This window comes from Pseudomonas sp. Seg1 (assembly GCF_018326005.1).
In the GTDB taxonomy this organism is placed as follows: domain Bacteria; phylum Pseudomonadota; class Gammaproteobacteria; order Pseudomonadales; family Pseudomonadaceae; genus Aquipseudomonas.
In genome coordinates this window covers 1,156,586-1,271,928 of the sequence record NZ_AP021903.1, presented here as the reverse complement: position 1 = coordinate 1,271,928, position 115,343 = coordinate 1,156,586, and the positions used below count along the sequence as shown (strand labels likewise).

At 59.8% G+C, this 115,343-nt stretch carries 104 protein-coding genes (2 of these 104 running past the window's edge); 48 read left to right on the top strand and 56 right to left on the bottom strand.

Annotated features, from left to right (window positions below; all coding sequences use genetic code 11):
- A protein-coding gene (locus tag KI231_RS05485) for a TIGR02285 family protein (RefSeq protein WP_213027654.1) crosses the window boundary here: on the top strand, positions 1-130 show its end. Its footprint begins 824 nt before the window's first position; only the last 130 of its 954 coding nucleotides appear in the window; its start codon lies off the left edge, out of view; the stop codon is at positions 128-130.
- Between the two features lie 176 nt (positions 131-306).
- Here the strand turns inward: KI231_RS05485 and KI231_RS05480 are convergent, their stop codons facing one another.
- The 7 genes from KI231_RS05480 to xerD all read right to left on the bottom strand — a co-directional run bounded on the left by KI231_RS05480 (position 307) and on the right by xerD (position 7,699).
- Positions 307-588 (bottom strand): DUF3509 domain-containing protein, encoded by a 282-nt coding sequence (locus tag KI231_RS05480; RefSeq protein ID WP_103306403.1) that lies wholly within the window; start codon positions 586-588, stop codon positions 307-309.
- A gap of 167 nt (positions 589-755) precedes the next feature.
- Positions 756-1,163, bottom strand: coding sequence for a response regulator (locus KI231_RS05475; RefSeq protein WP_103306402.1), 408 nt, complete (start codon positions 1,161-1,163; stop codon positions 756-758).
- Positions 1,164-1,280: 117 nt separating this feature from the next.
- Positions 1,281-2,654: a transporter substrate-binding domain-containing protein gene (locus KI231_RS05470; RefSeq protein WP_213027653.1), complete on the bottom strand. Its 1,374-nt coding sequence runs from the start codon at positions 2,652-2,654 to the stop codon at positions 1,281-1,283.
- A 120-nt stretch (positions 2,655-2,774) separates the two neighbouring features.
- Entirely contained in the window at positions 2,775-4,184 is a 1,410-nt protein-coding gene (gene thrC / locus KI231_RS05465) for a threonine synthase (protein WP_103306400.1), read from the bottom strand.
- Positions 4,185-4,289: 105 nt separating this feature from the next.
- Positions 4,290-5,594: a homoserine dehydrogenase gene (locus tag KI231_RS05460; protein WP_103306399.1), complete on the bottom strand. Its 1,305-nt coding sequence runs from the start codon at positions 5,592-5,594 to the stop codon at positions 4,290-4,292.
- A gap of 130 nt (positions 5,595-5,724) precedes the next feature.
- Entirely contained in the window at positions 5,725-6,456 is a 732-nt protein-coding gene (gene dsbC / locus KI231_RS05455) for a bifunctional protein-disulfide isomerase/oxidoreductase DsbC (protein ID WP_103306398.1), read from the bottom strand.
- A gap of 346 nt (positions 6,457-6,802) precedes the next feature.
- Positions 6,803-7,699, bottom strand: coding sequence for a site-specific tyrosine recombinase XerD (gene xerD / locus KI231_RS05450; protein WP_213027652.1), 897 nt, complete (start codon positions 7,697-7,699; stop codon positions 6,803-6,805).
- Between the two features lie 107 nt (positions 7,700-7,806).
- On the opposite strand from xerD, the gene KI231_RS05445 reads away from it, so the two are divergent.
- Positions 7,807-9,618, top strand: coding sequence for a cation:proton antiporter (locus KI231_RS05445; RefSeq protein ID WP_213027651.1), 1,812 nt, complete (start codon positions 7,807-7,809; stop codon positions 9,616-9,618).
- A 114-nt stretch (positions 9,619-9,732) separates the two neighbouring features.
- Here the strand turns inward: KI231_RS05445 and KI231_RS05440 are convergent, their stop codons facing one another.
- The 6 genes from KI231_RS05440 to ffh all read right to left on the bottom strand — a co-directional run bounded on the left by KI231_RS05440 (position 9,733) and on the right by ffh (position 13,969).
- Positions 9,733-10,146: an acyl-CoA thioesterase gene (locus KI231_RS05440; RefSeq protein ID WP_038357747.1), complete on the bottom strand. Its 414-nt coding sequence runs from the start codon at positions 10,144-10,146 to the stop codon at positions 9,733-9,735.
- Between the two features lie 91 nt (positions 10,147-10,237).
- Complete coding sequence (gene rplS, locus KI231_RS05435; protein ID WP_003175895.1) at positions 10,238-10,588, bottom strand: 50S ribosomal protein L19; 351 nt, start codon at positions 10,586-10,588, stop codon at positions 10,238-10,240.
- Positions 10,589-10,633: 45 nt separating this feature from the next.
- Entirely contained in the window at positions 10,634-11,386 is a 753-nt protein-coding gene (trmD, locus tag KI231_RS05430) for a tRNA (guanosine(37)-N1)-methyltransferase TrmD (protein ID WP_201235080.1), read from the bottom strand.
- Between the two features lie 2 nt (positions 11,387-11,388).
- Positions 11,389-11,925: a ribosome maturation factor RimM gene (rimM, locus tag KI231_RS05425; protein WP_085688896.1), complete on the bottom strand. Its 537-nt coding sequence runs from the start codon at positions 11,923-11,925 to the stop codon at positions 11,389-11,391.
- 5 nt (positions 11,926-11,930) lie between these two features.
- The gene (rpsP, locus tag KI231_RS05420; protein ID WP_003185073.1) at positions 11,931-12,182 is read right to left on the bottom strand and encodes a 30S ribosomal protein S16; all 252 of its coding nucleotides are present in this window, start codon (positions 12,180-12,182) and stop codon (positions 11,931-11,933) included.
- A 410-nt stretch (positions 12,183-12,592) separates the two neighbouring features.
- On the bottom strand, positions 12,593-13,969 hold the full coding sequence (gene ffh, locus KI231_RS05415) for a signal recognition particle protein (RefSeq protein WP_008081630.1): 1,377 nt from the start codon (positions 13,967-13,969) through the stop codon (positions 12,593-12,595).
- A 210-nt stretch (positions 13,970-14,179) separates the two neighbouring features.
- Here ffh and KI231_RS05410 point away from each other — a divergent pair, with 210 nt between their 5' ends.
- The 3 genes from KI231_RS05410 to KI231_RS05400 all read left to right on the top strand — a co-directional run bounded on the left by KI231_RS05410 (position 14,180) and on the right by KI231_RS05400 (position 17,915).
- Entirely contained in the window at positions 14,180-14,992 is an 813-nt protein-coding gene (locus KI231_RS05410) for a cytochrome C assembly family protein (RefSeq protein WP_213027650.1), read from the top strand.
- A 12-nt stretch (positions 14,993-15,004) separates the two neighbouring features.
- Positions 15,005-16,237: a transporter associated domain-containing protein gene (locus tag KI231_RS05405; protein WP_103306393.1), complete on the top strand. Its 1,233-nt coding sequence runs from the start codon at positions 15,005-15,007 to the stop codon at positions 16,235-16,237.
- 361 nt (positions 16,238-16,598) lie between these two features.
- On the top strand, positions 16,599-17,915 hold the full coding sequence (locus tag KI231_RS05400) for an MFS transporter (RefSeq protein WP_213027649.1): 1,317 nt from the start codon (positions 16,599-16,601) through the stop codon (positions 17,913-17,915).
- 88 nt (positions 17,916-18,003) lie between these two features.
- Here KI231_RS05400 and purT read toward each other — a convergent pair whose 3' ends face one another.
- From purT to KI231_RS05375, 5 genes are all read right to left on the bottom strand, one after another.
- Positions 18,004-19,185, bottom strand: coding sequence for a formate-dependent phosphoribosylglycinamide formyltransferase (gene purT, locus KI231_RS05395; protein ID WP_213027648.1), 1,182 nt, complete (start codon positions 19,183-19,185; stop codon positions 18,004-18,006).
- A gap of 100 nt (positions 19,186-19,285) precedes the next feature.
- Positions 19,286-19,753 (bottom strand): VUT family protein, encoded by a 468-nt coding sequence (locus KI231_RS05390; protein WP_025112183.1) that lies wholly within the window; start codon positions 19,751-19,753, stop codon positions 19,286-19,288.
- A gap of 338 nt (positions 19,754-20,091) precedes the next feature.
- A complete protein-coding gene (locus KI231_RS05385) occupies positions 20,092-20,301 on the bottom strand; it encodes a DUF1289 domain-containing protein (protein ID WP_103306391.1) in 210 nt (69 codons plus the stop codon).
- Entirely contained in the window at positions 20,298-20,822 is a 525-nt protein-coding gene (locus KI231_RS05380) for a gamma carbonic anhydrase family protein (protein WP_007954617.1), read from the bottom strand. Before KI231_RS05380 ends, KI231_RS05385 begins: the two co-directional genes overlap by 4 nt.
- A 45-nt stretch (positions 20,823-20,867) precedes the next feature.
- Positions 20,868-21,467, bottom strand: a complete 600-nt coding sequence (locus KI231_RS05375; protein ID WP_123534344.1) for a CoA pyrophosphatase — start codon at positions 21,465-21,467, stop codon at positions 20,868-20,870.
- A 146-nt stretch (positions 21,468-21,613) separates the two neighbouring features.
- Between KI231_RS05375 and KI231_RS05370 the strand changes: the two genes are divergently transcribed.
- The 7 genes from KI231_RS05370 to nagE all read left to right on the top strand — a co-directional run bounded on the left by KI231_RS05370 (position 21,614) and on the right by nagE (position 30,227).
- On the top strand, positions 21,614-22,165 hold the full coding sequence (locus KI231_RS05370; RefSeq protein WP_213027647.1) for an NUDIX hydrolase: 552 nt from the start codon (positions 21,614-21,616) through the stop codon (positions 22,163-22,165).
- A gap of 98 nt (positions 22,166-22,263) precedes the next feature.
- Positions 22,264-22,779, top strand: coding sequence for a L,D-transpeptidase family protein (locus KI231_RS05365; RefSeq protein ID WP_123534340.1), 516 nt, complete (start codon positions 22,264-22,266; stop codon positions 22,777-22,779).
- Positions 22,780-23,062: 283 nt separating this feature from the next.
- Positions 23,063-23,794, top strand: coding sequence for a GntR family transcriptional regulator (locus KI231_RS05360; RefSeq protein WP_103306386.1), 732 nt, complete (start codon positions 23,063-23,065; stop codon positions 23,792-23,794).
- Positions 23,795-23,817: 23 nt separating this feature from the next.
- A complete protein-coding gene (gene nagA, locus KI231_RS05355; protein ID WP_213027646.1) occupies positions 23,818-24,924 on the top strand; it encodes an N-acetylglucosamine-6-phosphate deacetylase in 1,107 nt (368 codons plus the stop codon).
- Entirely contained in the window at positions 24,905-25,927 is a 1,023-nt protein-coding gene (locus KI231_RS05350) for an SIS domain-containing protein (RefSeq protein WP_213027645.1), read from the top strand. Before nagA ends, KI231_RS05350 begins: the two co-directional genes overlap by 20 nt.
- Before the next feature lie 34 nt (positions 25,928-25,961).
- Positions 25,962-28,475, top strand: coding sequence for a phosphoenolpyruvate--protein phosphotransferase (gene ptsP / locus KI231_RS05345; protein WP_213027644.1), 2,514 nt, complete (start codon positions 25,962-25,964; stop codon positions 28,473-28,475).
- Positions 28,476-28,511: 36 nt separating this feature from the next.
- Positions 28,512-30,227: an N-acetylglucosamine-specific PTS transporter subunit IIBC gene (nagE, locus tag KI231_RS05340; RefSeq protein WP_213027643.1), complete on the top strand. Its 1,716-nt coding sequence runs from the start codon at positions 28,512-28,514 to the stop codon at positions 30,225-30,227.
- 74 nt (positions 30,228-30,301) lie between these two features.
- Here nagE and KI231_RS05335 read toward each other — a convergent pair whose 3' ends face one another.
- From KI231_RS05335 to purL, 4 genes are all read right to left on the bottom strand, one after another.
- Positions 30,302-30,601 carry a hypothetical protein gene (locus KI231_RS05335; RefSeq protein ID WP_213027642.1) on the bottom strand — a complete coding sequence of 100 codons (300 nt, stop codon included), beginning with the start codon at positions 30,599-30,601 and terminating at the stop codon, positions 30,302-30,304.
- A 225-nt stretch (positions 30,602-30,826) separates the two neighbouring features.
- Positions 30,827-31,186, bottom strand: coding sequence for a DUF6124 family protein (locus KI231_RS05330; protein WP_213027641.1), 360 nt, complete (start codon positions 31,184-31,186; stop codon positions 30,827-30,829).
- Between the two features lie 1,228 nt (positions 31,187-32,414).
- Positions 32,415-32,726: a YqfO family protein gene (locus tag KI231_RS05325; protein ID WP_213027640.1), complete on the bottom strand. Its 312-nt coding sequence runs from the start codon at positions 32,724-32,726 to the stop codon at positions 32,415-32,417.
- A gap of 5 nt (positions 32,727-32,731) precedes the next feature.
- Complete coding sequence (purL, locus tag KI231_RS05320) at positions 32,732-36,628, bottom strand: phosphoribosylformylglycinamidine synthase (protein WP_122843207.1); 3,897 nt, start codon at positions 36,626-36,628, stop codon at positions 32,732-32,734.
- Positions 36,629-36,913: 285 nt separating this feature from the next.
- On the opposite strand from purL, the gene mltF reads away from it, so the two are divergent.
- Entirely contained in the window at positions 36,914-38,374 is a 1,461-nt protein-coding gene (gene mltF, locus KI231_RS05315) for a membrane-bound lytic murein transglycosylase MltF (RefSeq protein WP_213027639.1), read from the top strand.
- Between the two features lie 105 nt (positions 38,375-38,479).
- On the opposite strand, the gene pdxJ is transcribed toward mltF, so the two are convergent.
- The 8 genes from pdxJ to lptF all read right to left on the bottom strand — a co-directional run bounded on the left by pdxJ (position 38,480) and on the right by lptF (position 46,898).
- Positions 38,480-39,226, bottom strand: a complete 747-nt coding sequence (gene pdxJ / locus KI231_RS05310; protein WP_103306377.1) for a pyridoxine 5'-phosphate synthase — start codon at positions 39,224-39,226, stop codon at positions 38,480-38,482.
- 49 nt (positions 39,227-39,275) lie between these two features.
- Positions 39,276-39,965, bottom strand: coding sequence for a DNA repair protein RecO (gene recO, locus KI231_RS05305; RefSeq protein ID WP_213027638.1), 690 nt, complete (start codon positions 39,963-39,965; stop codon positions 39,276-39,278).
- Positions 39,966-40,135: 170 nt separating this feature from the next.
- On the bottom strand, positions 40,136-41,038 hold the full coding sequence (era, locus tag KI231_RS05300) for a GTPase Era (protein WP_016771562.1): 903 nt from the start codon (positions 41,036-41,038) through the stop codon (positions 40,136-40,138).
- A complete protein-coding gene (rnc, locus tag KI231_RS05295; protein WP_103306375.1) occupies positions 41,031-41,720 on the bottom strand; it encodes a ribonuclease III in 690 nt (229 codons plus the stop codon). Before rnc ends, era begins: the two co-directional genes overlap by 8 nt.
- 169 nt (positions 41,721-41,889) lie before the next feature.
- Complete coding sequence (gene lepB / locus KI231_RS05290) at positions 41,890-42,744, bottom strand: signal peptidase I (protein WP_213027637.1); 855 nt, start codon at positions 42,742-42,744, stop codon at positions 41,890-41,892.
- A 9-nt stretch (positions 42,745-42,753) separates the two neighbouring features.
- Positions 42,754-44,550 (bottom strand): translation elongation factor 4, encoded by a 1,797-nt coding sequence (gene lepA, locus KI231_RS05285; protein WP_103306373.1) that lies wholly within the window; start codon positions 44,548-44,550, stop codon positions 42,754-42,756.
- Between the two features lie 172 nt (positions 44,551-44,722).
- The gene (gene lptG / locus KI231_RS05280) at positions 44,723-45,784 is read right to left on the bottom strand and encodes an LPS export ABC transporter permease LptG (protein ID WP_103306372.1); all 1,062 of its coding nucleotides are present in this window, start codon (positions 45,782-45,784) and stop codon (positions 44,723-44,725) included.
- Entirely contained in the window at positions 45,777-46,898 is a 1,122-nt protein-coding gene (gene lptF, locus KI231_RS05275; protein WP_103306371.1) for an LPS export ABC transporter permease LptF, read from the bottom strand. The genes lptG and lptF overlap by 8 nt, the downstream gene beginning before the upstream one ends.
- A 308-nt stretch (positions 46,899-47,206) precedes the next feature.
- On the opposite strand from lptF, the gene KI231_RS05270 reads away from it, so the two are divergent.
- From KI231_RS05270 to rlmF, 5 genes are all read left to right on the top strand, one after another.
- Positions 47,207-48,697 (top strand): leucyl aminopeptidase, encoded by a 1,491-nt coding sequence (locus KI231_RS05270; protein ID WP_213027636.1) that lies wholly within the window; start codon positions 47,207-47,209, stop codon positions 48,695-48,697.
- A gap of 60 nt (positions 48,698-48,757) precedes the next feature.
- The gene (locus tag KI231_RS05265) at positions 48,758-49,186 is read left to right on the top strand and encodes a DNA polymerase III subunit chi (RefSeq protein ID WP_213027635.1); all 429 of its coding nucleotides are present in this window, start codon (positions 48,758-48,760) and stop codon (positions 49,184-49,186) included.
- Positions 49,187-49,194: 8 nt separating this feature from the next.
- Positions 49,195-49,590 (top strand): DNA polymerase III subunit chi, encoded by a 396-nt coding sequence (locus tag KI231_RS05260; RefSeq protein ID WP_103306368.1) that lies wholly within the window; start codon positions 49,195-49,197, stop codon positions 49,588-49,590.
- A gap of 202 nt (positions 49,591-49,792) precedes the next feature.
- A complete protein-coding gene (locus KI231_RS05255) occupies positions 49,793-52,639 on the top strand; it encodes a valine--tRNA ligase (protein WP_213027634.1) in 2,847 nt (948 codons plus the stop codon).
- Positions 52,640-52,898: 259 nt separating this feature from the next.
- Positions 52,899-53,918 carry a 23S rRNA (adenine(1618)-N(6))-methyltransferase RlmF gene (rlmF, locus tag KI231_RS05250; protein WP_103305218.1) on the top strand — a complete coding sequence of 340 codons (1,020 nt, stop codon included), beginning with the start codon at positions 52,899-52,901 and terminating at the stop codon, positions 53,916-53,918.
- Positions 53,919-54,108: 190 nt separating this feature from the next.
- Here rlmF and KI231_RS05245 read toward each other — a convergent pair whose 3' ends face one another.
- Positions 54,109-54,390, bottom strand: a complete 282-nt coding sequence (locus KI231_RS05245; protein WP_003221909.1) for an HU family DNA-binding protein — start codon at positions 54,388-54,390, stop codon at positions 54,109-54,111.
- 395 nt (positions 54,391-54,785) lie between these two features.
- On the opposite strand from KI231_RS05245, the gene yejK reads away from it, so the two are divergent.
- Together yejK and KI231_RS05235 are read left to right on the top strand one after the other, a co-directional pair.
- Complete coding sequence (yejK, locus tag KI231_RS05240; protein ID WP_103305217.1) at positions 54,786-55,790, top strand: nucleoid-associated protein YejK; 1,005 nt, start codon at positions 54,786-54,788, stop codon at positions 55,788-55,790.
- The gene (locus tag KI231_RS05235; RefSeq protein WP_034154584.1) at positions 55,790-56,140 is read left to right on the top strand and encodes a glutaredoxin family protein; all 351 of its coding nucleotides are present in this window, start codon (positions 55,790-55,792) and stop codon (positions 56,138-56,140) included. The genes yejK and KI231_RS05235 overlap by 1 nt, the downstream gene beginning before the upstream one ends.
- A 169-nt stretch (positions 56,141-56,309) precedes the next feature.
- On the opposite strand, the gene KI231_RS05230 is transcribed toward KI231_RS05235, so the two are convergent.
- The 5 genes from KI231_RS05230 to KI231_RS05210 form a co-directional block, all read right to left on the bottom strand.
- Positions 56,310-57,245: a glutathione S-transferase family protein gene (locus tag KI231_RS05230; RefSeq protein WP_213027633.1), complete on the bottom strand. Its 936-nt coding sequence runs from the start codon at positions 57,243-57,245 to the stop codon at positions 56,310-56,312.
- 84 nt (positions 57,246-57,329) lie between these two features.
- The gene (locus tag KI231_RS05225; RefSeq protein WP_008083651.1) at positions 57,330-57,632 is read right to left on the bottom strand and encodes a GIY-YIG nuclease family protein; all 303 of its coding nucleotides are present in this window, start codon (positions 57,630-57,632) and stop codon (positions 57,330-57,332) included.
- Between the two features lie 39 nt (positions 57,633-57,671).
- Positions 57,672-58,142, bottom strand: a complete 471-nt coding sequence (locus tag KI231_RS05220; protein WP_103305215.1) for a nuclear transport factor 2 family protein — start codon at positions 58,140-58,142, stop codon at positions 57,672-57,674.
- A gap of 207 nt (positions 58,143-58,349) precedes the next feature.
- Positions 58,350-59,642, bottom strand: coding sequence for a CynX/NimT family MFS transporter (locus KI231_RS05215; protein WP_103305214.1), 1,293 nt, complete (start codon positions 59,640-59,642; stop codon positions 58,350-58,352).
- Positions 59,632-60,291 (bottom strand): FadR/GntR family transcriptional regulator, encoded by a 660-nt coding sequence (locus KI231_RS05210; protein WP_103305213.1) that lies wholly within the window; start codon positions 60,289-60,291, stop codon positions 59,632-59,634. Before KI231_RS05210 ends, KI231_RS05215 begins: the two co-directional genes overlap by 11 nt.
- A gap of 166 nt (positions 60,292-60,457) precedes the next feature.
- Here KI231_RS05210 and KI231_RS05205 point away from each other — a divergent pair, with 166 nt between their 5' ends.
- Together KI231_RS05205 and KI231_RS05200 are read left to right on the top strand one after the other, a co-directional pair.
- Complete coding sequence (locus tag KI231_RS05205; protein ID WP_103305212.1) at positions 60,458-60,769, top strand: type II toxin-antitoxin system MqsR family toxin; 312 nt, start codon at positions 60,458-60,460, stop codon at positions 60,767-60,769.
- Positions 60,766-61,248, top strand: a complete 483-nt coding sequence (locus KI231_RS05200) for a type II toxin-antitoxin system MqsA family antitoxin (RefSeq protein ID WP_103305211.1) — start codon at positions 60,766-60,768, stop codon at positions 61,246-61,248. Before KI231_RS05205 ends, KI231_RS05200 begins: the two co-directional genes overlap by 4 nt.
- Before the next feature lie 55 nt (positions 61,249-61,303).
- Here KI231_RS05200 and KI231_RS05195 read toward each other — a convergent pair whose 3' ends face one another.
- The 4 genes from KI231_RS05195 to KI231_RS05180 all read right to left on the bottom strand — a co-directional run bounded on the left by KI231_RS05195 (position 61,304) and on the right by KI231_RS05180 (position 65,465).
- On the bottom strand, positions 61,304-62,068 hold the full coding sequence (locus KI231_RS05195) for an amino acid ABC transporter ATP-binding protein (RefSeq protein WP_103305210.1): 765 nt from the start codon (positions 62,066-62,068) through the stop codon (positions 61,304-61,306).
- Positions 62,069-62,081: 13 nt separating this feature from the next.
- Positions 62,082-63,176 (bottom strand): amino acid ABC transporter permease, encoded by a 1,095-nt coding sequence (locus KI231_RS05190; protein ID WP_103305209.1) that lies wholly within the window; start codon positions 63,174-63,176, stop codon positions 62,082-62,084.
- A 10-nt stretch (positions 63,177-63,186) separates the two neighbouring features.
- Positions 63,187-64,368, bottom strand: coding sequence for an amino acid ABC transporter permease (locus tag KI231_RS05185; RefSeq protein ID WP_103305208.1), 1,182 nt, complete (start codon positions 64,366-64,368; stop codon positions 63,187-63,189).
- A gap of 65 nt (positions 64,369-64,433) precedes the next feature.
- The gene (locus KI231_RS05180) at positions 64,434-65,465 is read right to left on the bottom strand and encodes an amino acid ABC transporter substrate-binding protein (protein ID WP_103305207.1); all 1,032 of its coding nucleotides are present in this window, start codon (positions 65,463-65,465) and stop codon (positions 64,434-64,436) included.
- A gap of 468 nt (positions 65,466-65,933) precedes the next feature.
- Between KI231_RS05180 and KI231_RS05175 the strand changes: the two genes are divergently transcribed.
- From KI231_RS05175 to KI231_RS05155, 5 genes are all read left to right on the top strand, one after another.
- The gene (locus tag KI231_RS05175; protein ID WP_103305206.1) at positions 65,934-66,590 is read left to right on the top strand and encodes an alpha/beta hydrolase; all 657 of its coding nucleotides are present in this window, start codon (positions 65,934-65,936) and stop codon (positions 66,588-66,590) included.
- A gap of 109 nt (positions 66,591-66,699) precedes the next feature.
- Positions 66,700-68,190 (top strand): ATP-dependent RNA helicase RhlB, encoded by a 1,491-nt coding sequence (rhlB, locus tag KI231_RS05170; protein ID WP_103305205.1) that lies wholly within the window; start codon positions 66,700-66,702, stop codon positions 68,188-68,190.
- Positions 68,191-68,327: 137 nt separating this feature from the next.
- A complete protein-coding gene (locus tag KI231_RS05165; RefSeq protein ID WP_213027632.1) occupies positions 68,328-69,272 on the top strand; it encodes an ornithine cyclodeaminase family protein in 945 nt (314 codons plus the stop codon).
- 145 nt (positions 69,273-69,417) lie between these two features.
- Entirely contained in the window at positions 69,418-70,545 is a 1,128-nt protein-coding gene (locus KI231_RS05160) for an NAD(P)/FAD-dependent oxidoreductase (RefSeq protein ID WP_213027631.1), read from the top strand.
- Positions 70,546-70,638: 93 nt separating this feature from the next.
- Positions 70,639-71,265: a helix-turn-helix transcriptional regulator gene (locus tag KI231_RS05155; protein WP_103305202.1), complete on the top strand. Its 627-nt coding sequence runs from the start codon at positions 70,639-70,641 to the stop codon at positions 71,263-71,265.
- Between the two features lie 124 nt (positions 71,266-71,389).
- Here the strand turns inward: KI231_RS05155 and aotJ are convergent, their stop codons facing one another.
- From aotJ to KI231_RS05125, 6 genes are all read right to left on the bottom strand, one after another.
- Positions 71,390-72,166 carry an L-arginine-binding protein AotJ gene (gene aotJ, locus KI231_RS05150; RefSeq protein WP_007914314.1) on the bottom strand — a complete coding sequence of 259 codons (777 nt, stop codon included), beginning with the start codon at positions 72,164-72,166 and terminating at the stop codon, positions 71,390-71,392.
- A 302-nt stretch (positions 72,167-72,468) separates the two neighbouring features.
- Positions 72,469-72,921 (bottom strand): molybdopterin synthase catalytic subunit MoaE, encoded by a 453-nt coding sequence (moaE, locus tag KI231_RS05145; protein ID WP_213027630.1) that lies wholly within the window; start codon positions 72,919-72,921, stop codon positions 72,469-72,471.
- 3 nt (positions 72,922-72,924) lie between these two features.
- The gene (locus KI231_RS05140; protein ID WP_103305200.1) at positions 72,925-73,167 is read right to left on the bottom strand and encodes a MoaD/ThiS family protein; all 243 of its coding nucleotides are present in this window, start codon (positions 73,165-73,167) and stop codon (positions 72,925-72,927) included.
- Complete coding sequence (moaC, locus tag KI231_RS05135) at positions 73,164-73,637, bottom strand: cyclic pyranopterin monophosphate synthase MoaC (protein WP_093437022.1); 474 nt, start codon at positions 73,635-73,637, stop codon at positions 73,164-73,166. Before moaC ends, KI231_RS05140 begins: the two co-directional genes overlap by 4 nt.
- Before the next feature lie 236 nt (positions 73,638-73,873).
- Positions 73,874-75,268 carry a PhoH family protein gene (locus KI231_RS05130; protein WP_103305199.1) on the bottom strand — a complete coding sequence of 465 codons (1,395 nt, stop codon included), beginning with the start codon at positions 75,266-75,268 and terminating at the stop codon, positions 73,874-73,876.
- Between the two features lie 337 nt (positions 75,269-75,605).
- Positions 75,606-76,730, bottom strand: a complete 1,125-nt coding sequence (locus KI231_RS05125) for a polysaccharide deacetylase family protein (RefSeq protein ID WP_213027629.1) — start codon at positions 76,728-76,730, stop codon at positions 75,606-75,608.
- Between the two features lie 274 nt (positions 76,731-77,004).
- Between KI231_RS05125 and yaaA the strand changes: the two genes are divergently transcribed.
- From yaaA to KI231_RS05045, 16 genes are all read left to right on the top strand, one after another.
- The gene (yaaA, locus tag KI231_RS05120) at positions 77,005-77,784 is read left to right on the top strand and encodes a peroxide stress protein YaaA (protein WP_213027628.1); all 780 of its coding nucleotides are present in this window, start codon (positions 77,005-77,007) and stop codon (positions 77,782-77,784) included.
- An 809-nt stretch (positions 77,785-78,593) separates the two neighbouring features.
- On the top strand, positions 78,594-79,910 hold the full coding sequence (locus tag KI231_RS05115; RefSeq protein ID WP_213027627.1) for a nucleotide sugar dehydrogenase: 1,317 nt from the start codon (positions 78,594-78,596) through the stop codon (positions 79,908-79,910).
- Positions 79,911-79,995: 85 nt separating this feature from the next.
- Positions 79,996-81,477, top strand: a complete 1,482-nt coding sequence (gene alg8 / locus KI231_RS05110) for a mannuronan synthase (RefSeq protein WP_177431429.1) — start codon at positions 79,996-79,998, stop codon at positions 81,475-81,477.
- Positions 81,478-81,512: 35 nt separating this feature from the next.
- Positions 81,513-82,682 (top strand): alginate biosynthesis protein Alg44, encoded by a 1,170-nt coding sequence (locus KI231_RS05105; protein WP_103305194.1) that lies wholly within the window; start codon positions 81,513-81,515, stop codon positions 82,680-82,682.
- A gap of 9 nt (positions 82,683-82,691) precedes the next feature.
- Positions 82,692-84,203: an alginate biosynthesis TPR repeat lipoprotein AlgK gene (gene algK / locus KI231_RS05100; protein ID WP_249412097.1), complete on the top strand. Its 1,512-nt coding sequence runs from the start codon at positions 82,692-82,694 to the stop codon at positions 84,201-84,203.
- Positions 84,200-85,687: an alginate export family protein gene (locus KI231_RS05095; protein ID WP_213027626.1), complete on the top strand. Its 1,488-nt coding sequence runs from the start codon at positions 84,200-84,202 to the stop codon at positions 85,685-85,687. The genes algK and KI231_RS05095 overlap by 4 nt, the downstream gene beginning before the upstream one ends.
- 26 nt (positions 85,688-85,713) lie before the next feature.
- A complete protein-coding gene (gene algG, locus KI231_RS05090) occupies positions 85,714-87,285 on the top strand; it encodes a mannuronan 5-epimerase AlgG (protein ID WP_103305192.1) in 1,572 nt (523 codons plus the stop codon).
- Positions 87,286-87,295: 10 nt separating this feature from the next.
- Positions 87,296-88,747 carry an alginate O-acetyltransferase gene (locus KI231_RS05085; RefSeq protein WP_213027625.1) on the top strand — a complete coding sequence of 484 codons (1,452 nt, stop codon included), beginning with the start codon at positions 87,296-87,298 and terminating at the stop codon, positions 88,745-88,747.
- 8 nt (positions 88,748-88,755) lie between these two features.
- Positions 88,756-89,880, top strand: a complete 1,125-nt coding sequence (locus tag KI231_RS05080; protein ID WP_213027624.1) for a mannuronate-specific alginate lyase — start codon at positions 88,756-88,758, stop codon at positions 89,878-89,880.
- 210 nt (positions 89,881-90,090) lie between these two features.
- Positions 90,091-91,656, top strand: a complete 1,566-nt coding sequence (locus KI231_RS05075; RefSeq protein WP_213027623.1) for an MBOAT family O-acyltransferase — start codon at positions 90,091-90,093, stop codon at positions 91,654-91,656.
- A gap of 10 nt (positions 91,657-91,666) precedes the next feature.
- The gene (locus tag KI231_RS05070) at positions 91,667-92,842 is read left to right on the top strand and encodes an alginate O-acetyltransferase (RefSeq protein WP_213027622.1); all 1,176 of its coding nucleotides are present in this window, start codon (positions 91,667-91,669) and stop codon (positions 92,840-92,842) included.
- A gap of 15 nt (positions 92,843-92,857) precedes the next feature.
- Positions 92,858-93,514, top strand: coding sequence for an alginate O-acetyltransferase AlgF (locus KI231_RS05065; protein WP_213027621.1), 657 nt, complete (start codon positions 92,858-92,860; stop codon positions 93,512-93,514).
- Positions 93,515-93,723: 209 nt separating this feature from the next.
- Entirely contained in the window at positions 93,724-95,175 is a 1,452-nt protein-coding gene (locus KI231_RS05060; protein ID WP_213027620.1) for a mannose-1-phosphate guanylyltransferase/mannose-6-phosphate isomerase, read from the top strand.
- Positions 95,176-95,468: 293 nt separating this feature from the next.
- Positions 95,469-95,933: a multidrug transporter gene (locus KI231_RS05055; RefSeq protein ID WP_123534243.1), complete on the top strand. Its 465-nt coding sequence runs from the start codon at positions 95,469-95,471 to the stop codon at positions 95,931-95,933.
- A gap of 35 nt (positions 95,934-95,968) precedes the next feature.
- On the top strand, positions 95,969-96,793 hold the full coding sequence (locus KI231_RS05050; protein ID WP_213027619.1) for an SDR family oxidoreductase: 825 nt from the start codon (positions 95,969-95,971) through the stop codon (positions 96,791-96,793).
- A gap of 242 nt (positions 96,794-97,035) precedes the next feature.
- The gene (locus KI231_RS05045) at positions 97,036-98,037 is read left to right on the top strand and encodes an SEL1-like repeat protein (RefSeq protein WP_103305184.1); all 1,002 of its coding nucleotides are present in this window, start codon (positions 97,036-97,038) and stop codon (positions 98,035-98,037) included.
- A gap of 59 nt (positions 98,038-98,096) precedes the next feature.
- Here the strand turns inward: KI231_RS05045 and KI231_RS05040 are convergent, their stop codons facing one another.
- The 4 genes from KI231_RS05040 to KI231_RS05025 form a co-directional block, all read right to left on the bottom strand.
- Entirely contained in the window at positions 98,097-98,960 is an 864-nt protein-coding gene (locus KI231_RS05040; protein WP_103305183.1) for an efflux RND transporter periplasmic adaptor subunit, read from the bottom strand.
- Between the two features lie 10 nt (positions 98,961-98,970).
- Positions 98,971-99,171: a DUF1656 domain-containing protein gene (locus KI231_RS05035; RefSeq protein WP_007914106.1), complete on the bottom strand. Its 201-nt coding sequence runs from the start codon at positions 99,169-99,171 to the stop codon at positions 98,971-98,973.
- Positions 99,161-101,353, bottom strand: coding sequence for an FUSC family protein (locus KI231_RS05030; protein ID WP_213027618.1), 2,193 nt, complete (start codon positions 101,351-101,353; stop codon positions 99,161-99,163). Before KI231_RS05030 ends, KI231_RS05035 begins: the two co-directional genes overlap by 11 nt.
- Before the next feature lie 215 nt (positions 101,354-101,568).
- Positions 101,569-103,068: an efflux transporter outer membrane subunit gene (locus KI231_RS05025; protein ID WP_213027617.1), complete on the bottom strand. Its 1,500-nt coding sequence runs from the start codon at positions 103,066-103,068 to the stop codon at positions 101,569-101,571.
- A 277-nt stretch (positions 103,069-103,345) separates the two neighbouring features.
- On the opposite strand from KI231_RS05025, the gene KI231_RS05020 reads away from it, so the two are divergent.
- From KI231_RS05020 to KI231_RS05005, 4 genes are all read left to right on the top strand, one after another.
- Positions 103,346-104,314: a LysR family transcriptional regulator gene (locus KI231_RS05020; protein ID WP_103305180.1), complete on the top strand. Its 969-nt coding sequence runs from the start codon at positions 103,346-103,348 to the stop codon at positions 104,312-104,314.
- A 483-nt stretch (positions 104,315-104,797) separates the two neighbouring features.
- On the top strand, positions 104,798-105,172 hold the full coding sequence (locus KI231_RS05015; protein WP_213027616.1) for a DUF6124 family protein: 375 nt from the start codon (positions 104,798-104,800) through the stop codon (positions 105,170-105,172).
- Between the two features lie 908 nt (positions 105,173-106,080).
- Positions 106,081-107,055, top strand: a complete 975-nt coding sequence (locus KI231_RS05010; protein WP_213027615.1) for a 2-hydroxyacid dehydrogenase — start codon at positions 106,081-106,083, stop codon at positions 107,053-107,055.
- Positions 107,056-107,203: 148 nt separating this feature from the next.
- A complete protein-coding gene (locus KI231_RS05005) occupies positions 107,204-107,713 on the top strand; it encodes a DUF2165 family protein (RefSeq protein ID WP_213027614.1) in 510 nt (169 codons plus the stop codon).
- Positions 107,714-107,732: 19 nt separating this feature from the next.
- On the opposite strand, the gene KI231_RS05000 is transcribed toward KI231_RS05005, so the two are convergent.
- The gene (locus KI231_RS05000; protein WP_213027613.1) at positions 107,733-108,635 is read right to left on the bottom strand and encodes a DMT family transporter; all 903 of its coding nucleotides are present in this window, start codon (positions 108,633-108,635) and stop codon (positions 107,733-107,735) included.
- Between the two features lie 270 nt (positions 108,636-108,905).
- On the opposite strand from KI231_RS05000, the gene KI231_RS04995 reads away from it, so the two are divergent.
- A complete protein-coding gene (locus KI231_RS04995; RefSeq protein WP_213027612.1) occupies positions 108,906-109,781 on the top strand; it encodes a helix-turn-helix domain-containing protein in 876 nt (291 codons plus the stop codon).
- Positions 109,782-109,923: 142 nt separating this feature from the next.
- Here KI231_RS04995 and KI231_RS04990 read toward each other — a convergent pair whose 3' ends face one another.
- The 5 genes from KI231_RS04990 to KI231_RS04970 all read right to left on the bottom strand — a co-directional run.
- Positions 109,924-112,353 (bottom strand): TonB-dependent siderophore receptor, encoded by a 2,430-nt coding sequence (locus KI231_RS04990; RefSeq protein ID WP_213027611.1) that lies wholly within the window; start codon positions 112,351-112,353, stop codon positions 109,924-109,926.
- Between the two features lie 206 nt (positions 112,354-112,559).
- Positions 112,560-113,549 (bottom strand): FecR family protein, encoded by a 990-nt coding sequence (locus KI231_RS04985; protein ID WP_213027610.1) that lies wholly within the window; start codon positions 113,547-113,549, stop codon positions 112,560-112,562.
- Positions 113,546-114,112, bottom strand: a complete 567-nt coding sequence (locus KI231_RS04980) for an RNA polymerase sigma factor (protein ID WP_213027609.1) — start codon at positions 114,110-114,112, stop codon at positions 113,546-113,548. The genes KI231_RS04985 and KI231_RS04980 overlap by 4 nt, the downstream gene beginning before the upstream one ends.
- A 1-nt stretch (position 114,113) precedes the next feature.
- Positions 114,114-114,440 carry a DUF3325 domain-containing protein gene (locus KI231_RS04975; RefSeq protein ID WP_213027608.1) on the bottom strand — a complete coding sequence of 109 codons (327 nt, stop codon included), beginning with the start codon at positions 114,438-114,440 and terminating at the stop codon, positions 114,114-114,116.
- On the bottom strand, positions 114,440-115,343 hold the 3' portion of the coding sequence (locus KI231_RS04970) for a PepSY-associated TM helix domain-containing protein (RefSeq protein WP_213027607.1). Its footprint extends 683 nt past the window's final position; the window shows 904 of its 1,587 coding nt (coding positions 684-1,587); the start codon falls outside the window, past its right edge; it ends in the stop codon at positions 114,440-114,442. Before KI231_RS04970 ends, KI231_RS04975 begins: the two co-directional genes overlap by 1 nt.

Below are 115,343 nucleotides of genomic sequence, written 5' to 3'. Positions count from 1 at the left end.
CAATCAGTTACTGCGTACCCTGCCCCACGATCAACTGAACCAGCTCTATGCCGATTGGCTGGATCCCGACATGCGCACCGATTACCTGGAGCAGGTCCGGGCATTTTTCGAGCAGCAGGCCACGCAGTGAACAAATTGCAGACAAAAGAAACCCCGAGAAGTGGGGAGACGACTCGGGGTTAAACGTGGCCTACATAAAGACCCGTAGCAGCAAGCGACAAGCACCGGAGCACAATGCTTGATCCTGCTGTTATGGGGTCTGACTGACAGGGATGCAGGAAGGTTCCCACAAAAAATATTTCATTTTCAGAGCGCCGGACGCTTGTCCAGGGCCGCATTGCGCAACGCCGCGATCACACAGGGCTCCAGTCGCCCTTCGGCGATCAGGACGTCTCGGTGCAAGCCATCAACAACATCGGTCAACTGACGTTTGTCGGTCAGTTGCGCCTGATTGAATTCGCGTTCCACCACAATTGCACCGCTGCTGTTCTTCAAGGTCACCAGGCATTCACCATGGGCGCCGCTTGGAGACAACGAAACCTGATACGGGCTCAGAGCCTCACCGAGCAATAGACTGATACTTTCCATCTCGATCTCCACTCAATCGTCCGAAAACATTGTGTCTGGGGCATGTCCACAGTAAATGACCACCGGCCCGAGAAGAAAGTTCTGCCTCATTCCGGTCGCAAGCATTGGAGTGTTACCGGTCGTTCAGAGCATGCACCGCGAAGATGACAGAAAAATAACCGTGCGCTTCAGGCCTCGACAGGCGGCGAAGGGGCGATAAGGTAGCTGTCCAGCAACCCTCTCATGAGCACCGCCGACACCGGCGTTTGCAGGCATCCCAGCAGCCGCAGTCTGTGTTCGCAAAGCAGCGGTTCGAGATCATTCAGCAGACTCGAGGCCACCGCACCCAGCATGATCAGCGCTCGCGCTTCACGCTGCTGCGCCAGATGCCGGATCAGGGCGAGGCCGTCACCGCCCTTGAGTTGCGGGTCGCAAATGGCAATATCGACCGCGCCGCGATGCCCCAGAGAACACAAGGCCGATGGCAGCGATGGCGCGGTCAGGACGTCATAGATGCCAATGGCATTGAGCATTTGATGCAATGCCATCAACTGAAACGGATTGGGTTCAAGAATCAGGACTTTAAGCGAGCGCATGGGCGACCTCTGAAACGACAATCGCGGACTCTCACCGCAGTTGCCGTTCACTGTAGGGCAGGCGTCTTAAGCCTCCCATCGGAAAAGTAGCCGCGTCCTATAGGACATTTCCCAACTTCAATGCGGACAACGGCAACCACTCTCCGTCCGACGCTGGGTAATATCCGTCCAGCCCCCCAGCAGTCCGCGCAACTTGCCGTCGACACTGTAGAACGGCACCGTCCACTGGTAGACCTCGCGCGGGCCACTCTTGAATTGCAATTGCCGTTTACTGAAGCGTGAGGTACGCGTGCGCAACTGCACCATGAACTCTTCATGCAGCATCAAGGCCGTGGCCTCGGGCAGCGCTTCGATCTCGATCAGCAGCCGCCCCTGCACTTGATCCTGGCGTACTGAAAGCGCCTCCTCATAACTGCGGTTGCACATGACCAGGCGTCCTTGCAGATCCCGGACGAATACCGGATCAGGCATGGAATCGATCAGCGCGTGCTGAAAGGCCAATTGATCGCCCAGGCTTTGCTCGGCAGCACCGCGCAGCTTGATCACTGCGGCCAGGCGACGATTCCACACCAGCGACAGCAGGCCGAACACGCCAAGCATTGCCATTGCCCAACAGCCCCAACCAACCAGCCGTTGCCAGAGCGAAGGCGCGGGAGGCGGTGAGATGCCCTCCAGCCATTTCAGGCGAATGGCACGTAGCTCGGCAGCGGGAAACGCCTCCAGTGCCTTGTTGAGAATGCTCAAAAGCTCAGGCATGCCCTTGCGCACCGCCAGATGATCAGCCTCCCACTTGCCTTCCACCAGCCCGCCGACCTTGAGCAGCCCCAACGGATAAAGCTGCGCACCGATTTCGTTTTCGATCGTGGCGTAAGCCTCGCCACTCTCGACCAATGCCCGCGCCTCGGCGTAGGTTTTCACCGAGCGAATTTCGATCGACGGGTGATCACGACGGATAAGATCTTCGAGTGCGTGCCGGGCTGGCAGCACCACTACACGCTTGGCCAGTTGTTCCAGCGAATCTACCGAGGGCGCCCCCGCGCGCCCGACAAACACCCAGCCTGCACCGCCAAAGGCATGGCTGAAATCGAGAAACACCTTGCGCTCGTCACTCATCGCCAGAGTGGTACTGATGTCTGCTGCCCCACTCTCGAGGCGCTCGAGCATGTGATCGGTGGAAAACGATTCATGGTGCACAAACTGCAGACCGGTCATGGCACTGATTTGCTTGAGCACATCATTGTTCAAACCGCTCCACTGCGCGTGCTCATCCTGAAACAGATACAGCGGGTACTGCACCGACGCCACCGTCACCTTAGGGTTATCGCGAATCCATTGACGCTCATGCTCATCGAGTTCGACCGGCTGAACATGTTGTGTCCGCACATCGTCACGCAGCGCCAGTTGCGCCGCCACACTGCTGCCCATACCCGCGAGCATTCCCAACACTAACAACCAGCCCAGTGCTGGTTTGAAACCTCTATAAAACAGCATTGCCACATCCTTCGTGATCGACTCACCCGTCCTTCATGGGTGAAAACCCGAGCAGTGTGGCAGCAGAAACAAAAAAGCCCGTCAGGAGACGGGCTTCAAAATGTGACAGCTTTGGCAGGCTTAAAGTGGCTTGCCGCGGTTGCCATGCTGGCTGACAAAGGCTTGCACGGCTTTCAGCTCGTTTGGCAGAACGGTGCAGCGCTCGTTTCGCTCAAACAAATCAGAAAGATGTGCAGGTAGTTCGAGAGCTTTTCCTACACCGGCTTTTTCCACCGCGTCGGGGAATTTCACCGGGTGAGCAGTCCCCAGGATCACCATCGGGATGTCCAGGCTACGGCGGCACTCGCGCGCAGCCTTGACGCCAATGGCGGTGTGCGGATCCAGCACTTCACCGCACTGCTCGTAGACTTCGGCGATGGTCTCGCAGGTTTGCGCATCGTCCACGGCCAGCGAGTCGAACAGTTTGCGCGCTTCAGTCCAGCGCTCTTGCTCGACGCTGAAGCTGCCGTCCTTCTTGAACGAGTCCATCAGACCGGCAATCGCCGCACCGTTGCGACCGTGCAGGTCGAACAGCAGACGTTCGAAGTTCGACGAAACCATGATGTCCATCGACGGCGACAGCGTGGCGTGCAAGGTTTCCTTGACGTACTGATTGCCGCTCATGAAACGGTGCAGGATGTCGTTGCGGTTGGTGGCGACGATCAACTGGTTGATCGGCAGGCCCATGTTGCGCGCCAGGTAACCGGCGAAGATGTCGCCGAAGTTGCCGGTCGGTACCGAGAACGACACCGAGCGTGCCGGGCCGCCCAACTGCAAGGCTGCGTGGAAGTAGTAGACGATCTGGGCCATGATCCGCGCCCAGTTGATCGAATTCACCGCCACCAGACGTGTGCCTTTGAGGAAGCTCTGGTCGGCGAAGCTCGCCTTGACCATTTCCTGGCAGTCATCGAAGTTGCCTTCGATGGCGATGTTGTGGATGTTCTCGCCGAAAATCGTGGTCATCTGCCGACGCTGCACTTCGGACACGCGGTTGTGCGGGTGCAGGATGAAGATGTCGACGTTTTCGCAGTGTTTGCAGCCTTCGATGGCAGCCGAGCCGGTATCACCGGAAGTGGCGCCGACGATGACCACCCGCTCGCCGCGCTTTTCCAGCACGTAATCGAGCAGGCGACCGAGCAGTTGCAGGGCGAAGTCCTTGAACGCCAGGGTCGGGCCGTGGAACAGCTCCAGCACCCACTCGTTACCGTTCAGTTGACGCAACGGCGCGACGGCGCTGTGCGAGAACACGCCGTAGGTTTCTTCGAGGATCTTTTTGAAGTCGGCGTCAGGGATGCTGCCGGTAACAAATGGGCGCATGACGCGGAAGGCCAGCTCGTGATACGGCAGGCCGGCCCAGGAAGCGATTTCTTCCTGGGTGAAACGTGGCAGGTTTTCCGGGACGTACAGACCGCCGTCGGTGGCGAGACCGGCCAGCAGGACGTCTTCGAAATTCAGGGCCGGTGCCTGGCCGCGGGTACTGATGTAACGCATGATTTCAAACCTTCGGTTTGAGCTACAAGCTTTGAGCTGCAAGCTACAAGTGAAAAGCGGCTGTGCTTTTACTTGCAGCTTGAAGCTTGAAACTTGCCGCTGGTGTTAATTCAAGTGTTCGACGCGGATCCGTACAACCGGACCGTTCACGCCAGCCAGGGCTTCGAGGGCGGCGATGGCATCGTTGATGCGCTGCTCGACCACACGGTGGGTCAGCAGGATCATCGGCACCAGACCGTCGTGTTCCTCGACTTCCTTCTGCATGATCGACTCGATGTTGATGCCACGCTCCGAAAGGATGCTCGCCACCTGAGCCAGTACGCCCGGATGGTCCTTGGCCTGAATGCGCAGGTAGTAAGCGCTTTCGCAGGCTTCGATCGGCAGGATCGGATGGGCCGACAGCGAGTCCGGCTGGAAGGCCAGGTGCGGTACGCGGTTTTCCGGGTCGGAGGTCATGGCGCGAACCACGTCCACCAGATCGGCGATCACCGAAGATGCGGTTGGCTCCATGCCAGCGCCAGCGCCGTAGAACAGCGTCGAACCGGCAGCATCGCCGTTAACCATTACCGCGTTCATCACGCCGTTGACGTTGGCGATCAGACGATCGGCCGGGATCAGCGTCGGGTGTACGCGCAGCTCGATGCCGGTAGCGGTGCTGCGGGCCACACCGAGGTGCTTGATGCGGTAGCCCAGCGCTTCGGCGTAGTTGACGTCGGCGGTGGTCAGTTTGGTGATGCCTTCGGTGTAAGCCTTGTCGAATTGCAGCGGAATACCGAACGCAATGGAGGCCAGAATCGTCAGCTTGTGCGCCGCGTCGATGCCTTCAACGTCGAAGGTCGGATCGGCTTCGGCGTAACCCAGAGCCTGCGCCTCGGCCAGCACGTCTTCGAAGGTACGGCCCTTCTCACGCATTTCGGTGAGGATGAAGTTGCCGGTGCCGTTGATGATCCCGGCGACCCAGTTGATGCGGTTGGCGGACAGGCCTTCACGGATCGCCTTGATCACCGGAATGCCGCCGGCCACGGCCGCTTCAAACGCCACAATCACGCCTTTCTCGCGGGCCTTGGCGAAAATTTCATTACCGTGAACGGCAATCAGAGCCTTGTTCGCGGTGACCACATGCTTGCCATTCTCGATGGCCTTGAGTACCAGCTCGCGGGCAACGGTGTAGCCGCCCATCAGCTCTATGACGATGTCGATCTCAGGGTTCGTGGCCACTTCGAAGACATCGTTGGTAATCGCAATACCGGTCGTCTGGAACTGAGGCTTTGGCGTGCGCATGGCAATTTGTGCCACTTCGATCCCACGCCCGGCACGACGAGCAATTTCCTCGGCGTTGCGCTGAAGTACGTTGAAGGTACCGCCACCGACGGTCCCTAACCCACAGATGCCTACTTTGACCGGATTCACTGTGAACTCCCCATAAAACGGCCGACGCTGGGTCGGCCGGAAAACAACCGCATGCTCGCGGCTCTCAATTAATGGCCCGGCGATGTGGCTGCCGGACCATGATCGTCAAGGCTGACCGTGACGATGCGAATTACTTCGCGCCCAGCGCCAGTTTGGCGACTTGTGGCGCAGGCTGGTAGCCCGGAATGACTTGTCCGTCAGCCAAAACGATGGCCGGTGTGCCGTTCACACCGATCGACTGACCGAGGGCGAACTGTTTGGAAACCGGGTTATCGCACTTGGCGGCCTTGATTTCCTTGCCATCGACCATTTTGTCCATGGCGGCTTTCTTGTCTTTCGAGCACCACACGGCTTGCAACTGCTCGTCACCCGGCGAGCCGAGGCCCTGGCGCGGGAACGCTACATAGCGCACTTCAATGCCGCGCTTGTTCAGCTCAGGCACTTCGGCGTGCAGTTTGTGGCAGTACGGGCAGGTGGTGTCGGTGAACACGGTGATGAACGATTTGGTCTCGCCCACGGCCGGATAGACCACGGTTTCGGCCACCGGGATGGCGTTGATCAGTTTGGAGATGCCGACGCGCTCGGCTTTCTCGGTCAGGTTGACCGGTTTGCCGTCCTTGAGCTGGAACAGGTAACCCTGAACGATGTACTGACCGTCAGCGCTGGCGTACAGCACGCGGCTGCCCTTGAGCTTGACTTCGTACATGCCCGGCAACGGGCTGGCATTGATGCTTTCTACCGGAACCTCGAGTTCGAGTTTTTCCAGGCTTTGACGAATCGCTTTGTCGGCCGCGTCATCGGCGACGGCAAAGGTGCTGACCAACGCAATGGCTGCGGCGGCGAAAATCTGGGTCAGACGCATGAGAACTCCTGAAGGCGGACAAATGGATCGGTCAGAACGCCCGTGCCGGAACACCGGGTCATAACCGTCCATCGTGCAAACCGGCAAAGCCTAACACATAAGGTCACGGTGGCCGAATGCGCCTGTCGCCACAGATTCATGTGCACCTGCCACACCCTCATACATGTGCAGCTGACACACATTATTGTGGCGAGGGGATTTATCCCCGATGGGTTGCGAAGCAGCCCTGAAACCGTCCACCCCGGTCTATCAGAAAAACCGAACAAGCCGAGCCTGGGGCTGCTGCCCAGCCCATCGGGGATAAATCCCCTCACCACAGGTAATTATTCCAACATTGAAGGGTGCATCAACCGCGCGGGTGATGTTTGGCGTGCAGGTCTTGCAATCGGGCGCGGGCGACATGGGTATAGATCTGGGTGGTCGAAAGGTCACTGTGCCCCAGCAGCATCTGCACCACGCGCAAGTCGGCGCCATGGTTAAGCAGGTGCGTGGCAAACGCATGGCGCAAGGTATGCGGCGACAGCGACTTGCCGATCCCGGCGACCTTGGCCCAATGCTTGATCCGGTGCCAAAACGTTTGGCGCGTCATCTGCTCGCCGCGCTGACTGGGGAACAGCACATCGCTGGGACGGCCGCCGAGCAATTCGCCGCGGCCATCGCGCATATAGCGCTCGATCCAGACAATCGCCTCCTCGCCCATCGGCACCAGCCGTTCCTTGCTGCCCTTGCCCATCACCCGCAGCACGCCCTGACGCAGGTTGACCTGCTCCAGGGTCAGGCTCACCAGCTCGGTCACGCGCAGACCGCAGGCATACAGCACTTCAAGCATGGCACGATCACGCTGGCCGATGGCTTCGCTCAGATCCGGCGCCTTGAGCAGCGCTTCCACATCAGCTTCCGACAGGGATTTGGGCAGCGGCCTGCCCAGCTGCGGCATGTCGACACGCAACGTCGGATCTACGGTGATCAGCTTTTCCCGCAACAAATACCGATAAAACCCACGCACACCCGAAAGAAATCTCGCGGTGGAACGTGGTTTGTAGTTCTGCTCCAGACGCCAGGCCAAGTGATCGAGGATCAATTCGCGCCCAGCATTGATCAGCTCCAGGTTTTTCTCCTGCAACCAGCCGTTGAACAGCGCCAGATCACTGCGATAGGCGCCTCGGGTGTTATCGGACAGGCCTTTTTCCAGCCACAGGGCGTCGAGGAATTGGTCAATCAGGGGATGGTCGATGGCAGGCATGGGCGCTCAAGACACACAACCTCGGGGCTGTGCGCAAATGTAGAGTGAACTGTAGGAATGGCCGCTAGTCTTTCATAGCCCGCTATTTCAAGGAACAGGGAGCATCAATGAACGAGCAGCAAATCCTATTGGCATTTGGCGGGATTGGTGTGGCGGCGCTGGGTTGCCAGTGGCTGGCCTGGCGCCTGAAATTGCCGGCGATTCTGTTTTTGTTGCTGACCGGCATTCTGGCCGGCCCGGTACTGGGCTGGCTCGATCCACAGGAAATGTTCGGGCCGTTGCTGATGCCGCTGGTGTCGCTGGCGGTAGCGCTGATTCTGTTCGAAGGCAGCCTGACGCTGCATCTGTCGGAATGGAAAGAGATTGGCAGCGTTGTTCATCGACTGGTGACGATTGGAGCTATCTCAACCTGGATCGTCATCGCGGTCGCCACCCATTATTTGCTCGGCTTTGACTGGATGCTGGCCATCCTTTTCGGCAGCCTGACGCTGGTGACTGGCCCGACAGTGATCGTGCCGATGCTGCGGGTAGTGCGGCCGAAAGCCTCTATCGCCAATATTCTGCGATGGGAAGGCATTGTCATTGACCCGATCGGCGCCCTCCTCGCCGTCGTGGTCTACAGCTTCATCATTGCCAGCGCTGAGGGCCATGGTTTCAAGCAGAGTCTGTTGACCTTCGGCGGGGTGATTCTGTGTGGCGCGGCGTTCGGGATTGTCGGTGGATGGTTATTAGGGACGGTGATCCGCCGGCAGTGGCTGCCGGAGTACCTGCATAACCTCGCCTCGCTGGCGGCGGTACTGGGGATTTTCATTGCCTCCAACGAGGTCATGCATGAGTCGGGATTGTTGGCGGTGACGCTGATGGGCATGTGGCTGGCCAACATGAAAGGCGTGGATGTGCGGCACATCCTGCACTTCAAGGAAAACCTCAGCGTGCTGCTGATCTCCGGACTGTTCATTCTGTTGGCGGCGCGCCTCGACTTGAACGCCTTGATTGGACTGGGTCCGCTGGTGCTGATTTTGTTGTTGGTGATTCAATTGATCGCCCGGCCACTGAACGTTGTGATGAGCACGGCGGGCTCCAGCCTGAGTTGGCGTGAGCGCGCACTTTTGTGCTGGATCGCACCACGAGGGATTGTCGCGGCCGCAGTGTCGGCAATTTTTGCCATTCGCCTGGATGAGGCCGGCCATGAAGGTGCGTTGCTGCTGGTGCCACTGACCTTTGCGGTGATCATCGGCACCGTGGTGCTGCAAAGCGCTACAGCACGCCCGTTGGCACGCCTGCTCAAAGTCGCGGAACCGGCGCCGAGTGGCTTCCTGATCGTCGGCGCCAATGCGCCTTCGCGCTTGCTTGGCAAGTCGTTGCAACAACTGGGCAGCCGGGTTTTGCTGACCGATTCGAGCTGGGAAAATATTCGCGCGGCGCGTATGGAAGGGCTACCGACCTACTTCGGCAACCCGGCTTCGCAACATGCCGATGCGCATTTGGATCTGGTCGGGTTGGGGCATTTGCTGGCGTTGTCACCGTCCGGCGAACTAAACACCTTGGCGGCGATGCGCTTTCGTCATGACTTCGGACATCATCGTTTGTTTGGTTTGGCCAGCGGTCATGAAAGCCGCCGCAGCGACAAACATCGCGCGAGCCTTGAGCATCGTGGCAATCAGTTGGGCAGTGAGGCGTTGACCTACGCGAAACTGGCCAGCCAGATGGGCCAGGGCGCCGAGCTGTACAGCACAGCATTGACGGAAGGGTTTGGCTGGGAGGATTACCGGGCATTGCATGGCAATCGGGCGACCCTGCTGTTCATGCGTGATGACAGTGGTTGGGTGCATGTGGTGACGCCTGAGACCACGTTGAAGCCGGGATCTGGGTGGACGTTGCTGGCGTTGATTCAGCCGGAGGCCAGCGGCGCCTCTTAAATCCAATCGCGGGCAAGCCCGCTCCCACAGTGTCCGTGTCGTGCATAAAAGTTGTGAACGACACAAAACCTGTGGGAGCTGGCTTGCCAGCGATGGTCGCGACGCGGTTTCAGATCAGGCCGCAAAACCCGGGAGCACCGGCACCGGTCGCTTGTCATCATCGATGGCAACAAAGCTGAACTGCCCATGGATCGCCTTTTCGCGCCCATCACAACTCATGCTTTCCACAAACACTTCCACCTCGACCTTGAGGCTGGTGTTGCCGACCTTGATCACTTTCCCTACCAGTTCGACGATCGAGCCGGCCGGGATGGCGTGGTTGAAGTCGATGCGATCAGTCGAAACCGTCACCAGCGGCAAACGGCAAAAACGCGTGGCGGTGATGAACGACACTTCGTCCATCCACGCCAGCGCAGTGCCGCCGAACAGGGTGTTGTGGTGGTTGGTGGTCGGCGGGAAGACGGCTTTGGTTACGCGGGTTACCGAGAGTTCGGTACGGCGTTCGATTTCCTGGTCACGGGTGGTCATGGTTCTGGCCTGAAACGAAATGGCTGTGGACAAATTGCAGGCAACAAAAAAGCAGCCCGTAGGCTGCTTTTTTCTGCATCGGAAGCTGGACTTAAGCCAGTTTTTCCTTGATGCGAGCTGCTTTACCCGACAGGTCGCGCAGGTAGTACAGCTTGGCTTTACGTACGTCACCGCGACGTTTAACAGCCATGCTGTCGATCTGCGGGGAGTAGGTCTGGAAAGTACGTTCTACGCCAACACCGTTGGAGATTTTACGAACGGTGAACGCACTGTTCACGCCGCGGTTACGCTTGGCGATTACAACGCCTTCGAACGCTTGCAGACGGGAACGATCGCCTTCCTTCACTTTCACCTGAACGACAATAGTGTCGCCTGGGGCAAAGGTAGGGATTTCTTTGGTCATCTGCTCTGCTTCGAGTGCAAGGATGATTTTGTTGGTCATGCTGTGCTCCTAAGGTAAATCAACTGATCTACCATCGATACGTTGTTAACTATCGTCCCGCTCGCGGATGTATTCCTCGAGCAGCTTCTTCTCTTCTCCAGAAAGCGAGCGGCTTTCCAGAAGATCGGCGCGTCGTTCAAAGGTCCTACCAAGGGACTGCTGTAAACGCCAACGCCGGATATGCGCGTGATTGCCACTTAGCAACACGTCGGGAACACGCTGATCCGCATACACCTCAGGTCGGGTGTAGTGCGGGCAATCCAGCAGACCATCCGTAAAGGAATCTTCCTCAGCGGAATCCGCATGCCCTAAAGCTCCAGGCAGCAGTCGTGTAACCGCATCGATCAGGACCATGGCCGGCAGCTCACCGCCAGACAACACATAGTCACCAATTGACCACTCTTCATCGACATGAGCCTCAATAAAGCGCTCGTCAATGCCTTCATAGCGGCCGGCAATCAGGATCAATGCATCCGATTTCGCCAACTCGCGTACCGCCGACTGATTCAGTTGACGGCCTTGGGGGGACAGGTAAATCACCTTCGCCGCCTCCCCGGCTGCTGCCTTGGCCTGAACCAGAGCATCTTCCAGGGGCTTGATCTTCATCACCATGCCCGGACCACCGCCAAACGGGCGATCGTCCACAGTGTGATGCCGATCCGTCGTGTAATCCCGCGGATTCCAACAGGTCAGCTGCAAGAGCCCCTGTTTGACCGCTCGACTGGTGATGCCGTAGTCGCCGATGGCGGAAAACATCTCGGGAAACAAACTGATCACTTCTACGCGCAAGTTAGCCACGCTTAGAAGTCCGCGTCCCAATCCACCTTCATCTCGCCCGCTGCCAGGTCGACGGCCAACACGCATTGCTCCGTATAGGGCAACAGGCGTTCGCGATCATCCAGGCTGCCAGCGCAAGGCTTGACTACCATTACATCATTGGCGCCGGTTTCCAGAAGATGATCGATTTTCCCGAGCAATTGCCCAAGGGTGTCGATGACCTTCAGACCTTCCAGTTGGTACCAGTAGTACTCACCTTCGGTCAATTCAGCGAACAGATTACGCGGCACGCAGATCTCATAACCGGCCAGAAGACGAGCTTCTTCACGATCATCAAGACCCTTGAGCTTTGCGACCAGGAACTTGTCGCTCCCGCGTCCACTGACCAGCTCGACCTGTTTGACATTGCCTTCGCGCTTGAGCGTCCAGGTTTTGTACTGCAACAGGTTTTCAGTCGGATCAGTAAAGGAATAAACCTTCACTTCGCCGCGAACGCCATGAACAGAATAAATTTTGCCAATAACGATCAAATCATCGGCAACAGCAGGCGTCGCGTTCATATTGCTCAGGCCGCAGCCTTTGCAGATTCCTTCAGCAACTGAGCAACACGCTCAGAAGGCTGTGCACCAACGCTCAGCCAGTAGGCTACGCGCTCTTGGTTCACGGACAGACGGATTTCCTGACCACGGGCAACAGGGTTGAAGAAACCAACCTGTTCTTTGTGGGAGCCGTCACGCGGGTTACGCGAGTCGGTTACGGTCAGGTGGTAAAACGGGCGCTTTTTGGAGCCGCCAAGGGCAAGACGGATTGTTAGCATGTGAACATCGTTCCTGTAGTCGGTGCTGCAAATCTAAATGCACAGCGGGCATGGGTGCCCGAAAGGCCGCATATTCTAAGGAATATCCGGACTTTTGCAAATGACTTTTTCCGGCGCCTATGGCATGCCGTGCAGATTTGCATAGAGAGCCGTCGATGAAAACGGCCAGTCAGCTCCCGCCGAGTGCGGGTTTGCTGTTGATCCCGCATCCTTGCGGGGTCTGCGCCGGTGCGACGACCGGCGAAGTCTTAGTGTCCTGTGTCACCCATTTCGCTCACTTTTGGCGAGTGACTGATGCCCTCAAGCAAGGCGCCGCGACGAGTCATAGCCCGCTATGGCGAGGAGCGGCAACGCAGCATGAGGGCATCAGGCGCCGCCATAAGTGAGCAGAATGGGTGAGACGGGACACCTCACATCTTTGGCATGCCGCCGCCGGGCAACATACCGCCCATGCCGCGCATCATTTTCGCCATTCCGCCTTTGGCGGTGAATTTCTTCATCATCTTCTGCATCTGCTTGTGCTGCTTGATCAAGCGACCGATATCCTGCACCTGCGTGCCGGAACCCATGGCGATCCGGCGCTTGCGCGAACCGCTGATCAGCTCAGGGTCGCGGCGCTCGGCCGGGGTCATGGAATTGATGATGGCTTCCATCTGTTTGAATTGTTTCTCTGCGGCGTTCTGGGCATTGCCCATTTGCGACAGGTTGACGCCACCGATGCTCGGCAGTTTGTCCATGAGCCCGCCGAGGCCGCCCATGTTCTTCATTTGTTGCAGCTGATCGCGGAAGTCTTCGAGGTCGAAGCCCTTGCCCTTCTTCAGCTTCTTGGCCAGTTTGTCGGCCTTGTCCTTGTCGAGGGTCGCTTCAGCCTGTTCGATCAGGCTGAGCACGTCGCCCATGCCGAGAATCCGCGAAGCGATACGCTCAGGGTGGAACGGATCGAGCGCTTCGCTCTTCTCGCCCATACCGATGAACTTGATCGGCTTGCCAGTGATGGCACGCACCGAAAGAGCGGCGCCGCCACGGGCATCGCCGTCGACCTTGGTCAGGATCACACCGGTCAACGGCAGTGCATCGCCGAAGGCCTTGGCCGTGTTGGCGGCGTCCTGACCGGTCATGGCGTCGACCACGAACAGGGTTTCGACCGGGTTGATCGCGGCGTGCAACGCCTTGATCTCGCCCATCATCTCTTCGTCGATGTGCAGACGACCGGCGGTGTCGACGATGACCACGTCGATGAATTTCAGTTTTGCTTCTTTAATAGCCGCGGTGGCGATGTCCACCGGCTTCTGGCTCAGGTCGGACGGGAAGAACGTCACGCCGATGTCGTTGGCCAGGGTTTCCAGCTGTTTAATAGCTGCCGGGCGATAAACGTCCGCCGACACCACCATGACCGACTTCTTCTTGCGCTCTTTCAGGAAACGCGCAAGTTTGCCGGCGGTGGTGGTTTTACCCGCACCCTGCAGACCGGCCATCAGAATGACCGCTGGCGGCACAGCGCTCAGGTTCAAGTCTTCGTTGGCCGCGCCCATCAGGCTTTCGAGTTCGGCCTGGACGATCTTCACGAACGCCTGGCCCGGCGTCAGGCTGCGCGACACCTCGGTGCCGACAGCGCGCTCCTTGACCGAATTGACGAAGTCCTTGACCACCGGTAGGGCGACGTCGGCTTCGAGCAACGCCATGCGCACTTCACGCAGGGTGTCTTTGATATTGTCCTCGGTCAGCTTCGCCTTGCCGGTGACATGGCGCAGCGTCTGCGAGAGACGGTCGGTTAAGTTTTCAAACATTGCGCGATCCTTTCAGGCCCTGTGTAGACCGGGATAATGGCGGCCCAGACCGGAATCAACATGTGCTCGGCGAGCCTGCGGCGTGGGCAGGTCGCGGATTATAGCGAAGACTGCGGCTGGCGGACACCTCGCTGTCAGCTTCCTGAGTCTTTCGTGCCATGGCGGTTCTATGCCAAACTCAGCCCCTTTCGGGCTTGCCTAACAGGATTTATGCTCCCCTTGTCACCCAGTTTGCTTACCACTCTCGCCGCCGCCCTTCTATACGCCGCTGCGACTCTTTATCAGAGCACTCGTCTGGCCACCGGCGCCAAGGCGAACAAGCGCCTGCTGGTTATGCTTGGCGTCCTCGCCGTGGTCGCCCACAGCGCCAGCCTGCTCACGCATTTGCTGACCCCGATCGGTCTGGGCCTGGATTTCTTCAGCGCCTCCAGCCTGATCGCCGCAGCGGTGATCGCCCTGACGCTGATCGCCTGCTCACGGATTCCGGTGGAGAACCTGCTGGTGCTGCTGTTTCCGCTGGGCGCAGTCACCGTGTTGCTGGCGCAGTTCGCGCCGACCGGCACGGTGCAGATCATCGATGAAGAGCCGGGCATCCTCGCCCACATTCTCTTGTCGATCCTCGCCTACGGCATGTTCACCATCGCGGTGTTCCAGGCTTTGCTGCTGCTGGTGCAAGACCACCAGCTCAAGCACAAGCACCCGTCCGGCCTGATCAAGAACTTCCCGCCGCTGCAAACCATGGAAAGCCTGCTGTTCGGTTTCCTTTGGGCCGGCTGGACGCTGCTGTCACTGTCGCTGATTTCCGGCTGGCTGTTCGTCGAAAACCTGTTCGCTCAGCATCTGGTACACAAAACCCTGCTGGCGTGCCTGGCCTGGGTGGTGTTCAGCGTGCTGTTGTGGGGCCGCAATCGTCTGGGCTGGCGCGGCCACAAGGCGATTCGCTGGACCCTCGCCGGTTTCTGCCTGCTGATGTTGGCTTATTTCGGCAGCAAACTGGTTCGTGAATACATCCTGCACATCTGACGGGCGGCATAAATGGACGGTTTGCCCATAGGGCCGATGCTCGCAATATTTGCCCTGCTGATTTTATGGTCGGGGCTGTTTACCGCCGTCGAAATCGCGCAGCAACACCTGCTCGCGCAGCGCACCGCCTCACGCGCCAGCGATAAGCCGCTGGCCAGGCTGAGCTTCCCGCTCGACAGCCTGATCCTGTGCAATACCTTGTGCCGGGCACTGGCAGTGATCATCGCCACGCTGCTGGCGATTTTCCTTTGCGAAGAAAACGGCCCGTGGGCCGCGTGCCTCAGTGCCGGCGTGATCTTGCTGGTCTTCGCCGATTACTTCCCACGCTCGCTCGCCAAACGCTATCCGGACGCCGTGCTTTCTTTCGGCAATACCTTGCTGGCGGTGCCGTTGAAAGCGGTTTACCCATTGGCCTGGCTGCTCAGCCGTATCAGCGGTTTGCTGACTCGACCTTTTGCGCGCAAAGCCCAAGTGGTGCAGCAAAGCGAGGACGACCTGGCGGCGGATCATCCCGATGATCCCGAACATCCGACACGTACGCACCCGGTGTCAGGCATCCATGCGCTGGACAACATCACCGTCAACGACATTCTGGTCCCGCGCAGCGACGTCGACGGCATCAACCTTGATGACCCGATCGAAGACATCATCGAACAACTGCGCCACAACAAACGCACGCGCCTGCCGGTGTTCCACAGCGACATCAACCAGGTCGAAGCGGTGCTCAATACCCGGCAGATCCGCCATCTGCTGAACAACGACAGTCTGACCCGTGAAGCGCTGCTGGCCGCCAGCTACGAGCCGTACTTCGTGCCGGAAAGCACGCCGTTGCAACTGCAACTGCTGAACTTCCACAAGCAGCAGCGCCGGTTGGGCATGGTGGTGGACGAGTACGGCGAAGTGTTGGGCATCGTCACCCTGGAAGACATTCTTGAAGAGATCGTCGGCGAGTTCGAAAGCGAGCACAGCCTCGACAACCCGCACATTCACACACAGGCCGATGGGCGCATGGTGATTGATGGCGCGGCATCAATCCGTGAGCTGAATAAATGCCTGGGCTGGCACTTGCCAAGCGACGGGCCGAAGACACTGAATGGCTTGGTGACCGAAGCGCTGGAGACCATCCCGGAAAGCGCGGTTTGCCTGAAGATCGGCCGTTATCGATTGGAAATCCTCGAAACTGAGGAGAACCGGGTGAGCAAGGTGTTGATCTGGCATACCTCTTCGGTGCCTGCCAAGATCTAAGCGTAGTTGTGGCGAGGGAGCCTGCTCCCGCTCGGGCGTGCAGCGTCCGCAAATGTGCTGGGGTCGCTTCGCAACCCAGCGGGAGCAAGCTCCCTCGCCACAGAATCTCTACTGACCTCAGGTTTCATTGGCTCTGCCAGCCCTCTTGTTCATTTGTTAGCCCCCTTCCTATAATCGAGGCGCTTACCCAAGCGCAGCCGGTCCATGTGCTTATCCAGCACGATTCGGATCTCGGCCTTTTTCCGCAACAAACCGGCGACTGTTCCTACTCGAAACAGCGCTCGCGCCTCATCCCACATCCCTGGGTGTTCGACCATAATAATTCGCTCCAACGGAGCTCATGACTGTCAGGGATCACCGCATGACGACCAGTACCGCTTACAGCGACACCGCGCCTGCCCAACCGACCAATTCCGCCACCCGCGTGGCGACCGCGAGTTTTATCGGCACCGCCATCGAGTTCTACGATTTCTATGTGTATGCCACGGCCGCCGCGCTGGTGATCGGGCCGGTGTTCTTTCCGCAGACCTCCGGCACCGCGCAGATGCTCTCGGCGTTCCTCACTTTCGGCATCGCTTTTCTTGCCCGGCCGCTGGGCTCGGCGCTGTTCGGCCACTTCGGTGACCGTATCGGGCGTAAATCGACACTGGTCGCATCCTTGCTGTTGATGGGCGTGTGTACGACGCTGATCGGCGTGCTGCCGGGTTACGCCACGATTGGCGCGTGGGCACCGATTCTGCTGTGCGTGCTGCGCTTCGGGCAGGGGCTGGGATTGGGTGGCGAATGGGGCGGTGCCGCCCTGCTGGCCACGGAAAACGCGCCGAAAGGCAAACGCGCGTGGTTCGGTATGTTTCCGCAGCTTGGCCCTTCGATTGGTTTTCTCGCCGCCAATGGTCTGTTTCTGACCTTGGCCATGACCCTCACCGACGAACAATTCCGTAGCTGGGGCTGGCGGATCCCGTTTCTGCTCAGTGCGGCACTGGTGATGGTGGGTCTGTACGTACGCCTGAAACTCCATGAAACCCCGGTATTCGCCAACGCCATCGCCCGCCACGAAAGGGTGAAAGTGCCGTTGGTCGAGCTGTTCAGTCAATACTGGGCACCGACGCTGCTGGGCGCTGCGGCGATGGTCGTATGTTATGCGCTGTTCTATATCTCGACGGTGTTTTCCCTGAGCTATGGCGTATCCACGCTCGGCTACAGCCGTGAGACGTTCCTCGGTCTGCTGTGTTTTGCCGTGTTGTTCATGGCGGCAGCCACGCCGTTGTCAGCCTGGGCCAGTGACCGTTACGGGCGCAAACCGGTGTTGATCATCGGCGGCGTGCTGGCGATTCTGTCCGGGTTTCTGATGGAGCCATTGCTGACGCAGGGTTCGACCTGGGGCGTGGCGCTGTTTCTGTGTATCGAGTTGTTCTTGATGGGCGTGACGTTTGCGCCGATGGGGGCGTTGTTGCCGGAGTTGTTTCCCACTCATGTGCGTTATACCGGCGCATCGGCGGCGTACAACCTCGGCGGCATTGTCGGGGCCTCGGCGGCGCCGTTTTTCGCGCAGAAACTGGTGGCGATGGGTGGTTTGAGTTATGTCGGCGGGTATGTGTCGGCGGCGGCGGTGCTGAGTTTGATTGCGGTGCTGTGCCTGAAGGAAACGCGTGGCAACGATCTGAATCAGGTTGCCTGATAGATCGCTATCGCGAGCAGGCTCACTCCTACAGGGGAACGCATTCCAATTGTAGGAGCGGGCTTGCCCGCGATAGACGCGACTCGGTTTACAGCTCTACAACGACAGCCTGAACAGCACGGGTCGCTTTGGCACGAGCCGCTTCGATCGACTCATCCCGCGCCAGCGCCACACCCATGCGACGCTGGCCATTCACCTCCGGCTTGCCGAACAGACGCAATGCCGTGTCCGGTTCGCTCAACGCCGCACCAAGGTTGGCGAATGCCGTTTGGGTCGACTGCCCTTCCACCAGAATCACTGCCGAAGCCGATGGCCCGAACTGACGGATCAGCGGCACCGGCAGACCAAGAATGGCGCGTGCGTGCAGGGCGAACTGCGACAAGTCCTGCGAAATCAGCGTCACCAGACCGGTGTCGTGCGGGCGCGGCGATACTTCGCTGAACCACACCTGATCGCCCTTGATGAACAACTCGACGCCGAACAGACCACGACCGCCCAGCGCTTCAGTCACGGCTTTGGCAACACGCTCGGATTCCGCCAGTGCAATCGGGCTCATGGCTTGTGGCTGCCAGGATTCCTGATAGTCACCCTTCTCCTGACGATGACCGACTGGCGCACAGAACGTGGTACCACCAATATGACGCACGGTCAGCAAGGTGATTTCGTAGTCGAAATCGATGAAGCCTTCGATGATCACCCGACCTTTGCCGGCGCGACCGCCCTCTTGTGCGTAATCCCAGGCTTTCTGCACGTCATCGGCGCTGCGCAGCAGGCTCTGACCCTTGCCCGACGAACTCATCACTGGCTTGACGACGCAAGGGAAGCCCAGATCCTGCACGGCTTTGCTGTAGTCCTCGAAGGTGTCGGCAAAGTGGTACGGCGAGGTCGGCAGATCCAGCTCTTCGGCAGCCAGACGACGGATGCCTTCGCGGTTCATGGTCAACTGCGCAGCACGGGCGGTCGGGATCACGGTGAAGCCTTCGGCTTCCAGCTCGACCAGAGTGGCGGTGGCGATGGCTTCGATTTCCGGCACGATAAAGTGCGGCTTCTCGGCTTCGATGACGGCACGCAGCGCGGCGCCGTCGAGCATGTTGATCACGTGGCTGCGATGGGCAACCTGCATGGCCGGCGCATTGGCGTAACGGTCAACGGCGATCACTTCAACGCCCAGACGTTGCAGTTCGATTACCACTTCCTTGCCCAACTCACCACAGCCACACAGCAATACGCGGGTCGCGGTTGGCGACAATGGAGTTCCGATACGGGTCATCTCAGGTCCTCAAAGAAGCGGATCATCGAGGAAAGCGTCGCCATGCGCACTTTCCATGGGGCGAAAGCGCGGCATTTTACATGAACCCGAAGGTTTGGCTTCAGCTGGCGACGGCCTGTTTGCGTTCGCGCCAGGCCATGATCAGCCAGACGGCGGTAACGCCGGCGAATTTCGAGGCCAGGGCGGTGATGATCACCGGCGGCGTCATCAGATCGATCATGCCGAAGAAAATGAAGGTATCGAGAGGAATGCTCAGCGCCGAACTGATCCACAAACGATCGCGCAACGGCCGCTTGGTGATGCTGAAGACCAGCCAGTCGATGATCTCGGACACCGCAAACGCCGTGGCACTGGCCAGGGCGATGGACGGATCGGAGGTGACATACGACAACACCAGCGCCGCCAGCATCGCCACGATGGCGCCGTGGCCGAAGCGGGTTTGCACCATGTCACGCAGCACGAATACCAGGCCGCCCCAGGCCGACCAGATGATGTCCAGGTGGGGCGCGGTGGAGAAGGCAAAGTTGATCAGCACGACGCTGCTGATGTAGGCAATGAGGAAAATCATGGGGGCGACCTGTCAGTTTGGCGCACAGGTTACTGGACCCGTAGATCAAGAGCCACCCCCTCACCCCAGCCCTCTCCCCCCAGGGGGGCGAGGGGGAAAGGGAGCAGATCTTCGTATGATCGAATCCCGAGTTCGACTCGAGACCGCAGGTCGGTACGGACCGAACCATCAACCCGGTCATCCCCTCCCCCTTCAGACCAGAGGGAAAGCGAGCAGATCGGGGGCTTTGAAAACTTGAGCTCAACTCAATCGTTCAGGTCGATGTAGCTCAAACTATCAACTCGGTCAGTCCCCTCTCCCTCTGGGAGAGGGCTAGGGTGAGGGCATTCCCGAGTTGATCACGATTTCGAAGGCACCATCCACACCAACCCGCTCGCCTTCGCCCGCTCATGACACAACCCCAGCACCACGCGTCGCTCGTCATTGCTCATGCGGCCCCAGCGGGTGATCTCCGCGACCGTGCGCTGGCAACCGGTGCAAATATCGTCTTCGTCCAGCGCGCAAATATTCACGCAAGGCGAGGCGACCGGTCTTTCGACAGTAGTCATTCTTCCTGCTCGACCAGATCACGCGCATAACGCTGGGAGTTATGCACATAGTGCGCAGCGCTCGCTTCGAGCATCTTCTTCTGCGGCTCGGTCAACTCACGCACAACCTTGCCCGGCGAGCCCATCACCAGCGAACCATCCGGAATTTCCTTGCCCTCACCAATCAGCGAGTTGGCGCCAATGATGCAGTTCTTGCCGATCTTCGCGCCGTTGAGAATCACCGCGTTGATGCCGATCAGGCTGTAATCGCCAACGGTGCAGCCGTGGAGCATGGCGTTGTGGCCAATGGTCACGCCGGTGCCGATGGTCAGCGGATAGCCCATGTCGGTGTGCATCACGGTGCCGTCCTGGACGTTGCTGTTCTTGCCGATCAGGATCAGTTCGTTGTCGCCGCGCAGCACGGCGTTGAACCAGACGTTGGCGCCCTCCTCCAGTTTGACCTTGCCCACCAACACGGCATTGGGGGCGACCCAGCTCTGCGGGTGGGTTTCGACACGGGCGTCGCCCAAGCGGTATTTCATCTTGTTTTCCTCAGGGCTCACGGGGATGGCCATTCGAACGATGGCTTACGTGTTAATAAAGCTTTTAGGCGGTTGATGCAGACTAATCTTCGCGTCATAGAGCAGATTGATCAACTCGACGATCATGATCGCCGTCAGCCCCCAGATCTTGAACTCGCCGTAGCGATAACTCGGTACGTACCAGCTACGGCCCTGATAGTCGATGCGATGGGTGTGTTCGCGGGGATCCTTGCGGAAGAATTCGAGGGGGACACTGAACACGGCGGCGATTTCCGCGTCGTTGGGCTGGTACTCGACAAAATCGGGGATCACGCCAACGTAAGGTGTGACCTTGATTCCATGCAGAGAGATCAACGGGCTCAGCGGGCCGATCACTTCGACCAGTCCCGGCGGCAGGCCAATCTCTTCTTCGGCTTCACGCAAGGCGGTGAAAATCAGGTCAGGGTCTTCCGGATCGCGGCGCCCACCCGGGAAGGCGACTTCGCCGCCATGGGTCGAGAGACCGCTGGCACGCAGAGTGAGTACCAGCTCAGGCTCGGCACTGCGGGTGATCGGCACCAGCACGGCGGCCTCGGGGAAACGTGTGTCGGTCTCCAGCGTGCGCGGTGTGTGGTTGCTTACCCGATGCAGTAGCTCGTCCAGCATGAGTGTTCTCGATCTGTGCCTTACCCGGCATCATGCACCAATCATAGCGGCCGCCCAAGCCCCTCGCCGGAGCATGTCGCGAAACGACAACTTGCCGACCGGCACCGCTGCACGCCAAGATAGGCGCAGCATTCAGGAACCCCAGCATGAAATTTTGCAGCCAGTGCGGCAACCCGGTGACACAGCGCATTCCCGAAGGCGACTCGCGGCTGCGATTTGTCTGTGACAGCTGTCAGACCATTCACTATCAGAATCCCAACATCGTTGCCGGTTGTGTCGCGACCTGGGGCTCTAAAGTATTGCTCTGCCGTCGCGCCATCGAGCCGCGCCTCGGTTACTGGACGCTGCCCGCTGGTTTCATGGAAAACGGTGAGACCATCGAGCAGGCTGCGATCCGCGAAACCGCCGAGGAAGCCTGCGCCCGGGTACGCAACCTGAGCATCTATACGCTGATCGACGTGCCGCACATCAGTCAGGTGCATGTGTTCTTCCGCGCCGAGCTGGTCGACCTGGATTTCGCCGCCGGCCCCGAGAGCCTCGAAGTGCAACTATTCGACGAAGCCGACATTCCATGGGATGAGCTGGCTTTCCGCACGGTGGGGCGTACCTTAGAATGCTTCTTCGCTGATCGGCGCGCCGAGGCCTACCCGGTTCGTTCCGAATCGATTCCGCCGCTGGCCCAGCCGGTCATTATTTGATCCGGCGACGGCACCGGCTAGAAGATCAAAAGATCGCAGCCTGCGGCAGCTTCTACACTTAACGTCATATTTGCGTCACTTCCTGGGGAATCGTTTCAATGCGTTGGTTGCTTGCCCTGTTTTGCCTGTCATTCGTCACGGTCTCGCAAGCGTCATTCGTGACCACCGTGACGCCGTCAAAGACACCTCTGATCGAGAAAGTTCTGGTTCTCAAATCCGCCCATCAACTGCAGCTGATCGTCGACGGCAAGCCACTCAAGACCTATCGCATTTCCCTGGGTAAGGGCGCGAAAAAAGGGCCGAAACTGATTGAGGGCGACAAACGCACACCTGAAGGTTTCTATTGGATCGACTGGCGCAAGGTCAGCGAAAAATTCAACCTGGCAATGCACATCTCCTACCCGAACATCAGCGATTCGGCACGCGCCCGGCGTGAAGGCGTCGAGCCTGGGGGGATGATCATGATCCACGGCACCCCCGACACCGAGGAAAACCCCGAGGACCTGTTCCACACACTGGACTGGACCGACGGCTGCATCGCCATGCGTAACATGGACATGCGCGAAGTCTGGGGCCTGGTGCCGGATGGCACGATGATCGAGATTCGCCCGTAAAGACTGACCACCGGTCACTCCGAAAAAAATAAATCAAAAGATCGCAGTCTGCGGCAGCGCCTACAGGGTTGATACCACTTCCCACTGTAAGCGCTGCCGCAGACTGCGATCTTTTGCTTTTTAAAGCCCACCCCTAATACCACTTAAAACCATCACCCCTAGAAACCGCCATTTCATTAGGCCATGAACCATTTCCCTGCGTTGACATGGTATTCAAGTGGTATTAATTTCCGCCTCACAAGCGAGCCACAACAATCCTATACTCGCGCCGGAAATGACCTACATGAACGACTTCCACGCCCTACGCCCAGATGACTCCCAGCCGACGCCGCTGTACCTGCAACTGGCGCGCAACCTGGAAGCAGCGATTCATGCCGGGCAGTGGAAAGCCGAACAGGCGATGCCATCCGAGCGCAATCTCAGTGAACAGCTCGGCATCTCCCGGGTCACTGCCCGCAAAGCACTGGAGGTCTTGCTCGATCAAGGTCTGATCCGTCGCTTGCAGGGTTCCGGCACATTCATTACGCCACGCCTGGAACAACCGCTGTCACGCCTTTCGGGTTTCAGCGAGATGCTCCGCCTCAAGGGTTTTGTGCCCAGCTCACAGTGGCTGGAGCGGGAAATCACCCTGCCGACCCACGAAGAATTGATCCGCCTGAGCCTGTCGCCGAACGACAAGGTCGCGCGCATGAAACGCCTGCGCAAAGCCGACGACACGGTGATGGCGATCGAGATGAGCACCCTGCCCGCCTCGATCATGCCCAAGCCACAATTGGTGGGCGATTCGCTTTACGAATACCTCGACGGCATCGGCAAACCGATTGTCCGCGCCCTTCAGCACATTCAGGCGATCAACGCCTCGGACGAGTTCGCCGCGCTGGTCGGCATCGCCCCCGGCACCGCCATGCTGCTGATGACCCGGGTCGGCTACCTGGAAGACAACACGCCGATCGAAGTCACCGACACCTATTGCCGCAACGACTACTACGACTTTGTTGCAGAGCTGCGCCGCTAAAACGGCCCAAAGCGAGAACCGAAATGTCCGAAGACAACATCCTTACCGCCAGCGGCTGGATTCGCGGCCGGCTGGTCCACGAACACGGCAAAGTCGTGTCGATTGAAGGCGTGCCGTGCGATCCGGCGACCAATGACCTGCCCTATCTGCTGCCCGGCTTCATCGACCTGCATGTCCACGGCGGTGGCGGCAAAGACATCATGGAAGGCGCCAGCGCGTTCGAGACCATCACCAAAACCCACGTGCGCTTCGGCACCACCTCGCTGCTGGCCACGACCATGACCGCACCGAGCGCCGAGATCTCCAGTGTGCTCAAAGAGGTCGGAGTATTCTGCGAACAGCGTCCGCAAGGCGCCGCGCGGGTACTCGGCGTGCACCTCGAAGGCCCGTACATCAATCCCGGCAAACTCGGTGCACAACCGAACTTTGCCCACACCGCGTTGATGGCCGAAGTCGAAGAATACCTGGCGCTGGCCCCGATCCGCGTGATCACCATCGCCCCGGAAATCGCCGGCCATGACGGTTTGATCCGAGAACTGAGCAGCCGTGGCGTGCGCATGCAGATCGGCCACACCCTCGGCAGTTACGAGGAAGGCGTCGCCGCACTGGAAGCTGGTGCCACCAGCTTCACCCATTTGTACAACGCCATGAGCCCGCTGCATCACCGCGAGCCCGGCATCGTCGGCGCGGCACTGGCCCACGCCAAATTCGCCGAATTGATCCCGGATTTGCTGCACGTGCATCCCGGCGCCATTCGCGTGGCCCTGCGTTCGATCCCATGCCTGTATTGCGTCACCGATTCGACCGCTGCCGCCGGCATGCCCGACGGTGAGTACAAGCTTGGCAGCCACACCGTAACCAAATGCCTGGGCGGCGTGCGCCTGCCCGACGGCACGCTGGCCGGCAGCACCCTGACCATGGATCAGGCCCTGCGCAACCTGGTGAAGATCGGTTTGCCGATCAGTGAGGCCTCGCAACGTCTTTCGCAATTCCCCGCCGACTACCTCGGCATCACCGAACGCGGGCGCCTTGAACCAGGCGCCTGGGCCGACTGCGTGCGGCTGGATCGCTCACTCACACTGACCGCCGTCATGGTCGAAGGAGAAGACATTGACTTCAAAAATGCTTGAAGAGGCGCTGTCCTCGTTCGAGGCCGTGCAAGCCCAACTGGAGCAACTCGATCCACAGATGATCGAGATCGCCGGACGCCTGCGCCGTCAGCCACCGCAAGTGGCGATGACCGTTGCACGCGGCAGTTCCGATCATGCGGCGAGCTACTTCGCCTACCTGACCATGCAGCAACTGGGCGTACCCGTTGCGTCGTTGCCGATGTCGGTGGTGACCATGCAGCAGGCGCCGTTGAAAGTCAGCGGTCAGGTCGCGTTCGCCTTTTCACAGTCGGGTCAGAGCCCGGATCTGGTCAACAGCCTGCGTCTGTTGCGCAAGCGTGGCGCGCTCAGTGTGTCGATGGTCAACGCCGCCGATTCGCCACTGGAAGCTGCGTGTGAATTCAGCGTGCCATTGCTCGCCGGTACCGAAAGCAGCGTCGCCGCGACCAAAAGCTTTATCGCCACCCTCAGCGCCAGCGCCCGGTTGATCGCGCACTGGAAAGAAGACAGCGAATTGCTCCAGGCTCATAACGCTCTGCCCGAAGGCCTGCGAGAAGCCGCGCAACAGGACTGGAGCGTGGCCATCGAAGCACTGCGCGATTGCGAACGCCTGATGGTCATTGGTCGTGGCGCCGGTTTTGCCATCGCCCAAGAGGCGGCGCTGAAATTCAAGGAAACCTCGGCCATTCAAGCCGAAGCGTTCAGCAGCGCCGAGGTCCGTCACGGCCCGATGGCGCTGATCGACGAACACTACCCGCTGCTGGTCTTCGCCCCACGCGGTGCCGAGCAGGCCGGCCTGTTGAGCCTCGCGGCAGAAATGCGCCAGCGCGGCGCCCGCGTGTTGCTGGCCGCACCGGACGACGTGAGCGAACGCGACTTGACCCTGAGCCGCGCCGAACACCCGGCCCTTGATCCGATTCTGGCCATCCAGAGTTTCTACGTGATGGCCGCAGGCCTCGCCGTAGCCCGTGGCATGGACCCGGATCAGCCGCGCCACCTGAGCAAAGTTACGCGTACGCACTAAGCCCGAATGACTGCACACCTGATGAGACCGAGCCATGTACAACAACAATAAAGAGCTGACCCTCAGCGCCCCGCTCAGCGGCCCGGTGCTCACGCTCGCCAAAGTCCCGGACGCAGTGTTCGCCAGCGGCGCGATGGGCGATGGCATTGCCATCGATCCCGTCAACGACACCCTGTACTCGCCGTGCGCCGGCGTGATCATCCACGTCGCACGCACCGGCCATGCGTTGACCGTGCGCGCCGACAATGGCGCAGAAATCCTCCTGCACCTGGGCCTCGACACCGTTGAACTGAACGGCGAAGGCTTCTCGATGCTGGTCAAGGAAGGCCTACGCGTCAGCAAAGGTCAGCCGCTGTTGCGTTACGACCTGGACAAGGTCGGTCAGCAATGCAAAAGCCTGGTCAGCCTGTTGATCCTGACCAACAGCCAGGATTTTCAGGTGCGACCGATCACACTGAAAGCGGTAAAAGTCGGCGAGCCGCTATTGCACATCGTCGCGCGCAACAGTTCGTCGGCTAATGCTGAAGAGGTGGGCGGGCCTGAAGTTCATGGACATGTCCTGGTTGCTCATCGCGGCGGTTTGCATGCGCGCCCTGCCGCGTTGATTCGGCAGACCGCGCAAGGTTTCAAGAGTCAGTCGCAGTTGCACTTCGCCGGTAAATCGGCGCCGTGCAACAGCCTGATCGGATTGATGGGGCTGGCGATCGGCGAGCAGGATGAAGTGCAGGTCAGCTGTCAGGGTTCGGACGCCGAAGCCGCGCTGCAAGCCTTGCTCACGGCATTGGCGACTGCTTTGCCGGATGACCATCACGCTGCCGCACCGGTAAGTGTTGCGCCTCTTAAACGTGCGGCCGAGGCTGGCGTTCTGCACGGCGTTTGCGCCGCGCCGGGACTGGTCGGTGGCCCGCTGTTTCGCTTGAACGCGATCAGTTTGCCAGTGGATGCAGGCAATCATGACCCGGTACAGCAACTGCAAAACCTCGACACCGCACTGAATCAGGTTCGCTGCGAAATCGACAGCACCCTCACCCAAGCCAAAAAGCAGAAGAATGCCGACGAAGAAGCGATCTTCGCTGCGCATCTGGCACTGCTCGAAGACCCGGCCCTGCTCGACGCCGCACAACAATCCATCGAGCAAGGCACAGCAGCGACTCACGCCTGGGGTCAGTCGATTGATATCCAGTGCGAAGTGCTCCAGCACACCGGTAGCGCGCTGCTGGCCGAACGCGCCAACGACTTGCGCGACCTCAAGCAACGGGTGCTGCGTGCCCTGCTCGGCGAAGCCTGGCATTACGACGTGCCGGCCGGCGCCATCGTCGCAGCCCATGAACTTACCCCCTCGGATCTGCTGCAACTGAGCGCGCAAGGTGTCGCCGGATTGTGCATGGCCGAGGGCGGCGCGACTTCTCACGTGGCGATTCTGGCGCGCGGCAAAGGTCTGCCGTGCATGGTCGCTCTGGGTGCAGCATTGCTTGATCAACCGCAGGGCCAAGCGGTGGTGCTTGATGCTGATGGTGGGCGCCTCGAACTGGCACCGAATACCGAGCGCCTGGCTGAAGTTCAGCAAGCGCAACTCGAACGCAAACAGCGCCGCGACGTTCAACAAGCCAAGGCTCATCTGCCGGCGGAAACGCGCAATGGTGTGGCGATCGAAGTGGTCGCCAACGTCGCCTCAAGTGCTGAAGCGGCGGACGCCTTTGCCAACGGCGCCGACGGTGTCGGTCTGCTGCGCACCGAGTTTCTCTTCGTTGATCGCCAGACCGCGCCGGATGTCGAAGAACAGCGCAGTGCCTATCAAGCCGTGATCGACGCGATGGGCGATAAATCGGTGATCATCCGCACCATCGACGTCGGCGGCGACAAGCAACTCGACTACTTGCCACTGCCCGCCGAGGCCAACCCGGTACTCGGCTTGCGCGGCATTCGACTGGCGCAGGCCCGACCAGAAATCCTCGACCAGCAACTGCGCGCGCTGCTGCAAGTCAGCCCGTTACAGCGCTGCCGCATCCTGTTACCGATGGTCACTGAAGTCGACGAACTGCTGCACATCCGTCAGCGCGTCGAGGCGTTATGCCTGGAGCTGAACATCAGTCAACGCCCGGAAATCGGCGTCATGATCGAAGTCCCCGCCGCCGCGCTGCAAGCCGAGCAATTGGCCGAACATGCCGACTTCCTCTCCATCGGCACCAACGATCTGTCGCAATACACCCTGGCCATGGACCGCGATCACGCCGGTCTGGCCGCCCGCGTCGACGCCCTGCACCCTGCTCTGCTGCGTTTGATCGCCATGACCTGTGAAGGCGCGGCGGTGCACAAGCGTTGGGTCGGCGTCTGCGGCGCCCTCGCCTCGGATCCGCTGGCGACGCCGGTGTTGATCGGCCTCGGCGTCACTGAACTGTCGGTGAGCCCGGTGCAGATCGGTGAAATCAAGGATCGCGTGCGCCAGTTGCACGAAACCGAATGCCAACGCCTCGCCCGCGACCTGCTCAAGCTGAGCAGCGCCGCAGCGGTGCGTCATGCCTGCCACCAACATTGGCCTCTGCGCTAACAAAAAGCTCTCTATAAAAGAGCAGGGAGAACCACCATGTACCAACTCTTCATCGAAGGCCTGCAACGCCTCGGCCGTGCGCTGATGCTGCCGATCGCGATCCTGCCGATCGCCGGCCTGCTACTGCGTCTGGGCGACACCGACCTGCTGAACATCGCGATCATCCACGATGCCGGCCAAGTGATCTTCGCCAACCTGGCAATGATCTTCGCCATCGGCATCGCCGTCGGTTTCGCCAAGGACAACAACGGCACCGCAGGCCTGGCCGGGGTGATCGGTTATCTGGTGATGATCTCCACCCTCAAGGTGCTCGACGCGAGCATCAACATGGGCATGCTCGCCGGGATCGTCAGCGGCTTGATGGCCGGCGCGCTGTACAACCGCTTCAAGGACATCAAGCTGCCGGAGTACCTGGCGTTCTTTGGTGGCCGACGGTTTGTACCGATTGTCACCGGGTTCGCTGCGGTCGGGTTGGGCGTGGTGTTCGGCTACATCTGGCCGCCGATCCAGCACGGCATCAACAGCTTCGGCGCCTTGATGATGGAAAGCGGCAGCATTGGTGCGTTCGTGTTTGGCGTGTTCAACCGCTTGCTGATCGTCACTGGCCTGCACCACATCCTCAACAACATGGCGTGGTTCGTGTTCGGCAACTTCACTGATCCAACCACCGGCGCACTGGTCACTGGTGACCTGTCGCGCTACTTCGCTGGCGATCCGAAGGGCGGCCAGTTCATGACCGGTATGTTCCCGATGATGATCTTCGGCCTGCCGGCGGCGTGTCTGGCGATGTACCGCAACGCCCTGCCGGAACGCCGCAAAGTGATGGGCGGGATTTTCCTGTCGATGGCTTTGACTTCGTTTTTGACCGGGGTGACCGAGCCGATCGAATTCGCCTTCATGTTTCTGGCGCCGCTGTTGTATTTGCTGCATGCGCTGCTGACCGGGTTGTCGATGGCGATTACCAATGCGCTGAACATTCACCTCGGCTTCACCTTCTCCGGCGGTTTTATCGACATGGTCCTGGGCTGGGGCCGCTCGACCAATGGCTGGTTGGTGATTCCGGTGGGGCTGGCTTATGCGGTCATCTATTACGCGGTGTTCGACTTCTGTATCCGCCGTTTCAATCTGAAAACGCCGGGCCGTGAAGACGTGGCCGCAGCCGAGAAATCTGTGCTGACAGAAAACGAGCGCGCCGCTGCGTACATCAAAGCCTTGGGCGGTGCCGAGAACCTGGTGACTGTCGGTGCGTGCACCACGCGGTTGCGCCTGGAGATGGTTGATCGCAACAAGGCATCGGATGCTGATCTGAAAGCGCTGGGTGCGATGGCGGTTGTACGCCCGGGCAAGGGCGGCAGTCTGCAGGTTGTCGTCGGACCGATGGCTGACAGCATTGCTGATGAGATTCGCCTGGCGATGCCGGCATTGGGCCGGGCGCTTGTGGCTGCACCTGTAGTGGTTGTCGAAGAAGCGAAGGCGGTTGTGGTCTCGGGGTCGGAAGCTCAGCAATGGCTGAAAGCGCTGGGTGGTAGCGACAATGTGCTGCAACTGGACTGCATTGCGATGAGCCGGATTCGCTTGTTGCTGGCAGATGCCAAGGCCTTGTCTGAGGCCCAGTTGAAAGAGCTGGGTTGTCAGGGTGTCAGCCAGTTGGAGGGTGGGGTCTGGCATTTGCTGGTGGGGGACAAGGCGGCGAGTTTGAGTGGAGAGCTGGAGGCGTTAGTCAATCGCAGTGAGGTCAGTGCCAAGGTTTAAACCGCAGCAAAATCCAACGGAATCACTGATCAATGAAGGCCGCTGCGCTATGAGGCACAGCGGCTTTTTATCGGTTACTTCCCTGCAATAACAGTAAATGTACGAGCAGGTGAAAAACCAGCCTCTCCTCTCGCGGTAATCGAATGAAGAGCTCGCGTCAAACCCGTCAGGCTCAGAGCCCAGTGTCCGGCAGCAGTCGCAACTACTTGTCCCTTCACAACAACACTGTCCAAAATTTGAACATTCTCTCCAGCAACTGCCGACCCGCTCAGATGCACAGTAGTTGCCGTAGTGGTGCCACCGTTGGGAATCTCTGAGCCTTGATCGTCTTTCACAGAAGTAATTGCAGGCACAGCATTTTTATCAACAGACATAGCTAAGTTCCTTCTTACCAGTTTTGGATGGAAGGCTTATCAGACAGGAGTTGGCGGAATCGCACCACTGTCAGAAATTACAGGTCAGCGAGTGTTTCCGATGAACGGTCAACGTCACATCTGAAGCTGCGATTGAGCCGCGAGCGACAGTTTTCCAAAGTCGTGCGCTTGAGCAGGCTCGCCCTATTCAAATGGGGCGAGCCTGTTTTCGATACCCCCAATGGATCAGGTTTGTGGGTCTACCCGATCCAGCGCACGGTTTACCGCCAGTTCGGCGAGCATGACGATTTGCTGGATGCCTAATACCGTGCTGCGCTGAGAACCGCTTAGCTCATTGGCGAAGTTGCTGGCGGCGGTGCTTGCCGAGGCTAACGATTCGCAGGCGTGGGCGAGCAGGCTTTCGGTGTCGACTTGGGGGCAGACCATGAACATGGTGCTCGGTCGGCGGGGCTTTGCGGGCTCGGGGCACAGGTAGAAGTCGAGGGCGCGTTTGATGGCTTCGCGGTTTCGGGCTTGCTCTTCGGCGCGGAGGGCTTCTTCGAGTGGGGTGGTGGTTTCGGGTGGGTCGGGGACGGGCTTGGTCATTGCAATGATCTCTAATCAAATGATTGAAGCCATCACTGGTCGTTTCTCACGCGACGAAGAGGTGGCAGCTATGTACGGAGTGAGAAACCGGTAAGAGATCAACCCGGCCGAACCGAAGTCCGCCCGCACACAGCCGCCATAGAACATTACCGGCAGCAAATGAGCTGGCGGCGATTATGGTGCTACTGACGTTTGATTAAAACCTCTTACCGGGTTCTCACACCCGATCACCGATTTGCGGTGACAACCAAAGACTAGAGACCGGACGTCCGACGGACAACCTGAAAACCTTGTGGGAAGGTTCTGGTGATTTGATGCATTTTTAAACAGCCTTGGGTGATGGGGTGGCTGGGCGGCCTCATCGCCAGCAGGCTGGCTCCCACAGTTGGATTGCGTGCATCCAGATAGAGACTGGTCGTCTGTCAGGCCGCCATCGCTGGCAAGCCAGCTCCCACAGGGATTGAGGTACATCTGCGGGTGATTGGTTGGTTGTGAGGTCGCTATCGCGAGCAGGCTCACTCCCACAATTGGATTGTGTGCATCCAGATAGAGACTGGTCGGCTGTCAGGCCGCCATCGCTGGCAAGCCAGCTCCCACAGGGATTGAGGTACATCTGCGGGTGATTGGTTGGTTGTGAGGTCGCTATCGCGAGCAGGCTCACTCCCACAATTGGATTGTGTGCATCCAGATAGAGACTGGTCGGCTGTCAGGCCGCCATCGCTGGCAAGCCAGCTCCCACAGAAAAGCAAAGCAGCGCCACTTACTCGCTCCTGCTTCTCACCACTCAACAGGATGAGCGTTAGCTCGGCTGCAGCTCTTGATCTTGATCCACAGGCCCCGTCGGCAGGCTGAGTGGAGGGATTCATCCGGGGAGGACATCGAGAGGAGGTGCAGCGAAGCAAACCGGAGGCGATGCCCCGGATGAAACCCGGAGCGAAGGAACCCCGAGCTTTAGCGAGTGGGCCGAACGTTGGGGCAAGCGTTTTTTTGCTTACTTTTTTTAGGCGTTTGTAAAAAAAGTGAGTCGCCGTAAGGGCGAAACCGCCAGCCGCAGCAACCGAAGAAACGGATATTCACCCAGTCAGCCAGAGCATGGTCGCCTATAAGGGCGCCATCGCTGGCAAGCCAGCTCCCACAGTGGAATGAAGTCGCCCTTCAAATCGCAGACAACAAAAAACCCGCAGACAATCACTCATCTGCGGGTTTCCTGTTTAAGCAGCAAGAAAGATCAGAAATCTTCCAGCCGCCACACCTCATAAGCCGGCGTCTCGTACGGATGACTAAGCTTCAAAGCCGCCACAACAGCAACAATCAACTCATCCGCAACAACAAGCTCAACCTTCAATTCCTCAACCCGCTCAACCTGCCCCGCCTCCCCAATAAACGGCTGACTCCCGTCCAACGGTCGAAACTGGCCCAAGCCAAGCACCTGCCAAGCACAGTGGTCATAGTCACCGATCCGCCCACCACCCGCAGCGAACACAGCGCCTTTGACCACCTCGACATGACTGTCAGGAACAAAAAACGCCAGCTTGTACACGACGCTTAGTTAACCCAGACGCGAGCGTTACGGAACATACGCATCCAAGGAGCGTCCTCGTTCCAGTCTTCCGAACGCCACGAGTTCTGCACCGCACGGAACACACGCTCCGGGTGCGGCATCATGATCGTCACACGGCCATCACGGCTGGTGAGACCAGTGATCCCGCGCGGCGAACCGTTCGGGTTGGCCGGATAACGCTCGGTGACCTTGCCATGGTTGTCGACGAAACGCATCGCCACGCAACCCGACAGATCCGCTTCCAGCAGTGCTTCTTCGCTGGAGAACTCGGCATGACCTTCACCGTGAGCAATGGCGATCGGCATACGCGAACCGGCCATGCCCTGCAGAAAGATCGAGTTCGATTCCTGGATCTGCACCATCGCCACGCGCGCTTCGAACTGCTCGGAGCGGTTACGCACGAAGTGCGGCCAGAACTCGCTGCCCGGGATCAGCTCGTGCAGGTTGGACATCATCTGGCAACCGTTACACACGCCGAGGGTGAAGCTGTCGTTACGCTCGAAGAAGCCCTGGAACGCATCGCGGGCGCGGCTGTTGAACAGCGCCGACTTGGCCCAGCCTTCACCGGCGCCGAGAACGTCGCCGTAGGAGAAACCACCGCACGCCACCAGACCTTTGAACTCGTTCAGGTCGACGCGGCCAGCGAGAATGTCGCTCATGTGCACGTCGATCGCGTTGAAACCGGCGCGGTCGAACGCGGCTGCCATCTCCACCTGACCGTTGACGCCCTGCTCACGCAGCACGGCAACTTGTGGGCGGATGCCTTTCTTGATGTAAGGCGCGGCGATGTCCTGGTTGACGTCGTAGCTCAGCTTGACGCTCAGGCCCGGATTGTCTTCTTCCAGCAACACGTCGAACTCTTGCTCGGCGCAGTCGGCGTTGTCGCGCAGACGCTGGATCTGGTAGCTGGTCTCGGCCCACTGACGTTGCAGCAGACGACGCTGGCCTTCGAACACGGTGTCACCGTTGAAGGTGATGTTGATCTGGCCATTGTTGATCGGCTGACCGATCACCGACACGCAGTCGCCCAGACCGGCCGCGCTGAATTGCGCGAGGATATCTGGCGTGGCGTCCTGACGAACCTGAATCACCGCACCCAGCTCTTCGTTGAACAGGATCGCGGCGATTTCCGCCGAGGATTCGGCAACGCTGTCCAGGTTCAGGCTCAGACCGCAGTGGCCGGCGAAAGCCATTTCCACTACAGACGTCAGCAGACCACCGTCGGAACGGTCGTGGTAAGCCAGCAGGTGACCGTCGGCGTTGAGGCCTTGAATGACCGCAAAGAAGGCTTTCAGGTCTTCGGCGTCATCGACGTCCGGCGCGTGCTTGCCGAGTTTGCCGTGAACCTGAGCGAGGATCGAGGCGCCCATCCGGTTCTGACCGCGACCGAGGTCGATCAGGATCAGGTCGGTGGTGCCCTTGTCCATGCGCAGTTCCGGGGTCAGGGTCTGACGGATGTCAGCCACTGGCGCGAAACCGGTCACGATCAGCGACATCGGCGAGGTCACGGTTTTTTCTTCGCCGTTGTCGTTCCAGCGAGTGGCCATGGACATCGAGTCCTTGCCCACCGGAATGGTGATACCCAGCTCAGGGCACAGTTCCATGCCGACCGCTTTCACGGTGTCGTACAGACGTGCGTCTTCGCCCGGGTGGCCGGCAGCCGACATCCAGTTCGCCGACAGTTTGATGTCGGAGATCTTGTTGATGCGCGAAGCGGCAATGTTGGTCAGGGTTTCGCCGATGGCCATGCGGCCCGACGCCGGGGCGTCCAGCAGCGCCAGCGGAGTGCGCTCGCCCATTGCCATGGCTTCACCGGTGTAGACGTCGAAGCTGGTGGCGGTGACAGCAACGTCGGCCACTGGAACCTGCCACGGGCCAACCATTTGGTCACGGGCCACGAGGCCGGTGATGGTGCGGTCACCGATGGTGATCAGGAAACTCTTGCTCGCCACGGCCGGGTGATGCAGAACGCGCTCGATGGACTCGGTGATGTCGAGGTTCGACGGATCGAAGTCATCGCCCAGTTCGGCTTCACGCACCACCGAACGGTGCATGCGTGGCGCCTTGCCCAGCAACACTTCCAGTGGCATGTCCACCGGGTTGTTGCCGAAGTGGCTATCCGTGACAGTAAGCTGCGGTTCGGCGGTGGCCTCACCGACAACGGCAAACGGGCAACGCTCGCGTTCGCAGATCGCCTGGAAGCGCTCGAAGTCTTCCGGGCCAACCGCCAGAACGTAACGTTCCTGGGATTCGTTGGACCAGATTTCGTGCGGGGCCATGCCCGGCTCGTCGTTTGGAATGTTGCGCAGTTCGAAACGGCCACCGCGGTCGCCGTCGTTGACCAGTTCCGGGAAGGCGTTGGACAGACCGCCCGCGCCCACGTCGTGGATGAAGCTGATCGGGTTCTTGTCGCCCAGCTGCCAGCAACGGTCGATGACTTCCTGGCAACGACGCTCCATTTCAGGGTTTTCACGCTGTACGGAAGCGAAGTCCAGGTCCGCCGAGCTGGTACCGGTGGCCATCGAGGAAGCGGCACCGCCGCCCAGACCGATGAGCATCGCCGGACCGCCGAGCACGATCAGCTTGGAGCCGACGACGATTTCGCCTTTCTTGACGTGCTCTTCGCGGATGTTGCCCATGCCGCCAGCCAGCATGATCGGCTTGTGGTAACCACGAACTTCGTCACCGTGCGGGGTGGTGATCGATTGTTCGAAGGTACGGAAGTAGCCAGTCAGGGCCGGACGACCGAATTCGTTGTTGAACGCGGCGCCGCCCAGCGGACCTTCGATCATGATGTCCAGCGCGGTAACGATGCGCTCAGGCTTGCCGTACGGCACTTCCCATGGCTGTTCGAAGCCCGGGATTTGCAGGTTGGATACGGTGAAACCGGTCAGGCCAGCCTTTGGCTTGGCGCCACGGCCGGTAGCACCTTCGTCGCGGATCTCGCCACCGGAACCGGTAGATGCGCCCGGGAACGGGGCAATCGCGGTCGGGTGGTTGTGCGTTTCAACCTTCATCAGGATGTGCACCGGCTCCTGCACCGCACCGTACTGGCGGGTCTCAGGGTTCGGGAAGAAACGGCCGGCAACGTTGCCGACGATTACCGAGGCGTTGTCCTTATAAGCCGACAGAACGCCTTCGCTGTGCATCACGTAGGTGTTCTTGATCATGCCGAACAGGCTTTTTTCCTGGTTCTCACCATCAATATCCCAACTGGCGTTGAAGATCTTGTGGCGGCAGTGCTCGGAGTTGGCCTGGGCGAACATCATCAGTTCGATGTCGTGCGGGTTGCGCTTGAGACCGTTGAAGGCGTTGACCAGATAGTCGATCTCGTCTTCGGCCAGGGCCAGGCCCAGCTCGGTGTTGGCCTTTTCCAGCGCGGCGCGACCGCCGCCGAGGATGTCGATCGCGGTCAGCGGCTTCGGCTCGGCGTGGCTGAACAGACCGGCGGCCTGCTCGAGGTTGGCCAGAACGATCTGGGTCATGCGGTCATGCAGGACATCGGCAATCTGCTGGGCTTCGGCTTCGCTGAACTGGCCGGCTACGTAGAACGCGATTCCGCGCTCCAGACGCTGGATCTTGCTCAGGCCGCAGTTGCGAGCGATGTCGCTGGCCTTGCTCGACCATGGCGAGATGGTGCCGAAACGTGGCAACACCAGGAACAGACGACCGGTCGGCTCTTGTACCGGAACGCTTGGACCGTACTTCAGAAGGCGCGCAAGCACCTGCTGTTCGTCGCCGGTCAGGACGCCGGTGACTTCGGCGAAGTGAGCGAATTCAGCATACAGGCCACTGACAGCTGGAACCTTCTGGCTCAGTTGCTCAAGGAGTTTGCTGTGGCGAAAGGCAGAAAGGGCAGGAGCGCCGCGCAGGATCAACATCTTCGGGACAGCCTCGGGAAGGGGTGTGCTTTGAGGCCGTGCATTCTAGCCTAAACCGCCCTCAACATCACCCGAAACGCTACGCACGGTTGCACTCGGATATCAATCTGTGTTTCTGCCTTGAGAGTCAAATTTATCCGGCATACGACGAAGGCTTATTTTTACGGTAACAAAATGCCCTTCGGCCCCATTCCTGCGGGGTTTCGCTCGATTTTGTGATGTCTAGCAGACCTGCCCGCAACTGTCGAGATATGGCGCCCGTGGTCCTTTGCGTATACTGCGCAAATGTTTTTCCCAACGGCTTTGCGTCCGCGGTACGCCAAATGGCTGATCGCAACCGGACTCTTCCTGATGCTCGGTGGCTGTGTTGATAAACCCAACACACTCGAGCGCGTAAAGGAGGATGGTGTGCTGCGGGTGATTACCCGTAACAGCCCCGCCACCTACTTTCAGGATCGCAGCGGTGAAACCGGCTTCGAATACGAGCTGGTGAAGCGCTTCGCCGACGATTTGGGTGTGGAACTGAAGATCGAGACCGCCGACAACCTCGACGACCTGTTTGACCAGATCGGTAAACCGAACGGCCCGGTCCTGGCGGCTGCCGGTCTGGTCAGCGGCGAACAACGCAAAAAACAGGTGCGTTTCTCCCACTCCTACCTCGAAGTGACTCCACAGATCATTTATCGCAACGGCCAGTCACGGCCGACGGACCCCGGTGATCTGGTGGGCAAGAAAATCATGGTGCTCAAGGGCAGCACCCACGCCGAACAACTGGCCGAGCTGAAAAAGAAATTTCCGGGCATCGAATACGAAGAGTCCGACGCCGTCGAGGTGGTCGACTTGCTGCGCATGGTCGATGAAGGTCAGATCGACCTGACGCTGGTCGACTCCAACGAAGTGGCGATGAATCAGGTGTACTTCACCAACATCCGGGTGGCCTTCGACCTTGGCGATGCGCGCAGCCAGAGCTGGGCCGTGGGACCGGGCGAAGACAACAGCCTGCTCAACGAGATCAACGCCTACCTCGACAAAGTGCAGAAAAACGGCACCCTGCAACGACTGAAAGATCGCTACTACGGCCACGTCGACGTCCTCGGTTACATGGGCGCCACGACGTTTGCCCAGCACTTGCAGCAGCGTCTGCCCAAATATGAACAGCACTTCAAGACCTACGCCAAGAAAGAGAAAGTCGACTGGCGCCTGCTCGCCGCGATCGGTTATCAGGAGTCGCTGTGGCAACCGACGGTCACTTCGAAAACCGGCGTGCGCGGCTTGATGATGCTGACGCAGAACACTGCTCAGGCGATGGGCGTATCCAACCGTCTTGATCCGAAGCAAAGCATCATGGGCGGCGCCAAGTACCTCGCCTATATGAAGGATCAGCTCGATGATTCGATTCAGGAGCCGGACCGCACCTGGTTTGCCCTGGCGGCGTACAACGTCGGCAGCGGTCACCTGGATGACGCACGCAAACTGGCGTCCCGCGAAGGCCTGAACCCGGACAAGTGGCTGGATGTGAAGAAGATGCTGCCGCGCCTCTCGCAGAAGCAGTGGTACAGCAAGACCCGCTATGGCTACGCCCGGGGCGGCGAGCCGGTGCACTTTGTGGCGAACATTCGTCGTTACTACGACATTTTGACCTGGGTGACGCAGCCGCAGCTTGAGGGTGATCAGGTCGCTGAAGGCAATCTGCATGTTCCGGGTATCGACAAGTCGAAACCCGCCCAGGAACCTGCCCCGCTCTGAATTTTCGTTGTCTTTGATGACGCCATCGCGGGCAAGCCACGCTCCCACAGGAGATCCACGAACCTGTGGGAGCGTGGCTTGCCCGCGATGGCAGCGCCGCCGACTTCAGCCTTTGAGCGCAGCAGCCAGAATCAGCGATTTCATTTCAGAGACAGCGGATTTGAAACCCACGAACAATGCATGCGCCACCAGCGCATGGCCGATGTTCAGTTCATTGATGCCCTTGATCGCCGCCACCGCTTCAACGTTGTGGTAGTGCAGGCCATGGCCGGCATTGACGATCAGCCCCTGCGCCAGACCAAACGCCACGCCGTCCGCCACACGCTTCAATTCTTCCGCCACTTCGGTCGGGGTCTCGGCATCGGCATAACGCCCGGTGTGCAGTTCGATCGCCGGTGCGCCTACACGTTTCGACGCAGCAATCTGGCGCTCATCGGCATCGATGAACAGCGACACTTCGCTGCCGATTTTCGACAGACGCTCGACCGCTGCCCTGATGCGCTCTTCCTGCCCCGCCACATCCAGACCGCCTTCAGTGGTCAGTTCCTGGCGGGTTTCCGGCACCAGGCAAATGTGCGCCGGGCGGATACGCTCAGCGAACGCCATCATTTCTTCGGTGACGCCCATTTCGAAGTTCATGCGGGTTTGCAGCACATCCTTGAGCAACAGTACGTCGCGTTCCTGAATATGCCGGCGGTCTTCACGCAGGTGCACGGTGATGCCGTCGGCGCCCGCCTCTTCCGCGTCGAGCGCAGCCTTGACCGGATCCGGGTAGCGCGTACCACGGGCCTGACGCAGGGTGGCGACGTGGTCGATGTTCACGCCAAGAAGAATGCGATTGCTGGTGGTCACGGATGCGCGCTCCTGAAGAAAAAGATTCGGCGCACAGCATACGGTGAGATCAGGGCTTGCGAAACAGCTCCCGGCTAACGAGGGGACGACCGCCCAGGTGAACAGCCAGTGCCTGACGCATCAGGCGTTTGGCGGCGGACAGTGCGCCGGGCGCTGTCCAGTCGGCTTCGGCCATGGCCAGTAATTCAACGCCGTTGAACAGACCCGGCTGCAGCAGGTAGACACGCTCAAGGCCAGCATCCACTTGCAGACGATAGAGGCCGTCCGGCGCGACAGGTTCGCCGTGGATGTCAGTGTTCATGGAAAAACCGTAGCCGAGATCGTCCAGTAGACGCCATTCGAAGGAGCGCAATAAAGGTTCCAACGGCCGGCCTTCAGCCAGCGCCAGCAAGGTAGCGGCATAGTGATCAAACACCGCCGGGTGCGGATCTTCAGCAGGGAGCAAACGGATCAGTAATTCATTGAGGTAGAGGCCGCTGAACAGCGCCTCGCCGACCATCCAGGTCGCGTTACCGGCACTTTCCATGCGCCCGACATTCTTCAGCTCACCCTTGCCGCGAAACTCCACTTCCAGCGGCACGAACGGCCGCGCCAGTGTCCCGGCCTTGCCCCGCGCACTGCGCAACACCGCCCGCAGCCGACCTTGCGGCGTGAGGAAGTCCACCAACGCGCTGGTTTCACGATAGGCGCGCGAATGCAGAACGTAGGCAGGTTGGGCGGGGGGTGGGCTTTGCGACATTGAGTTCTCGATGAAGAAACGCAGTCTTGAGATCAACATAAACCAAATGTGGGAGCGGGCTTGCCCGCGATGGCGGATGCACATTCAACATCTCTGCTGAACATTACATCCTCATCGCGGGCAAGCCCGCTCCCACAGGGTTCTCTGGTTAAACAGGAACCGATATTTTTTTACAGATCGCCGTAACCCAGCGAACGCAGCGCGCGCTCGTCGTCGGACCAGCCGCCCTTCACCTTGACCCACAGGTTGAGCATGATTTTGGAGTCGAACAGCAGCTCCATGTCCTTGCGCGCTTCGGTGCCGATGCGTTTGATGCGCTCGCCCTTGTCGCCAATGATGATCTTCTTCTGGCCGTCACGCTCGACGAGGATCAGCGCGTGGATATGCAAGGTCTTGCCCTGCTGCTTGAACTCTTCGATTTCGACGGTGATCTGGTACGGCAGCTCGGCGCCCATCTGGCGCATGATCTTTTCGCGCACCAGTTCAGCGGCGAGGAAGCGGCTGCTGCGGTCGGTGATCTGGTCTTCCGGGAAGAAGTGATCGTTCTCCGGCAGATGATCGGCGATGACCTTTTCCAGCGCTTCGAGGTTGTGCCCGTGCTGCGCGGAAATCGGAATGATCTGCGCGTTCGGCAGCTGTTCCTGCAACCACGACAGGTGCGGCATCAGCTCGGCCTTGTCTTCGATGCGGTCAGTCTTGTTCAGCGCGACGATCAGCGGGCCGGTCACGTATTGCACGCGCTCCAGCACCATCTGGTCTTCGTCGGTCCACTTGGTGCGGTCAACGACGAAGATCACCACGTCGACGTCTTTCAACGCCGCCGAAGCGGTCTTGTTCATGTAGCGGTTCAGGGCCTTTTCGCCACCCTTGTGCATGCCGGGGGTGTCGACGTAGATTGCCTGCACGTCACCCTCGGTCTTGATCCCGAGCATGTTGTGCCGAGTGGTCTGCGGCTTGCGCGAAGTGATCGCGAGCTTCTGGCCGAGGATGTGGTTCAGCAGCGTCGACTTGCCGACGTTGGGACGGCCGACGATGGCAACGTAGCCACAGCGAGTTGCGTTTGTATCAGTCATTGCCATTCTCCACGCCCAGGGCAATCAGTGCTGCGGCGGCCGCTACCTGTTCGGCAATACGACGGCTCACACCCTGACCTCGGCTTTTTTCATTCAGTAAGACAACTTCGCACTCGACGAAGAAGGTTCGGCAGTGCGGTTCACCCTGGATGTCCACCACTTCGTAACGAGGCAGTTCGCAACCGCGCGATTGCAGGTGTTCCTGCAGACGGGTCTTGGGATCCTTGTTGGTGTCGACCAGCGTCAGCCCTTCGAACTCGCCGGCCAGCCAGGCCAGTACGCGCTCGCGAGCGACATCCATGCCCGCGTCGAGGTAGATGGCGCCGATCAACGCTTCGAGGGCATCGGCCAGAATCGACTCGCGACGGAAACCGCCGCTTTTCAGTTCACCGGAGCCCAGACGCAGGTAATCGCCAAGGTCGAAACCGCGCGCCAGTACGGCCAGCGTCTCACCTTTTACCAGGCGTGCGCGCAAACGCGACAACTGGCCTTCGCGGGCCAGCGGGAAACGGTCGAAAAGCGCCTCACCGGCAACGAAGTTGAGGATGGCATCGCCGAGAAACTCCAGACGCTCATTGTTGCGCCCGGCAAAACTGCGGTGCGTGAGGGCCAGCAGCATCAGCTCCTGGTCCTTGAAGGTGTAACCGAGCTGACGCTCGAGACGGCTTAATGAGGCGCTCACGGTTTACCCACGCTGAGATCAAAGCTGGATTCCACCGCCATCGCCGGGGTACGGCGCAGGCCTGGGACAATTAACGCTGTGTTCAAAAATTAAATCCTGGCTGTAGCGAAGCCGATTGTGCCGGCTCCAGAAATGCATTCGGCGCTGTGGTCAACAGCGCCGTGTGTGATTACTTGATCAGGCCAACCCGCGAGAAATTCGGCAGGTGGCTGAATTTCGGATCCGGCCAGCTCATCCAGACCGCGAAGGCCTTGCCGACGATATTCTGGTCGGGAACCATGCCCAGCAGATCCTTGGGAATGTTCGGATCATCCCAGAAACGACTGTCGTTCGAGTTGTCGCGGTTGTCGCCCATCATGAAGTAGTGCCCGGCAGGCACGGTCCAGGTATGGTCAGGAATGGCGCGATTGCGATTCATTTCCTTGCGGATCAGGTGTTCGGCGGCGCCGAGTTTCTCTTTGTACAACTCGGCAGTGCCGAGCATGCCCGGCTCCGAACCGGCCAATTGTTCGGCAACCGATTCGCCATTGACGAACAGACGCTTGTCAGCGGTGTACCGCACGGTGTCGCCCGGCAGGCCGACTACACGCTTGATGTAGTTGACGTTCGGGTCACTCGGGTAGCGAAACACCATCACATCGCCGCGCTGCGGATCACCGACTTCGATGATTTTCTTGTCGATCACCGGCAGGCGGATCCCGTAAGAAAACTTGTTCACCAGAATGAAGTCGCCGACGTCCAGGGTCGGTTTCATCGAGCCGGACGGGATCTGGAACGGTTCCACGAGGAACGAACGCAGCACCAGCACGATGAACAACACCGGGAAGAACGACTTGCCGTATTCAACCAGCAGCGGCTCTTTGTTCAGTTTCTCGACCACCACGATATCGGGCTGGCTGACACTGCCTTGATAAGAGGCAATGGCAGCCCGCCGACGCGGTGCCAGAATCAGCAGATCAAGCAACGCCAACAGGCCGCAGACGAACACGGCGATGACCAGCAACAGCGGGAAATTTAGTGACATAGGACCTGACTATTCCAACCTGAGCACGGCAAGGAAGGCTTCTTGTGGAATTTCCACGTTGCCGACCTGCTTCATGCGTTTCTTACCGGCCTTTTGCTTCTCGAGCAGTTTCTTCTTACGGCTGACGTCACCGCCGTAGCATTTGGCCAATACGTTCTTTCTGAGTGCCTTGACGGTTGTCCGGGCAACGATCTGACCGCCAATGGCGGCCTGGATAGCCACGTCGAACATCTGCCGCGGAATCAGTTCTTTCATCTTCTCGGTCAACTGGCGACCTTTGAAGTGCGAGTTGTCACGGTGCACAATCAACGCCAGAGCATCGACCTTGTCACCGTTGATCAGCACGTCCAGTTTCACCAGATTAGCCGATTGGTAACGATCGAAATGGTAGTCCAGCGAAGCATAGCCGCGGCTGGTGGATTTGAGACGGTCGAAGAAGTCGAGCACCACTTCGTTCATCGGCAGGTCATAGGTGACTTGCACCTGATTGCCGAGGAACAGCATGTCGACTTGAACGCCACGCTTCTCGATGCACAGGGTGATGACGTTGCCCAAGTGTTCTTGCGGCACGAGGATGTTGGCGCGCACGATCGGCTCGCGCATGTCTTCGACGGCCGAGACGTCTGGCAGCTTGGACGGGTTGTCGACGTAAATCGTTTCACCGGTTTTCAGCACCAGTTCGAAGATTACCGTCGGCGCCGTGGTGATCAGGTCCAGGTCGTACTCGCGCTCGAGGCGCTCCTGGATGATTTCCATGTGCAGCATGCCGAGGAAGCCGCAACGGAAGCCGAAGCCCAGTGCGTCGGAGCTTTCCGGGGTGTACTGCAGCGACGAGTCGTTGAGGGTCAGCTTCTGCAGCGCTTCGCGGAAATCCTCGAAGTCATCGGAGCTGACCGGGAACAGACCGGCGTAAACCTGTGGCTGGATGCGTTTGAAGCCCGGCAATACCGGAACGTCTGGCGTCGAGCTCAGAGTCAGGGTGTCACCGACCGGGGCACCGTGGATGTCCTTGATGCTGGCGATGATGAAGCCCACTTCGCCGGCTTTCAGGTCAGCGGTGGCGGTGTGTTTCGGGTTGAAAACACCGACGCTGTCGACCAGGTGCACCTTGCCGGTGGATTTCACCAGGATCTTGTCGCCCTTCTTCACGCGGCCATGACGCACGCGTACCAGGGAGACAACACCCAGGTAGTTGTCGAACCAGGAGTCGATGATCAACGCTTGCAGCGGATCTTCGATGTTGCCGGTCGGCGCAGGAATGGTCGTCACCAGACGCTCGAGCACTTCGTCGACACCCAGGCCAGTCTTGGCGCTGCAGGTGACGGCGTCGGTGGCGTCGATGCCAATGATCTTTTCGATTTCGTCTTTGACGCGATCAGGATCAGCCTGCGGCAGGTCGATCTTGTTGAGTACCGGCATGACCTCAAGGCCCTGCTCGATCGCGGTGTAGCAGTTGGCCACGGACTGGGCTTCAACGCCCTGACCGGCATCGACTACCAGCAAGGCACCTTCACACGCGGCCAGGGAACGGCTGACTTCATAGGTGAAGTCGACGTGGCCCGGGGTGTCAATGAAGTTCAGCTGGTAGGTGACGCCATCTTTGGCTTTGTAATAGAGAGTAACGCTGTGGGCCTTGATGGTGATCCCGCGTTCACGCTCCAGATCCATGGAATCCAGTACCTGGGCTTCCATTTCACGCTCGGCCAGGCCGCCGCACATCTGGATGAAGCGATCGGCCAGCGTCGACTTGCCATGGTCAATGTGGGCGATGATGGAGAAATTGCGGATATGACTCAAATCACTCACGGATCAACACTCAAAAAGGCTGCAGGCATGGCCCGCCGAAAAATAGCCGGGAATTGTACCTGATACACGGCGCAAGCGTCACGTTCGCCTGTCACCCGGATTGCATGCAAAAACGCCCCGATCTGTCGATCGAGGCGTTTTCAGGGTTACGCAGCGGATGAAAGCTTGTTCATCAACCCGCTCGTCTAAGCAGCCAGACACCTGCCAGCGCGCAGACACCGGCCGGCACCAGCACCGCAAACAGCGGCGAGAACCCGAACACCAGGCTCGACGGGCCGAGCAAATCCTGGACGATACGGAAGGTGAAGCCCACCAGTACACCGGTGAACACACGCTGGCCGAGGGTCACCGAACGCAGCGGACCGAAGATGAACGAGATGGCCATCAGCACCAGCGCCGCGGTCACCAACGGCTGCAACACCTTGACCCAAAATGCCAGCCAGTAACGGCCGTTGCTCAAGCCCTGCTCGGAGAGATAGTGGATGTAACCCCACAGACCACTGATCGACAGCGATTCCGGGGCCATCACCACGGTGCTGAGCAGTTGCGGGCTCAACGCCACGTCCCACTGCTCGTTCGGGGTATTGACGACTTCAGTGCTGCGCTCATGAAACTTCGTGGTGGCAACGTCGGTAAGCTGCCATTTGGTGCCGTCGAACTCCGCCTTCTTGGCGAAACTTGAACTCAGCAGATGGCGTTCCTTGTCGAAGTGATAGCGGGTCACGCCATACAACAAGCCGTTAGGTTGCACGGCGTTGATGTGGATGAACTCCTCACCCTGACGGTGCCACATACCGTGCTTGGCGCTTTGCGCGTCGCCGCTGCCCTGGGCCAGCGAGCGATTGGCCTGGGCCATGCTTTCGGTCGCCGGAGCAACGTATTCGCCGATCAGCACGCCCGCCAGCATCAGCACCAGCATCGGTTTCATCACCGCCCAGACGATACGGCCGATGGACACGCCAGCGGCGCGCATCACTGTCAGTTCACTGCTGCTGGCCAGACTGCCGAGGCCGATCAGGCAGCCAATCAACGCCGCCATCGGCAGCATTTCATAGAGCCGGCGCGGCGCGGTCAGCAAGACAAAACTCAGGACATCAACCAGCGTATAGGTATCGCTGACGTCGCCCATTTCATCGATGAAAGCGAACAACGTCGCCAGACCGAGAATGATTGCCAACACGGCGATGATCGCCATGAACACGCTGCTGCCGATGTAGCGGTCGAGTTTAACCACGGGCCACCTCCAGCGCAGCGGCGCGACGGCTGGCCATCTTCAGACGCAGAGGCTCCCAGTACAGCAGGCCGAGGCCGATGAACAGGAAGATTGCGTGCACCCACCACAAGCCGAGCGCTGGCGGGATCTTGCCTTTTTCAAGGGCGCCGCGGGCGGCAATCAGGATGGTCAGGTAAGCCATATAAAGAAGAATCGCCGGCAGCAGCTTGAGGAAACGCCCTTGGCGCGGATTGACTCGCGACAGCGGCACCGCCATCAGGGTCACGATGAACACCAGCAGTGGCAGGGACAGACGCCATTGCAGTTCGGTTTTCGAGCGAATGTCATCACTGCCCAGCAGAGCCGAGGTCGGCATGGCGTCACGGTCAGTGACCTCTTCGCTGACGTCCGGTTTGGGCAGCAGCACACCGTAGGTTTCGTAATGGATGGCGCGATAGTCGGCCTGTCCCGGGCTGCCGTCGTAGCGGTAGCCGTTGTCGAGAATCAGGTAGCGGTTGCCGTCAGGGCGGACTTCCTGACGGCCCTTTTCGGCCACCAGCACGGAAATCCCGCGGTCCTTCTGATCGGCGCCGAGGTTCTTCTGCGAGATGAACACACTGCCGAGATTGACGCGATCGTCGCTCAGGGTCTCGGTGTAGGTCACCCGGGTACCGTCACGCAGGGCCTGGAAGCGACCTGGCTCAAGGGTGTCGAATTCGGTCAGGGCGTCCTGCTTGTTCAGCAGCAGCTGGAACTGATTGGCGCCTTGCGGGGCCAGCCCCAGGCTCAACCATGCCACGACCAGGGCCACCAGCGTCGCCGGAAACAGGGTCATGCGCAGCAAGCGTTGCTGGCTCATGCCCGTGGCCGAGAGCACGGTCATCTCGCTTTCCAGGTACAGGCGACCGTAGGCCAGCAGGATCCCGAGGAACAGGCCCAGCGGCAGAATCAGTTGCAGGAAGCCCGGCAGACGAAAGCCCATGATCAGGAACAGCGAACCCGGATCGAGCTGGCCGGCGGCGGCCTGAGCGAGGTATTTGATGAAGCGACCGCTCATGATGATGACCAGCAACACCGCACTCACGGCGCTGAGGGTCAACAGGACTTCGCGGGACAGATAACGGAAGACGATCAAACCAGACACTCCAGGGTTGTCAGGCTAAGGCGGCCAAACAAGCAAACACATCGACCGGCCCGCAACGCAGAGCCGTCGAAAAAAGATGCGGCATTATCCTGTGATTGGGGGCGCCTGTCACTGCGCACACTCATCGGCGTGTGCATTACGTAGAAGATCGTACAACCGAGGGTTGTCAGGCGCGGGGAGCGAGGTTCAAACTGCGGCCCTTGTCGCAGGCTTTGGCCTGCGCCTCTTCTATCTATAAGCGGGCGACTGCGGACACCGTCGAACGCCTGTGTGTTGACCATTCATTCAGGGATCCGGACATGGAACTGGTTGTAAAAAGCGTTAGCCCAGAAACGTTGAAAACCGCCACCCTGGTGGTTGCCGTCGGCGAAGGCCGCAAACTCGGCGTCGCCGCCAAGCAGGTCGACGAACTGAGCGGCGGCGCGATCAGCGCTGTACTCAAGCGTGGCGATCTGGCCGGCAAGGTCGGTCAGAGCCTGCTGCTGCACAGCCTGCCTAACCTGAAAGCCGAACGCGTGCTGCTGGTCGGCGTGGGCAAGGATGAAGAACTGGGCGACCGTCCATTCCGCAAAATCGTTGCCGCCATCCTCAACACGCTGAAAGGCCTGGGCGGCAGCGACGCCGTGCTGGCGCTGGATGAAATCATTGTCAAAAACCGCGACAGCTACGGCAAGACCCGTCTGCTGGCAGAAACTCTGGTAGATGGCGAATACACTTTCGACCAGTTCAAGAGCCAGAAAGCCGAGCCGCGTGCGCTGAAGAAAATCACCCTGCTGACCATCAAGGCTGCGCAAGCCGAAGTGCAACGCGCTGTGAGTCACGCCACTGCGATCGCCAACGGCATGGCTTTCACCCGCGATCTGGGTAACCTGCCGCCGAATATCTGCCACCCGACGTTCCTTGGCGAACAAGCGAAGAATCTGGGCAAAGAGTTCAAGGATCTGAAAGTCGAAGTGCTCGACGAGAAAAAGATCAAGTCGCTGGGCATGGGTTCGTTCTACGCCGTTGGCCAGGGCAGCGCCCAACCACCGCGCCTGATCGTCATGCAATACAACGGCGGCAAGAAATCCGAGAAGCCGTACGCACTGGTCGGCAAAGGCATCACCTTCGACACTGGCGGCATCAGCCTGAAGCCGGGCGCCGGCATGGACGAGATGAAGTACGACATGGGCGGCGCTGCCTCCGTGTTCGGTACCCTGCGCGCCGTGCTTGAGCTGAAGCTGCCGATCAACCTGGTGTGCATCCTCGCCTGCGCGGAAAACATGCCGAGCGGCAACGCGTCGCGTCCTGGCGACATCGTCACCACCATGAGCGGCCAGACCGTGGAAATCCTCAACACCGACGCCGAAGGCCGTCTGGTACTGTGCGATGCCCTGACCTACTCCGAACGCTTCAAGCCGCAAGCAGTAATCGACATCGCCACCCTGACCGGCGCTTGCGTGGTTGCACTGGGCGCTCACACCTCGGGCCTGCTGGGCAACAATGACGAGCTGATCAATCAACTGCTCAGCGCCGGCAAGACTGCCGATGACCGCGCCTGGCAACTGCCGCTGTTCGACGAGTACCAGGAGCAACTGGACAGCCCGTTCGCCGACATCGCCAACATCGGCGGACCGAAGGCCGGCACCATCACCGCTGCCTGCTTCCTGTCGCGCTTCACCAAGAACCTCAACTGGGCGCACCTGGACATCGCGGGTACCGCATGGACGAGCGGCGGTAAGGACAAGGGCGCCACTGGCCGTCCGGTTCCGCTGCTGACCCAATACCTGCTGGACCGCGCAAAAGCCTGAAACCGATGAACCTGGGCGGCGTCACTTTGCAGTGACGCTGCTCAAGGCTCAGGAACCGCAATGACCAAAGTCGACTTCTATATCCTGCCCAGCGCCGATCCGTCGGCACGCCTGGATTTTGCCTGCAAGCTCACCGAGAAAGCCTGGCGCATGGGCCACCGCATCTACCTGCACTGCAGCGATGCCGCTCAGCGCGAAGATCTCGATGCGCGCCTGTGGGCGTTCAAAGGCGAAAGCTTCGTGCCCCACGGCCCTGCCGACAGCGAACCGGACGGTTTGATTGTGTTGGGTTTGGGCGATGACTGCGGCGAGCATCAGGATTTGCTGGTCAATCTCGACCTGAAAGTCCCGGCCTTTGCCAACAAGTTCGCCCGGGTGGCGGAAGTGGTGGTGGAAGACCCGACCATTCGAGCCGCAGCGCGGGAGAGTTTTCGTTTCTACCGCGAACAGGGCTATCCTCTGCAAGATCACCGTTTACAGCGACTCTGAGCACTCCAATGGACACTCCGAAACCGCAGCAAAAGTCCGCACACCTGTTGGACGATCTCGAATCGATCCGTCAGTTGCTCGGCGACGACAACCTGCAACCGCCCCTGCTGACCGATACGGTCGATGAGGGTGAACAGGAACAGATTCCGATGCTGTTCGACTCGGTTGGCAATGAGCCACCCGCCGTCGAACCGCCTCCCGCGCCAACCCCGACACCCGCCGCGCAACCTGCCGCAACCGTCGACAAAGGCCCGGACGCCCTGCTCCACCTGGACAGCGAATTGCGCGCCGCTGCGCAATTGATCATGCAAGACGTGATCGACGACTTCGCCCCGCACATCGAAACCGAAATCAAACGCCGCCTCGACGCGCGGATGGAGCGGCTGCTCAGCCAGTACGAATAATTCCTCGATCGCCCCTGTGGGAGCTGGCTTGCCAGCGATAGCATCACTGCGGTTTTCCTGAAAAACCGCGGCGCCTGCATCGCTGGCAAGCCAGCTCCCACATTTAAGCCTCCACCCGCCCCTCCCCCGCTCGCCCTCGGCCCCATGCCCCGCTATACTTCCCGGCTTTTCCTGAATAAATGCCAATAGGGTCCCGCCGCGCATGGATAAGACCTACCAGCCGCACGCCATTGAAACTTCCTGGTACAACACCTGGGAGTCCGAGAACTATTTCGCACCGCAAGGCGCGGGCGATTCCTACACCATCATGATCCCGCCGCCGAACGTCACCGGCAGCCTGCACATGGGTCACGGTTTCAACAACGCGATCATGGACGCCCTGATCCGTTTCCGCCGCATGCAGGGTCGCAACACCCTGTGGCAGCCGGGCACCGACCACGCCGGTATCGCCACGCAGATGCTGGTGGAGCGTCAACTGGAAGCCACCGGCCAGAACCGTCATGACCTGGGCCGCGAGAAATTCCTCGAGAAAGTCTGGGAGTGGAAGGATCAGTCGGGCGGCAACATCAGCCGGCAGATCCGTCGCCTCGGCTCGTCCGTAGACTGGAGCCGCGAGCGCTTCACCATGGACGACGGCCTCTCGGAAGCGGTTAAAGAAGCTTTCGTGCGCCTGCACGAAGACGGCCTGATCTATCGCGGCAAGCGCCTGGTCAACTGGGACACCAAATTGCACACGGCGATTTCCGATCTCGAAGTGGAAAACCACGACGAGAAAGGTTTCCTGTGGAATCTGAAGTACCCGCTGGCCGACGGCGCGAAAACCGCTGAAGGCAACGATTACCTGATCGTCGCGACCACTCGTCCGGAAACCATGCTCGGCGACTCCGCCGTGGCCGTTAACCCGAACGACGAGCGCTACAAAGCCCTGATCGGCAAGTTTGTCGAGCTGCCACTGGTTGGCCGCCGCATCCCGATCATTGCCGACGACTACTGCGATCCTGAATTCGGCACCGGTTGCGTGAAAATCACCCCGGCCCATGATTTCAACGACTACGAAGTCGGCAAACGCCACAACCTGCCGTTGCTGAACATCTTCGACAAGAACGCCAACGTGCTGCCTGCGGCGCAGGTGTTCAACCTCGACGGCACGCTGAACGACAGCATCGACGGCAAGATCCCGGCTGAATATGCAGGTCTCGAGCGCTTCGAAGCGCGCAAGCAGATCGTCGCTGCGTTCGACGCCGCCGGCCTGCTGGTCAGCGTCGACGATCACAACCTGAAAGTGCCGAAGGGCGATCGCTCCGGCACCGTCATCGAGCCGTGGCTGACCGACCAGTGGTACGTGTCGACCAAGCCGTTGGCTGAGCCGGCGATTGCTGCCGTTGAAGACGGCCGTATCCAGTTCGTGCCGAAGCAGTACGAAAACATGTACTTCTCGTGGATGCGCGACATCCAGGACTGGTGCATCAGCCGTCAGTTGTGGTGGGGCCACCGGATTCCGGCCTGGTACGACGAGTCGGGCAAGGTCTACGTCGGCCGCGACGAAGCCGAAGTGCGTGCCAAGCACAACCTCGGCCCGGACGTTGCGCTGCAACAGGACAACGACGTGCTCGACACCTGGTTCAGCGCGGGCCTGTGGACCTTCTCCACCCTCGGCTGGCCGGAAAAGACCGAGTTCCTGAAGAAATTCCACTCCACCGACGTGCTGGTCACCGGTTTCGACATCATTTTCTTCTGGGTTGCCCGGATGATCATGCTGACGATGCACCTGATCAAGAACGAGGACGGCACGCCGCAGGTGCCGTTCAAGACCGTTTATGTACACGGTCTGGTGCGTGATGGCCAAGGCCAGAAGATGTCCAAGTCCAAGGGCAACGTCCTTGACCCGCTGGACATCATCGACGGTATCGAGCTTGAAGCGCTGGTGCAAAAACGCACCTCGGGCATGATGCAGCCGAAAATGGCGAAGAAGATCGAGAAGCAGACCCGCGACGAATTCGCCGACGGCATTGCCAGCTACGGCACCGACGCCCTGCGTTTCACCTTCTGCTCGCTGGCGTCGACCGGTCGCGACATCAAGTTCGACATGGGCCGCGTCGAAGGCTATCGCAACTTCTGCAACAAGATCTGGAACGCCGCGCGTTATGTTCTGGACAAGGGCGAAGACTGCGGCCAGAACGGCGAAGCCTACGAGCTGTCGCTGGCGGATCGCTGGATCATCTCGCAACTGCAACGCACTGAAGCCGAAGTGACCCGTCAACTCGATCAGTTCCGTTTCGACCTCGCCGCGCAAGCGCTGTACGAGTTCATCTGGAACCAGTACTGCGACTGGTACCTGGAATTGTCCAAGCCTGTGCTGTGGGACGAAAACGCTCCGGTTGAACGTCAGCGCGGCACCCGCCGTACGTTGGTTCGCGTACTGGAAGTGGCGCTACGTCTGGCGCATCCGTTCATGCCGTTCATCACTGAAGAAATCTGGCAGCGCATCGCGCCGCTGGCCGGCATTCAGGGCAAGACGATCATGCTGCAACCTTGGCCAGTGGCCAACGAAGAGCGCATCGATCCGGCCGCCGAAAACGACATCGAATGGCTCAAGGAACTGATGCTCGGCACGCGTAATATCCGTGGTGAAATGAACATCGGCCCGGGCAAACCGCTGCCGATCTACCTGAAAAACGTCAGCGCTGAAGACCAGCGTCGCCTGACCGAGAACGAAGCGCTGCTGAAGAAGCTGGCGCGTCTGGAATCGATCACCGTTCTTGCTGCTGGCGAAGAAGCGCCACTGTCCGCTACCGCTCTGGTGGGCGAGATGGAAGTTCTGGTGCCAATGGCCGGTCTGATCGACAAGGGCGCTGAGCTTGCGCGTCTGGACAAGGAAATCCTGCGTCTGCAGGGCGAAGTCCAGCGTGTTGGCGGCAAACTGTCCAACGCCGGTTTCGTTGACAAGGCCCCGGCCGAAGTCATCGAGAAGGAACGCGCCAAACTGGCCGAGGCTGAACAGGCCTTGGGAAAACTGGCCGAGCAGCACGCGCGGATTTCCAGCCTGTAAGGGCAAGCCGCGATGAAAAAGGGAGGCCACATTGGCCTCCTTTTTTTGTTTCTGCAATTTCACAGCCACCGAAGAACCCTGTGGGAGGGGGCTTGCCCGCGATAGCGTCGGGTCAGGCGACATTTATGTTGACTGATACACCGCCATCGCGGGCAAGCCGGCTCCCACAGGCTCCTCGGTGTTCTTTGCATTACGTTCACAGCGGCTGGATGTGGGACAATACCCGCCACTTTCAGCCATACCCGAATCGACCACGCCCATGACCGCCCCCCGCACACCCAAACCTGCGCGCAAGAAACCTGACTCCGCGACCCCGGCCAAAGCCGTTGAACCGCGTGAAAAGGCCAGCCTGCACCCGCGCAATCGCCATCAGGGTCGTTACGACTTCCCGGCGCTGATCAAGACCACGCCAGAACTGGCGAAATTCGTGATCATCAATCCGTATGGCAAGGAAAGCATCGACTTCGCCAGTCCGGACGCGGTACGGGTGTTCAACCGGGCGCTGCTCAAGTCGTTCTATGGCATTCAGCATTGGGACATCCCGGCCGATTACCTCTGCCCGCCAGTGCCGGGCCGTGCCGATTACGTGCACTTCCTCGCCGACCTGCTGGCCAGCATGAACGACGGCAAGGTCCCGCGCGGCGCGATCGTCAACGTGCTGGACATCGGCATGGGCGCCAACTGCGTTTATCCGCTGATCGGTAACAGCGAATACCGCTGGCACTTCCTTGGCTCGGAAATCGACCCGACAGCCGTTGCCGCTGCCACGGCCATCGTCCAGTCCAACGACCTGAACAAGGTCATCAAGCTGCGCCAACAGGAGAACCGCAAGCACATCCTGATTGGTCTGCTGGAACCGGGCGAGCGTTTTGACCTGACCATGTGCAACCCGCCGTTCCACGCTTCGATGGACGAGGCGACCAAGGGCAGCGAGCGTAAATGGCGCGCACTGGGCAAGGCTGACCCGAAACGCAAACTGCCGGTACTGAACTTTGGTGGGCAGTCGGCCGAGTTGTGGTGTGAAGGGGGCGAAGCGCGTTTCGTGACGCAACTGATCGCCGAGAGCGCGAACTTCCAGCACAAAGTGCTGTGGTTCAGCACCCTGGTGTCGAAAGCCTCGAACCTGCCAGCCATCGAAACGGCGCTGAAAAAGGCCGGTGTACTGGAAAGTCAGGTTGTTGAGATGTCTCAAGGACAGAAACAGAGCCGCTTCGTCGCCTGGACCTTCCAGACCAAGTCCGAACAGCAGATCTGGCGTCGCGAGCGCTGGACCCGCTAACGCAGCGCAGCCCCCTGTAGGAGCGAGCCTGCTCGCAATAGCGATATATCAGTCGACATTCAAGGTGACTGACCCACCGCTTTCGCGAGCATGCTCGCTCCTACAAAGGTTGAGCGTGCATCGCCAAATCGCAGACACAAAAAAACCGTGCCCGGATCGCTCCGGAGCACGGTTTTTTTATCGCTGCGTCTTACTTGTTCACAGCGTCGGTCAGGCCTTTGGCCACAACCAGCTTGATCACTTTCTTTGCAGGGATTTCGATGGCAGCGCCAGTCGAAGGGTTACGGCCAGTGCGGGCAGGACGCTCGGTCACTTTCAGCTTGCCGATACCTGGCAAGGTGATTTCGCCGCCGTTTTCCAGCTGATCGGCAACGATTTGGCCCAGTTGGTCCAGAGCGTTACGCGCGGTGGTTTTCGGCGCGTCGATAGCTTCAGCGATGTCGGCGATCAGTTGGTCTTTAGTAAGAGCCATGTAGTGTTCCTTCCCTATCAAATTCATATGGATTGCAGAGTGCAGTGTCAGCCATCGAGCCCGATCTTCTGGATCTGGCACCCTCGGCGATAACCACGACGAGTCGGGTTATAGATACCGAAATCAGGGTTTGGTTCGACCTGACAAATGCTGATTGCACGCTTAACGCAGTGACTTCGCGTAAGACCGGGCAAAACTAGCACAGAGACGGGGAAATATCCGCCTCTAGCTACCCATTTGGTCAGGTTTATTGCTCTAAATCGGTAAAAAACTGCATAAGGGCCGCTACCCGCCCCGGATTTTCCCTTCACCCCGCGCCAAAACCAGTGGTTGCGGTACACTGGGCGCTTTTTCGGGGGAGCCTGCCCTCCTCCCTTCCAACAGCCGAGAAGCCCATGCCGATCCGTCATTGCATCGTCCACCTGATCGACAAAAAACCCGACGGCACGCCCGCAGTTCTGCACGCCCGTGACACGGAACTGGCCGAGTCTGCAGCCATCGAGAACATGCTCGCCGACCTCAACGAGAGCTATAACGCCAAACAGGGCAAAGCCTGGGGCCTGTTCCATCCGGAATCCGGTGCGTTCCCGTTCAGCGGCTGGCTGAAGGAGTACATGGAGGGCGGCCGCGACTTCACCGCGTTCAGCAAAGTCGCCGTCGAGCACCTGCAGAAGCTGATGGAAGAATCGAACCTGTCGGTCGGTGGCCACGTGCTGTTCGCCCACTACCAGCAAGGCATGACCGATTACCTGGCGATCGCCCTGCTGCACCACAGCGAAGGTGTGGCGGTGACCGACGAGCTGGACGTGACCCCGTCGCGCCACCTCGACCTCGGTCAGTTGCACCTGGCGGCGCGGATCAATGTCTCCGAATGGCAGAACAACAAGCAGTCCAAGCAATACATTTCGTTTATCAAGGGCAAGAACGGTAAAAAGGTTTCGGAATACTTCCGCGATTTCATCGGCTGCCAGGAAGGTGTCGACGGCCCGGGCGAGACCCGCACCCTGCTCAAGGCTTTCAGCGACTTCGTCGAAAGCGAAGACCTGCCGGAAGACTCCGCCCGCGAGAAAACCAAGACTCTGGTGGATTACGCCAGCAGCCAGGCCAAGCTCGGCGAGCCGATGGGCCTGGAAGAGCTGTCGGAGCTGATCGACGAAGAGCGCCCGAAAGCCTTCTACGATCACATCCGCAACAAGGACTACGGCCTGTCGCCAGAGATCCCGGCGGATAAGCGCACCCTCAACCAGTTCCGTCGCTTCACCGGCCGCGCCGAAGGCCTGTCGATCAGCTTTGAAGCGCACCTGCTGGGCTCGAAGATCGAGTACGACGAAGAGGCTGGCACGCTGGTGATCAAAGGCCTGCCGACGTCGCTCACCGATCAGCTGAAGCGCCGCAACTGATGCTGGGCAATGTGCTGAAGAAGGTCGCGCTGGTTCTGCTGGTGGTCGTGGTTTATCAGAACTGGGGCAAGATCGAGCGGGTGTTTAATCCGTCGCAGATGGTCGCGGAGCAGACGCGGGCTCAAGCCAATGTTGTGCTCTATGCCACCGACTGGTGTGGCTACTGCAAGCAGACCAAGCGCTTTCTTGACAGCAAGGGGATTCCTTTCAAGGAGTTCGATATCGAGAAGGATGCTGAAGCGCGCAAGGCGTATGAGGCATTGGGCGGGCGCGGGATTCCGCTCATCGACGTGAACGGCACGTTGATTCGCGGGTTTGACCCGGACGAAATCCTCGCCGCCCTGAAATAACGCACTCCCCTGTGGCGAGGGGATTTATCCCCGATGGGCAGCAAAGCGGCCCCAGCTTTTCAGCCGCAATGCGCATTGACAGGATTAGCGCCTGCTGCGCAGCCGATCGGGGATAAATACCCTCGCCACAATTGCTCCTCTCACCACCAGGTCAGATTCGACTTGCTGATCAGCGTGCTTCGATACGGAAGCCGAAGCGCGGGAAGTGCACATGCACCACACCGCCACGCTCGTCTTCACGGCGCAGGATCAGCTCTTCACGGCCGGCAAACAGCAACTCACCCACCACCGGATCAACCCCGTAATCCGTCGCGGCAATCGCCACTTGCTGCCCAGCCTTGAAGACGTTCGGATCGACGAACTGCTCATCCGGCAACGCCGCCGGTGTCGCATTATGCGCAACCTCCAACGCCTCTTCCGAGGTCATCTCGCTCGCCGCACCGTGGCCAAAACCCAGCACACGACCCAACCAGGCCGAAACAGCCGGATACTCATCCACCAGCGGCGCGGTCACGTGAGTCGCTTTGAGGAACCACAATGGATGCGCCAGCGCGAAGTCAGCAATCGACGGCTCACCAAACAGGAAGTCGCCCTGCTCGCGCTGCAACTGCTGCTCCAGGCGCGCCATGATCGTTGGCCATTGATGCTTGGCCTGTTCAGCCGACAGCCGGGTGGCACTGCCGCCACTGAACAGACCGGCACGGTCGGCAATGAACGCCTTGATCGCTTCCGGCGGCAGCTTGCCGAAACGGACCGCCACTGACTCAGGCTGAAACACCAGGCTGACCGCATGCTGGAACACCACCGAATCGGCCCACGCCGCGAAACTGGCGCTGGTCATTTCCTGACCTTCGGGGAAAAACGCCGGCAGGGCTTTTTCCTGCTCCAGACGACGGGCGATCAACGATGTGTCGCAGTAGATGTCGGCACCGATCTGCAGCACCGGGGTCTTGCGATAACCGCCGGTCAGGGCCGTCAGATCCGGCTTCGGCATCACCGGCGAGATATGCACCGAACGCCAGGACAAGCCTTTGAAACCCAACAGCAGGCGGGCCTTTTCGGCAAATGGGGAGGTCGGGTAGTGGTGCAGAATCAACTCGGACATGCTCGGCTCCGCCGCTCAGATAGTGAGTCGGCAGCTTAGCGCGCATTTACTTAGCAGCCTACAGATCTGGCTGATGGGAACCAATCAGTCAGATTGATAAGACGCGACCAGACATTCCTTGGCGCTCTTGCGCAGTTTTTTGATCAGCCGTTCCTGGCGCAGCGCGTCGCTCTTGTCTCGGCACAGCTCGGTGTAGACCAGCGCCATGGCCGGGCTGGAGAGGAAGAACCGTGCACCTTTGCCGCTCTGATGCTTGGCGAAACGACGCACCGGGTCGTCACTGATCCCGCAATACAACGAGCCGTTGGCCGCACGAACGAGGTAGACGAACCAGGACTTGCTCACCGGTTCGGCAACATCGACAGATTTTTCGCTAAGGCTGGTCACTTCGGGATCAAGGCGTGTAGGAAACAGGCCGCGATCTTATCAGCGACCGGCCTGAAATGCCTTCAGTCCCTTCAGTGCCTGGGCACGGACGGCGTTGCGCACCAGTGGCGTCCAGCCCAGCAGCAGGCCTTTGAAACCCAGGGCCTGACGCGACCAGCGCCACAGATCGAAGTGGTCATGGTGTTCGCAGATCTTGCCGTCACGGAAGACGAAGCGCGCCTGGATATCGTTGATCACGACGTTGCCGGTCTGACTGAACAGATAAGTTGCCACCCAATGGGCGCCGCCGCTGCGCTCGTCGGCGCGGACGTTGTCGAAGGTCAGCGAGAAGTCTTTTGCCCGAGTGGTGAGCATGCGCCACATGTCGCCGGCATCGCGCCCGCGCAACTGGCCGAAGGCCGGATCGCTGAAGACCACGTCATCGGTGTAGCACGCGGCCATGCCTTCGGCATCGAGGCGCTGGAAGGCCTGGTAGAAACGGGTGATCAACGCGGCGTGGGCTTCACTCATGGGCAATCTCCAGGAAATGTACAGATGGCCATCACGATAATCTGCAACGTCCCGAAACACTATCGGCATTCGCGCAGCGAATACCCGGAGTGCACACATCCGGTGTGGGAGCGAGCCTGCTCGCGAAAGCGGTGTGTCAGTCAACACAGATGTTGAATGCTCAATTGCCTTCGCGAGCAGGCTCGCTCCCACACTGGTAAGCGGTGTTTAAATCTTCTCGCTTTGCACCTGCACGTACAGCGCACGACCGGCGCCGAGGCCGGCAATGATCGCACCGGTACCAATAATGCCGAAGATCCAGCCCACCGCATTCCAGCCGCCAGTCCAGTCATGCACGATGCCGACCGCAAACGGCCCCATCGACGCCAGGGTGTAGCCAAAGCCTTGGGACATGCTCGACAGGTTCGCCGCGACGTGAGAATCCCGAGAGCGCAGCACGATCAGAGTCAGCGCCAGGCTGAACGTACCGCCTTGCCCCAGACCCAGCAGAATCGCCCAGCCCCACAGGCCTTCGATTGGCGCGTACAGGCAACCGAACAGGCCACCGAGGGTCAGCGCCATCACCACGACGATCGCCAGACGCTGATCCTTGCCGCGAGTCGCCAGCCACGGTGCCGCCAGCGAACTGGCTAACTGAATAATGACCGAGCCGGACAGCACCAGACCCGCTTGAGTCGGCGTCAGGCCACGACCGATGAGGATCGACGGCAACCAGCCGAACACGATGTAGGCCAGCGACGATTGCAGGCCCATGTACAAGGTCACCTGCCAGGCCAGCGGATCACGCAGCAGACCGCGCACGCGATAGGCGACGTTATGTGCACCGTGTTTCTGCCCGACTTGCGGCAGCCAGAACACCGCCGCCACCAGCGCTGGAATCACCCAGAAACCGAGCCCCATGGCCCAGCTGTGATCGAAATGTTCGCTCAGCGGCACGCTCGAACCCGCCGCCATAGCCGCACCCAGACACAAGGCCATGGTGTAGACCCCGGTCATGGTGCCGGCGTGTTTGGCGAAGTCGCGTTTGACGATGCCCGGCAGCAACACGCCGATGATGCCAATGCTCGCGCCGCCCAGCACGCTGCCGGCAAACAGACCGATTTCACCGAAGTTGCTGCGCAGGATAATGCCGCCCGCGAGTGTCAGCAGAATACCCAACACTACGCGCTCGGCACCGAAGCGCCGCGCCAGAATCGGCGCCAGCGGGGCGAACAGCCCCAGGCACAGTACCGGCAGCGTGGTCAGCAAACCGGCCTGAGCGGCGGACAGACCGAGACTTTTCGAGACGTCACTGAGCAGCGGCGCCATGCTCGACAGCGCCGGACGCAGGTTCAGTGCCACCAGAATCAGCCCCAACAGCAGCAACCACGGGCGCCGCACCAACGGATGGCTTTGCTGCACCTCCTCGTCATCGGCCTCGGCATCGATCAGCAGCTCTTCAAGCTTCGGGGTTGTGGATATCTCACTGCGGGACATGGACTTCTCGGTTTCAAGGTTCATTGATCAACTGCCTGGATAAAGCTTTGGCCCGTTCCGGGTCACGTTGTTCGACCGCATCGAGCAACTCGATGTGCAGGTCGAACACTTCCTGACGGCGCGGGACGATGTTCAGGGTTTGGCGCAATTGCGCGCCGACGATGCTGGAGAAATAGCGATAGAGCTCGCTGAGGGTCGGGTTGTGCGCGGCATCGACCAAGCGGCGGTGGAACACCAGATCGCAAGCGATGTAAGTGTCGAGATCGCCGTGATAGTGGCTGCCGCTGGTGCCAAGCGCCTCACGCAATGCGGCGAGGTCCTCATCGGTGCGGCGCAATGCCGCCAGGCCAATGGCCTCGACTTCGAGGATGTGCCGGGTTTCCCGCGCCTGATCCAGCGAACACCTGGACAGCGCCTTGAGCGTGTCCATGGGATCGACGACTGCGCGCAAGTAACTGCCGTCGCCCTGACGGATGTCGATCAATCCGGAAAACGCCAATACGCGCATGGCTTCACGCACGGTGTTACGGCTGATGCCCAGCTCGGCGCACAGCTCGGGCTCGGTCGGCAACCGCTCGCCAACCTGCCAGGCACCGCTGTTGATGCGCTGACGGAGCTGGTCCAAGGCCTGATCGACCAGAGATCGTTTGATGAGTGGAGAAATGTCTGACATAGGATTCGCCCTTTCATCCAATCATAGGATGAATTTTCCGACATGTTAGTCAGACCCACGTAGGACGGCAACCTCCTAGGGTCAATCGGAGAAACATGGAGCGGGATTTTCGATTGGTCAAAATTACCCTTTAAGGGTAATTTTAGGGAAAGGTTCAAGATTTTTTATGGAGAAAAATACACCCCACTACAACTTGGCGGTGATCAAGGAGGATGTCAGAAGGCTCGGAATAAACGCATTTACCAGGACTGCACGCAAAAGCGGTCGAGACATGGGCCTGAGCCTCAAGGAAATGCAGGACGTCGTTTTCGAACTGCAAAACAGGATGCTGTACAAATCGATGACGACCTATGGCGACCATCGGGTTTGGCAAGACGTGTATCACATCACTTCGCATGATCTGGAGATTTACATCAAGGTCACTTATTGCTCAGGCGGTGAACCTCCGGTGATCTCCTTCAAGGAGAAAAACCCATGAACACGAAACAATGCTTCAGTTGCGGAGCACCTGAAGGAATGCGGCACTTTGAATGTCGTGCTGAAACCATGAGCGTAAAAGGCATGGAGCGTCGTCTTGATGATTTGTCTGGATGGGAGTGTCAGGCATGCGGGGAAGTCATATTCGACCCCGATAGCGCATTACGCTACTCGAATGCGAGTGACGAACTCGTCATTGCCGGCCGACAGATGATCGGTAACGAGATGAAGCGCATCCGCCGCAAGCTGCATCTGTCACAGAAGGAAGCGGTGCTGTTGTTGTCAGGTGGCGGGCACAATGCGTTTTCACGATATGAACGCGGCGACTCGCTCCCACCGAAAGCCCTGATAGTGCTGATGCGCCTGCTTGATCGTCACCCACACCTCCTCACCGATGCGCGCGCTTTGGGCGAAGGAGCAGATTTGCGAGGATTCAAGGATACAGTTCACAAAGAACACGAAACGCTGACCATGTCCTGAACAGCAAAGGTAAAAAACCCGGCACAAGGCCGGGTTTGTTTTTAACGACCAACCATCAATGCAAAATCTGACTCAAGAACAACTTCGTCCGCTCATTCTGCGGATTGTCGAAGAAGTCATTCGGCGCCGCCTGCTCAACGATTTCGCCCTTGTCCATGAAGATCACGCGGTTCGCCACGGTGCGGGCAAAGCCCATTTCGTGAGTCACACAGAGCATGGTCATGCCGTCTTCGGCCAGACCGATCATGGTGTCCAGAACCTCTTTCACCATCTCCGGATCGAGCGCTGAAGTCGGTTCATCGAACAGCATGATTTTCGGTTTCATGCACAGTGCGCGGGCGATCGCCACACGCTGCTGCTGACCGCCGGACAGTTGCCCCGGGAATTTATGCGCCTGCTCCGGAATGCGTACGCGTTCCAGATAATGCATGGCGATTTCCTCGGCCTTGCGTTTGGGCATCTTGCGTACCCACATCGGCGCCAGGGTGCAGTTCTGCAAAATGGTCAGGTGCGGGAACAGGTTGAAGTGCTGGAACACCATGCCGACTTCGCGGCGGATCGCTTCGATCTGCTTGAGGTCGTTGGTCAGTTCCACACCATCGACCACAATGCGGCCCTGCTGGTGTTCCTCCAGACGATTGAGGCAACGAATGGTGGTCGACTTGCCGGAACCCGACGGGCCGCACAGGACGATACGCTCGCCCTGTTTGACGTTGAGGTTGATGTCTTTCAGCACGTGGAACTGGCCGTACCACTTGTTGACGCCCTGCATCTGAATAATGCCTTCAGGGCCCACTGGCTTTTTGCTTGCTTCGCTCATTTACAGAGAACTCCTAACGCTTGTGGCCAGTGTCGAGCTTGCGTTCCAGATGCATGGAATAGCGCGACATACCAAAACAGAAAATCCAGAACACCAGGGCGGCGAACACATAGCCTTCGGTGGCCATGCCCAGCCATTTCGGATCGGCAGCGGCTTGCTTGACGCTGTTGAGCAGGTCAAAGAGGCCGATGATGATCACCAGACTGGTGTCCTTGAACAGCGCAATGAACGTGTTGACGATGCCGGGGATCACCAGCTTCAGGGCTTGTGGCAGGATCACCAGGCCCATCGAACGCCAGTAACCGAGGCCCATCGCTGCAGCCGCTTCGTACTGACCCTTGGGGATCGCTTGCAGACCGCCGCGCACCACTTCGGCCACATAGGCCGACTGGAACAGGATCACGCCGATCAGCGCCCGCAGCAGCTTGTCGAAGTTCATGCCTTCGGGCAGGAACAGCGGCAGCATCACCGAGGACATGAACAGCACCGTGATCAACGGCACACCGCGCCAGAACTCAATGAAGGTCACGCAGACCACACGAATCGCCGGCATGTTCGAGCGTCGTCCCAGCGCCAGCACAATCCCCAGCGGCAGGGCGCCGGCGATACCAACCGTGGCGATCACCAGGGTCAGCATCAGGCCGCCCCATTGGCTGGTCGCCACGTTGGTCAGGCCGAAGCCGCCGTGCAGCAGGATGAAAGCAATGATCGGGTACAGCACCAGGAAACTCAGCCCGTATATCGCTTTACGCGGCACACGCGAGATAAACAAAGGCGCCGCGCCGATGACCGCCAGCCACACGGTCAGGTCCACGCGCCAGCGCAGTTCCGGCGGATAGTAGCCGTACATGAACTGGCCGAATCGCTGCTGAATGAATACCCAGCAGGCGCCTTCCTTGGTGCAGTCGGCGCGGGTGGTGCCGACCCAGTTGGCATCGACAATCGCCCAGCTGAGGATCGGTGGCACCACGAGATAGATCAGGTAGAACGCAAACAGGGTCAACAGGGTGTTGAGCCAGCTGGAGAACATGTTCGCGCGCATCCACGCCACCACGCCGATGCTGCTGTTCGGTGGGGGCATGTCGGGTTTGAAAGTATGAGTACTCATGCGCTTTTCCTTACCGCTCGATCAGCGCAATGCGCTTGTTGTACCAGTTCATCAGCAGGGAAATGCTGATACTGATCGCCAGGTACACGCTCATGGTGATCGCAATCACCTCGATCGCCTGACCGGTCTGGTTGAGTACCGTGCCGGCGAACAGCGAGACCATTTCCGGGTAACCGATACCGGCCGCCAGCGAGGAGTTTTTCGCAAGGTTCAGGTATTGGCTGGTCAGCGGCGGAATGATCACGCGCAGGGCTTGCGGGATGATCACCTTGCGCAGGGTCGGGCCGTTGCGCAGGCCGAGCGAACGGGCCGCTTCGGTCTGGCCGTGGCTGACCGACTTGATCCCCGAACGGACGATCTCGGCGATAAACGCTGCCGTGTAAACAGTCAAGGCCAGGGTCAACGCGAGCAGTTCAGGGATCAGTACCCAGCCACCGACGAAGTTGAAGCCCTGCAACTTGGGCATTTCCCAGTGCAGCGGTGCGCCGAAGATCAGTGCGCACAAGGTCGGGATCAGCAACATGATCGCCAGCCCCGTCCAGAACTTATGGAACGGTACGCCGGTTTCTTCAAAGCGCTTGTTGGCCCAACGGCACATCAGCACGGTCGCGATGATCGCCACCACGACGCTGCCGAAAAAAGCCCAGAAGCCATCAGCCGCCAACGCTGCCGGCATGTTCAGGCCACGGCTGCTGACGAAGAAGGTGTCGCCGAAGTTATGGCTGTTGCGCGGCCCCGGCATGGTCAGGAACACCGCGAAGTACCAGAACAGGATTTGCAGCAGCGGCGGAATGTTGCGGAAAACTTCCACGTACACCGTCGCCAGTTTGCTGATGATCCAGTTCTGCGACAGCCGCGCCACACCGATGATGAAACCGAGGATCGTCGCCAGAATCACGCCGATCACTGTCACCAACAGGGTGTTGAGCAGACCGATGACAAAGACGCGGGCATAGCTGTCCGCTTCCGTGTAGTCGATCAGGTGTTGAGCGATGCCGAACCCGGCACTGCGCTCCAGAAAGCCGAAACCGGAGGTAATGCCCCGGTGCTGAAGGTTGGTTTGCGTGTTGTCGAACAAGTACCAGCCCAGCGAGACCACCGCCACAACGGTGATGATCTGGAATAGCCACGCACGCACTCGTGGATCGCTGAGGCTGAGCCTCTGCTTTGGTGCGCCGATTGAATTTTGCATGAAGTGCCCCGCAAGAAATGGAACAGAACATCACCCGGCGGTTGGCCCGCCGGGTGATAGAACCATTAGCGCACTGGTGGTGCGTACTGAATGCCGCCGTTGTTCCACAGGGCGTTCAGGCCACGGTCGATTTCCAGCGGAGTGCTCTTGCCGAGGTTTTTCTCGAAGATTTCGCCGTAGTTGCCGACTTGTTTGACGATCTGCACGACCCAGTCCTTCGGCAGTTTCAGGTCCTTGCCGTACTCGCCGTCAGCACCGAGCATACGGGCGACGTCCGGGTTCTTGGTCGACTTGGCTTCAGCTTCGACGTTCTTCGAGGTGATGCCGGCTTCCTCGGTGTTGAGCAGCGCGTAGCCGACCCAACGGACGATGGCCAGCCACTCGTCGTCGCCGTTACGTACGACCGGGCCCAGTGGTTCTTTGGAAATGGTTTCCGGCAGAACCACGTAGTCCTTCGGCGAAGCCAGCTTGCTGCGCTGGGCGAACAGTTGCGATTTGTCGGAGGTCAGCACGTCGCAACGACCGGATTCCAGCGACTTGGCGCTTTCATCGGAGGTGTCGAAAGTGATCGGGGTGTATTTCAGACCGTTGCCGCGGAAGTAGTCGGAAACGTTCAGTTCGGTGGTGGTACCGGCCTGGATGCAGATGGTTGCACCGTCCAGCTCTTTGGCACTCTTCACGCCCAGCTTGTTGTTTACCAGGAAGCCGATGCCGTCATAGTAGGTAATGAAGCCCGGGAATTTCAGGCCCATGCCCGCGTCACGGGAGCTGGTCATGGTGGTGTTGCGCGACAGAATGTCGATCTCGCCGGATTGCAGCGCGGTGAAGCGCTCCTTGGCGTTCAACTGACTGAACTTGACCTTGGTCGCGTCGCCGAATACGGCAGCGGCCACAGCGCGGCAGACGTCAGCGTCGATGCCGAGGATCTTGCCGGTAGCGTCCGGAACCGAGAAGCCCGGCAGACCGTCGCTCACGCCACACTGCACGAAACCTTTCTTCTGTACGGCATCCAGGGTTGCACCCGCCTGAGCGAACCCGCTGACGCCGAGTACTGCTGCCGCAGTCACGACTGCCAGAGTGGATTTCAACATCTTCATTCAAACCTCCAGTTTTGCTCTTGTTGTGTCGGAGCTTGAGTCCAGTCGCACCCTTTTGAGGCGTTGTTGACCCGTGTTGGCTTTTTTTGGGGTCAACCGACGTAAGACCTTCGCTATGAGTCTAGTAGGAGAAAATCCACATCATGGACAACTCACTTCTCACCAATCGGCCGAACGGGCTGTAGCCCTGTCACGTTCGCTAAGCCCGTAGCGGCCATTGGCGAACATCCATCACCGGATTCGTTGCTATCCCGTCGCGAGTCGTACACTGATAGTGTTACCGCCACGCGTAGGACGCTTCGTACAAAGTCCTCCATAGCAAAGCCCGTACCACACTGGGCGCCGAACTGATCGGGCGACAGGTCAATAGCAAAACTTGTACCCTTGCGACATCTTCTTAACGGATCAACCGGGCGCGCACTCCAATCACGCACTTAATGAGAGCGCCCGCACATATTTGGAGCAGCCATGACCGAGCCCTTGATTCTTCAGCCTGTTAAGCCCGCAGACGCCTGCGTGATCTGGCTGCACGGCCTGGGTGCCGACCGCTACGACTTTCTGCCAGTGGCCGAAGCGTTGCAGGAAAGCCTGTTGAGCACGCGCTTCGTTCTGCCCCAGGCGCCGACCCGCCCGGTCACCATTAATGGCGGATATGCCATGCCGAGCTGGTACGACATCAAGGCCATGAGCCCGGCCCGGGCGATCGATCGTGATGAGCTGGAAGCGTCGGCGGATCGCATCATTGAATTGATCGAAGAACAGCGCGCCAGCGGAATAGACGCCTCGCGGATTTTCCTCGCCGGTTTCTCCCAGGGTGGCGCGGTGGTTTTTCACACCGCTTTCTTGAAATGGCAGGGACCGTTGGGTGGCGTACTGGCACTGTCGACGTATGCGCCGACGTTCAGCGAAGAATTGGAGTTGTCTGCCAGCCAGCAGCGCATTCCGGTGCTGTCGCTGCACGGTCAGTTCGACAACGTGGTACAGAACTCCATGGGACGTACCGCCTATGAGTATCTGAAGGCCCATGGTGTCACCGTGACATGGCAGGAATACCCAATGGAGCACGAAGTGTTACCCGAAGAAATCCGCGACATCGGTGTGTGGTTGAGCGAGCGCCTGCGTTGATCGCGCCGGCTGTTTTCAGCCACGGCAACAGCCTTTGATCCCTCCCACTACGCCGCGCCCGATTCTTGCATTACACTGGCCGGCGTACATTCCTTAATCAATTGATGAGATGACCGTGCTCAAAGCACTCAAGAAGATGTTCGGTAAAAGCGAGGCTGAGCAGCTCGCGCCAGTTCCCAGTGCGCCGTCGCACGCCCCCGGCCATCGCAGCGATGCCCGCCAGGCCGACCGCCCCGCTACCGTAGCGGCTCCGAAACAAGAGGCAAAACCGGCCGCCGTCGCCACTCCAGCGGCTGCTCCAGTCGCCGAAAGCGCCAGCAGCGAAGCACCGAAACCGGCCAGACCACGCCGCGAACCCAAGCCCAAGGCTGCGGTTATCCCGTGGAAACTCGAAGACTTCGTCGTCGAGCCTCAGGAAGGCAAAACCCGCTTCCACGATTTCAAGCTCTCCCCGGAACTGATGCACGCCATCCAGGACCTGGGTTTCCCGTATTGCACGCCGATCCAGGCGCAGGTGCTGGGTTTCACCCTCGCCGGCAAAGACGCCATCGGCCGCGCGCAGACCGGCACCGGCAAGACCGCCGCGTTCCTGATCTCGATCATCACCCAACTGCTGCAAACGCCGCCGCCGAAAGAGCGCTACATGGGTGAACCCCGTGCGCTGATCATCGCGCCGACCCGTGAGCTGGTGGTGCAGATCGCCAAGGACGCCGCCGACCTGACCAAGTACACCGGCCTCAACGTCATGACGTTTGTGGGCGGCATGGACTTCGACAAGCAGCTCAAGCACCTCGAAGCACGCCACTGCGACATCCTCGTCGCGACCCCGGGCCGTCTGCTCGACTTCAACCAGCGCGGCGATGTGCACCTGGACATGGTCGAAGTGATGGTGCTGGACGAAGCCGACCGCATGCTCGACATGGGTTTCATCCCGCAAGTACGTCAGATCATTCGTCAGACCCCGCCGAAGTCCGAGCGCCAGACCCTGCTGTTCTCGGCGACCTTCACCGAAGACGTGATGAACCTCGCCAAGCAATGGACCACCGACCCGTCGATCGTCGAGATCGAGTCGCAGAACGTCGCCAACGAAAACGTCGAGCAGCACATCTACGCGGTGGCCGGCGCCGACAAATACAAACTGCTCTACAACCTGGTCAACGATAACGGCTGGGAGCGGGTGATCGTGTTTGCCAACCGCAAGGACGAAGTGCGCCGTATCGAAGAACGTCTGGTGCGCGATGGCATCAACGCCGCGCAACTGTCCGGCGATGTTCCGCAGCACAAGCGCATCAAGACCCTGGAAGGCTTCCGCGAAGGCAAGATTCGCGTGCTGGTGGCCACCGATGTTGCCGGTCGCGGCATCCACATCGACGGCATCAGCCATGTGATCAACTTCACCCTGCCGGAAGTCCCGGACGACTACGTGCACCGCATCGGCCGTACCGGTCGTGCTGGCGCCGATGGTGTATCGATCAGCTTCGCCGGTGAAGACGACTCCTACCAGTTGCCGTCCATCGAAGAGAAGCTCGGTCGCAAGATCAGCTGTGAAACGCCGCCGACGCATCTGCTGCGAGCGGTTGAGCGCAAGCGTCCGCAGTAAGCGACGCTATAAAGAGAAAGCGCAGCCGGCAACGGACTGCGCTTTTTTTTCGCCCGGCGTTTCAACAGGTGCTTGCGAGAGAAAACTAAAAGTCCATAATAGACAAATTAGTTTAGATTTTGTCTTCGGAGCCTGCCATGTCCAGTACGCCCTACGTGATCAACCACATCCAGGCCCGCGAGCTGTTGGCGCGCATCGACGTACCGCAAATCCTGCGCAAGCTGTTCCGCGATCTCGCTGCTGGCCATGCTGTGCAGCCGGCGCAGCAACTGGTGGAATTCCCGCAGGGCGCCGGCGACTTCATCAATTACCTGGGCGTGCTGGCCGAGGACGGTGTGTATGGGGTGAAGACTTCGCCGTACATCGTTCGCGAGCAAGGCCCGCTGGTGACCGCGTGGACGCTGCTGATGTCGATGAAAACCGGCCAGCCGTTGCTGCTCTGTGATGCCGGAGAACTGACCACAGCGCGTACTGCCGCGACTACCGCAGTGGCAGTCGATGCTCTCGCTCCGGTAAATGCCAAACGACTGGCGGTCATCGGCAGCGGCAAGGTTGCTCAGGCGCATCTGCATTACGTGAAAAGCTTGCGCGACTGGCAGAGCATCAGCGTCTATTCGCCGAGCTTGCTGGAAGATGCTGAAACCCAGGCACTCCTGAAAGCCATGGCTCCCGACCTGACCATTGCGCCCAGCCGCGAAGCCGCTGTCACCGAAGCCGACGTGATCATGCTCTGCACTTCATCCGCAGGGCCGGTGATCGATCCTGCCGCATTGAGCAAACCGGCACTGATCACCTCGATCAGCACCAACGCCCCGCGCGCCCACGAAGTACCACCGCAGAGCCTCAACGACATGCAGGTGTTCTGTGACTATCGTCTGACCACGCCGGGGTCGGCGGGGGAGATGTTGATTGCCGCCGAGCAGCATGCCTGGAGCAAGGACTCGATCGTTGGCGATCTGGCAGATCTGCTCAGTGAAAAAGTGCAGCGCCCCGACTACCACCGTCATGTATTTTTCCGCTCGATTGGCCTGGGTCTGGAAGACATCGCTTTGGCCAATGCGGTTTATCACTTAAGTAACTGATCCCACGATCCCTGTGGGAGCGGGCTTGCCCGCGATTCAGGCACCGCGGTTCTGCAGAACAACCGCAGTGATGCCATCGCGGGCAAGCCCGGCTCCCACAGGATCTGCGACAACTTCAACTTTGTATTTCAACGTGGAGTTTTTCATGAGCCAGGCAGATTTCATCATCATCGGCGGCGGAATTGCCGGCGCCTCCACCGGCTTCTGGCTGTCGCCGCACGGCAAAGTGATCGTGCTCGAACGTGAGTCGCACCCGGCCTATCACTCCACCGGACGCTCCGCCGCGCTGTTCACTGCCGCGTACGGCACGCCGCAAGTGCGTGCACTGACACAGGCCAGTCGCGAGTTTTTCGATCATCCGCCGGCCGGTTTCTGTGAGCATCCGCTGCTGACCCCGCGCGGCGAAATGACCGTGGATTTCACCGGGGATGCCGCCGAACTGAACAACCAATACCTCAGCGCCAAAGCCACGGTGCCGGAGATGCAATTACTCACAGCCGACGAAGCCTGCGCCCGAATGCCGATCCTGCGCCGGGAAAAAGTCCACGGTGCAATCTACGACCCGAGCGCCAGCGACATCGACACCGATGCCCTGCATCAGGGCTACTTGCGTGGCATTCGCCGCAATAACGGCGAAGTGCATACCGATTGTCAGGTGCTTGGGCTGAGCCGCGACGCTGAAGGCCACTGGCAGGTGCAAACCAACGGCCAGACCTTCAGCGCTCCGGTGATCATCAACGCCGCCGGCGCCTGGGCTGACAAAGTCGGTGAAATGGCCGGCGCGAAATGCCTGGGCCTGCAACCGAAACGCCGCGCCGCGTTCATCTTCGCCGGGCCGGAAGGCGTCGACACCCACCACTGGCCAATGCTGGTCAGCCTCGACGAATCGTTCTACATGAAGCCCGACGCCGGCATGTTCCTCGGCTCGCCGGCCAACGCCGACCCGGTCGAGCCCCACGACGTGCAGCCCGAAGAACTGGACATCGCCATGGGCATCTACCAGATCGAAGAAGCCACCACGCTGACCATCCGCCGCCCGACCCGCACCTGGGCCGGTCTGCGCAGTTTCGTCGCCGACGGTGACTTGCTCAGCGGTTTTGATCCGCAAGTACCGGGACTGTTCTGGGTCGCGGCGCAGGGCGGTTATGGCATTCAGACGTCACCGGCGATGGGCCAGGCCAGTGCGGCGCTGGTGCGCGGCCAGCCGTTGCCCGAACAACTGCGCCAGTTCGGTCTGAGCAGCGCCATGCTCTCCCCTGCCCGTCTCGCCTGATCGTCCATCCGGATGACGCGCCCAACGGATTGCGGCAAACTCGCAGCGCCCCCTTTTCATGGGGGCGTTGACGCTGCCTGGAGCTCCACTGTCATGACCGCCCCCGAATTCGACCCGGCCCTGGATAACTTCCGCGCCATCGCCGATGCCATCGCCACACTGTTTTTCCCCCACGCCGAAGTGGTGCTGCATGACCTGCGCACGCAGAAGGTCGATTACATTGCCAACAACCTGTCCAAGCGCGAGATCGGCGACGAGTCATCACTGGAGGACATGCTCAGCGAGGATGTCAGCGACAGGAACATCGGCCCGTACGAAAAGCTCAACTGGGACGGTCAGAAAATCCGCAGCCTGAGCACCGTGTTGCGCGACCGCGAAGGTCTGCCGCTGGCGGTGTTGTGCATCAATCTGAATATTTCGCTGTTCGAAAATGCCAAGGCTGCGCTGGATCTGTTTCTCTCGCCGAGCAAACTGATCCCGCAGCCGGATTCACTGTTTCGCGATGACTGGCAGGAGCGCATCAACACGTTCCTGCACGCCTGGCTGCGCGAGCGGCAACTGAGCCTGAACCTGCTGACCCGCGATCACAAACGCGAACTGGTGCTGGCGCTGCACGCCGAAGGCGCGTTCAAGGGCAAAAGCGCCTCGAACTATGTGGCCAATGTGCTGAATATGGGGCGGGCGACGGTGTACAAACATTTGAAGGAATTGAAGGGCTGAAGATTTGCGGTGATTGAACCGGCCCCATCGCTGGCAAGCCAGCTCCCACAGGTTTAGCGGTGTACACAAACGCTGTGTACGAATCGATCAATGTGGGAGCTGGCTTGCCAGCGATAGCGGACTATCAGTCGCCGTAAATGTCGGACTTGAAATACTTCTCGGAAATCTTCTGATATTCGCCACTCGCGCGAATGCCATCGATCGCGCCATTCAACTGGCTGACCAGCTCGGCATTGCCCTTGCGCACCGCGATCCCCGCGCCCTCGCCCACGTACTTCGGATCCTTCAACTCAGGCCCGACAAACGCGTAACCCTTGCCACGCGGCATCGACAGGAAATCATTCAGCGGAATGGTATCGGCGAAAATCGCATCAAGCCGCCCCGCCGCCAGATCCATGTAGATTTCTTCGTTGTTGCTGTAGCGCTTGACGTTGATGCCCTTGGGTTCAAACACCTCGGTAGCGTATCGATCGGTGGTGGTCGCACGCTGCACACCGACGTTCTTGCCCTTGAGGCTGGCGTACTGGTCATCGACCGTGGCGCCTTCCTTCATCACCAGTCGCGAGGAGGTGAAGTAGTACTTGTGGGTGAAATCCACCGACTTCTTGCGATCTTCGTTGATGGTCATCGACGACAGCGCCATGTCGATTTTCTTCACTTTCAGCGAAGGAATCAGGCCATCAAACTCACCTTCAACCCACACACACTTGACCTTCATCTGCGCGCACAGGGCATTGCCGATGTCGTAGTCGAAACCGACGATTTCACCTTTGTCGGTTTTCGAGGCGAAGGGTGGATAGGCAGCTTCGATGCCGATGCGCAGGGTTTGCTCGGCGGCGAACACGCTGGCGGATGCCAACAGGCTGAGGGCCAGACCGGTGATGAGGGGAAGTTTCTTCATGTTCGTTCTCTCGCGGGTTGTTGTTGGTTTGGCAAGATGAAGAAGAGCAGCTGCGAGCGGTGAGCTACGAGCGGCAGGACTGAAGCTTTTTTTGTACTTGGAAATCCATATTGGACTTATAGGTACAAGTCGTCAATTAGTGAGAAGAGAGTGTCTGCGAGGTTTCATGTGTTGCAGAAGGCCTCATCGCTGGCAAGCCAGCTCCCACAGGGTTCGGTGGTGCACACAGAATTTGTGCTCGACGCAGAACACTGTGGGAGCTGGCTTGCCAGCGATGGCTGACTTGAGGGCGCTACAGGACTTTATTTGTTCCAGCGATCCGCAGCGGCATGATCACTGTCCCGCCCTTCGACCCAACGCGGCCCATCGCTGGTGTTTTCTTTTTTCCAGAATGGCGCACGGGTTTTCAGGTAATCCATGACGAAGGCGCAGGCGTCGAACGCAGCCTGGCGATGGGCGCTGGCGGCGCCGACGAACACGATCGGCTCGCCCGGTTCTAACGCGCCGATGCGGTGCAGCACTTCCAGCTTCAACAATGGCCAGCGCTGTTCGGCCTCCACGGCAATCTTGCCCAGCGCTTTCTCGGTCATGCCCGGATAGTGTTCGAGGAACATCCCCGCGACATCCAGCCCGTCATTGAAGTCGCGCACGTAGCCGACAAAACTCACCACCGCGCCGACGCCGACATTGGCCGCGTGCATCGCGTTGACTTCAGCGCCCGGATCGAACGACGTGGCCTGCACACGAATCGCCATGGCTCAGCCTCCGGTCACGGTAGGGAAAAACGCCACTTCGTCGCCATCGACCACCGGTTCGTCGAGCTGACAAAGGTCTTCGTTGCGTGCGCACATCAGGTTCTGCTCGCTCAATACCTCGGCGCCATCGCGTTGCGCCAGCAGCGCACGCACATCGTCGACGGTGGCGAAATCGCCTTCCACCGCAACCGAGTCCACGCCCAGCGCTTCACGGTAACGGGCGAAAAACTTTACCGTCAGGTTCATGGCTGCTCCGCCTGAAAGTGCCCGCTCTTGCCGCCAACCTTCTCCAGCAGGCGCACACTTTCGATGGTCATGCCGCGATCCACGGCTTTGCACATGTCGTAGATAGTCAGGGCGGCGACGCTGGCGGCGGTCAGCGCCTCCATCTCGACGCCGGTCTGCCCGGACAATTTGCAGCGGGCGACGATGCGCACGGTGTCGTCGCCGTCCGCGCTGAGTTCGACTTTGACCCCGGTGAGCATCAGTGGGTGACACAGAGGAATCAGATCGCTGGTTTTCTTCGCCGCTTGAATGCCGGCAATACGCGCCACGGCGAACACATCGCCCTTGGGATGGCCGCCGCTGACGATCATCTGCAGCGTTTCGGGGAGCATGCGCACCAGCGCTTGGGCCGTCGCTTCACGGAACGTCACGGCTTTTTCGGTGACGTCGACCATGTTGGCGCGACCTTGGGAATCGAGATGAGTCAGCACGGGATTACTCCTGATCAGGAGCGGGGATTGTAAACCTGCGGGTCAAATTTCCGCACGTTTGATTGCAAGATCACATTGAACCCTGTGGGAGCGTGGCTTGCCCGCGATAGGATCAACGCGTTATGTCTGAAGCACCGCGGTGTCTGCATCGCGGGCAAGCCACGCTCCCACAGGGTTTGCACTCATCCATAAAAAACCGGGCGACCTGTGAAGGCCGCCCGGTTTGGATGGAGCTGTTACAAATGCGATTCGGCGTATTCGGCCAGGATCGAGCGAGGCACCCCTTGCAGGGTGATGTGCACACCGTTGGGGAAATCCTTGAAGCGTTCAGTCAGGTAGGTCAGCCCGGAACTGGTCGCGGACAGATAAGGGGTGTCGATCTGCGCCAGGTTGCCCAGGCACACCACTTTGGAACCGGCACCGGCACGGGTGATGATGGTTTTCATCTGGTGCGGCGTGAGGTTCTGACATTCGTCGATCAGGATCAGGCTCTGCTGGAAGCTGCGCCCGCGAATGTAGTTGAGCGATTTGAACTGCAGCGGCACTTTGCTGAGGATGTAGTCGACGCTGCCATGGGTGTTTTCGTCATCCATGTGCAAGGCTTCGAGGTTGTCGGTGATGGCGCCCAGCCAAGGCTCCATTTTTTCCGCTTCGGTGCCGGGCAGGAAGCCGATCTCTTGGTCGAGGCCCTGCACGCTGCGGGTGGCGATGATGCGGCGATAACGCTTGCTGACCATGGTCTGCTCGATGGCAGCGGCCAGCGCCAGAATGGTTTTACCGGAGCCTGCGGCACCCGACAGGTTGACCAGGTGAATGTCCGGATCGAGCAACGCATACAGCGCCAGGCTCTGATAGATGTCGCGCGGCTTGAGCCCCCATGCTTCCTGATGCAGCAGCGGTTCCTGATGCAGGTCGAGGATCAGCAAGCGGTCTTCTTCAATCTCCTTGATCCAGCCCACGAAGCCCTGTTCATCAATGATGAATTCATTGATGTGCACCGCTGGCAGGTTGTCGATCAATTGCACCTGGTGCCAAGTGCGGCCGTGGTCCTGACGAGTTTCGACCTTGCTCACACGGTCCCAGAAAGAGCCGGTCATGTTGTGATAGCCGTTGGGCAACAGGGACACGTCATCGACCAGTTGGTCGGTGCTGTAATCCTCGGCATCGATGCCGCAGGCGCGCGCCTTGAGGCGCATGTTGATGTCTTTGGTGACCAGCACCACCGGTTTTTTCGGTTCGCGGGTGTGCAGGTCGATCAGTTGGTTGATGATTTTGTTGTCGTTCAGATGCTCGGGCAGAATCAGGTTCGATTCGGCCTGCTTGCTCATCAGAATTGACAGCAAGCCCTTCGGCCCGCCCTTGCCGCGCTGAATCGGCACACCCAGTTCGACGTCTTCCGGGGAAGCATCGCCCAAGGTCTTGTCGATCAGCCGGATGGCCTGACGGCATTCGGCGGCCACGCTGTGATGCCCGCTCTTGAGCTTGTCCAGCTCCTCAAGCACGGTCATCGGGATCGCGACGTGGTGTTCTTCGAAATTCAGCAGGGCGTTTGGATCGTGAATCAATACGTTGGTATCGAGTACATAAAGGATTGGCTGGTTGGAAGAAGGGCTACGTCCGTGATCATCCATACTCGGTCACCTTTGTCAGAGCCAGTAGACGCAATACCTGAGCGGTGCTGCGCCTCGAAGTGACTGCCGAAATCTCACCTGCGGAGATTCAAGTGACTGCAAACAAATGGGTCTTGGGAGACGCCACCTGTGTTGCAGGTTTCGGCGGTCTGTCTTCGTAATACTCCAAAACCCATGACATAAAAAAGCACTTTGACGGTTTTTTTAAGTTTATTTTGCAAAGTGACGAAAAGCCCTTGGCGGACCGCCCTGCCCCCGTTAGAGTCGGAAGTCCGCCTGCATCGAATTCCCTGACAAAATCGCCCCAAGCCCAATGTTTCCGGGCTTTCTGCGTTTCTCAGCGAAACGCGTCCTGACAGTCTTCCCAACCGATCCCGCTTTGCGCGGTTTGCGTGATCAGCCACGGCATCGCCGTCTTCACTGCATCCTGTTTCATGTTGAAATTGATCACCCCGTGACGCCACAACAGCATCAGGGTCAGCACCCGTTGCCCGCTCTGGGGCCCCTTGAGCTTGCCGGCGCCGTCCTGGGCATCAATGTCCCACAACGCCACTTGCAGGCCCTGGGTGTTGAAGAAACCTTGCGCATCGCTACGACGCTGGCCATCCGGCGGACGAAACAGTGGTACGTAGTTCTCCGGCAGTTTGTTCTTCACCAGATCAGCGCTGCGCCGCACCGAATCCTGCCAGTCCTGCCAGTGGCTGTGGGAGCGGAACTCCCAACCCTGCACACCCACGCATTGTTGCGAGAACGCCGCTTGCAGGCTGCTTGCCGAACGGTCGGCCAGACGTGCCTGGATATCCTTGCCCAACATGAAGAAAGTGCCGCTCATGTTCGACTTGCGCAGATACTCAGTGAGCCAGTCGGCGTTGTCCGGTTGCGCGTTGGCAGCGCTGTCGAATGTCAGCACAAACAGTCGGTCATGCATCTCGTCGCCGTTGCGCTCATAGTCGCCGAAACGATCGATTTCACTGCTGGTCTGCGGGAACAGCGCCGCCTTGCGCAGCAGTTCGTCGAGGTACTGCAAATGGAAGATCCGGCTCGGCTCGGCCCACTTGGTGTAATAACTGTCGTCGCTGACCACGAACTTGGCGGCCTGCTCGCGCAGGGTCGGCAGGTCTTCGACGAGGAAGCAGAACGATGCGTCCTGATCGCAACTCTGCTGGGCGAAGTTGTAGTTGGCCAGCAGGCGCTGCCAGAGGCGTTGGCGCAGGCTGTTGATCGCGTCGATATTGATCGTGCGCAGCCCCAGACGCTGGGCCAAAGCGGCCTCGTCCATCGACTCGGTACCGAGCAGGCCTCGGGCGAACATGAGGATTTCTGCCCGGGAAGCGACGTCGAACAGCGTCGGGCTGGTCAGTTGCTCCGGCCAGGTACTGCGATCCAGCGTCGCCACATCGCCCGGCGCCGCCACGGCACCGAAGCTCAACAGCCACGCGGTGAATAAAAGAACAATGCGCAAAAGGGATGTCTCCATAACAAAACCCGCGCGGCACTATAGCTGATCCTGCCCCATTCCCCTTAGCCACGGATGATCGTTCCCACGCTCTGCGTGTTAACGCCTTCCCGGACGCTCCGCGTCCAGCTCGACGGTGACGTGGAGCGTCACAGGCGGCATTCCCACGCAGAGCGTGGGAACGATCATCGCCAAGCCGTCGATCACCTATGGGCTTGATAGCTGGAGTCATCAAGGACAACCCCCTAGAATCGCCCCCACGATTAAAGGAGACGACTTCATGCTGATGGTGATTTCCCCCGCCAAGACCCTCGATTACGAAACGCCGCCGGCGACCCAGCGCTTTACCCAGCCGCAATACCTCGACCATTCGCAGGAATTGATCCAGCAATTGCGCGACCTGACGCCGGCGCAAATCAGCGAGCTGATGCACGTCTCCGACAAGATCGGCGGGCTCAACGCCGCACGGTTCGGCAGCTGGACCCCGGCGTTCACCCCGGAAAACGCCAAGCAGGCGCTGCTCGCATTCAAGGGTGATGTCTACACCGGTCTCGACGCGCAATCCTTCAGCGAAGCGAACTTCGATTACGCGCAAAAACACCTGCGCATGCTCTCCGGCCTCTATGGCCTGCTGCGTCCGCTGGATTTGATGCAACCGTATCGCCTGGAAATGGGCACCAAACTGGCCAATGCCCGTGGCAAGGACTTGTATGCCTTCTGGGGCACGCGCATCAGTGAATGGCTGAACGAAGCACTGGCCGATCAGGGCGATGATGTGCTGCTCAACCTGGCGTCCAACGAATACTTTTCGGCGGTCAAACGCACTGCCCTGAACGCGCGGATCATCAATGCCGACTTCAAGGATCTGAAGAATGGTCAGTACAAGATCATCAGCTTCTACGCGAAGAAAGCCCGTGGCCTGATGAGCCGCTTCGTGATCCAGGAAAAAATCAACGATCCCGCCCAGCTCAAGCAGTTCGATGTGCAAGGTTATCGCTACAGCGCCGAACAATCGAAATCGGACAACCTGGTGTTTCTGCGTGACCACGCCCCGGAATAAAGCATGCCCATTGCACGACTCTTTGTTTAAAGAGTCGTGCAGCTCGCACGATGTCAAAAATCCCTCGCCTGTTTTCGCCATTTTAATGGCGCCAAAAAACCTCACCTGTCCTTTCTAATATTAGTTTCACTCGACACTGATCATTTTTTTCAGTAGTGGCACGTAAATTTTTTCGCAGTAGTGGCACAAAACTATCTACCGCGATTATTCGCCTACATATAAAGGGCGAAAACGAAAGTGCTATCAAATTGAGACCAGTGCCATCTTCGACAATATTTCAAGAAATTTCAGATTTCGCGATGAGCGGACAGGAACTTCATCCAAATGCATAGCTCATACCACCGGTAACGATTCTCGCCGAATTTGTACGAGATAACTTACGTAGGACAAAAAGCCATGTAACCAAGTTGTCACAGCAACTTGCCTAGATGACTAACTAGTCTGAAAACATACTGAAGGACAGGAGATACGCACCATTAATATCCCCTACAAGGCCAAGGCCGCGCCCCTATAAACGTGCTTGCCTGAGCACCAGACCGCTTGATCCACGGGCTTTACGCCTGACATCGAGCGCATTAGACGATTGCACAAGCGTCTTCCGAACGGAAGATCGGCTGCATAACAGGGCACGTCACAACTACAAGGCCTAGTTGCGCACATCTTGAGTGCACTTATTTAGACACTCGGAACTTTTTATGCCTGCACACGGTATTGCGGCGTCTCCAAGCCGCACTTCCGAGTGCACTAGTGACCGCTGAACACCATTAACTCCGGCCTTCTAAGGCCTGATATATACAGAGGTAATTGCGATGCGCATCAGCATATTTGGTTTGGGTTACGTTGGCGCAGTATGTGCCGGTTGCCTGTCTGCACGGGGCCATGACGTGGTTGGCGTCGATGTTGCCAAAGACAAGATCGACATGATCAACGCTGGCAAATCTCCCATTGTTGAACCGGGCCTGGGCGAACTTCTGCAACAGGGTATTCAAACCGGTCGTCTGCGTGGCACGACCAACTTCGCCGAAGCGATTCGTGACACTGACCTGTCGATGATCTGCGTCGGCACGCCGAGCAAGAAGAATGGCGACCTCGAACTCAACTACATCGAAGCGGTATGCCGCGAGATCGGTTTTGTCCTGCGTGAAAAAACCACCCGCCACACCATCGTCGTGCGCAGCACCGTGCTGCCGGGCACCGTCGCCAATGTGGTCATCCCGATCCTCGAAGATTGCTCCGGCAAAAAGGCTGGCGTTGATTTCGGCGTCGCAGTTAACCCTGAGTTCCTGCGTGAATCCACCGCCATCGCCGACTACGACCTGCCACCGATGACCGTCATCGGCGAGTTCGACAAGGCTTCGGGAGACGTTCTGCAATCGCTGTACGAAGAACTCGACGCACCGATCATCCGCAAGGACATCGCTGTCGCCGAGATGATCAAGTACACCTGCAACGTCTGGCACGCGACCAAAGTGACCTTCGCCAACGAGATCGGCAACATCGCCAAAGCGGTCGGCGTCGATGGTCGCGAAGTGATGGAAGTGGTCTGCCAGGACAAGACCCTCAACCTGTCCCAGTACTACATGCGTCCGGGCTTCGCGTTCGGCGGCTCGTGCCTGCCAAAAGACGTCCGCGCCCTGACCTACCGCGCCGGTTCGCTGGACGTCGAAGCACCGCTGCTCAACTCGCTGATGCGCAGTAACGAATCGCAAGTGCAGAACGCCTTTGACATCGTTGAAAGCCACGACAAACGCAAAGTCGCCCTGCTCGGTCTGAGCTTCAAGGCTGGCACCGACGACCTGCGCGAAAGCCCGCTGGTGGAACTGGCCGAAATGCTGATCGGCAAGGGTTACGACCTGAGCATCTACGACAGCAACGTCGAGTACGCCCGTGTTCACGGCGCGAACAAGGATTACATCGAGTCGAAAATCCCGCACGTGTCGTCCCTGCTCAACGCAGACTTCGATTCGGTGATCAACAACTCCGACGTGATCATCCTCGGCAACCGCGACGAGAAGTTCCGCGCGCTGGCGCAGCAAGCGCCGCACGGCAAACAGGTCATCGACCTGGTGGGCTTCATGGCCAAGGCCACCGACGCCGGTACGCGCACCGAAGGTATTTGCTGGTAAAGCAGCCCCAAGCGACAAGCCTCGAGTTGCAGCTTGCAGCTCGAGGCTTGCAGCTCGAAGCCTCTAATACCTTCGGATGACGCTGATGACCAAGCTCAAACATTTTTTTCTGCAATCAGCCGGCTGGCTTTTTTATCTCAGTCTGCTGATGGGCCTGGCCTTGATGCTGCCCACGTCCACATTCGACTCCGAGTCGAAGGACTTCATTTTCCTGATTGGCGCCGTCGGTATCTGGCGCTACTCGATGGGTGCAACGCACTTTGTGCGCGGCATGATTTTCCTCTACATCGTTTACCCGCACCTGCGCCGTAAAGTGCGCAAGCTGGGTAAAGCGGCGGACCCGTCGCATGTGTTTCTGATGGTCACCAGTTTCCGTATCGACGCGTTGACCACCGCGCAGGTCTACAGCTCGGTGATCCGCGAAGCCATCGACTGCGAACTGCCGACCACCGTGGTCTGCTCGATCGTGGAAATGTCCGATGAACTGCTGGTCAAGGCGCTGTGGGCGCGGATGAATCCGCCAGACCGCGTGAAGCTCGACTTCGTGCGCATTCCCGGCACCGGCAAACGTGATGGCCTGGCTTACGGCTTCCGCGCAATCTCCCGCCACCTGCCGGACGACCGCGCCGTGGTGGCCGTGATCGATGGCGACACCGTGCTCGGTGAAGGCACCGTGCGCAAGACCGTGCCGTGGTTCCAGCTGTTCGGCAACGTCGGCGGCCTGACCACCAACGAATTCTGCGAAGTGCGCGGCGGCTACATCATGAGCGAATGGCACAAGCTGCGTTTCGCCCAGCGCCACATCAACATGTGCTCGATGGCTCTGTCCAAACGCGTGCTGACCATGACCGGTCGTATGTCGGTGTTCCGCGCCACCGTGGTGACCAACCCGGAATTCATCGCCGACGTTGAAAGCGACTCGCTGCAACACTGGCGTCTGGGCCGCTTCAAGTTCTTGACCGGCGACGACAAGTCGAGCTGGTTCAGTCTGATGCGCCTGGGTTACGACACCTTTTACGTGCCGGACGCAGCGATCAACACCGTTGAACACCCGCCGGAAAAGAGCTTCATCAAGGCCAGCCGCAAACTGATGTTCCGCTGGTACGGCAACAACCTGCGCCAGAACTCGCGCGCACTGGGCCTGGGTGTGAAACGCCTCGGCGCCTTCACCTCGGTGGTGCTGTTCGACCAGCGCGTATCGATGTGGACGTCCTTGCTCGGCCTGACCGTAGCGATCATAGCCAGCTTCAAGTACGGCACCGCGTTCATCCTGGTTTACCTGCTATGGATCGGCATCACCCGCCTGATCCTGACGTTGCTGTTGTCGTGTTCCGGTCACCGCATCGGCCCGGCTTACCCGGTGATTCTCTATTACAACCAGATCGTCGGCGCGCTGGTGAAGATCTACGTGTTCTTCCGCCTCGACCAACAATCCTGGACTCGCCAACCCACATCCCTGACCCGTGATCTCGCCAGCTTTCAACGTTGGTTCAACACCTGGTCGTCTCGGACCATGACCTTCTCCGCCGGCAGCATTTTCGTCGCCGTGCTGCTGATGATGGTCTGACCCGCCCCTATTGAATTAACAAGGAAATCGCCCCTATGAATACCGCCGTCAACGCCAACGTAGTGCATGAATCCGAAGCCCAGCGCCAACACGCCCGCGTGAAAATCCCGGCCAAACTGCGTTTCTTCGGCCCCGACCGGACCCCGGTCGAAGCGCGTGTCCTCGACTTGTCTGCCGGTGGTCTGGCGTTCAACGCCGGGCAAATGCCGCTGACCCTCGGCGAGGTGTACAAGGCGCGTCTGCAATTCGTCATCGACAACCTCGGCCTGGCCATGGACGTTGAGCTGCAAGTGCGCTCCTACGACCGCCAGACCGGTCGCGTCGGCTGCCAGTTTCAGAACCTCGAGCAGCAGGACATTTCCACCCTGCGCCACTTGATCACCTCCCACCTGGCCGGCGACATCGTCAGCATCGGCGAAGTACTGGCAACCCTGCAGCGCGACAACTTCACCAAGGCGCGCAAGGTCAAGGACGGCGGCAGCGGCATGACCCCGTTCGGTCGCCTGAAAGCCGTGACCTTCAGTGCAGGCATTTTTGCTGTCGGTCTGGTCGCGGCGGGTTTCATCTTCAAATCGGTGTACGGCATGTACTTCGTCAGCCACGCGCAGGCCGGTCTGGTCAGCGTGCCGGGGATGAACATCACCATGCCGCGCGACGGCACCGTGCAGAGCCTGATCAAGTCCGACGGCGTTGCAGCCAAAGGCGCACCGCTGGCGACCTTCAGCACCAGCATGCTCGACGTGCTCAAGGGTCACCTGGACGAAGATCAACTGGCACCGGCCAAGGTTGAAGAACTGTTCGGCAAGCAAATGACCGGCACCCTGACTTCGCCGTGCGATTGCACCGTGGCCCAGCAACTGGTGGCTGACGGTCAGTACGCGAGCAAGGGCGACGTGATCTTCACCCTGGTACCGCGCAACACCCAGGCCACCGTGGATGCGCGTTTCTCCTATCGCCAGTTCAGCGATGTGCGCCCGGGAACACCGGTGAGTTTCCAGATCGCCGGTGAAGACAAGACCCGCACCGGCAAGATCGTCAGCAGCACCAGCCTGAAAAGCGCCGACCTGTCCTCCGACATCCGCGTGCAGATCCAGCCAGACGAGCCGCTCGACAGCAGCCTCGCCGGCCGCCCGGTGGAAGTGAACAGCGACCGTGGCCCGAACCTGAACTGGCTGATCGACAAAGCCATGGCTGCCGGTCTTTAAGTCGAGGACATGCCTGTGACTACTCCACCCATCCTGAAAACACCGCGATCCCTGTGGGAGCTGGCTTGCCAGCGATTGGATCAAAGTGGTTTTACTGGAATACCGAGTCGCCTGAATCGCTGGCAAGCCAGCTCCCACAGAATTCATGTGGTGTGCTCGCTGGCATTGGCAGTCAGTCTGGCCGGTTGCGCCGGCCTGCCCGATCAGCGTCTGGCCAACGAAGCGCTCAAGCGCGGCGACACCGCCACCGCTGCGCAGAACTATCAGCAACTGGCCGATCTGGGTTACAGCGAGGCGCAAGTCGGACTCGCCGATATCCAGGTCGACAGCCGTGACCCCGAACAAATGAAACAGGCCGAAGCGACCTATCGCGCAGCGGCCAGCGTTTCGCCCCGCGCGCAGGCGCGTCTCGGTCGCTTGCTGGTGGCCAAGCCAGGCTCCACCGAAGCCGAGCATCAGGAAGCTGAAAGCCTGCTGAAAAAAGCCGCCGCCAATGGCGAAGGCAACACGTTGATCCCGCTGGCGATGCTGTACCTGCAATACCCGCACAGCTTCCCGAATATCAACGCGCAGCAGCAGATCGATCAGTGGCGCAAATCCGGTTACCCGGAAGCGGGTCTGGCGCAGGTGCTGCTGTATCGCACCCAAGGCACCTACGACCAGCACCTGGATGACGTGGAAAAAATCTGCAAAGCCGCGCTCAACACTACCGACATTTGCTACGTCGAGCTGGCCACGGTCTATCAGAAACGTGCTCAGCCCGAGCAACAAGCCGAGCTGATCAAGCAGATGCAGGCCGGTTACAGCCGAGGCACCGTCACCGCTCAGCGCGTCGATTCCGTGGCCCGTGTACTGGCCGATTCGACCCTGGGCAAGACCGACGAGAAAACCGCGCAATCGTTGCTTGAACCGATTGCCCCGGGCTACCCGGCGTCGTGGGTGACCCTCGCGCAACTGCTTTACGACTACCCGGAACTGGGCGACGTCGACCAAATGATGAAGTACCTCGACAACGGCCGCGCCGCCGACCAGCCGCGCGCCGAGCTGTTGCTGGGCAAGCTCTACTACGAAGGCAAAATGGTCCCGGCCGACGCGAAAGTCGCCGAAGAACATTTCCAGAAAGCCGTTGGCCGCGAAGTCGCCGCCGACTACTACCTCGGCCAGATCTATCGCCGTGGTTACCTCGGCAAGGTCTATCCGCAAAAGGCCCTCGACCACCTGCTGACCGCTGCGCGCAACGGCCAGAACAGCGCCGACTTCGCCATCGCCCAGCTGTTTTCCCAAGGCAAGGGCACCAAGCCCGATCCGCTCAACGCCTACGTGTTCAGTCAATTGGCCAAGGCGCAAAACACCCCGCAAGCCGATGAACTGGCGACCACCCTTGCCGCGCAATTGCCGCCCGAGCGTCTGGCCGAAGCCCAGCGCCTGCTGCAACAGGAACAGGCCAGCCGTGGCGCCCTGAATCAGAACACGCTGCAACTGCACGCCCTGCAAGAAGAAGACGGCGAGGAAAAACTATGAAGCTCAATCCATTCGTGAAGGCCGGTATTGGCCTCACCTTCGCACTGATCTGGTCTTGCCCGACACTGGCTGCGATGACTGAAAGCAAAAACTTCGGCCTCGAAGTGAAAATCACCGGCCAGTCCGAAGACGACCGCGACCTCGGCACCGCCAGCGGCGGCGACGTCAACGGCGTCGGCCTCGACCTGCGTCCATGGGTCTACGGCGAAAGCGGCGCGTGGAGCGCCTATGCGATGGGTCAGGCCGTGACCTCGACCGACATTATCGAGACCGACACCCTGCAGCAGTCCGACAGCGACGGCACGCAGACCACCGACAACGGTGATCGCAAGACCAAGAAAAACTACCTGGCGATGCGTGAATTCTGGGTCGGCTACAGCGGCCTCACTCCGTACCCGGGCGAGATGCTCAAGTTTGGTCGCCAGCGCCTGCGCAATGACGACGGCCAATGGCGCGACACCAACATCGAAGCACTGAACTGGACCTTCGACACCACCCTGTTGCGCGCCAACGCCGGTGTCGCCGAACGCTTCAGCGAATACCGCACCGACCTCAAAGAGCTGGCGCCGAAAGACAAGGATCGCCTGCACGCCTACGCCGATGCCGCTTACCAGTGGACACCGGGCAACTGGGTCGGCATTCGCGGCCACCACACCCACGACGACGGCAAACTCGATTATCCGGAACCGGGCGTGGCCGGTGACTCGCTGGACAAGAAAGAGAACGGCGACATCAGCTGGCTCGGCCTCACCGCCGACAGCGACGCCTACAACTGGCGCAACACCAACACCGTCAATTACTGGGGCAGCATCACCGGCATGAGCGGCGACCGTGACACGGTCAATGCCCTCAACGCCGACGGCACACGCCCGGCACAAGCCAAACGCAGCGATGATGTGAATGGCTGGGCCACCGACATCGGTGTGCGCCTGCGCCTCGATCCGCAATGGCAAGTCGGCGGCGCCTATGCCCGCGCCAGTGCCGATTACGAGCAGAACGGTCTGGAGAGTAACCGCTCCAACTACACCGGCACACGTTCGCGGGTGCACCGTTTCGGCGAAGCGTTCCGTGGCGAAATGAACAACATGCAGACCGCGACGCTGTTCGGTTCGTGGATGGTCAACGACGAATACGACGCCAGCCTGATCTACCACAAGTTCTGGCGTGTCGACGGCAACAAACCGGTGGGCAGCAACGGCATCAATGCCGTGGAAAACAACACCGACGACGTCACTGGCGCGATTCTGTCCAGCACCTCTTTGCCGCTTGAAGACGGCAACAAGGATCTCGGTCAGGAGATGGACCTGGTTGTCACCAAGTACTTCAAGCAAGGCCTGTTGCCGGCGGCGCTGAGCCAGTCGATCGACGAGCCTTCGGCCCTCGTGCGTTTCCGTGGCGGCGTGTTCAAGCCGGGCGACGCTTATGGCAGCCAGGTTGATTCGTACATGCACCGCGCGTTCATCGACGTGATCTGGCGCTTCTGATGCAAACCGCGAAGGGAGTGCCCGACATGAACCATGCAAGGAAAGGCTCGCTCAGCCTGTTGGCCGGCGCAATGCTGCTGGCCTCGGCTGGTGCCTTCGCCACGGTGGAACCGGCCAAGCCTGTGACCACCGCCAAAGAACTGCAACAAGCCAAGACCTACACCGTCAGCAGCGCACCCACTGATGCGCTGAACCTGGCCGCGCCAAAACTGCCTGACCTGTCCGGCTTCACCGCCGAGGCCGCTGCCGCAAAAATCGTGCGCAGTAAAGCGGGCAAGATCAGCGTGCGCCGGATGATGCAGGAAGACGCCCTGAAGGACTTCATCGGCGGCGACAACAAGATGGCCGAATGGGTGGTGCGTCAGCACGGCATCCCGCAGGCGATCTTCGTCGACGACGGCTATATCAACCTGAAAGAGCTGGCGCAGAAACTGCCCAAGCAGTATTTCAGCGAGACCTCGCCGGGCGTGTATCTGTCGAAGTTGCCGATCGTCGTCGGCCGTAAAGGCATCCTCGAAATCGACGGCCAGACTCAAGAGCTGCGCCTGTCGCAAGAGGCCGGTTCGTTCCTGGTCAACGACGGTCAGCTGTTCGTGCGTGACACCAAGGTCACTGGCTGGCGCGAGAAGGACAACGGCCCGGCCACCTTCCGTTCGCCGAAGGAATTCCGCCCGTTCCTGCTCGCCTGGGGCGGCACCGAGACTTACATCGTCAACAGCAAGATGGCCAGCTTCGGCTACGCCAACAGTAAGTCGTACGGGGTGAGTATTTCCCAGTACACGCCAAACATGGCCAAGGTGCTCAAGCGTCCGGAGCCAACTGGCTGGATCGTCGGTTCCGAGTTCTCCGACATGTGGTACGGCTTCTACTGCTACGAGACCCGCGACTTCGTGGTCAAGGGCAACACCTACAAAGACAACATCGTCTACGGCATCGACCCGCACGACCGTTCCCACGGCCTGATCATTGCCGAGAACACCGTCCACGGTACGAAGAAGAAGCACGGGATCATTATTTCCCGTGAGGTCAACGACAGCTTCATCTTCAACAACAAGAGCTTCGACAACCACCTCTCGGGCCTGGTGATCGACCGTAACAGCGTCAACAACATCATTGCCTACAACGAGATCTACCAGAACCACACCGACGGCATCACCCTCTACGAGTCCGCCGACAACCTGCTGTGGGGCAACAAGGTCATCAGCAACAAGCGCCACGGCATCCGCATTCGTAACAGCGTGAACATCCGCCTCTACGAAAACGTCGCCATGGCCAACGGCCTGACCGGCGTCTACGGCCACATCAAGGACCTCACCGACACCGACCGTGACATCAAGCTCGACCCGTTCGACGCGCAGGTGTCGCTGATTGTCGTCGGCGGTGAACTCGCGGCCAACGGCAGCGGCCCGCTGTCGATCGATTCGCCCTTGAGTGTCGAGTTGTATCGCGTGTCGATGCTGGCGCCGACCAAATCCAGCGGCATCAGCTTCAACGGCATCCTCGGCGAGCGCCAGGATGAAATTCTCGACTTGCTGGTGCGCCAGCAGAAAGCCGTGCTGATCGACCCTGTCGAACGCCAGACCGAAATGCAGGACTGAGGATAATTTTATGCACCCACACTTGATCAAATTACTCAGCCTGTCGGCCCTGACCGTGGGCATTCTCGCGGCCAGCAATGCGGCGCGTGCAGACGACACGCAAGCGCCGAAATTCACTGCCGAGCCGTGCTGCAACCTGTGCCCGGAAGCCCATGACGCGAAGAACTACACCACGCGTTATCAGCAGAACTTCACTACGTTGGTGCAGGCGCAGGGCGACTGGTTGTTCCGGACTCAGGAAGATTTGCGCACCGAGTTCAACACCACTCCGGCCGGCTACAAACGCCTGCAACAACTGCACGATGCGTTCAAGGCCAAGGGCGTTGAGCTGGTGATCGTTTACCAGCCGACCCGTGGCCTGGTGAACCGCAACAAGCTCAACCCGCAGGAAAAAGCCGCGTTCGATTACGAGAAAGCGCTGGGCAACTACAAGACCATGCTCGGCCGTTTCGCCAAGATGGGCTACGTGGTGCCAGACCTGTCGCCGCTGACCAACGAATCGCTGCCGGACACCCTGCCCGCCCACGATTTCTACTTCCGCGGTGACCAGCACTGGACACCATACGGCGCTCAGCGCACGGCAAAAATCGTCGCCGAGAAGGTCAAGCAAATCCCGGCCTTCGCCGACATTCCCAAGCGTGAGTTCGAGACCAAGCGCTCCGGGCGCATGGGCAAGACCGGCACTCTGCACAACATGGCCGGGCAACTGTGCGGCACCAGTTACGCGATCCAGTACATGGATCAATTCACCACCGAGCCTAAGGGCGAGGCCGGTGACGGCGATCTGTTCGGTGATTCCGGCAACCCGCAAATCACCCTGGTCGGTACCTCGCACAGCGGCAAAAACTACAACTTCGCCGGCTTCCTCGAAGAGGCCATCGGCGCCGATATTCTCAACGTCGCCTTCCCCGGCGGTGGTCTGGAAGGTTCGATGTTGCAGTATCTGGGCAGCGACGAATTCCAGAAGACCCCACCGAAAATTCTCATCTGGGAATTCTCGCCGCTGTACCGCCTCGACCAGGAAACCATCTATCGCCAGATGATGGCGCTGCTGGATAACGGCTGCGAAGGCAAAGACGCGCAAATGTCTGCCAGCACCACGCTGAAGGCAGGCACCAAGCAAGAACTGCTGGTCAACAGCAAGAACCTGAACCTGCAGAACAGCAGCCATCAGGTCGACATCCGCTTCGCCGATCCCTCGGTGAAAACCCTGCAAGCCACCCTCTGGTACATGAACGGTCGCCACGAGGACATCAAGATCGAGAAACCGGAAACCTCCGACACCGACGGTCGTTTCGCCTTTGAGTTGCGCACGGACGAAGACTGGGCCTCGCAAAACCTGCTGGCGGTCGAAGTCCAGGGCCCTGAAGCCGGCGCCGCGCCACAGAAAGTCGAAGCGAAAATCTGCAAACGCAACGTATTCCCGGGCGCTGGGCCACAAACCGCTCAGGTCGGGCAATGAGGTCTGCTATGCGAAATCCGAAACTCAAAAATCTGTTGGCACCGACGCTGCTGAGCCTGGCGATGTTCGCCGGGGCCACTCAGGCCGCCGCACCATTACGTCCACCGCAGGGCTATTTTGCGCCTGTGGATAAATTCAAGACCGGCGACAAAAGCGAAGGCTGCGATGCGATGCCGGCGCCGTACACCGGTCCGCTGCAATTTCGCAGCAAATACGAAGGCTCGGACAAGGCCCGTTCGACGCTGAATGTGCAGTCGGAAAAAGCCTTCCGCGACACCACCAAAGACATCACCACGCTGGAACGCGGCACCGCCAAACGGGTGATGCAGTTCATGCGCGACGGTCGCCCGGAGCAGCTTGATTGCACGCTGAACTGGCTGACCGCGTGGGCCAAGGCCGATGCGTTGATGTCGAAGGACTTCAACCACACCGGCAAGTCGATGCGCAAATGGGCGCTGGGCAGCATGGCCTCTTCGTACATTCGCCTGAAATTCTCCGACTCGCATCCGCTGGCGCAGCATCAGCAGCAAGCGCAGGAGATCGAAGCGTGGTTCAGCAAGATGGCCTATCAGGTGGTCAGCGACTGGGACAACCTGCCGCTGGAAAAAACCAACAACCACTCGTACTGGGCAGCGTGGTCGGTGATGGCGACTTCCGTCGCAACCAACCGCCGCGACCTGTTCGATTGGGCGGTCAAGGAATACAAGGTCGGTGCCAATCAGGTAGACGCCGACGGTTACCTGCCGAACGAACTCAAGCGCCAGCAACGCGCCCTCGCCTATCACAACTACGCCCTGCCACCGCTGGCGATGATCGCCAGTTTTGCCCAGGTCAACGGTGTGGATTTGCGTCAGGAAAACAATGGCGCGCTGAAGCGTCTGGGTGATCGGGTGCTGTCGGGTGTGAAAGACCCGGAAGAATTCGAGAAGAAGAACGGCAAAGAGCAGGACATGACCGACTTGAAAGAGGACATGAAATTCGCCTGGCTCGAACCGTTCTGCACGCTCTACACCTGCCCGGCGGATGTGATCGAGAAGAAGCGCGGCATGCAGCCGTTCAAGACCTTCCGCCTCGGTGGCGATCTGACCAAGGTCTATGACCCGGCGCATGAGAAGGGCAACAAAGGCTCGTAAGGCAGAACACAAAACCCTGTGGGAGCTGGCTTGCCAGCGATTGCATTCCGACATTCAACATTGATGTCGACTGACCCGACGCTATCGCTGGCAAGCCAGCTCCCACAAGGGTTGTGGTGAATCTGGATGCAATACATCCCCCGGACTTTTCATGGGGGGTTTGGGGGGGCTTTGGCCCTTGACTGTTGGTTCAAACATGGAGAGATCGGGATGGTATTTTCATCCAACGTGTTCCTGTTTCTGTTCTTGCCGATCTTTCTCGGCTTGTACTACTTGAGCGGGCAACGCTATCGCAACCTGCTGCTGCTGATCGCCAGCTACGTGTTCTACGCCTGGTGGCGGGTGGACTTCCTTGCGCTGTTCGCCGCCGTCACGCTGTGGAACTACTGGATCGGCCTCAAAGTCGGTGCCGCCGGCGTGCGCACCAAACCGGCGCAGCGCTGGCTGCTGCTCGGTGTGGCAGTCGACTTGTGCATCCTCGGCTACTTCAAGTACGCCAACTTCGGCGTCGACAGCATCAACGCGATGATGACGTCGGTCGGTCTTGAGCCGTTCATCCTCACCCACGTGCTGCTGCCGATCGGGATCTCGTTCTACATCTTCGAGTCGATCAGCTACATCATCGACGTGTATCGCGGCGACACCCCGGCCACGCGCAACCTGATCGACTTTGCTGCATTCGTGGCGATCTTCCCGCACCTGATTGCCGGCCCGGTTCTGCGTTTCCGCGACCTCGCCGACCAGTTCAACAACCGCACGCACACCCTCGACAAATTCTCCGAGGGCTGCACGCGGTTCATGCAGGGTTTCATCAAGAAGGTCTTCATCGCCGACACCCTCGCCGTTGTGGCCGACCATTGCTTCGCCCTGCAAAACCCGACCACCGGCGATGCCTGGCTCGGCGCGCTGGCCTACACCGCGCAGCTGTACTTCGACTTCTCCGGTTACAGCGACATGGCCATCGGTCTGGGCTTGATGATGGGTTTCCGCTTCATGGAAAACTTCAAACAGCCGTACATCAGCCAGTCGATCACCGAGTTCTGGCGTCGCTGGCACATCAGCCTGTCGACCTGGCTGCGTGACTATCTCTACATCACCCTCGGCGGTAACCGTAAAGGCACGCTGATGACCTATCGCAACCTGTTCCTGACCATGCTCCTCGGTGGTCTGTGGCACGGTGCGAACATCACCTACATCGTCTGGGGCGCCTGGCACGGCATGTGGCTGGCGATTGAAAAAGCGCTGGGCCTGAACACCTCGCCGCGCAGCCTCAACCCGATCCGCTGGGCGCTGACCTTCCTGCTCGTGGTCATGGGCTGGGTGATCTTCCGCGCCGAAAACCTGCACGTGGCAGGTCGCATGTACGGCGCGATGTTCAGCTTCGGCGACTGGTCGCTGTCGGAACTCAATCAGGCCAGCCTCACCGGCCTGCAAGTGGCGACTCTGGTGGTGGCTTACGTGACGCTGGCGTTCTTCGGCCTGCGTGATCTGTACACCAACCAGCCGCCGGCCAAGACCAAACCGGAAGTCAACGTCGTTGCCAACGGCCCTGCCACCGCGACGCCGGGAATGATCAAGGCAGCCCCCGGCGAAAACCCGGCGAGCATCCACGAGCCTGGCTACACCGTCGGCGCCGAAGCCCAGGTGCAACCGGCTTACTGGACGGCGGATTGGTCACGCTACGTGATGCGCGGGCTGATCCTGCTGCTGTTCATCGCCTCGATTCTCAAACTCTCGGCGCAAAGCTTCTCGCCGTTCCTTTACTTCCAGTTCTGAGGGATCTGACATGACCCGCTCATTACGCATCTTCTACATCGCGCTGTTCCTGGTGACCCTGCTGGTGCTCGGTCTGTGGTCGGTGCGCAGCTTCTTCGGCTTCAGCACCAACGCCGATGCGACGGTGCTCAACGGCCGCTGGACCAAGGCTGTGGAAACTCACTACGACGATGAATTCCCGATCAAGCGTCTGGGCACCAACCTCTGGGCCGCGCTGGATTTCAAACTGTTCAACGAAGGTCGTCCGGGCGTGGTGCTCGGTCGCGATCAGTGGTTGTACAGCGATGAGGAATTCAACCCGATCGTCAACGAGGAGCTGAACCTGCAAGGCAACTACGCGCTGGTCGAAGGCGTGCGCCAGACCCTGAAAGCGAAAGGCGTGAAACTGGTCATGGCGATCGTGCCGGCCAAGGTTCGCCTGTACCCGGAGCATCTGGGTGAAGTGAAACCGGCAAGCATCCACGCCAACCTTTATCAGGATTTCCACAACCGCGTAGCAGCCGACAAGATCCTCGCCCCCGACCTGCTCAAGCCGTTCCAACAGGCCAAGCAGAACGGTCAGCAAGTGTTCCTGCGCACCGACACGCACTGGACACCTGAGGGCGCCGAGATTGCGGCGAATACGCTGGCGAAAACCATCGCCGACAAGTTCCCGCTCAGCGGCGAACCGCAGCGTTTCGTCACCACGCCGGCCGAGAAGGTCACGCACAAGGGCGATCTGCGTCTGTTCCTGCCGCTCGATCCGCTGTTCGAAAACCTGATGCCGGCGCAAGAGCCACTGCAAAAGCGCAACACCGTCGCGGCCGACGATCAGCCTGCCGGTGACGACGCGCTGTTCGCCAGCAATGAAGTGCCGGTGGCACTGGTCGGCACCAGCTACAGCGCCAATCCCAACTGGAACTTCGTCGGTGCGCTGAAACAAGCGCTGCACAGCGACGTGGTGAGCTACGCCGAAGACGGCCACGGCCCGATCCTGCCGATGCTCAGTTACCTGAAAAGCGATGACTTCAAGAACAGCCCGCCACAGGTGCTGATCTGGGAGTTTCCTGAACGATATCTGCCTGTGAACAACGAAATCGGCGACGCCGACCCGCAGTGGGTCGCAGAGCTCAAACAAGCCGGCGCTCGCCAACAAAACGTAGCCATCAACACTAAATCCGAGACGCCCGATCGGGCGCAAAACTGAAAGAGAGGTAACACCATGACTTTCACTACTACTCCTCGTCGTCTCGCAAAACGCATTGCACTGGTTGCAGGCCTCAGCGTGCTCTCCGTCCAGGCCTTCGCCGGTGGTGACGCCGCGTTGTACGGCCCGACCGCACCGAAAGGCTCGACCTTCGTGCGTATCTATAACGCCAGCAACGCAGAAGTCAGCGCCACCGTCGGCAGCACCAACCTGAGCGACGTTGCGCCGCTGGCCAGCAGCGACTTCAGCTTCATGCCGGGCGGTGATTACAGCGCCAAGATCGGCAGCCAGACCCTGCCGGTCAAACTTGCCGGCGACCACTACTACACCCTGGTCAACAACGCCTCCGGCGCGCCGCAACTGATCGAAGAGCCGCCGTTCAAGAACAAGCAGAAATCCCTGGTCCGCGTACAGAACCTCAGCGACAAGCCGCTGACCCTGAAGACCGCCGACGGCAAGACCGACGTGGTGCCGAACGTGGCCGCCAAGGGCCGTGGCGAACGCGAAATCAACCCGGTGAAAGTCAGCCTGGCGCTGTACGAAGGCGACAAGAAAGTCGGCGACGTGAAACCGGTCGCACTGGAGCGCGGTGAGGCAGCGGTGCTGTACGTCACCGGTTCCGGCAGCAGCCTGTCGCCAGTCTGGGTGAAACGCCCGGTGTCGACGCGCTAACACATTTCCTGAACTGACCCGGCTCCCTGTGGGGGCTGGCTTGCCAGCGATGCAGACACCTCGGTTCCGCAGATACACCGAGGCGATGCCATCGCTGGCAAGCCAGGCTCCCACAGGGACCGAGGTTAGCGTTCAGAACGAGACAACAACAAGAGTGAAACGACACAGCGTTCGTGCCTCTAACCAATCGATTTTATGGAGTAAACAATATGATTCCGGTGATCTTGTCAGGTGGTAGCGGTTCACGTCTTTGGCCGCTTTCGCGCAAGCAGTTCCCTAAACAATTCCTCGCCCTGACCGGTGAACACACACTGTTCCAGCAAACCCTGGAGCGCCTGGTGTTCGAAGGCATGGACACCCCGATCGTGGTCTGCAACAAGGATCACCGTTTCATCGTCAACGAGCAGTTGGCCAATCGCAATCTGGAATGCCAGCGCATCCTGATGGAACCGTTCGGCCGCAACACCGCGCCCGCCGTGGCGCTGACCGCGATGATGCTGGTCAACGAAGGTCGTGACGATCTGATGCTGGTACTGCCGGCCGACCACGTACTGGAAGACCAGAAAGCCCTGCAACGCGCCCTCGCCCTGGCCACCGTCGCCGCCGAAAATGGCGAGATGGTGCTGTTCGGTGTGCCGGCGACCAAACCGGAAACCGGCTACGGCTACATCAAGTCCACCGCCGATTCGCTGCTGCCCGAAGGCGTCAGCCGCGTCTCGCACTTCGTCGAAAAACCCGACGTCAAACGCGCCACCGAATACGTCGAATCCGGCGGTTACTACTGGAACAGCGGCATGTTCCTGTTCCGCGCCAGCCGCTTCCTCGAAGAGCTGAAAAAGCACGATCCGGACATCTATGACACCTGCCTGCTGACCCTTGAGCGCAGCCAGCAGGACGCCGACACCGTCACACTGGACGAAGCCACCTTCGCCTGCTGCCCGGACAATTCCATCGACTATTCCGTGATGGAAAAAACCCAACGCGCCTGCGTGGTGCCGCTGACCGCCGGCTGGAGCGATGTCGGTTGCTGGTCGTCGCTGTGGGAAGTCAACGAGAAAGACGCCAACGGCAACGTCAGCAAAGGCGATGTGGTCATCCAGGACAGCAAGAACTGCATGATCCACGGCAACGGCAAACTGGTCTCGGTGATCGGTCTGGAAAACATCGTCGTGGTCGAAACCAAGGACGCGATGATGATCGCCCACAAGGACAAGGTTCAGGGCGTCAAGCAGATGGTCGCCACACTCAACGAGCAGGGCCGCAGCGAAACCCAGAACCACTGCGAGGTCTATCGTCCGTGGGGCTCGTATGACTCGGTGGACATGGGCGGGCGTTTCCAGGTCAAGCACATCTCGGTGAAACCGGGCGCTTGCCTGTCGCTGCAGATGCACCACCACCGCGCCGAACACTGGATCGTGGTCAGCGGCACCGCCGAAGTGACCTGCGATGACAACGTGTTCCTGCTCTGCGAAAACCAGTCGACCTACATTCCGATCGCCTCGGTGCATCGCCTGCGCAACCCGGGCAAGATCCCGCTGGAAATCATCGAAGTGCAGTCGGGTTCGTACCTGGGCGAAGACGATATCGAGCGGTTCGAAGATATCTACGGCCGCTCCACCCCGATCGAACGCGGCGTGTCGGTGAAAACCATCGCGCAGTAAAACGCTCAGCAAGACAAGAAGCCCTCGTTCAGCCCACTGCGTCCCCCATCCGCAGCGGGTTGGACGGGGGCTTTTTTTGTCCGGAATCTGCGGTGTCTATACTGGCCTCTTCGCGGGCGAGCCCGCTCCCACAGTGGACCGAGGCGTTACTCGATTTTGTGATGACCACCCATCCCAGTGGGAGCGGGCTTGCCCGCGAAGGTGTCTTCAAACTCACCGCAGAAATCCTGCCCATCGCCAACCTCACCTACGCTTAGGTAGGATGCCCCTCTATCCCTTCGAGGTTGTGCGACATGTTCATCGGCGTTTTGCTGGTCATCACCTGGCTGATCCTGTTGCTGCGCTATCCGGCCAAGGCTTTGCCGGTGTCGGTAGCGGCCGCCATCGGCCTGGGTCTGGTAGCCGTCTGGGTGGTGTGGCTGGACAACCGCGAGATCAAGCAACTGGCGCGCCTTGAGATGCGCATTGTCTATGCGCCCGAGCAATGCCCGGCCGATCGGCCGTTGCAACTGAAAATGAACAACGGCAACAGTGTGCCGCTGACCGAACTGCGTTGGCGCATCGCGGCCTATGCACCGGGCGACACGGTCAATCTGGCCGACAACCAATACACCGCGCCACGCTATCGCGGCCCCGGCGAGTTGCAGGCTGGCGGCAGTTGGGAAGACTGCTTGCCGATGCCGCCGCTGCGGCCCGGTTATCGCCCGCAAACCCTGGAGTTTCGCGCCGAGCGATTGCAGGGTAGTTTCTCCGACTGATCCCCCCTCCCACTCTTTTGCACAAGGAATGCGCCATGCCCGTTGCGTTGATTACCGGATGTTCCAGCGGCATCGGCCGCGCCCTCGCCGAGGTGTTCAAAATCGCCGGTTTCGAAGTCTGGGCCACGGCGCGCAAGGCTGAAGACGTCGCAGCGTTGAGTGCGGCCGGATTCACTGCGGTGCAGCTCGACGTCAACGACGGCGCGGCGTTGCAACAACTGAGCGAACGGATCAATCAACTGCATGGCGGCCTCGACGTGCTGATCAACAACGCCGGTTACGGTGCCATGGGCCCGTTGCTCGACGGCGGCGTGCCGGCCATGCAGCGCCAGTTCGAAACCAATGTGTTCTCGATTGTCGGCGTCACCCGCGCACTGTTCCCGGTGCTGCGTCGAGCGAAGGGGCTGGTGGTGAATATCGGCAGTGTTTCCGGTGTGTTGGTCACCCCGTTTGCCGGTGCCTATTGCGCGTCGAAAGCGGCCGTGCATGCCTTGAGCGATGCACTGCGCATGGAACTGGCGCCGTTCGGCATTCGCGTGATGGAGGTGCAGCCCGGCGCCATTCAATCAAGCTTCGCGAAAAATGCCGGTCACGAAGCCGAGCAACTGATCAACGAAAACTCGCCGTGGTTTCCCCTGCGTGAAGGCATTCGCGCGCGGGCCAAGGCATCGCAGGACAAACCGACCCCGGCCAGTGATTTTGCCGAGGTGTTGCTCAAGGCGGTGCAACAGCGCAACCCGCCACGGCTGATCCGCATCGGCAATGGCAGCCGGGCGCTGCCGTTGCTAGCGACACTGTTGCCCAAAGGCTTGCTGGAATCGACATTGATGAAGCGCTTTGGCTTGCGCGGGCAGCTCTGATTCACCCCGGTGAAATTGCCAAATCGGTCGATCCACGTAGAATGCGCCGCACTTGAAGCGCCCGCCGCTTCAAGTGAACCCGATAGCGCATGGAATCGCTGGCGCAAGCATCGAAGCAAGGGAATTGCTGAACACTGATCCCCCCTCCCCCGACCTTTCCTTCGCGGAAACGGCCGCTGCTTTGTTGAACTGCCTGAGGCGAGCCCTGCTTTTATGCTCCAATCCAGATCAGGAAACATCTTGTGAAAGTTTTCAACGTATTGCCTCTGGCATTGCTCACCGTGCTGGCAGGTTGTGCAAGCAAAGAAACCCCTCTCAATGACACCCTGCCGTTACTGACTCAGCAGGACGTATTGCCGGCCGTCACGGCCAGTGAACACTGCAACGCGCAGATGGACAGCGACATTCTGTTCGGCATCGGTTTCCAGATGTACGAAAACCAGGAACTCGACGACGCCAAGACCTGCATGGTCATGGCCGCGCCGAAACACCCTCGCGCATTTTGCTACCTGTCGATGATTACCGCTCAGGACGAACAGCTGACCACCGAGCAGCGTAACCGCCAAGCCTTCAACTACACGGCTTACGCGGCGCGGCAAAACGACTGGTGCGCAGAATACGGCCTGTACCAGGACTACAAATACGGCAACTCCGGGGTCAAGGCAGATGCGGCGCTGGCCACTCGCTGGCTGGAGCGCTCGTCGGTGCACGGCTATCCCGAGGCGCAGAAAGACCTGATCAAGCAATACGAGGAGCAAGGCAATCTGGTCGCGGCCTACGCCTGGACCAAGATCATGGCCAAAGCCGATGACGCCACAGCGACCGACGCCCTGAAAAAGAAAATGACGGTGGCGCAAATCGCCGAAGGCGACAAGCGTTACAGCGAACTCGCCACTCAGGTCACCAGCAAAGAAGCCATGTACGCCGAAGCGCGGGAAGAAGACGTCGGCCGTTACTCCGCCGAGATCTACCAGGAATGGCCGGACACCTTCAAAGGCATGTCGTCCACCGAGCGTTACGACTACGTGAAGCAAACCATGTACACGGCGATCAAGCAGCCGTTCACCAAGAGCCGCGGCCACGTGCTGAGCTACATCGTGATCGATCGCGCTGCCAAGCTGAAAAAGTCCTACGCGGATATCTCGAAGGACCAGCGCATCATCGCCATCATGGAAGACCCAGATTTGTCGGTCGGTGAAACCATCGAGTCCGGCCTGCTGGTGGTCAAAAAGTTCTACAACTAAAAACATACCTGTGGCGGGGGAGCTTGCTCCCTCGCCACAAAAAGATTTCTTGATACCCGTTATTCGCTGGCGCCCTGCTGCACCACCACCGTGCAAGTAATCCCTGCCGCCAGCAACACCCCTTCCGGTACTTCATCAATGTGAATGCGCACCGGCACCCGCTGCGCCAGACGCACCCAGTTGAAGGTCGGGTTGACGTCGGCGATCAGCTCGCGGCTCTCCGGGTTGTCGCGGTCATAGATGCCACGGGAAATGCTTTCCACGTGCCCCTTCAAGACTTCGCCGCTCATCAGTTGCATGTCGGCTTTATCCCCCACGCGAACGTGCGGCAGTTTGGTCTCTTCGAAAAAGCCGTAAACCCAGAACGAATTCATGTCGACCACGGCCATTTTCGCTTCGCCGATGCGTGCGTAGTCGCCGCGATGCACGTTGAGGTTGGTCACGTAGCCGTCGACTGCTGCGCGTACTTCGGTGCGCTTGAGGTTGAGTTCGGCCGCCTCCAGTTGTGCCTGGGCGTGTTGGTAGTCGGCCAGCGCGGCGTCGGCGATGTTGCTGGCGTCGTCGCGGTTTTCCTTGGAGATCACCAGATTGTCCAGATCGGCGCGGCGATGGGCGTTGACCTTGCGCATCTCCCATGTCGACTTGCGCGAAGCCACCAGCGACTGCGCCTGTTTCACCGCGATGCGGTAGTGCTCGGGGTCGATCTGCATCAGCAGATCGCCCTTCTTCACCAGTTGGTTGTCACGCACCGGCACATCGACCACTTCACCGGTGACGTCGGCGGCGACGTTGATGATGTCGGCGCGCACCCGACCGTCGCGGGTCCACGGCGTGTTCATGTAATGCACCCACAAGGTCCGGCCGATCCACAGCGCCAGGGCCAGCACCAGCAGGGTCGCGAGCAGGCTGAAAAACTTTTTCATCAGATCGTTCTCAACGGTAGACAGTCAGCGCCATCGCGCCGAACAGACAGGTAAACAGACTCAGGCGCAGCAGCGCCGGGTGCCAGAAAAAACGGTACAGATCGAACCCCGACAAGAACCGATCCACCGCCCAGGCCAGCGCCGCGGCGATGAAAAACATCAGGGTCATGGTCGGCATGTACACGCCGTGGAAAGCGATTTCACGAGGCATGGGCAAGTCCTTCGGGCTTGGCGGGAGCGAGAGCGGCCAGCGGCGATTGCGGGTCGAGCAACGAGGTGCGGATAAAGTGCAGATAGCTCTTCACCCGGCGCAACGCCGAGGTATCGAAGTGCGGCGCGAATGGCTCATCGGTCGCGGCCACGCGGCTGATCGCGTGATCGACAGCGACCAGTGCGCGCTCCAGATTGCTGGCGTTCGGTTGCAGAAACAGCCGCACCAACGCGCGGCCCATCACGCGGATCGCCTGACGCCACGGCTGCGATTCGGCATACGCTGGGTGCACCGGCAAAATCGCCTGTTCCTTGCGCAACTCGATGATCGCGTGACCGACTTCGAGCACCACGAACATCCAGCGCAGCAGGTTTTTCTGCACCTTCGGTTCACCGGCCGCGAGACCGTAGGCCTGATGCAGCAAGTCGCGGGTGCGGCTCTCGAAACTCGACGCCAGGCCTTTGAGTTTGCCGCTGATCGCATAGACCACCTGGCCACGCAGATCCTGCTCCAGCCGCCGCCACAACCAGCGGCTGTTCGGCGGCAGAATGATCGCGCCCGCAGCGGCGCAGACCAGCATGCCCATGACCATGGCGATGTAGTCGTTGATGAAGGTGTACGGGTTGTAAATGGTCAGGTTGTCCGGCACCGAACCGGTGCTGAAGAAGATCAGCAAACCGAGACCGACACCGGCGTACTGCGGCCGCGAAGTCAGGAACGAACCGAACACGATTACCGGCGCGAGCATGACGCACAGCAGGGGAAAACCGTCGATCCACGGGAAGATGAAAAACATCTCGACGAAGCCGATCAGCGCCCCGAGAAACGTGCCGCAGGCCATTTGAAACGCCATGCGTTTCGGGTTCGGCGTGGCAGCGGACAGGCCCACGGTGGCGGCGGCAATCAGGGTCATCGTCGCGCCGCTCGGCCACGCGGTGGCGACCCAATAACTGCCCAGCACGATCAGAATGAACGAGGCGCGAATTCCCGAAGCCGCAGCGGCCCACCAGTTGGTTTGCGGGGTGAACGGCTCGTCCCAGCGCTCGCGTTCGTGGCGGTGATCGGCCAGGGATGCGTGCGTCTGCGCATAACTGTGCAGGTCATCGACGAAGCGATAGAGCAACTCGTACGCCGTGTGGAAATCCAGTTGCTCGGCGTCGCTGGGTTCGCTTTCCTGAAAGATCGCGCGCAGGCTGCGTACCCGCGCCGGCAGACCTTCCTTGTAAGTGGCCAGCGCTGTTGCCAGTCGAGCCGCATCGGGGCTGGTCAGGGCGCGGCCGCTGAAGCCGTCGAGCACTTCAGCGAGGTCCTGCAAGCCCGGTCTGATCGCCGCGACGACGTGCTCCTCGCCATTGCCGCGCAAGCGTTCAAGCAACTGATGCAGGGCGTTGAAGCGCGTGGTGATGCCCATGAACTCGCTGTTCAAACGGCTGAGTCGACCGTTGCGCCGACGCATGTGCGGGTCTTCGAACACGGTCACACTGCGCAACCCTTCCAGGCCCACGGCTTCGGCGATGAAACGCACGTTGCTGGCTTCAAAGGATTCGGTTTTGCTGCGTCCGCGCAAGCCATCGGTCACGAATAGCGCGAACACGCCGAACCGCTGGTACAAGGCATTGCGCATCGCCGCACTGGCGGTTTGCGGCAGGATCGCCGCGCTGATTACGGTGGAGCAGAGAATCCCCAGCGAGATCTCCAGCACCCGCCAAACCGCCGCCATGAACGCGCCATCCGGATGCGCCAGCGCCGGCAAACCAACCATCGCCGCCGTGTAGCCAGCCAGGACAAATCCGTAGGCACGAAAGTTACGGCAACGCGCCGCACCGGCCGAGCAGATGCCAACCCAGATCGCCAGCGAGCCGAGGAACAGCTCAGTGTTTTGCGCGAACAGCGCGATCAGCGTGACCATCATCGCCGACCCGGCGAGGGTGCCAAGGAAGCGATAGAAGCTCTTGGCAAACACCTGGCCGCTCTGCGGCTGCATGACGATAAACACGGTGATCATCGCCGTGCGCGGTTGCGGCAACTCCAGACGCATGGCCAGCCACAGGGTGAGGAATGCGGCGAGCAACACCTTGAAGATATACACCCAGGTCACGCCATCGCTGCGCGCCCAGTCAAACAAACCCCGACGCCATTCCAGGGAGTAGAGCCAGCGTAGAGGTGCGGGCAAGGGAGTCATTTGGTCTTGCTCAATGATTGAGGACTGAAGAGTTTTCTGTGGCAAACATCAATTTTTGTGGTGAGGGGATTCATCCCCGATGGGCAGCGAAGCGGCCCCAAGAAAAGCAAATGCGGTGTACCAGGCAGAACCGGTTTGCAGGTTTTGGGGCTGCTCCGCAGCCCATCGGGGATAAATCCCCTCGCCACAAGGGGTTTGTGTAGTGAATTGGGTGTTCACCGCAGGAGTGCCGGGGTTTTCGGGGCTGCGGTTTTCTCGGCCGTCGGCACATCGTTGCCAGCACCGAGCCCACCACCCAGCGCCGTCACCAACTCCGCATGCGCGGTCAATCGCGCCGCCTGCACCTGTTGCTGCACTTGCTGCTGCTTGAACAACAGCGTCTGCGCATTCAGCACGTTGAGGTAATCGGTGAGGCCGCGTTGATAGGCGATCATCGCGATGTCGTAAGTTTTCTGCGCCGTGGCCACAGACTCGGCGGCAAAGCCTTGCTGCTTGTCCATCGACTCACGGCGGATCAACTGGTCAGAGATATTCTTCAGCGCGTTGACCAGCGTCTGGTTGTAATGCGCGACGGCGATGTCATAACCGGCCGACGACTCACCCAATTCAGCACGCAAACGCCCACCATCGAAGATCGGCAACGAGATCGCAGGGCCGACGTTGTAATTGAGTTTCTTGCCGGTCAGAAACTCCAGCGCGCCGCCCCCGGTCGCCATGTAGCCGAGGCTGCCGACCAGATCGACGTTGGGATAAAACCCTGCGTGCGCAACATCAATTCCCCGTGCCTGCGCCGCCACTTGCCAGCGACTGGCGACCACGTCCGGGCGTTGCCCGAGCAGTTCGGCCGGTAGCGCTGACGGCAACTTCAGCGCTGCGCCAAGGGACAGCGTCGGTCGCTGCAATTGCGCGCCCGCACCCGGTCCCTTGCCGGCCAGCGCGGCGATCTGGTTGCGGCTGAGGGCAATTTCTTCATCCAGCGAATCCAGTTGCCGATGAGTTTCCGGCAGCGGCGTTTGCGCTTGGCTGACTTCGAAGTGCGTGCCGATCCCGCCGTTCAAACGCTTCTGCGCCAGATCGAGAATCTGCTGCTGCTGCGCAAGCGTCGCGGCGACGATGTCGCGCTGGGCGTAATGCAGCGACAGCTCGATGTAGGCGCGCACGATGTTGTTCTGCAATTCGAGCTGTGCCTGCCGCGCTTCGGCGGCGCTCATGTGCGCCAGATCCACCGCGCGTTCGCTGGCATTGCTTTCCCGGCCCCAGAGGTCGAGCGCATAGCTGAAACCGAGCGCGGCGTTGTTGTCCCAGGTGGTGGTGTTGGCCAGCTCGCCCGGGCCGTAAAACTGATCGGTCGGCCAGTTGTGGCGCTTGAGCGTCGACTCGCCATTGATCTGCAACGACTCGGCCGCTTCGGCGACACCGGCCATGGCTTTGGCCTGACGCACTCGCGCAGCGGCAATGGCCATGCTCGGGCTGTCTTGTACGGCGAGGTCGATCCAGCGGTTCAGTTGCGGGTCACCGTAGGCTTGCCACCATTGCGCGGTGGGCCAGTTTGCGTCACGGGCGGCGTGGGCGATGGCCTCGTCGGTGGCCAGTGCGTCGGCTTCCAATGCCTTGCTATGCGGGGCAATTCCTTGCGTTGAGATGCAGCCGCTGAGACCCAGGGTAAAAGCCAGAACACTGAGCGGCAAAAGCGCTCTGTTGATGCGACGCGGCACAGCTGCGAATTCCTGAGAAGAGGATAAGGCGAGGACTCGCTGTAGGAGCTGCCGAAGACTGCGATCTTTTGATCTTGATTCCCTTAAAACAAAATCAAAAGATCGCAGCCTGCGGCAGCGCCTACATCGGATCGGCGCAATTCTATGGAACGCCCTGTTCGGCGATAAGCTGGGTTTTCTGTGAATCTTTGTTACGGTTAACGAGATAATCCTTAAGTCTGGGTCTCAGCCCTCGAAACTTCGTGTCACAATTTGCCATCTCCCTTGAGAGCACCCCATGGACACTTTGCAAAACATGCGCGCCTTCAGTTGCGTGGCCGAAGCCGGCAGCTTCACCGCCGCCGCCGTGCAACTCGACACCACCACCGCCAACGTTTCGCGCGCGGTCTCCAACCTGGAAGCCCACCTGCAAACCCGACTGCTTAACCGCACGACCCGGCGCATCGCCCTGACCGAGGCCGGCAAGCGTTACCTGCTGCGCTGCGAGCAGATCCTCGCCTACGTCGAAGAAGCCGAAGCCGAAGCCAGCGAGGCCCACGCCCGCCCCGCCGGGCAGTTGAAAGTGCACACCATGACCGGTATCGGCCAGCACTTCGTGATCGACGCCATCGCCCGCTACCGCAAGACCCACCCCGACGTGACCTTCGACCTGACCATGGCCAACCGCGTGCCGGACCTGCTCGACGAAGGCTACGACGTCTCCATCGTGCTGGCCCGCGAACTGCCGGACTCCGGTTTCGTCTCGCAACGCCTGGGCATCACCTACAGCATCGTCTGCGCCTCACCGGCCTACGTGAAAGCCAACGGCTGCGCGCAAAAGCCCAGCGACCTGCTCAACCACGCCTGCCTGCGTCTGGTCAGCCCGGTCATCCCGCTGGAGAAATGGGCCTTCGACGGCCCGGAAGGCCAGGAAATGGTCACCATCAACAGCTCACCATTTCTGGTGAACTCCGCCGACGCGATGAAAACCGCGATCACCAGCGGCATGGGCGTCGGCGTCCTGCCGGTGTACGCAGCGATCGAGGGATTGCGCAACGGCACGCTGGTAAGGGTCATGCCGAACTACCGCTCGCAGGAACTCAACCTGTATGCGATCTACCCTTCGCGGCAATACCTTGATGCGAAGATCAAGACCTGGGTCGAGTACCTGCGCGGTTCGCTGCCAGAAATACTCGCGGCGCATCAGGCGGAACTGGCTGCTTATGAGCTCAGCGGCAGCCTTGCCGGGGCTCGCGTCGCCAACTGATTTCGGTGATTGGCAGGGTGGGCAGTCTGCTAGAAATTGGCCGGCTGTCCGGCAGCCATCGCTGGCAAGCCAGCTCCCACAGGGTTCGCGTGGCCAGATGTTTTTTAAACAGCTCACCGGCCCGTGCAGGAGCTGCCGCAGGCTGCGATCTTTTGATGTTGGTGTTTAAAAATCAACAGATCGCAGCCTACGGCAGCTCCTACATTTGGGCGTTTTCGCGGATATTTCCGACGTGTTTTGCAGGTTGCTCGTCGGAAGGGTGGTGGGTAGGGTTTGGGGGTCGCTGACGAATCAGCGACCGGACTTGGTCGTCCGGGTTTAGAATGGCGCACTTTTCAAACTTGCTTAATGGCGAGCTGTGCGTGGGAGGGCTTCGGCCCTGCCGGGTTTCCATTCCCTGGTCGACCAACCCGCGTACGGTTCGCCACCCTTCTGCTTGGTCGCAGCGTCTGGCGAACTCCACATCCCGAATGGAGTTTCACCATGTTCAAACCAACACCCAATCCGCCTGAAGCGGAAAACACCACACCCTACGAATTCCCCGGCTCGAAGAAATTCCACGAAGCCGCCGATCGCGCCCTCGACCACTACCTCAAACCCAACGCACTCACCCTGCGCTTTCACAAACCCAGCACCATGTTCCAGGTCGCGCCCGATCAGGACAACGAAAGCCTGCTGGTGCACGCCTGCGAATCACTGGCACAAGCCAGCCTCATGAGCAGTGACATCGCCGCCTACATCGACCTCCCGCAACGGCGCACGATTCTGGCGATCCAGCAGATCATCATGCTCGCCGAACTGGCGGTGAACCGCGTGCTGGATAACGTCGACGTGACACCACCAGCGCCACGCAGCTGACCCCTATGGGCACGGGCTTGCTCGCGAAAGCGGTGGATCAGTAAACATCATCGCCAAATGACACACCGCCTTCGCGAGCAAGCCCGCTCCCACAGTTAGACACCAGGTTCACCCGCCAGAGACTGGTCGGCTGCCAGGCCGCCATCGCGAGCAGGCTCACTCCTACAATTGGATCGTATGCAATCTGCCAGAGACTGGTCGGGTGTCAGGCCGCCATCGCTGGCAAGCCAGCTCCCACAGGGGTGGAGTACAACCAGCAGAGCCTGGCCGGCTGTAGACCGTCATCGCGAGCAGGCCCACTCCTACAATTGGATCGTATGCAGTCTGCCAGAGACTGGTCGGCTGTCAGGCCGCCATCGCTGGCAAGCCAGCTCCCACAGGGGTGGAGTACAACCAGCAGAGACTGGCCGGCTGTTAGACCGTCATCGCGAGCAGGCTCACTCCTACAATTGGATCGTATGCAGTCTGCTAGAGACTGGTCGGCTGTCAGGCCGCCATCGCTGTTCAAGCCACACCCCACACGCGGCGCATGCCGCCCCACTCAACACAATGAGCGTTAGCTCGAGTACCGCTCTTGATCTAAAAGGCCCGTCGGCAGGCTGAGTGGAGGGATTCATCCGGGGGGAACATCGAGAGGAGGTGCAGCGAAGCAAACCGGAGGCGATGCCCCGGATGAAACCCGGAGCGAAGGAACCCGAGCCACAGCGAGGGCCGAACGTCAGGGCACAGACCTTTTGGTTACTTTTGGGGCGTTTGCCAAAAGTGACCCGCCGTAAGGGCGGAACCCTAAGCCGCCATCCCCCCAAAAACGGATATTCACCCAAAACCCCAAGAACATGGTCGGCCCAAAGGCCGCCAAGAAATGTTAGCGTGCTTGGCAATAAAGCCCCAAAGCCGAGCCCAAAACGATGAAAAAAACAGTCCTGGCCTTCAGCCGCATCACCCCCCCAATGATCGAACAACTAAAACAAGAGTTCGACGTCATCGTCCCCACCCCAAAAAACGGCGACATCAACGCCCAGTTCAACGAAGCCCTGCCCCACGCCCACGGCCTCATCGGCGTCGGCCGCAAACTCGGCCGCACACAACTGGAAAACGCCGCAAAACTGGAAGTGGTCTCCAGCGTCTCCGTCGGCTACGACAACTACGACCTCGACTACTTCAACGAACGCGGGATCATGCTCACCAACACCCCGGACGTACTCACCGAAAGTACCGCCGACCTCGCCTTCACCCTGATCATGAGCAGCGCCCGCCGCGTCGCCGAACTCGACGCCTGGACCAAGGCTGGGCAATGGCAAGCCAGCGTCGGCGCCCCATTGTTCGGCACTGACGTACACGGCAAAACCCTCGGCATCGTCGGCATGGGCAACATCGGCGCCGCCGTCGCCCGCCGTGGCCGGTTCGGCTTCAACATGCCGATTATCTACAGCGGCAACAGCCGCAAGAGCGAACTCGAACAAGAACTCGGCGCACAATTTCGCAGCCTCGACCAACTCCTCGCCGAAGCCGATTTCGTTTGCCTGGTCGTGCCCCTCAGCGACAAGACCCGCCACCTGATCAGCCATCGCGAACTGGCGCTGATGAAGCCGAGCGCGATTCTGGTCAACATCTCCCGTGGTCCGGTCGTCGACGAACCCGCGCTGATCGAAGCGCTGCAAAACAACCGCATCCGTGGCGCCGGTCTGGACGTCTACGAAAAGGAACCGCTGGCCGAGTCGCCACTGTTCCAGCTGAAAAACGCCGTGACCCTGCCGCACATCGGCTCTGCCACCCATGAAACCCGCGAAGCCATGGCCAATCGGGCCATTGCCAACTTGCGCAGTGCGTTGCTCGGCGAACGCCCGCAGGACCTGGTCAATCCGCAAGTCTGGCGCGGATAAAAAAGCACGGGCAAGTGCCAAACAGCACTTGCCCGTTAGTTACGCACATACACAACTTGAAATTGAACAACAAACAAAACAAAACAACAGCATTATAAGCTCTGCCCGGCTATCGAATTATCGATGAGCGCTATGGAGAGCAAAAACCTTGAACACACTGACCACCGAAAAAATCATCCGCTACAGCAAAGTTATATTGATGGCTTACATCAGTTTCTTTGGCCTGTTGGTGATGATCCACAACTTCACCGACTACAATTCAAACTACACGTACGTGGCTCACATCCTGAGCATGGACACCACTACTGCAAGTGAGAACATCAAGTATCGAGCCATTGAATCACCGATGATTCACCACCGGATCTATTGGTTCATCATCACCATGGAGGTGACTTATACGGTGTTGTGTCTGATCGGCACTTATCAGCTTTATCGCAAGATCGATGAATCGGCAGAGGTATTCCATGAAGCCAAGAAGTTCTCGATCATGGGCATACTGGTTGCAATATTCATCTATTACGTCTGTCTGCAAACAGTGGGTGTCGAATGGTTCGACATGGACACTTCACAATCATGGAATGCCAAGGACTGGGCACGGCATATCGTTGACTTCATATTCCCGGTGATGATTTACATCACATTGAAAGTCGAGCGCTGACGTTCAGCGCTCATTTATTTCAAGCCAACTTTCCCTGCACCGGTGATACCACCGCCTTCGGTTTACGAAACACCAGCACGTTACCCAGCATGACCAATACCAGCCCGATCAATGCTGGCGCTGTCCACTGATAACCTTCGACAAACGCCGAGACGTTCAGCGCCACCACCGGGAACAACACCGTGCAATAAGCCGCGCGCTCCGGGCCCATACGCCCGACCAGCGTCAGGTACGCGGTGAAACCGATCACCGAACCTGGAATGACCAGATACAGCAGCGCCCCGACGTAACGCGTCGACCAGTCCATGTCGAACGGAATGCCTTTGATCAGGCACCACACCGACAGCATCGCCGCACCGTAGGCCATGCCCCAGGCATTGGTGGTCAGTGGTTTGAGCCCGGCTTTCTGTTGCAGACTCGAGAGCATGTTGCCCGCCGAGAAACACAAGGTGCCGCACAGCGCCAGACCGAGGCCGAGCAATGTCTGCGGGCTGGCGCGATGGCCGGCCAGTTCCGGCCAGAACAACAGGCCGAGACCGAACAACCCCAGAGCACCGCCCATCAACACGTTACGGGCAATCCGTTGGCCGAAGAACACCCGCGCATTGAGGGCGTTCCACAGGGTTGCGGTGGAAAACACTACCGCCACCAGACCGCTGGGAATCCACTGACTGGCGGTCAAAAAGCACATGAAGTTGACGCAAAACAGGCACAAGCCCTGCGCCACGCAGATCAAATGGCCGCGACGGTTCATCGGTTGCAACCGACGGCTGAGCAGCAACAAGACGAACAGCACCAACGCCGCGAGGCCGAAGCGATAAACAATCGACACCGGAATCGCCACTACACCCAGTTGCCATTTCAGGGCAATCCAGGTGGTGCCCCAGATCAGCACGGTCAACAGATACAACGACAGATTCATAAGCGAACTCCCGAAAGCAATGCCAAGCGCTATTGTGGCGAGGGGATTTATCCCCGATGGGCTGCGCAGCGGCCCCAAAAACTTGTGAGCGCTACGCCCTCAAGCGAGATGGCGCGACAAGCTCCCTCGCCACAAGGTTTGCGCTGAATTGAGGATCAGGGTGCTGCACCAAGGGTTGAAGCGCTTGCACAATCTTGCGCATTTGTCGGCCGCCTGGCTGGCAGCACGACGCCTACGGAGTAGGATGCAAGGCGTTGGAGAGAACCGAATATGGCCGCAATCGATAACCTGCAAGTCTTCCAAGCGCTTAACCGCTCGCCGAACGCTCGCCTTGTGCACAGCGCCGAGCTCGGTGACGGCCTGGCTGCGGCCCTGTGGACCAATCACCACGACGCCCAGGAATACGAAGCCCCCAGCCATCACACCCTCTCCTGCTACATCGCCGGCGGCACCGGCACGTTTCGTCGCGGTCAGCCGGGCCAGAAGGGTGGGCCGGACAAGCTGTGCATCCTGCCGGCCGACCATGAATCGGGCTGGGTAATCAACGGTGATATCCGTTTGGCCCACCTGTACTTCAGCGCCGAACAATTCGCCATCGGTTGCGTCACGTTGCTTGATCGCGAGCCACGGGAAATGCAGCTGCGCGAGCAGACTTTTCTCGAAGACCCGCAACAGGCGCAGCGCTTTCGCCAGCTACTGACGCTGAACTGGGACGAGCCCGCCGAACGCTTGCTGACCAGTAGCCTGGCGCATGAATTGATCAGCCATACCTTGCTCAGTCAGGTCGGCGCCCGTCAGGGTTTGCGTCTGAAAGGTGGACTGGCGCCGCACCAGCGTCGGCAACTGGGGGAGTTCATCGACAACCAGTTGGCCGAGCCGATCAGCCTCGGGCAATTGGCTGGATTGTGTGCGTTGTCGGAGTACCACTTTGCGCGGATGTTTCGCGTGAGCTTCGGTTTGCCACCGCATCAATATGTGCTGGCACGACGCTTGAGCCGGGCGCGGGAGTTGTTGCGCGGGACAGCGTTGCCACTGGGGGAAATTGCGCTGGCCTGTGGGTTTGCCAGCGCGAGTCATTTCACCAATCGGTTCAGGCAGGTTTTGGGCGGAACGCCAGGCGAGTATCGGCAGGCGTTTTTGCGTTAGAACTGGAATCTTTGCCGTCTGTCAGGGCCTCATCGCTGGCAAGCCAGCTCCCACAAAGTCCTCGGCCGTTCAAAAAACTTGTGCTCGACCAAAAACCTGTGGGAGCTGGCTTGCCAGCGAAGAACGATGACGCGGTTTCGGCTCAGAACTCCAATGTGCTGGAAAGCGAAACCTGCCGCGAATCCCCCATCGACACAAAGAACCGGCTCGCCGCCGAGGTGTAGTAAGTACGGTCAAACAGGTTCTTCACATTGAGCTGAAACTTGACCTTCTGCCCTTCCACTTGGGTGTCGTAAGTGGCAAACGCATCGGCCACGGTGTAGCTCGGCAGATCGAAATCATTCACCGCATTGCCCGCCCGCTCGCCGACATAGCGCGCCCGGGCACCGACGCGCAGTTGATCGCCGCCGATCACGCTGCCGAAGTCATACACCGCCGACAATGAGCCGCTGTTCTTCGCCACGTTCTGCAAACGCTTGCCCTTGTAGGTCGGGTCTTCGGTGACTTCGGCATCGGTGTAGGCATAGTTGCCGATCAGGCTCCAGCGTTCACTCAGTTGACCGGTCATATCGACTTCCAGACCACGCGAACGCACTTCACCCGCAGCGCTGTAAATCGTCGTCGGGCCTTCGGAGTTGGCCACCAGCACGTTGCGTTTCTTGATGTCGAACAGCGCGACGTTACCGGTGATGCGCCCCGGCATGTCCAGCCGCGCACCCAGTTCCCAGGACTTGGCTTGTTCCGGCGCGATGCTGCCGTCGAGCACGGTGCTGCTGCCACTCAACGGGGCAATGGTCGAGTTGGGTTTGAACGATTCGGTGTAGCTGCCGTAGAACGACAGCTCATCGGTGTAGCGATACACCAGGCCCGCGCGCGGCACCCACTTCTGCCCATTGGTGTCGGTGTTGGCCTTGAACGGCACGCCTTTGCCGGCGTACTGGTCGTACTCCTGGAAGCGTCCGCCGGCGACCAGAATCCACTGGTCGTTGAGGTGAATCGAATCCTGCAGGAACACCGAATCGCTGCGCAGCAGATCGGTCTGTGCACTGTCCGCCGGGCTGACCGTGGTGCCTTCGACTTCGCGACCATACACCGGATTGATGTAGCTGAAGTTCGTCAGGCTTTTCTGCCGGATCAGGTCAGCGCGGTAGATCTTGCGGTACTCGTCATCGACGCCGAACACCAGGTCATGTTGCATGCCCAGCACGTTGACCTTGCCTTCGAGGCTGGCGGTGGTGAAACGGTCGGTGGTGATCGCGCCGTGGGTGCCGTCCATGCTGCGGGTCAGCGTGCCTTTTTTGGTGTCGATAGCGGTCACGCGGACCTGGCTGGCGTCGTAGGTTTCGCGGTTCCAGCTGTAGCCGAAGTGGGCTTTCCAGTCGTCGTTGAGTTCGTGGTCGGCCTCGAAGTGATACAAGTCCGAACGCCCTTCCATGTCGTTGAACGGCTCGTCGAGACGCTCCTTGCGCGAGATATCCAGCGGATGGTTGGTGCGCGGATCGATCAACGTGCCACGGTCGAACGGGGTGAGAAATTCCCGGTGTTCGTAGGCGAACAACAGCTTGGTGCGCTCGCCGTACCAGGCCAGCGATGGCGCGATCAACGTTTCACGGTGGGTGCCGTAGTTGCGCCAGTAATCTTCGTCGACGTGATCCACCACCATGCGATAGGCCAGCGCGGAATCGCCCAGCGCGCCGGTGCTGTCGAAGGTGCCGCCGCTGCCGTTCTTGCCGTCGCCGTAGGTCGAACCGGTGAAAGTCAGTGCGTTGTACTGCTCAAGTTCGGGCTTCTTGCTGACCAGGTTGACCACGCCGCCCGGGTCCTGAATCCCGTACAGCAAGGACGCCGGGCCTTTGAGCACTTCGACGCGATCGACCGTGGCGTTCATGCCCCGGCCCTGCATGATCGGCATGCCGTCGCGCATGATCGAGCCATTACGGTTGTCGCCGAAACCGCGCGTCATCACCGAATCCTGAGTGCTGCCCAAAGTGTTGCCTTGGGTGATGCCGCTGACGTTGGCCAACGCATCGTCGAGATTGCGCGGCGCCTGATCGCGGATCACTTGCGCCGGGATGACGTTGACGGTCTGCGGGATCTCTTGAAGCGAGGCCGATGAACGCATGACCGAACTGGTTGGCGGCGGCTGATAACTCATCGACTCGTCGCGCATCGAGGTGATGGTGGTGGCGCCAAGGTTCAGCGCACCGGCAGTGGGTTGCGGCTCCAGCGCCAGCGTGTGGCTGTCGGTGCGACGGAAGTTCAGGCCGGAACCGCTGAGCAGGCGTTGCAGCGCTTGTTCGGCGCTCATCTGGCCGTTCACGGCGGGTGCGGTGAGGCCGTACGGCGCTTCATCGGTGTAAACCACGCTTTGCCCGGTGACACGGCTGAAGTCGCTCAGAGCCTGGGGCAGCGGTTTGGCGGCCAGGGAGAAGTTGAATTGCTGTTGCGCCTGACTGCTGACGGTTTCGGCGGCGAGCGCCACGCTCATTGGCAGCAAGGCCAATGCCGAAAAGCTCAACACTTGAACGCCCAACCACTGTTTGACCGAACCCGATTTTGCCCTGGACTTCATTGCTCAATGACCTGTGTAGAACCGCAACGGATGCGAATGACTCGCAGTTTCAGTCACTACACGGATGGGGCTCGGGTTTACCTCACCAACATTTGCAAATTATTTTTTGTGGTGTTCGATCCGGCGCCATCGCGAGCAGGCTCACTCCTACAGGGGAACGCATTCCAGATGTAGGAGTGAGCCTGCTCGCGATGGCTTTAGCCGCCTCAACGCAAAATGATCAGATGCCCCAGCACCTGATGCTGCTCAAACCCCAGCACCCCTTGTAGAGAGTTGAGAACAGCCTGCGGATCCCTGCTGGGAAAACTGCCGCTGACCTTGCGCGCCGCCAGCTCTTCGTTGAGCAAAACAATTCGCCCCGGGTAATAGCGGCGCAGATCCGCCACCACCTCCGCCAGCGTGGTTTTGTAGTAAGTCAGCCAGCCCTGACGCCAGGCCAGTTGTGCCTCGCTGTCCACCGCGTGGAGTTTCTGCGCCGAGCCCGCACCGTAGGCGACCTGCTGACCCGCCGTGAGAATCTGCTGCGCTGCGTCGCGATCCGCTGTCACACCGACCCGTCCGGACAACACCGTGACCTGCGCGCCGTGAGGTTGCAGACGCACCTCGAATTGCGTCCCGAGCACCCGCGCCTGGCCCTTCTCGGCCTCGACCACAAACGGCTCACCCGTGTGGGTCACGCTGAAAAATCCGGCGCCACGACGCAACTGCACATGGCGCTCGCCATGGCTGAAATCCACCGCGATGGCGCTGTCAGCATCCAGCGTGACTTGCGACTGGTCGGCCAGGGTTACGGTGCGAATCTCGCCGGGCGCCGAAACATAATCGGCGCCAAGATCATCGAGCCAGCGCTGCGGCTGCCACCCTGTGCCGAGGCTGACCATCAGCAACAGACACGCCGCCATCGCCAGCGCACCGGACCAACGCAGCAGCTGCGGACGACGCGGGCGATCCATCGTCTCGAGATAGCCCTGCAACGCCAGCGCCTCTTCGTCGGCCAGCGTTTTCGCCGGCCCTTCGCTCAACTCCCAGACCACTTGTGCCTGTGCATAAGCCTCGGCGTGAGCCAGGTCGGCGCGCAGCCATTGGCTGAAGGTGAGTTGATCGCCAGCGCTGGGCCGGTCATGCAACAGGCTCAGCCAGGCAAATGCCGCCTGTTCCTGGGCGGGCGTCGGGATGACGCGGTCGGAGTGATTCACGGTGCTTTCCCTGGCGTGCGTGGCGCGGGTTCGCGCAGGCTGGCCTTGCAGGCCTCGAGGGCGCGCATCATATGTTTTTCCACGGCGCTTTGGGACAGGCCCATGGCTTTGGCGATGTCCGCGTACTTGCGGCCGTGAATGCGATTGAGCAAAAAAATCTGCCGGGTGCGCTCGGGCAAGGCGCGCAACGCCGCTTCGACATGGCGCAGATCGTTGCCGGCTTCCAGCGCTGCTTGCGGTTCGCTGCCGTGGCTGTGCGGTTCTTCCGGTTGCCAGCCTTCATTGACGCGCACCCGCGTGCCTTCGCTGCGCAAATGGTCGATGGCGATGTTGCCGGCACACCGCAACAAGTAGGTGCTGAGTTCTTCAACCTGCACCAACGGTCGGCGCCAGAAGCGCAGAAACAAGTCCTGCACCAGATCTGCCGCCGTCGCCCGGCAGCCGACGCGCCGGTTCACCAGCGCTTCCATTTGTGAACGCTGGGACAGGAACACCTGAAGAAAATGCGCACGTGCCCCGCGCGGCTCGTCGTCGCGGGATTCCGGCGGCAGACCGATCAGCACCTCAGCACTGCGCCCATGCAGCGACCGGACTGGCCAGCAGGCTGCCCCCCGCCAGTGCCAAAGCCAGACGCGGGCGATACGGCAGCAACAACACCAACGTCAGTGCGCTGAGCATCAGTACCGCGAACCAGTCGACCAGACCGAAACTCCAGCCGTTGCTCGACACTGCCGCCCACAGCGACAAGGCCAGCAATAACCACCCGCTGAGTTGCAAGCCCTGACGGCGGCGAGCCGAGGCTTTGTGACCGAGCAATTCATCGTGGTGCCGAGGCATCGACAAACACAGCGCGGTAAACCCGGCGTAGCAAAGCAACAGGGCCAGCAGCATCAATTCGCTCCCTGTTCAAGCGTGACCGGCCGAGCCGTTTCGCGACGTGGCTTTTTCACGCTGACGGCATTGCTGGCGTGCTGCATTTTCCATGCGGCCCATGCCAGGAACAGACCTGCTCCGAGGCACGTCAGATCGAACCCGGCCAGCACCCAGTCCCCTTGCGCAAGCGTTACCCCGAGATTCCACGGTGTGGTCAGCGCATTGATCAGCGGCACGGCGATAAACAGCAACGCCCCCAGCCCAAGCTGTTCGACCCAGGCCTTGCGTCCGCGACGCATCAGCGCATGCAAAAGACTCAAACCCCAGGCAATAAAGAACGCATTCACTTCCCAATCGGCCCGCCCCGCCAGCGCCACCGGCAACAGCCGATTGGCCAGGAAGAACACCGCCACCGCTGACACCAGTCCGGCCATGCTGGCAATGTTCAGCACTTCCACCAGCCGCAGTTCGAACCGCATCACACCACTCTTGGCGTGTTTGAGTTGACGCTTGCCGAGCCAGATCACCAGCCCGGTGCCGATCATGGCCGTGCCGGCCAGACCACAAATGAAATACAGCCAGCGCAGCACCGGCCCGGCGAAATGGCCCATGTGCAGACCGTAGAACGTGCCACCCACCGCCATCGCCACAGGTTGATCCGGTGTGCTGCCGAGCATCTGCCCGGTGACGCCGTTGAAGGTCACCGCGCTGCCGAAATCGTGCACCACACGATCACCGGCGCGGGACAGCACCACTGAGGCATTTTCATCACCCGGGTTGTTCACCGACAGCCGCTTGGTGTTGCCGCCCGACCATTGCTCGCTGGCCTTGGCCAACAGCGGCGCCATGGGTGCCAGAGGTGCGGAAACGCCGGCCCGCTCCGGCGTCTTCGAGGCCGGGAAAACCTCATCGTAAAACGCC

Coding starts and splice junctions, on each gene's coding strand:
- KI231_RS05440 (WP_038357747.1), bottom strand. CDS start 10,146: ATGACCACCCGTGACCAGGAAATCGAACGCCGTACCGAACTCTCGGTA.
- KI231_RS05405 (WP_103306393.1), top strand. CDS start 15,005: ATGGACGGTTTGCCCATAGGGCCGATGCTCGCAATATTTGCCCTGCTG.
- KI231_RS05220 (WP_103305215.1), bottom strand. CDS start 58,142: ATGAGTGAAGCCCACGCCGCGTTGATCACCCGTTTCTACCAGGCCTTC.
- purT (WP_213027648.1), bottom strand. CDS start 19,185: ATGACCCGTATCGGAACTCCATTGTCGCCAACCGCGACCCGCGTATTG.
- KI231_RS05380 (WP_007954617.1), bottom strand. CDS start 20,822: ATGAAATACCGCTTGGGCGACGCCCGTGTCGAAACCCACCCGCAGAGC.
- KI231_RS05360 (WP_103306386.1), top strand. CDS start 23,063: ATGAACGACTTCCACGCCCTACGCCCAGATGACTCCCAGCCGACGCCG.
- KI231_RS05200 (WP_103305211.1), top strand. CDS start 60,766: ATGAACACGAAACAATGCTTCAGTTGCGGAGCACCTGAAGGAATGCGG.
- recO (WP_213027638.1), bottom strand. CDS start 39,965: ATGTCGCAAAGCCCACCCCCCGCCCAACCTGCCTACGTTCTGCATTCG.
- KI231_RS05410 (WP_213027650.1), top strand. CDS start 14,180: ATGCTCCCCTTGTCACCCAGTTTGCTTACCACTCTCGCCGCCGCCCTT.
- KI231_RS05445 (WP_213027651.1), top strand. CDS start 7,807: ATGAACGAGCAGCAAATCCTATTGGCATTTGGCGGGATTGGTGTGGCG.
- ptsP (WP_213027644.1), top strand. CDS start 25,962: ATGTACAACAACAATAAAGAGCTGACCCTCAGCGCCCCGCTCAGCGGC.
- xerD (WP_213027652.1), bottom strand. CDS start 7,699: ATGCCTGCCATCGACCATCCCCTGATTGACCAATTCCTCGACGCCCTG.
- KI231_RS05190 (WP_103305209.1), bottom strand. CDS start 63,176: ATGAGTACTCATACTTTCAAACCCGACATGCCCCCACCGAACAGCAGC.
- KI231_RS05095 (WP_213027626.1), top strand. CDS start 84,200: ATGAAGCTCAATCCATTCGTGAAGGCCGGTATTGGCCTCACCTTCGCA.
- rhlB (WP_103305205.1), top strand. CDS start 66,700: ATGACCGTGCTCAAAGCACTCAAGAAGATGTTCGGTAAAAGCGAGGCT.
- KI231_RS05085 (WP_213027625.1), top strand. CDS start 87,296: ATGCACCCACACTTGATCAAATTACTCAGCCTGTCGGCCCTGACCGTG.
- KI231_RS05255 (WP_213027634.1), top strand. CDS start 49,793: ATGGATAAGACCTACCAGCCGCACGCCATTGAAACTTCCTGGTACAAC.
- KI231_RS05270 (WP_213027636.1), top strand. CDS start 47,207: ATGGAACTGGTTGTAAAAAGCGTTAGCCCAGAAACGTTGAAAACCGCC.
- KI231_RS05070 (WP_213027622.1), top strand. CDS start 91,667: ATGACCCGCTCATTACGCATCTTCTACATCGCGCTGTTCCTGGTGACC.
- aotJ (WP_007914314.1), bottom strand. CDS start 72,166: ATGAAGAAACTTCCCCTCATCACCGGTCTGGCCCTCAGCCTGTTGGCA.
- KI231_RS05245 (WP_003221909.1), bottom strand. CDS start 54,390: ATGGCTCTTACTAAAGACCAACTGATCGCCGACATCGCTGAAGCTATC.
- KI231_RS05185 (WP_103305208.1), bottom strand. CDS start 64,368: ATGCAAAATTCAATCGGCGCACCAAAGCAGAGGCTCAGCCTCAGCGAT.
- rpsP (WP_003185073.1), bottom strand. CDS start 12,182: ATGCTAACAATCCGTCTTGCCCTTGGCGGCTCCAAAAAGCGCCCGTTT.
- nagA (WP_213027646.1), top strand. CDS start 23,818: ATGTCCGAAGACAACATCCTTACCGCCAGCGGCTGGATTCGCGGCCGG.
- KI231_RS05075 (WP_213027623.1), top strand. CDS start 90,091: ATGGTATTTTCATCCAACGTGTTCCTGTTTCTGTTCTTGCCGATCTTT.
- KI231_RS05020 (WP_103305180.1), top strand. CDS start 103,346: ATGGACACTTTGCAAAACATGCGCGCCTTCAGTTGCGTGGCCGAAGCC.
- purL (WP_122843207.1), bottom strand. CDS start 36,628: ATGTTGATCCTGCGCGGCGCTCCTGCCCTTTCTGCCTTTCGCCACAGC.
- KI231_RS05390 (WP_025112183.1), bottom strand. CDS start 19,753: ATGATTTTCCTCATTGCCTACATCAGCAGCGTCGTGCTGATCAACTTT.
- KI231_RS05040 (WP_103305183.1), bottom strand. CDS start 98,960: ATGAAAAAGTTTTTCAGCCTGCTCGCGACCCTGCTGGTGCTGGCCCTG.
- KI231_RS05130 (WP_103305199.1), bottom strand. CDS start 75,268: ATGGATGATCACGGACGTAGCCCTTCTTCCAACCAGCCAATCCTTTAT.
- KI231_RS04990 (WP_213027611.1), bottom strand. CDS start 112,353: ATGAAGTCCAGGGCAAAATCGGGTTCGGTCAAACAGTGGTTGGGCGTT.
- KI231_RS05140 (WP_103305200.1), bottom strand. CDS start 73,167: ATGAACCTGACGGTAAAGTTTTTCGCCCGTTACCGTGAAGCGCTGGGC.
- KI231_RS05195 (WP_103305210.1), bottom strand. CDS start 62,068: ATGAGCGAAGCAAGCAAAAAGCCAGTGGGCCCTGAAGGCATTATTCAG.
- KI231_RS05330 (WP_213027641.1), bottom strand. CDS start 31,186: ATGACCAAGCCCGTCCCCGACCCACCCGAAACCACCACCCCACTCGAA.
- yejK (WP_103305217.1), top strand. CDS start 54,786: ATGCCGATCCGTCATTGCATCGTCCACCTGATCGACAAAAAACCCGAC.
- KI231_RS05235 (WP_034154584.1), top strand. CDS start 55,790: ATGCTGGGCAATGTGCTGAAGAAGGTCGCGCTGGTTCTGCTGGTGGTC.
- KI231_RS05260 (WP_103306368.1), top strand. CDS start 49,195: ATGGACACTCCGAAACCGCAGCAAAAGTCCGCACACCTGTTGGACGAT.
- KI231_RS05030 (WP_213027618.1), bottom strand. CDS start 101,353: ATGACTCCCTTGCCCGCACCTCTACGCTGGCTCTACTCCCTGGAATGG.
- rimM (WP_085688896.1), bottom strand. CDS start 11,925: ATGAACGCGACGCCTGCTGTTGCCGATGATTTGATCGTTATTGGCAAA.
- era (WP_016771562.1), bottom strand. CDS start 41,038: ATGACTGATACAAACGCAACTCGCTGTGGCTACGTTGCCATCGTCGGC.
- KI231_RS05230 (WP_213027633.1), bottom strand. CDS start 57,245: ATGTCCGAGTTGATTCTGCACCACTACCCGACCTCCCCATTTGCCGAA.
- KI231_RS05180 (WP_103305207.1), bottom strand. CDS start 65,465: ATGAAGATGTTGAAATCCACTCTGGCAGTCGTGACTGCGGCAGCAGTA.
- KI231_RS05160 (WP_213027631.1), top strand. CDS start 69,418: ATGAGCCAGGCAGATTTCATCATCATCGGCGGCGGAATTGCCGGCGCC.
- KI231_RS05385 (WP_103306391.1), bottom strand. CDS start 20,301: ATGACTACTGTCGAAAGACCGGTCGCCTCGCCTTGCGTGAATATTTGC.
- ffh (WP_008081630.1), bottom strand. CDS start 13,969: ATGTTTGAAAACTTAACCGACCGTCTCTCGCAGACGCTGCGCCATGTC.
- moaE (WP_213027630.1), bottom strand. CDS start 72,921: ATGGCGATTCGTGTGCAGGCCACGTCGTTCGATCCGGGCGCTGAAGTC.
- KI231_RS05060 (WP_213027620.1), top strand. CDS start 93,724: ATGATTCCGGTGATCTTGTCAGGTGGTAGCGGTTCACGTCTTTGGCCG.
- KI231_RS05055 (WP_123534243.1), top strand. CDS start 95,469: ATGTTCATCGGCGTTTTGCTGGTCATCACCTGGCTGATCCTGTTGCTG.
- KI231_RS05205 (WP_103305212.1), top strand. CDS start 60,458: ATGGAGAAAAATACACCCCACTACAACTTGGCGGTGATCAAGGAGGAT.
- KI231_RS04995 (WP_213027612.1), top strand. CDS start 108,906: ATGGCCGCAATCGATAACCTGCAAGTCTTCCAAGCGCTTAACCGCTCG.
- KI231_RS05335 (WP_213027642.1), bottom strand. CDS start 30,601: ATGTCTGTTGATAAAAATGCTGTGCCTGCAATTACTTCTGTGAAAGAC.
- KI231_RS05165 (WP_213027632.1), top strand. CDS start 68,328: ATGTCCAGTACGCCCTACGTGATCAACCACATCCAGGCCCGCGAGCTG.
- KI231_RS05155 (WP_103305202.1), top strand. CDS start 70,639: ATGACCGCCCCCGAATTCGACCCGGCCCTGGATAACTTCCGCGCCATC.
- algG (WP_103305192.1), top strand. CDS start 85,714: ATGAACCATGCAAGGAAAGGCTCGCTCAGCCTGTTGGCCGGCGCAATG.
- thrC (WP_103306400.1), bottom strand. CDS start 4,184: ATGCGTTACATCAGTACCCGCGGCCAGGCACCGGCCCTGAATTTCGAA.
- KI231_RS05375 (WP_123534344.1), bottom strand. CDS start 21,467: ATGCTGGACGAGCTACTGCATCGGGTAAGCAACCACACACCGCGCACG.
- KI231_RS05000 (WP_213027613.1), bottom strand. CDS start 108,635: ATGAATCTGTCGTTGTATCTGTTGACCGTGCTGATCTGGGGCACCACC.
- KI231_RS05470 (WP_213027653.1), bottom strand. CDS start 2,654: ATGCTGTTTTATAGAGGTTTCAAACCAGCACTGGGCTGGTTGTTAGTG.
- KI231_RS05115 (WP_213027627.1), top strand. CDS start 78,594: ATGCGCATCAGCATATTTGGTTTGGGTTACGTTGGCGCAGTATGTGCC.
- KI231_RS05065 (WP_213027621.1), top strand. CDS start 92,858: ATGACTTTCACTACTACTCCTCGTCGTCTCGCAAAACGCATTGCACTG.
- KI231_RS04975 (WP_213027608.1), bottom strand. CDS start 114,440: ATGCTGCTGGCCCTGTTGCTTTGCTACGCCGGGTTTACCGCGCTGTGT.
- KI231_RS05210 (WP_103305213.1), bottom strand. CDS start 60,291: ATGTCAGACATTTCTCCACTCATCAAACGATCTCTGGTCGATCAGGCC.
- mltF (WP_213027639.1), top strand. CDS start 36,914: ATGTTTTTCCCAACGGCTTTGCGTCCGCGGTACGCCAAATGGCTGATC.
- KI231_RS05480 (WP_103306403.1), bottom strand. CDS start 588: ATGGAAAGTATCAGTCTATTGCTCGGTGAGGCTCTGAGCCCGTATCAG.
- KI231_RS05105 (WP_103305194.1), top strand. CDS start 81,513: ATGAATACCGCCGTCAACGCCAACGTAGTGCATGAATCCGAAGCCCAG.
- KI231_RS05215 (WP_103305214.1), bottom strand. CDS start 59,642: ATGAACCTTGAAACCGAGAAGTCCATGTCCCGCAGTGAGATATCCACA.
- KI231_RS05365 (WP_123534340.1), top strand. CDS start 22,264: ATGCGTTGGTTGCTTGCCCTGTTTTGCCTGTCATTCGTCACGGTCTCG.
- KI231_RS05015 (WP_213027616.1), top strand. CDS start 104,798: ATGTTCAAACCAACACCCAATCCGCCTGAAGCGGAAAACACCACACCC.
- alg8 (WP_177431429.1), top strand. CDS start 79,996: ATGACCAAGCTCAAACATTTTTTTCTGCAATCAGCCGGCTGGCTTTTT.
- KI231_RS05400 (WP_213027649.1), top strand. CDS start 16,599: ATGACGACCAGTACCGCTTACAGCGACACCGCGCCTGCCCAACCGACC.
- lepB (WP_213027637.1), bottom strand. CDS start 42,744: ATGTCACTAAATTTCCCGCTGTTGCTGGTCATCGCCGTGTTCGTCTGC.
- yaaA (WP_213027628.1), top strand. CDS start 77,005: ATGCTGATGGTGATTTCCCCCGCCAAGACCCTCGATTACGAAACGCCG.
- KI231_RS05175 (WP_103305206.1), top strand. CDS start 65,934: ATGACCGAGCCCTTGATTCTTCAGCCTGTTAAGCCCGCAGACGCCTGC.
- KI231_RS05035 (WP_007914106.1), bottom strand. CDS start 99,171: ATGCCTCGTGAAATCGCTTTCCACGGCGTGTACATGCCGACCATGACC.
- KI231_RS05265 (WP_213027635.1), top strand. CDS start 48,758: ATGACCAAAGTCGACTTCTATATCCTGCCCAGCGCCGATCCGTCGGCA.
- KI231_RS05010 (WP_213027615.1), top strand. CDS start 106,081: ATGAAAAAAACAGTCCTGGCCTTCAGCCGCATCACCCCCCCAATGATC.
- KI231_RS05080 (WP_213027624.1), top strand. CDS start 88,756: ATGCGAAATCCGAAACTCAAAAATCTGTTGGCACCGACGCTGCTGAGC.
- KI231_RS05475 (WP_103306402.1), bottom strand. CDS start 1,163: ATGCGCTCGCTTAAAGTCCTGATTCTTGAACCCAATCCGTTTCAGTTG.
- nagE (WP_213027643.1), top strand. CDS start 28,512: ATGTACCAACTCTTCATCGAAGGCCTGCAACGCCTCGGCCGTGCGCTG.
- KI231_RS05050 (WP_213027619.1), top strand. CDS start 95,969: ATGCCCGTTGCGTTGATTACCGGATGTTCCAGCGGCATCGGCCGCGCC.
- rplS (WP_003175895.1), bottom strand. CDS start 10,588: ATGACCAACAAAATCATCCTTGCACTCGAAGCAGAGCAGATGACCAAA.
- algK (WP_249412097.1), top strand. CDS start 82,692: ATGCCTGTGACTACTCCACCCATCCTGAAAACACCGCGATCCCTGTGG.
- KI231_RS05370 (WP_213027647.1), top strand. CDS start 21,614: ATGAAATTTTGCAGCCAGTGCGGCAACCCGGTGACACAGCGCATTCCC.
- rlmF (WP_103305218.1), top strand. CDS start 52,899: ATGACCGCCCCCCGCACACCCAAACCTGCGCGCAAGAAACCTGACTCC.
- dsbC (WP_103306398.1), bottom strand. CDS start 6,456: ATGCGTCTGACCCAGATTTTCGCCGCCGCAGCCATTGCGTTGGTCAGC.